Source organism: Kocuria marina (genome assembly GCA_014652975.1).
Classification (GTDB): Bacteria; Actinomycetota; Actinomycetes; order Actinomycetales; family Micrococcaceae; genus Kocuria; species Kocuria marina.
The window spans coordinates 483903-580827 of record BMZV01000002.1 but is presented as its reverse complement, the minus strand read 5'-3'; the positions used below and the strand labels follow the sequence as shown (position 1 = coordinate 580827).

83 protein-coding genes, 4 tRNA genes, 2 pseudogenes and 1 riboswitch (1 of these 90 running past the window's edge) are annotated in these 96925 nt (G+C 69.2%); of the genes and pseudogenes, 65 read left to right on the top strand and 24 right to left on the bottom strand.

Translation table 11 applies throughout. From position 1 onward, the window contains the following. On the bottom strand, positions 1–1842 hold a 1842-nt coding region (aceE, locus tag IE157_RS07740), incomplete at its 3' end, for a pyruvate dehydrogenase (acetyl-transferring), homodimeric type (protein WP_193519628.1). Between the two features lie 365 nt (positions 1843–2207). On the opposite strand from aceE, the gene IE157_RS07735 reads away from it, so the two are divergent. From IE157_RS07735 to IE157_RS07725, 3 genes are read left to right on the top strand one after another with little or no spacing between them, the layout of a single operon-like run. Next, positions 2208–2624: a DUF3052 domain-containing protein gene (locus tag IE157_RS07735; RefSeq protein WP_193519627.1), complete on the top strand. Its 417-nt coding sequence runs from the start codon at positions 2208–2210 to the stop codon at positions 2622–2624. 40 nt (positions 2625–2664) lie between these two features. Next, complete coding sequence (locus IE157_RS07730) at positions 2665–3126, top strand: redoxin domain-containing protein (protein WP_098054971.1); 462 nt, start codon at positions 2665–2667, stop codon at positions 3124–3126. Next, positions 3126–4031, top strand: coding sequence for a Sir2 family NAD-dependent protein deacetylase (locus IE157_RS07725; protein ID WP_082943447.1), 906 nt, complete (start codon positions 3126–3128; stop codon positions 4029–4031). Before IE157_RS07730 ends, IE157_RS07725 begins: the two co-directional genes overlap by 1 nt. A gap of 152 nt (positions 4032–4183) precedes the next feature. On the opposite strand, the gene ppgK is transcribed toward IE157_RS07725, so the two are convergent. After that, positions 4184–5017: a polyphosphate--glucose phosphotransferase gene (ppgK, locus tag IE157_RS07720; RefSeq protein ID WP_064847240.1), complete on the bottom strand. Its 834-nt coding sequence runs from the start codon at positions 5015–5017 to the stop codon at positions 4184–4186. 72 nt (positions 5018–5089) lie between these two features. Next, positions 5090–5986 carry a type I methionyl aminopeptidase gene (map, locus tag IE157_RS07715; protein ID WP_193519626.1) on the bottom strand — a complete coding sequence of 299 codons (897 nt, stop codon included), beginning with the start codon at positions 5984–5986 and terminating at the stop codon, positions 5090–5092. 183 nt (positions 5987–6169) lie between these two features. Here map and IE157_RS07710 point away from each other — a divergent pair, with 183 nt between their 5' ends. Beyond that, positions 6170–6346 (top strand): SPOR domain-containing protein, encoded by a 177-nt coding sequence (locus IE157_RS07710; protein ID WP_144930816.1) that lies wholly within the window; start codon positions 6170–6172, stop codon positions 6344–6346. A 60-nt stretch (positions 6347–6406) separates the two neighbouring features. Here the strand turns inward: IE157_RS07710 and panB are convergent, their stop codons facing one another. Further along, positions 6407–7261: a 3-methyl-2-oxobutanoate hydroxymethyltransferase gene (gene panB / locus IE157_RS07705; protein WP_098054977.1), complete on the bottom strand. Its 855-nt coding sequence runs from the start codon at positions 7259–7261 to the stop codon at positions 6407–6409. Positions 7262–7498: 237 nt separating this feature from the next. Between panB and IE157_RS07700 the strand changes: the two genes are divergently transcribed. Together IE157_RS07700 and IE157_RS07695 are read left to right on the top strand one after the other, a co-directional pair. Beyond that, complete coding sequence (locus tag IE157_RS07700) at positions 7499–8842, top strand: glutamine synthetase family protein (RefSeq protein WP_035962238.1); 1344 nt, start codon at positions 7499–7501, stop codon at positions 8840–8842. A 9-nt stretch (positions 8843–8851) separates the two neighbouring features. Then, a complete protein-coding gene (locus IE157_RS07695; RefSeq protein ID WP_193519624.1) occupies positions 8852–11923 on the top strand; it encodes a bifunctional [glutamine synthetase] adenylyltransferase/[glutamine synthetase]-adenylyl-L-tyrosine phosphorylase in 3072 nt (1023 codons plus the stop codon). Here the strand turns inward: IE157_RS07695 and IE157_RS07690 are convergent. Both IE157_RS07690 and IE157_RS07685 read right to left on the bottom strand, forming a co-directional pair. Then, positions 11920–12516, bottom strand: coding sequence for a DUF2231 domain-containing protein (locus IE157_RS07690; protein ID WP_193519622.1), 597 nt, complete (start codon positions 12514–12516; stop codon positions 11920–11922). The genes IE157_RS07695 and IE157_RS07690 overlap by 4 nt on opposite strands. A gap of 219 nt (positions 12517–12735) precedes the next feature. After that, a tRNA-Arg gene (locus IE157_RS07685) sits at positions 12736–12811 on the bottom strand. 252 nt (positions 12812–13063) lie between these two features. On the opposite strand from IE157_RS07685, the gene IE157_RS07680 reads away from it, so the two are divergent. Together IE157_RS07680 and ettA are read left to right on the top strand one after the other, a co-directional pair. Then, positions 13064–13798, top strand: coding sequence for a single-stranded DNA-binding protein (locus IE157_RS07680; RefSeq protein WP_193519620.1), 735 nt, complete (start codon positions 13064–13066; stop codon positions 13796–13798). A 153-nt stretch (positions 13799–13951) separates the two neighbouring features. Further along, the gene (ettA, locus tag IE157_RS07675; RefSeq protein ID WP_035962235.1) at positions 13952–15634 is read left to right on the top strand and encodes an energy-dependent translational throttle protein EttA; all 1683 of its coding nucleotides are present in this window, start codon (positions 13952–13954) and stop codon (positions 15632–15634) included. Positions 15635–15860: 226 nt separating this feature from the next. Here the strand turns inward: ettA and IE157_RS07670 are convergent, their stop codons facing one another. From IE157_RS07670 to IE157_RS07655, 4 genes are all read right to left on the bottom strand, one after another. Next, positions 15861–18632 carry a GNAT family N-acetyltransferase gene (locus tag IE157_RS07670; protein ID WP_404820609.1) on the bottom strand — a complete coding sequence of 924 codons (2772 nt, stop codon included), beginning with the start codon at positions 18630–18632 and terminating at the stop codon, positions 15861–15863. A 191-nt stretch (positions 18633–18823) separates the two neighbouring features. Next, positions 18824–20650 (bottom strand): IucA/IucC family protein, encoded by a 1827-nt coding sequence (locus tag IE157_RS07665; RefSeq protein WP_193519616.1) that lies wholly within the window; start codon positions 20648–20650, stop codon positions 18824–18826. Then, positions 20647–22698: a GNAT family N-acetyltransferase gene (locus tag IE157_RS07660; protein WP_193519614.1), complete on the bottom strand. Its 2052-nt coding sequence runs from the start codon at positions 22696–22698 to the stop codon at positions 20647–20649. The genes IE157_RS07665 and IE157_RS07660 overlap by 4 nt, the downstream gene beginning before the upstream one ends. Beyond that, on the bottom strand, positions 22695–24257 hold the full coding sequence (locus IE157_RS07655) for a pyridoxal phosphate-dependent decarboxylase family protein (protein WP_064847264.1): 1563 nt from the start codon (positions 24255–24257) through the stop codon (positions 22695–22697). The genes IE157_RS07660 and IE157_RS07655 overlap by 4 nt, the downstream gene beginning before the upstream one ends. Positions 24258–24460: 203 nt before the next feature. On the opposite strand from IE157_RS07655, the gene IE157_RS07650 reads away from it, so the two are divergent. Both IE157_RS07650 and IE157_RS07645 read left to right on the top strand, forming a co-directional pair. Then, complete coding sequence (locus IE157_RS07650) at positions 24461–25231, top strand: siderophore-interacting protein (protein ID WP_318281384.1); 771 nt, start codon at positions 24461–24463, stop codon at positions 25229–25231. After that, positions 25228–26484: an MFS transporter gene (locus IE157_RS07645; RefSeq protein ID WP_193519613.1), complete on the top strand. Its 1257-nt coding sequence runs from the start codon at positions 25228–25230 to the stop codon at positions 26482–26484. The genes IE157_RS07650 and IE157_RS07645 overlap by 4 nt, the downstream gene beginning before the upstream one ends. A gap of 9 nt (positions 26485–26493) precedes the next feature. Here the strand turns inward: IE157_RS07645 and IE157_RS07640 are convergent, their stop codons facing one another. Beyond that, positions 26494–27384, bottom strand: coding sequence for an acyl-CoA thioesterase (locus IE157_RS07640; protein ID WP_064847267.1), 891 nt, complete (start codon positions 27382–27384; stop codon positions 26494–26496). A gap of 43 nt (positions 27385–27427) precedes the next feature. Between IE157_RS07640 and IE157_RS07635 the strand changes: the two genes are divergently transcribed. Continuing rightward, a complete protein-coding gene (locus IE157_RS07635) occupies positions 27428–27895 on the top strand; it encodes an acyl-CoA thioesterase (RefSeq protein ID WP_193519611.1) in 468 nt (155 codons plus the stop codon). Further along, positions 27892–28602 carry a hypothetical protein gene (locus tag IE157_RS07630; RefSeq protein WP_085107751.1) on the top strand — a complete coding sequence of 237 codons (711 nt, stop codon included), beginning with the start codon at positions 27892–27894 and terminating at the stop codon, positions 28600–28602. Before IE157_RS07635 ends, IE157_RS07630 begins: the two co-directional genes overlap by 4 nt. A 61-nt stretch (positions 28603–28663) precedes the next feature. Here IE157_RS07630 and IE157_RS07625 read toward each other — a convergent pair whose 3' ends face one another. Then, positions 28664–29056, bottom strand: coding sequence for a globin (locus IE157_RS07625; protein ID WP_035962646.1), 393 nt, complete (start codon positions 29054–29056; stop codon positions 28664–28666). A 146-nt stretch (positions 29057–29202) separates the two neighbouring features. Beyond that, positions 29203–31791, bottom strand: coding sequence for an aminopeptidase N (gene pepN, locus IE157_RS07620; RefSeq protein ID WP_193519609.1), 2589 nt, complete (start codon positions 31789–31791; stop codon positions 29203–29205). A 296-nt stretch (positions 31792–32087) separates the two neighbouring features. On the opposite strand from pepN, the gene IE157_RS07615 reads away from it, so the two are divergent. Continuing rightward, complete coding sequence (locus IE157_RS07615) at positions 32088–32600, top strand: ribose-5-phosphate isomerase (RefSeq protein WP_085107757.1); 513 nt, start codon at positions 32088–32090, stop codon at positions 32598–32600. Positions 32601–32615: 15 nt separating this feature from the next. Then, on the top strand, positions 32616–33539 hold the full coding sequence (locus IE157_RS07610; RefSeq protein WP_064847272.1) for an Fpg/Nei family DNA glycosylase: 924 nt from the start codon (positions 32616–32618) through the stop codon (positions 33537–33539). 147 nt (positions 33540–33686) lie between these two features. Here the strand turns inward: IE157_RS07610 and IE157_RS07605 are convergent. Beyond that, positions 33687–33757 (bottom strand) — tRNA-Gly (locus IE157_RS07605). Positions 33758–33943: 186 nt separating this feature from the next. Between IE157_RS07605 and IE157_RS07600 the strand changes: the two genes are divergently transcribed. The 6 genes from IE157_RS07600 (at position 33944) to IE157_RS07575 (ending at position 39233) form a co-directional block, all read left to right on the top strand. Then, a tRNA-Pro gene (locus tag IE157_RS07600) sits at positions 33944–34016 on the top strand. Positions 34017–34120: 104 nt separating this feature from the next. Further along, positions 34121–35524: a trigger factor gene (gene tig / locus IE157_RS07595; RefSeq protein WP_035962210.1), complete on the top strand. Its 1404-nt coding sequence runs from the start codon at positions 34121–34123 to the stop codon at positions 35522–35524. A 299-nt stretch (positions 35525–35823) separates the two neighbouring features. Further along, positions 35824–36426, top strand: coding sequence for an ATP-dependent Clp protease proteolytic subunit (locus IE157_RS07590; RefSeq protein ID WP_035962642.1), 603 nt, complete (start codon positions 35824–35826; stop codon positions 36424–36426). Between the two features lie 48 nt (positions 36427–36474). Continuing rightward, positions 36475–37137, top strand: a complete 663-nt coding sequence (locus IE157_RS07585) for an ATP-dependent Clp protease proteolytic subunit (RefSeq protein WP_035962208.1) — start codon at positions 36475–36477, stop codon at positions 37135–37137. Between the two features lie 165 nt (positions 37138–37302). After that, complete coding sequence (gene clpX / locus IE157_RS07580) at positions 37303–38598, top strand: ATP-dependent Clp protease ATP-binding subunit ClpX (RefSeq protein ID WP_193519607.1); 1296 nt, start codon at positions 37303–37305, stop codon at positions 38596–38598. Between the two features lie 32 nt (positions 38599–38630). Then, positions 38631–39233, top strand: coding sequence for a mycothiol-dependent nitroreductase Rv2466c family protein (locus tag IE157_RS07575; RefSeq protein ID WP_098055016.1), 603 nt, complete (start codon positions 38631–38633; stop codon positions 39231–39233). A 222-nt stretch (positions 39234–39455) separates the two neighbouring features. On the opposite strand, the gene valS is transcribed toward IE157_RS07575, so the two are convergent. Next, positions 39456–42107: a valine--tRNA ligase gene (gene valS, locus IE157_RS07570; protein WP_193519605.1), complete on the bottom strand. Its 2652-nt coding sequence runs from the start codon at positions 42105–42107 to the stop codon at positions 39456–39458. A 50-nt stretch (positions 42108–42157) separates the two neighbouring features. Here valS and IE157_RS07565 point away from each other — a divergent pair, with 50 nt between their 5' ends. The 8 genes from IE157_RS07565 to cobA all read left to right on the top strand — a co-directional run bounded on the left by IE157_RS07565 (position 42158) and on the right by cobA (position 49941). Then, a complete protein-coding gene (locus IE157_RS07565; protein WP_064846141.1) occupies positions 42158–42526 on the top strand; it encodes a DUF488 domain-containing protein in 369 nt (122 codons plus the stop codon). Between the two features lie 63 nt (positions 42527–42589). After that, positions 42590–43390 carry an SDR family oxidoreductase gene (locus IE157_RS07560; RefSeq protein WP_193519604.1) on the top strand — a complete coding sequence of 267 codons (801 nt, stop codon included), beginning with the start codon at positions 42590–42592 and terminating at the stop codon, positions 43388–43390. A 231-nt stretch (positions 43391–43621) separates the two neighbouring features. Further along, positions 43622–44686, top strand: coding sequence for an ABC transporter substrate-binding protein (locus tag IE157_RS07555; RefSeq protein ID WP_193519602.1), 1065 nt, complete (start codon positions 43622–43624; stop codon positions 44684–44686). Positions 44687–44767: 81 nt separating this feature from the next. After that, the gene (locus tag IE157_RS07550; RefSeq protein WP_318281383.1) at positions 44768–45772 is read left to right on the top strand and encodes a FecCD family ABC transporter permease; all 1005 of its coding nucleotides are present in this window, start codon (positions 44768–44770) and stop codon (positions 45770–45772) included. Continuing rightward, the gene (locus tag IE157_RS07545) at positions 45769–46839 is read left to right on the top strand and encodes a FecCD family ABC transporter permease (protein ID WP_286738352.1); all 1071 of its coding nucleotides are present in this window, start codon (positions 45769–45771) and stop codon (positions 46837–46839) included. The genes IE157_RS07550 and IE157_RS07545 overlap by 4 nt, the downstream gene beginning before the upstream one ends. Positions 46840–46844: 5 nt before the next feature. After that, positions 46845–47717 (top strand): ABC transporter ATP-binding protein, encoded by an 873-nt coding sequence (locus IE157_RS07540; RefSeq protein ID WP_179861286.1) that lies wholly within the window; start codon positions 46845–46847, stop codon positions 47715–47717. Further along, on the top strand, positions 47714–48745 hold the full coding sequence (locus tag IE157_RS07535) for a siderophore-interacting protein (protein WP_193519599.1): 1032 nt from the start codon (positions 47714–47716) through the stop codon (positions 48743–48745). Before IE157_RS07540 ends, IE157_RS07535 begins: the two co-directional genes overlap by 4 nt. Before the next feature lie 89 nt (positions 48746–48834). After that, entirely contained in the window at positions 48835–49941 is a 1107-nt protein-coding gene (gene cobA / locus IE157_RS07530) for a uroporphyrinogen-III C-methyltransferase (protein WP_098055027.1), read from the top strand. 116 nt (positions 49942–50057) lie between these two features. Here the strand turns inward: cobA and IE157_RS07525 are convergent. Further along, a pseudogene (locus tag IE157_RS07525) lies at positions 50058–50510 on the bottom strand (nitrite reductase (NAD(P)H)); the annotation flags it as partial. A 30-nt stretch (positions 50511–50540) separates the two neighbouring features. Between IE157_RS07525 and IE157_RS07520 the strand changes: the two are divergent. The 6 genes from IE157_RS07520 (at position 50541) to IE157_RS07495 (ending at position 56954) form a co-directional block, all read left to right on the top strand. Next, complete coding sequence (locus IE157_RS07520) at positions 50541–50792, top strand: nitrite reductase (NAD(P)H) small subunit (protein ID WP_305142994.1); 252 nt, start codon at positions 50541–50543, stop codon at positions 50790–50792. Positions 50793–51061: 269 nt separating this feature from the next. Then, positions 51062–54361 (top strand): isoleucine--tRNA ligase, encoded by a 3300-nt coding sequence (gene ileS / locus IE157_RS07515; RefSeq protein ID WP_193519597.1) that lies wholly within the window; start codon positions 51062–51064, stop codon positions 54359–54361. Continuing rightward, positions 54358–55728 carry a bifunctional folylpolyglutamate synthase/dihydrofolate synthase gene (locus IE157_RS07510; protein ID WP_167318424.1) on the top strand — a complete coding sequence of 457 codons (1371 nt, stop codon included), beginning with the start codon at positions 54358–54360 and terminating at the stop codon, positions 55726–55728. The genes ileS and IE157_RS07510 overlap by 4 nt, the downstream gene beginning before the upstream one ends. A gap of 30 nt (positions 55729–55758) precedes the next feature. After that, positions 55759–56202 (top strand): DUF4233 domain-containing protein, encoded by a 444-nt coding sequence (locus IE157_RS07505; protein WP_144930874.1) that lies wholly within the window; start codon positions 55759–55761, stop codon positions 56200–56202. A 118-nt stretch (positions 56203–56320) separates the two neighbouring features. Beyond that, a complete protein-coding gene (gene ndk / locus IE157_RS07500) occupies positions 56321–56734 on the top strand; it encodes a nucleoside-diphosphate kinase (RefSeq protein WP_064846151.1) in 414 nt (137 codons plus the stop codon). 16 nt (positions 56735–56750) lie between these two features. Further along, entirely contained in the window at positions 56751–56954 is a 204-nt protein-coding gene (locus tag IE157_RS07495; RefSeq protein WP_193519595.1) for a hypothetical protein, read from the top strand. Between the two features lie 20 nt (positions 56955–56974). On the opposite strand, the gene IE157_RS07490 is transcribed toward IE157_RS07495, so the two are convergent. After that, positions 56975–57613 carry a vitamin K epoxide reductase family protein gene (locus IE157_RS07490; protein WP_318281382.1) on the bottom strand — a complete coding sequence of 213 codons (639 nt, stop codon included), beginning with the start codon at positions 57611–57613 and terminating at the stop codon, positions 56975–56977. Positions 57614–58073: 460 nt separating this feature from the next. Between IE157_RS07490 and IE157_RS07485 the strand changes: the two genes are divergently transcribed. The 14 genes from IE157_RS07485 (at position 58074) to IE157_RS07420 (ending at position 71920) form a co-directional block, all read left to right on the top strand. Then, positions 58074–61391: an Rne/Rng family ribonuclease gene (locus IE157_RS07485; protein ID WP_193519593.1), complete on the top strand. Its 3318-nt coding sequence runs from the start codon at positions 58074–58076 to the stop codon at positions 61389–61391. A gap of 80 nt (positions 61392–61471) precedes the next feature. Continuing rightward, positions 61472–61567: riboswitch (TPP riboswitch) on the top strand. Then, positions 61555–63108 (top strand): bifunctional hydroxymethylpyrimidine kinase/phosphomethylpyrimidine kinase, encoded by a 1554-nt coding sequence (locus IE157_RS07480; RefSeq protein WP_193519591.1) that lies wholly within the window; start codon positions 61555–61557, stop codon positions 63106–63108. (Overlaps the previous riboswitch by 13 nt.) Positions 63109–63345: 237 nt before the next feature. Continuing rightward, positions 63346–63657 carry a 50S ribosomal protein L21 gene (rplU, locus tag IE157_RS07475; protein ID WP_064846154.1) on the top strand — a complete coding sequence of 104 codons (312 nt, stop codon included), beginning with the start codon at positions 63346–63348 and terminating at the stop codon, positions 63655–63657. 46 nt (positions 63658–63703) lie between these two features. Further along, on the top strand, positions 63704–63958 hold the full coding sequence (gene rpmA, locus IE157_RS07470) for a 50S ribosomal protein L27 (RefSeq protein ID WP_035962177.1): 255 nt from the start codon (positions 63704–63706) through the stop codon (positions 63956–63958). A gap of 151 nt (positions 63959–64109) precedes the next feature. Further along, complete coding sequence (gene obgE, locus IE157_RS07465; RefSeq protein WP_193519589.1) at positions 64110–65711, top strand: GTPase ObgE; 1602 nt, start codon at positions 64110–64112, stop codon at positions 65709–65711. A 49-nt stretch (positions 65712–65760) separates the two neighbouring features. Further along, positions 65761–66984, top strand: coding sequence for a glutamate 5-kinase (gene proB / locus IE157_RS07460; RefSeq protein ID WP_193519654.1), 1224 nt, complete (start codon positions 65761–65763; stop codon positions 66982–66984). Between the two features lie 68 nt (positions 66985–67052). Next, a complete protein-coding gene (locus IE157_RS07455) occupies positions 67053–68360 on the top strand; it encodes a glutamate-5-semialdehyde dehydrogenase (protein WP_193519587.1) in 1308 nt (435 codons plus the stop codon). Between the two features lie 79 nt (positions 68361–68439). Then, on the top strand, positions 68440–68697 hold the full coding sequence (locus IE157_RS07450) for a hypothetical protein (protein ID WP_167318428.1): 258 nt from the start codon (positions 68440–68442) through the stop codon (positions 68695–68697). A 104-nt stretch (positions 68698–68801) separates the two neighbouring features. Further along, complete coding sequence (nadD, locus tag IE157_RS07445) at positions 68802–69488, top strand: nicotinate-nucleotide adenylyltransferase (RefSeq protein WP_082943274.1); 687 nt, start codon at positions 68802–68804, stop codon at positions 69486–69488. After that, positions 69485–70417, top strand: a complete 933-nt coding sequence (locus IE157_RS07440; RefSeq protein WP_193519585.1) for a hypothetical protein — start codon at positions 69485–69487, stop codon at positions 70415–70417. The genes nadD and IE157_RS07440 overlap by 4 nt, the downstream gene beginning before the upstream one ends. Positions 70418–70449: 32 nt before the next feature. Then, positions 70450–70860: a ribosome silencing factor gene (gene rsfS / locus IE157_RS07435; protein ID WP_193519584.1), complete on the top strand. Its 411-nt coding sequence runs from the start codon at positions 70450–70452 to the stop codon at positions 70858–70860. Positions 70861–71019: 159 nt separating this feature from the next. Next, positions 71020–71092: transfer RNA gene (locus IE157_RS07430), tRNA-Ala, on the top strand. A gap of 338 nt (positions 71093–71430) precedes the next feature. Then, entirely contained in the window at positions 71431–71571 is a 141-nt protein-coding gene (locus IE157_RS07425; protein WP_156960893.1) for a hypothetical protein, read from the top strand. Between the two features lie 163 nt (positions 71572–71734). Then, the gene (locus IE157_RS07420) at positions 71735–71920 is read left to right on the top strand and encodes a hypothetical protein (protein ID WP_143470076.1); all 186 of its coding nucleotides are present in this window, start codon (positions 71735–71737) and stop codon (positions 71918–71920) included. Between the two features lie 100 nt (positions 71921–72020). Here the strand turns inward: IE157_RS07420 and IE157_RS07415 are convergent, their stop codons facing one another. Together IE157_RS07415 and IE157_RS13100 are read right to left on the bottom strand one after the other, a co-directional pair. Beyond that, positions 72021–73025, bottom strand: coding sequence for an esterase-like activity of phytase family protein (locus tag IE157_RS07415; protein WP_318281387.1), 1005 nt, complete (start codon positions 73023–73025; stop codon positions 72021–72023). A gap of 184 nt (positions 73026–73209) precedes the next feature. Further along, a complete protein-coding gene (locus IE157_RS13100) occupies positions 73210–73920 on the bottom strand; it encodes a GNAT family N-acetyltransferase (RefSeq protein ID WP_193519580.1) in 711 nt (236 codons plus the stop codon). 47 nt (positions 73921–73967) lie between these two features. Here IE157_RS13100 and IE157_RS07405 point away from each other — a divergent pair, with 47 nt between their 5' ends. From IE157_RS07405 to IE157_RS07385, 5 genes are all read left to right on the top strand, one after another. Beyond that, on the top strand, positions 73968–74483 hold the full coding sequence (locus tag IE157_RS07405) for a TetR/AcrR family transcriptional regulator C-terminal domain-containing protein (protein ID WP_193519579.1): 516 nt from the start codon (positions 73968–73970) through the stop codon (positions 74481–74483). 8 nt (positions 74484–74491) lie between these two features. Next, positions 74492–75427, top strand: coding sequence for an arsenic resistance protein (locus tag IE157_RS07400; RefSeq protein WP_318281381.1), 936 nt, complete (start codon positions 74492–74494; stop codon positions 75425–75427). 127 nt (positions 75428–75554) lie between these two features. Further along, complete coding sequence (locus IE157_RS07395) at positions 75555–76502, top strand: hypothetical protein (protein ID WP_318281380.1); 948 nt, start codon at positions 75555–75557, stop codon at positions 76500–76502. 335 nt (positions 76503–76837) lie between these two features. Further along, a complete protein-coding gene (locus tag IE157_RS07390) occupies positions 76838–80941 on the top strand; it encodes a Pls/PosA family non-ribosomal peptide synthetase (protein WP_193519576.1) in 4104 nt (1367 codons plus the stop codon). After that, on the top strand, positions 80938–82371 hold the full coding sequence (locus tag IE157_RS07385) for a DUF418 domain-containing protein (RefSeq protein WP_082943378.1): 1434 nt from the start codon (positions 80938–80940) through the stop codon (positions 82369–82371). Before IE157_RS07390 ends, IE157_RS07385 begins: the two co-directional genes overlap by 4 nt. A 43-nt stretch (positions 82372–82414) precedes the next feature. Here IE157_RS07385 and IE157_RS07380 read toward each other — a convergent pair whose 3' ends face one another. Beyond that, a complete protein-coding gene (locus tag IE157_RS07380; protein WP_193519575.1) occupies positions 82415–83197 on the bottom strand; it encodes a 4'-phosphopantetheinyl transferase family protein in 783 nt (260 codons plus the stop codon). Then, positions 83194–83958, bottom strand: coding sequence for a thioesterase II family protein (locus tag IE157_RS07375; protein ID WP_193519573.1), 765 nt, complete (start codon positions 83956–83958; stop codon positions 83194–83196). Before IE157_RS07375 ends, IE157_RS07380 begins: the two co-directional genes overlap by 4 nt. Positions 83959–84290: 332 nt before the next feature. On the opposite strand from IE157_RS07375, the gene ybaK reads away from it, so the two are divergent. The 4 genes and pseudogenes from ybaK to IE157_RS13090 all read left to right on the top strand — a co-directional run bounded on the left by ybaK (position 84291) and on the right by IE157_RS13090 (position 86411). After that, the gene (ybaK, locus tag IE157_RS07370; RefSeq protein ID WP_193519571.1) at positions 84291–84812 is read left to right on the top strand and encodes a Cys-tRNA(Pro) deacylase; all 522 of its coding nucleotides are present in this window, start codon (positions 84291–84293) and stop codon (positions 84810–84812) included. An 87-nt stretch (positions 84813–84899) separates the two neighbouring features. Continuing rightward, positions 84900–85571 carry an enoyl-CoA hydratase-related protein gene (locus IE157_RS13095; RefSeq protein WP_193519568.1) on the top strand — a complete coding sequence of 224 codons (672 nt, stop codon included), beginning with the start codon at positions 84900–84902 and terminating at the stop codon, positions 85569–85571. Between the two features lie 2 nt (positions 85572–85573). Beyond that, complete coding sequence (locus IE157_RS07360; RefSeq protein ID WP_193519567.1) at positions 85574–85819, top strand: hypothetical protein; 246 nt, start codon at positions 85574–85576, stop codon at positions 85817–85819. Positions 85820–85852: 33 nt separating this feature from the next. Then, a pseudogene (locus IE157_RS13090) lies at positions 85853–86411 on the top strand (SDR family NAD(P)-dependent oxidoreductase). Positions 86412–86424: 13 nt separating this feature from the next. Here the strand turns inward: IE157_RS13090 and IE157_RS07350 are convergent. The 3 genes from IE157_RS07350 to vapB form a co-directional block, all read right to left on the bottom strand. Beyond that, a complete protein-coding gene (locus IE157_RS07350; RefSeq protein ID WP_206399173.1) occupies positions 86425–86760 on the bottom strand; it encodes a putative quinol monooxygenase in 336 nt (111 codons plus the stop codon). Positions 86761–87195: 435 nt separating this feature from the next. After that, positions 87196–87615, bottom strand: coding sequence for a PIN domain nuclease (locus IE157_RS07345; RefSeq protein WP_098054436.1), 420 nt, complete (start codon positions 87613–87615; stop codon positions 87196–87198). Next, entirely contained in the window at positions 87606–87833 is a 228-nt protein-coding gene (vapB, locus tag IE157_RS07340; protein WP_131332832.1) for a type II toxin-antitoxin system VapB family antitoxin, read from the bottom strand. Before vapB ends, IE157_RS07345 begins: the two co-directional genes overlap by 10 nt. Positions 87834–88022: 189 nt before the next feature. Between vapB and IE157_RS07335 the strand changes: the two genes are divergently transcribed. The 8 genes from IE157_RS07335 to nrdE all read left to right on the top strand — a co-directional run. Then, positions 88023–88433 (top strand): hypothetical protein, encoded by a 411-nt coding sequence (locus tag IE157_RS07335; RefSeq protein WP_064846804.1) that lies wholly within the window; start codon positions 88023–88025, stop codon positions 88431–88433. A gap of 102 nt (positions 88434–88535) precedes the next feature. Then, positions 88536–92189 carry a DNA polymerase III subunit alpha gene (locus IE157_RS07330; RefSeq protein WP_193519652.1) on the top strand — a complete coding sequence of 1218 codons (3654 nt, stop codon included), beginning with the start codon at positions 88536–88538 and terminating at the stop codon, positions 92187–92189. Between the two features lie 173 nt (positions 92190–92362). Then, the gene (locus IE157_RS07325; RefSeq protein ID WP_193519563.1) at positions 92363–93577 is read left to right on the top strand and encodes a metallophosphoesterase family protein; all 1215 of its coding nucleotides are present in this window, start codon (positions 92363–92365) and stop codon (positions 93575–93577) included. 178 nt (positions 93578–93755) lie between these two features. Beyond that, complete coding sequence (locus IE157_RS07320; RefSeq protein ID WP_131332836.1) at positions 93756–94826, top strand: App1 family protein; 1071 nt, start codon at positions 93756–93758, stop codon at positions 94824–94826. Positions 94827–94915: 89 nt separating this feature from the next. Further along, a complete protein-coding gene (locus tag IE157_RS07315) occupies positions 94916–95407 on the top strand; it encodes an NAD(P)H-binding protein (RefSeq protein WP_193519561.1) in 492 nt (163 codons plus the stop codon). A 294-nt stretch (positions 95408–95701) separates the two neighbouring features. Continuing rightward, the gene (nrdH, locus tag IE157_RS07310) at positions 95702–95938 is read left to right on the top strand and encodes a glutaredoxin-like protein NrdH (RefSeq protein ID WP_064846808.1); all 237 of its coding nucleotides are present in this window, start codon (positions 95702–95704) and stop codon (positions 95936–95938) included. Between the two features lie 128 nt (positions 95939–96066). After that, positions 96067–96561 carry a class Ib ribonucleoside-diphosphate reductase assembly flavoprotein NrdI gene (gene nrdI / locus IE157_RS07305; protein ID WP_318281377.1) on the top strand — a complete coding sequence of 165 codons (495 nt, stop codon included), beginning with the start codon at positions 96067–96069 and terminating at the stop codon, positions 96559–96561. Beyond that, positions 96558–96925, top strand: the 5' end (the start) of a protein-coding gene (gene nrdE, locus IE157_RS07300) for a class 1b ribonucleoside-diphosphate reductase subunit alpha (protein WP_064846810.1). 1792 nt of this gene lie beyond the right edge of the window; 368 of the gene's 2160 nt are visible here — the first part of the coding sequence; the start codon lies at positions 96558–96560; the stop codon falls past the right edge of the window. Before nrdI ends, nrdE begins: the two co-directional genes overlap by 4 nt.

The following is a 96925-nucleotide window of genomic DNA, read 5'->3' as shown; positions in this document are numbered from 1 at the left end:
GATGTACACCGGGATCATGGTTTCACCGTGGGTGGCGTAGGAGGTGCCCGCGGCGGTGAACGCAGCGGTGGCCCCGGCCTCGTTGATCCCCGGGTGCAGGATCACACCCTGGGCGGATTCCTTGTACGCGAGCATCAGTTCGCGGTCCACGGAGAGGTAGTTCTGCCCGTTGGGGTTATAGATCTTCGCGGTCGGGAAGAAGGAGTCCATCCCAAACGTCCTGGCCTCGTCCGGGACGATGGGTACGATGCGGTGCCCGAAGTCCTTCTCCCGCATCAGGTCTTTGAGGATCCGCACGAACGCCATGGTCGTGGCCGCCAGTTGTTTGCCCGAACCCTTCTTCCCCGACGCGAAGGCTTTGTCCGAGGGCAAGGTGATCGCCTGCTGGGTGTGGGGGCGATCCGGGAGGAACCCCCCCAACTCCTGACGGCGCTCCAACAAATACTTGATTTCGGGGGAGTCGGGTCCGGGGTGGTAGTAGGGGGCGTTGTAGAGATCCGAGTCCAGTTGCTCATCACTGATCGGGATCCGTAAGTGATCCCGGAAGGCCTTGAGGTCTTCGAGGGTGAGTTTTTTCATCTGGTGGGTGGCGTTACGGGCCTCGAAGTGCGGACCCAACCCGTAGCCCTTGACGCCTTGGGCCAGGATCACCGTGGGCTGGCCGGTGTGTTCCACCGCCGCCTTGTACGCCGCATACACCTTGCGGTAGTCATGGGCGCCGCGCTTGAGGTTCCAGATCTGCTCATCCGTGTAATCGGCCACCAGCTCTTTGGTGGCTGCGGAGCGGGCGAAGAAGTGGTCACGGACGAACCCACCGGATTCGGCTTTGAAGGTCTGGTAGTCCCCGTCCAGGGTCTCGTTCATAATCCGCACCAACTCCCCGGTGTGATCCGCCTCCAGTAAGGCGTCCCATTCCCGGCCCCACACGACCTTGATCACATTCCACCCCGCACCGCGGAAGAACGCTTCCAGCTCCTGGATGATCTTCCCGTTCCCGCGTACCGGACCATCCAAGCGTTGCAGATTGCAGTTGATCACGAAAGTGAGGTTGTCCAACTTCTCATTCGCCGCTAACTGCAGCACACCACGGGATTCGGGTTCATCCATCTCCCCGTCCCCCAAAAACGCCCACACGTGCTGGTCGGAGGTGTCCTTGATACCGCGGTTGTGCAGGTACCGGTTGAACTGGGCCTGGTAGATCGCGTTCATCGGCCCGATCCCCATCGACACGGTGGGGAACTGCCAGAAATCCGGTAAACACCGCGGATGCGGGTACGAGGGCAACCCGTTGGGGGCGTGGGTCTTCTCCTGCCGGAACCCATCCAACTGCTCCTCCGTGAGCCGGCCCTCGAGGTAGGCGCGGGCGTAGTTACCGGGGGAGGAATGACCCTGGAAGAACACCTGATCCCCGCCCCCGGGATGGTCAGGTCCGCGGAAGAAGTGGTTCAACCCCACCTCATACAACGTCGCCACCCCCGCGTAAGAGGAGATATGCCCGCCAACGGAGACTTCCGGGCGTTGAGCGCGGTGGACCATCACCGCCGCGTTCCAGCGCAGGAAAGCCCGGTAGCGGCGTTCGATCTCCTCATCACCGGGGAACTCGGGTTCTTGATCCACCGGGATCGTGTTCACATAATCCGACGTCGTCACCATCGGCACACCCACCGAATGCGTGCCCGCGTGCTGCAACAACGCCCGCATCACGTACTGCGCCCGCGCGGTACCCTGCGCCTGGATCAACGCGTCAAACGACTCGATCCACTCCTGCGTCTCCTGAACATCAGCGTCCTGAAGATTATTCGTCAACCCACTCAAAATGTGGTGATTGCTGTCGGAAGACACGAGAACCTCTCTATCGTCAGCTCCGTGTCACGGGATCCCCGGTGTCGGAGCGGTGTGTCAGGCGGCGGGTGCTCGGACAGGCCGATGCCGTCGTCCTTTCATCGTGTCACACGCGATGGCGTCACCGGCAGTGACCACACCGTTTCACGCGTCACACCGCCTGCGCCGGGCCGCCACGAGTGTGGAACGTGTCACAAGTCACCCGATTCGCCCCGCGGTTCGTGGTGTGGCTTGAACGCGGGGACAATCCAGTGTTGTCTTTATTACGCACCGTTGACATCCCCGTCACGGTGAGGGTGAGGTCCGGCAGCGTCGTTGAGCCGACGGTCCGGCCCCGCGCGAGACAGCAGTGAAGGAGAGTTACGGTGAGCGAGGCGAAAGCCCCCGAGGAGAGCATTGCGGCGCAACTGAATCTGAACGACGGCGACTACGTCCAGGAATTCGGTTACGACGACGATGTCGACGCGGATCTGCGCGAGCGGATCGAGGACGCGATCGGCTCGGAGCTCTTCGACGAGGACGCCCAAGAGGTCGTGGACGCCGTCGTGCTGTGGTGGCGTGACGGGGACGGCGATCTGGTGGACGAGCTCGTGGACGTCCAGACCACCCTCGACGACGGCGGTGTCGTGTGGTTGCTGACGCCCAAGGCCGGCCGCCAGGACCACGTCTCTCCCGCTGACATCCAGGAAGCGGCCTCGACCGCCGGTCTGCACGTCACGAGCGCGGCACGGGTCTCCCCGGACTGGTCCGTCTCCCGCCTGACTCCCAAACGAAATTTCTGAGCGCGCGCCGCGGCGCTCCCGCGCGGCAGGAAGGGCTCTCATGAGTGCGATCGGATCCACCGCGCCGGACTTCACCCTCCAGGACCGTCACGGCGAGTCCCGCTCCCTGGGCGACTACCGGGGTGCGCCGGTCGTGCTCGTGTTCTTCCCCTACGCGTTCTCGCCGATCTGCACGGACGAGTTGTGCCATCTGCAGGATCACGCGGACATGTTCGATGAGTTCGACGCCGTCGTGGTGTGTATTTCCACGGACAGCCACTTCGCATTGGACGCGTTCGCGCGGCAGGAGTCCTACGACTTCCAGATGCTCTCCGATCACTGGCCCCACGGGGACGTGGCCCGCCGCTACGGTGTCCTGGACGAAGACGCAGGGTGCGCCCAGCGCCACACCATCACCATCGACGCCCGCGGGATCATCCGTGACGTCAGCTCCGCCGACATCACCCAGGCCCGGGAATGGGATCGACTGCGGGGCGTCCTCGAGAACCTGCCCCGGTCCTGATGCCCCTGCGAGTACTGCGCGCCGGTTACGGCGCACCGGTGGACGAGAGCCTCTTCCCCGATCCCCATGCACTGAACGCCCGGGACGGTCTGCCGCGCGTTCTCGAGGTGCTACGGGGCAAGCAGATCGCGGTGCTCACGGGCGCGGGGGTGAGCACCCCGTCCGGGATCCCCGACTACCGCGGCCCGGGCGCCAAACCTCGTTCCCCCATGACATACCAGGAGTTCATGGGCAATGTGGCGAGTCGCCGGCACTACTGGGCCCGTAACCAGTACGGCTGGCACTTCGTGGCCCGGGCACAACCGTCCGCCGCCCACGAGGCGCTGGCCCGGCTCGAGGCCGCCGGTCTGGTGGACGGGATCATCACCCAGAACATCGACCGGCTGCACCAGAAAGCCGGCTCCGTGGCCGTGGTGGACCTGCACGGCACCTACGCGTGGGTGTTGTGCACCTCGTGCTCGTCCCGGTTCCCCCGGGAACAGGTCTCGCGCTACCTGGACGAGTTGAACCCCGGGTTCTACGACGGCATGGCCTCGGCGGACGACATCGAATACGCCCCGGACGCGGACGCCACCGTGGAGCACACCGGCGGTTTCCGTGTGTGGGACTGCCCCGTGTGCCAGGGGGTGCTGAAACCGGATGTCGTGTTCTTCGGGGAGAACGCGCCGTCGCACCGCGTGGCCCTGGCGCGGCGCATGGTCGCGCGGTCCGAGGCGCTACTCGTGGCGGGATCGTCGCTGACCGTGAACTCCGGACGCCGGTTCGTGCGGCAAGCAGACCGAGAGGGGATCCCCGTGGTGATCGTCAACCACGGCGTCACCGGAGGGGACTCGATGGCCACCGTGAAGGTGGACGCTCCCGTGGGGGAATTCCTCGCCGACCTGGGCGACCACCTGACAGCTTGATCCGAATGCGTTGAGTACTTAGACTCTCAATACGAGACCCCGAGGGTCCGCGGAGGGGAAGCCGCGGTCACCTTCGGGGTCTCACCCATTTCCAGGGCGGGTCGGTACCGTCCCGAGCGCGGAGGATCTCCACGGCCCGGGACGGGCGTCCGTCACTTCACGGGGTCGATGACCGGCTTGGCGGCCTGGGCGTCTCGGCACTGCTGGGCCCACAGCGCAGCACCCACGATGCCGGCGTTGTTGCGCAGCGCGGCGATCTCTACCGGTGTCCGCAGTTCGAGGTAGGGCAGGAACTTCTCCGAGTTCTTGGACACACCGCCCCCGATCACGAACAGGGACGGGGAGAACAGGAACTCCACGTGGGAGAAGTACCGCTGCAGCCGCTTCTTGGCCCACTTCTTCCAGGGCAGCTGCTCGCGTTCCCGGGCGGCGGCCGAGGCCTTGGTCTCGGCATCGAAGCCGTCGATCTCCAGGTGACCGAGCTCGGCGTTGGGGACCAGTTGGCCGTTGAGGATCATCGCGGAACCGATCCCTGTGCCCAGGGTGATCACCATGACCAGGCCTTCCTTGCCCTTGCCTGCGCCGTAGTGCGCTTCGGCGAGCCCGGCGCCGTCGGCGTCGTTGAGGGCCTCGACCTCACGGCCCAGCGTCTCGGTCATGAGAGCATCCACGTTCGTGTTGATCCACGACTTGTCCACGTTCGCCGCGGACAGCGCCACCCCGTTCTTGATGATGGCGGGGAAAACGATGCCCACGTGGCTGTCCGGGGCCGGGGCCTCGGGGCGGGACTGCAGTTCGTCCACGATCTGCTTGACGACGCCGGCCACGGCTTCCGGCGTGGCGGGCTGCGGCGTGGGGATGCGGAACCGTTCACCCACGAGTTGGCCGGTGGCGAGATCCACGATCCCACCCTTGGTGCCGGTACCACCAATGTCGATTCCGATGCCACACTGCGATACGACACCCTGCGGAGTACCTGAGCTCATGAACGGTCCCTTCGGTTCACGGTGGAAACTATGCGGAGGTGGACGCGACGCAGCCCGCCCCGTCGCTCGATCTTACGGGAGGGTGAGGATCTCCACGCCGTCATCGGTCACGACCATGGTGTGTTCGAACTGTGCAGTGCGCATCTTGTCGTGGGTCGTGATGGTCCAGTCGTCGGACCACTGGTCCCACGTGATGGAACCGAGGGTCAGCATGGGTTCGATCGTGAAGATCATTCCCGGGACCATCTCGGTGTCGTAGGACGGGGCGGCGTCGTAGTGCGGGACGATCAGACCCGTGTGGAACTCGCGCCCCACGCCGTGCCCGGTGAAGTCGCGCACGACCCCGTAGTCGAACCGCTTGGCGTACTTCTCGATGACGCGCCCGATCACGTTGATCTCACGCCCGGGACGCACGGCCTTGATCCCGCGGTTCATCGCCTCGTACGTGCGTTCCACGAGCAGGCGGGAGTCCTCGTCCACGTCACCCACCAGGAACATGGCATTGGTGTCCCCGTGCATGCCGTTCTTGTACGCGGTGACGTCCAGGTTGATGATGTCCCCGTCCTCGAGCACGGTGGAATCGGGGATGCCGTGACAGATCACCTCGTTGAGTGACGTGCAGATGGACTTGGGGAACCCGCGATACTCGAGGCACGAGGGGTATGCCCCGTGATCACACATGTACTCGTGCGCGATCCGGTCCAGTTCATCCGTGGTCACGCCGGGCTTGGCCTCCGCGCCTGCGGCCTGCAGCGCACGGGCGGCGATCCGGCCGGCCTCGCGCACCAGCTCGATCTCTTCGGGGGTGTACACGTTGGAGGCGTGACCCTCGTTCGCGTCCCGGCGTCCCACGTACTCCGGCCGCTCGATCCCGCCCGGGACGTGGCGCCGCGGGGTGAGGTTCCCGGGGCGCAGCGCGCCGCGCGGTGCGGTGGATCCGGGTGCTGGTGCGAGATTGTGCGTGGTCACGATGGGTCATTGCCTCCTGCGGCGATCGCGGGCGTGTTCGTGCTGTGAGGCGTCAAGGCGCCCCGAACACCTGGTTCAGCAACTAGCCTAATCCTTGAGTCCCGGGCCCGTCCGGCCGGGAAGGTTCGCGACCCCGCCGCGGGGCGGGTGTACGGCGCACGGCGCCGCACAGGGAGGAAGATCATGGCCGAGTACTGGTACAACCTCTACACCAAGCAGGTCGAGGAAGGCCCCAAGGACGACTACCGCAAGCTCATGGGCCCCTACGCGACCCGCGAGGAGGCCTCGCGCGCCCTCGAGCGCGCCGCGGAGAACACCAAGCGCTGGGACGAGGAGGACGCCGCGTTCAAGGGTGACTGACCCTGTAGGGCCGGGCGGCGACGTCGCCCGGTCCCATTCTGGTTCGGGGCGACCCGGGCGTCACCCCCGGTAGGAGTGCTCCTCGGCCGGGAACGCACCGGAGCGGACGTCGGCCACGTAGCCGCGCACGGCGTCGTCGGCGACCTGAGCGAGCTGCGCGTACTGCTTGACGAAGCGCGGCATCTTCCCGGTGCGCAACCCCAGCATGTCCTGCCACACGAGCACCTGGCCGGTGGTCACATTCCCGGCGCCGATCCCCACCGTGGGGATCCGCAGCTCGTCCTCCACTCGTGCCGCGGCGTCCGCGGACACCATTTCCAGGACGACGGCGAAGCACCCGGCGTCCTGCACGGCACGGGCGTCGCGCAGTAGCTGCTCCCCGGCCTCGCCGCGGCCCTGGATCCGGAACCCGCCCAGCGCATGCTCGGACTGCGGGGTGAATCCGACGTGACCCATGACAGGGATCCCAGCGCGCACCACGGCGGCCAGGTGCTCCGCGAGCGCTTCCCCCGCCTCGATCTTCACGGCGTGCGCGCCGGACTCCTTCATGATCCGCGCCGCGCTGCGCACGGCCTGATCCGGGGACTCCTCGTACGAGCCGAAGGGCAGGTCCACGACCACGAGGCTGCGCTGTACGCCGCGCACGACCGCGGCGGAGAACGTGATCATGTGCTCGAGCGTGACCGGCAGGGTGGACTCGTGTCCGAGCACCGTGTTGCCGAGTGAATCACCCACGAGCAGGACGTCCACGCCGGCTCGGTCGAAGATCCCCGCGGTGAGCGTGTCGTAGCTCGTGAGCATGGAGAACTTCTCCCCGGCGTCCTTGGCACGTTGCAGGTGCAGGGTCCGCACGCGGGCGATCTGGGCGAGGGATTTCTCGGCGGGGGAACCGGACGAAGGCTGCGTTTCGCTCATGGTGTCAGGGTACCGGCCGGTCGGGCCCAGGGGTTCCGGGCGGGGAGCGGCACTGGCTCGGCGACCCGATCGCCGTGCGGACCGGGGCGGGAACACGCAAGCGGACAGATGGGGGAGACGGGCGCGGGGAACGCTGCTGCGACCGATACAGTTGTGACGTGGCTCGTCCCGGGCATGACCCCGGCGCCTGAGCCCGCAGCCGCTGTGTCACACGCCCCAGGAATCCGAGGTGGACCCATGGACCGTCAGCAAGAATTCGTTCTGCGCACCATCGAGGACCGGGACGTCCGGTTCGTCCGGTTGTGGTTCACGGACGTCGTGGGAACCCTCAAGTCCATTGCGCTGGCACCCGCTGAGGTGGAGGCCGCGTTCGAGGAGGGCCTCGGGTTCGACGGCTCCTCGATCGAGGGGCTGTCGCGGATCTTCGAGTCCGACATGCTCCTGCAACCGGATCCCTCCACGTTTCAGTTGCTGCCGTGGCGCGGGGAGGACGAGCCGACCTCCCGGATGTTCTGCGACCTGAAGACCCCGGACGGTGAGCCCTCCGCGGCGGATCCCCGCGGGGTTCTGCGCCGCGTGCTCGCCAAGGCCTCGGACATGGGCTTCACGTGCTACACCGCTCCCGAGATCGAGTTCTACCTGTTGCGCTCGCCCGAGCTGGACCCGCGCACCGGCGAACCCGTACCGGTGGACTACGAGGGGTACTTCGATCACGTCCCGGGGGGAGTGGTCCAAGACTTCCGCCGCACCGCGGTGAACATGCTCGAATCGGTGGGCATCTCCGTGGAGTTCTCGCACCACGAGGCCGGACCGGGTCAGAACGAGATCGACCTGCGCTACGCGGACGCGCTGCAGACCGCGGACAACATCATGACGTTCCGCACCGTGGTGCGCGAGGTGGCCCTGTCCCAGGGGATCTACGCGACCTTCATGCCCAAGCCGTTCTCCCGCCACCCCGGCTCGGGGATGCACACGCACTTCTCCCTGTTCGAAGGGGACACCAACGCGTTCTACGAGGCCGGGGCCGAGTTCCGGCTCTCCGAAACCGGGCGGCACTTCATCGCCGGGCTGCTGCGTCACGCCCCTGAGTTCACGTCCGTGACCAATCAGTTCGTGAACTCCTACAAGCGACTGTGGGCCGGTGACGAAGCGCCGTCGTACATGTCCTGGGGCCACAACAACCGCTCGGCGCTGGTGCGTGTGCCGCTCTACAAGCCGGACAAGGTGCAGTCCTCCCGGATCGAGTACCGGGGGATCGACTCCGCGACGAACCCGTACCTGTCCTACGCCGCGCTGCTGGGGGCGGGGCTCAAGGGGATCGAGAACGAGTACGAGCTGCCGCCCGTGGAGATGGACGACGTGTTCGCCATGAGCAGCGCCGAGCGCCGCGCCGTGGGCCACCAACCCCTGCCGGGCAGCCTCCACGACGCGATCCGGCTGACCGAGGAATCGGAGTTCATGGCGGAGCTGCTGGGCGAGCAGGTCTTCGAGTACTTCCTGCGCAACAAGCGCCGCGACTGGGATCAGTACCGCCAGGAGGTCTCGCCCTACGAACTGCGGACCAACCTGGGCATCCTGTAGGGGCAGACCATGACTGACACCCCGGGTACCGCCAAGGAGCGCGCGGAGAAGATCTCGGCCAAGCAACTGATCTCGATCGGTTTCGCGGACGTCACGAATGCCCGGCGCTGGCTGGGGTTCCGGGAACTGGACGGCGTGGACTTGTCCGCGCTGCTCGCGGGACTGGCCCACGCGGCGTCGCCGGACGTGGCGCTGCAGCTCATCGTGCGGCTCATCGAGAACCACCCGGAGGTCGCGCGGCGAATCAACGGGGACCCCCGAGAGTCCGAGACCATGTTCCGCTTGCTGGGTGCGTCCGAGGCGTTGGGGGAGTTCCTGCTGCGCGCCCCCGAGAACCTGGACCTGCTGGACATCCCGCCCGTGGACGAGCCGAGGGCGGACCGCGCGGAGGTCTTCCGTGCGGCGCTGCTCGAATCCGTGGGCGCCGATCCGCAGGCGGACACCCCGGTGGCATCGCTCACGGGACAGGACGCGCACAAGGCGTTGCGCGTGGCCTATCGCCGCGGGCTCGCGCGCGTGGCCGTCCGGGACGTCGGGGCCGTGGACCCGGTGGCCTACATGCCCGCCGTCGGCCGGCAACTCGCGGACCTCGCCGGGGCCGCCCTCGAGGCCGGCCTGGCGGTGGCGCGCGCTCACGCCGCCGAGCGCTGGGAGCCCGCCCTCGTGGAGCAGGTACGGCTCGCGGTGATCGGCATGGGCAAGTGCGGCGCCCGAGAGCTGAACTACATCTCGGACGTGGACGTGGTCTACGTCGGGGAGACCCGGGCCTCCGATGCCGGGGACACCCCGGACGAGAGCACGAGCACGGAGATCGCCACCGAGATGGCCCACACCCTCGCGCAGGCCATGATGGCCGCCGGTCCCGAGCCGGCGTTGTGGGAAGTGGACGCGAACCTACGGCCCGAGGGCAAGGACGGGCCGCTCGTGCGGACACTGGACTCCCACGTGCGCTATTACAAGCGCTGGGCCAAGTCCTGGGAGTTCCAGGCGCTGCTCAAGGCCCGGTGCGTCGCGGGCGATCAGGACCTCGGGCGGCGCTACGAGGCGGCCATCGCGCCGTTCATCTGGTCATCCGCCGAGCGTGAGGGCTTCGTGGAATCCGTCCAGGCCATGCGTCGCAGGGTCACGGAGAACATCCCTGAGGCGGACCGGGACCGGCAGATCAAGCTCGGACCCGGGGGACTGCGGGATGTCGAGTTCACGGTGCAGTTGCTACAACTCGTACACGGACGCTCGGATGAGACCGTCCGCACGCGTGCCACCACCGAATCCCTCGCGGCGCTGAGCGCGGGTGGCTACATTGGCCGCGCGGACGCCGAGGAGTTCGGACTCAACTACCGATGGCTGCGGTTGCTCGAGCACCGGATCCAGTTGTTCCGCATGCGGCGGACGCACCTGATGCCGCGCGACGAACGGGAACTGGCCGTCGTCGCCCGGTCCGTGGACGGCGCCGCCGAGCGCACGCACCCCACGGCCCAGAAACTCGTGAGCGACTGGAACGCGGCCAAGCGCTCCGTGCGCAGCATGCACGAGCGGATCTTCTACCGTCCCATGCTCGCGGCGCTCGCCAACGCGCCCGCGGACACCACCCTCACGACCGACGCCGCTCGGGACCGCCTCGCGGCACTCGGGTACCAGGACACCAAGGCCGCGATGCGACACATCGAGGCCCTCTCGCGCGGCGTGAGCCGGCGAGCCGAGATCCTGCGCACGCTGCTGCCGGTGCTGCTCGACTGGCTCGCTGAGGGCGTGGACCCGGACGCCGGTCTGCTCAACCTGCGCAGGGTGTGCGAGGCCCTGGGCAACACACCCTGGTTCCTGCGATTACTGCGGGATTCCAACGCCGCGGCCGAGCGGTTGTGTCACATCCTCTCGAGTTCTCGGTACGTCTCGGACCTGCTCGAAACCTCTCCCGAGGCGACGGCGTGGTTGGGCGACGACTCCCAGCTGGCCACCCGGTCCCTGGACGAGCTCGTGTCACAGATGCGCGCGCAGGTCGCTCGGCACCACGACCCGGGCGAGGCCATCCGGGCCGTGCGCCAGATCCGGCGCCGCGAACAGTTGCGCATCGCGCTCGCGGACACGAGCGGCGTCGCCAGCGTGGAGACCACCGTGACGGGTCTTTCGGACGTGGACCAGGCCACCGTGATGGCCGCGCTGTACCTTGCCCGCACCGAGTACGCGGCCGAGCACGACGGCGCTGTCCCCGCCGAGGTGCTCGTGATCGCCATGGGGCGCCAGGGCGGGCGCGAGATCGGTTTCGGCTCGGACGCGGACGTAATGTACGCGTACGCACCCGCCCCGGACGCGGACCCCGGGGAAGCGCGCAGTGCCGCGGAAACCGTGCTCAACCGCATGGTCAAGCTCCTGAAACAACCGTGCACGCCGCCCGTGGTTGCCGAACGGGTTCTGGAGATCGACAACGACCTGCGTCCGGAAGGGCGCTCGGGCACCATGGTGCGGTCGGTGGCCTCGTACGCCGAGTACTACGAGCGCTGGGGTCAGACATGGGAGTTCCAGGCCCTGACCCGCGCCCGGTACATGGCCGGTTCCGAGGACGTGGCCCAGGCGTTCTTCCGTGTGGTGGACCGCTTCCGGTACCCGGCCGAATTCACGGACCGTCAGCTCGTGGACATCCGGCGCATGAAGGCGCGCGTGGAGAGCGAGCGGATGCCCCGCGGGGCAGATCCCACCCGGCAGGTGAAGCTGGGCAGGGGCGGGCTCTCGGACGTGGAATGGCTCGTGCAGTTGCTGCAGCTGCAGCACGCGCACGAGGTCCCCGAGCTGCGCACCACCTCCACGCTGCCCGCGCTGAACGCCGCGGTGGCCGCCGACCTCGTGGGCCCGGAGGACGCCGCCGTACTGGAGCACGCGTGGAAACTTGCCACGGACATCCGCAACGGCAACGTCCTGCGCTCCGGGCGGGCCTCCGATTCCGTGCCGTCACGCCGGGTGGACCTCGAGGCCGTGGCCCGGTGGATCGGCTACGAACCCGGTTCCGCCGCGCAGCTCGAGGAGGACTACCTGCGGATCACCCGGCAGTCCCGCTCGGTGTTCGAGCGGTTGTTCTACGGCCGCTAGTTCTGCGCCCGGCCGTTCGTGCCGTCCTCGTAGGCCGCGTCCCGCGAGCCCACCTGACGCGCGACCGACAGGTGCCCGCCCAGGTAACCGCCCAGGCCGGCGGCGGACATGCCGCCCAGGGCGAGGACGCGCCCCAGCCCGTGGCGTCCGGTGCGGCGGGCCACCCACGAGGCGAGTTGCAGACCCGTGGCCAGGCCGTTGGACCCGGCGTGGATCACGGCCACACGTTTGTCCCGGTTCTGCAGCCCGTGGTACTCGGCCCATCCGGTCAGGGCAGATGGCACCGCCGAGAGGACACCCACGCCCGTGAGCACCCGCGCGGCACGGGCGGAGTCACGGCCACCCATGAGGTCGAGCACGAGCGCGCTCATCCACGTGCCCATGGGCACCTCGATGAGCAGCGGGTGCAGCGCGTGGCCCACCTGCTTGCCCTGCAGGAGGTCGCGAACGGTCGGATTCCCGGCCACGGCGGTGGCCACGGAATCGGCCGAGCCCACCAAGGGGTCCAGGGCACTGCTGCCCTCGACCGTTTTCATCAGGGGAGTCAGGGGGCTCTCGGCATTCGAGGCGGGGGATTGGGTGGACTCGTTCATGGTCGGTCCTCTCAGATGTGGGATGTCCCGCCATCCTCGCACCCCGCGGCGGGGAATGCACCCGCCCCTCGGGGTGTCCCGGTCCTGCGTGGAGTGAGCCAGTCAGCCCGGCGCTGCTTGCTCCAGTAGACCCGCCCGCTTCAACTGAGCAAAAGTAACCCGGGGCGCCCCTGGGCTGCTTTTGCTCCACGGGATTTTCGGTGGAACGGGCCTGGTGAGTGGTGCCCCAGGAGGGAGTCGAACCCCCGACCAAGAGATTAGAAGGCTCCTGCTCTATCCACTGAGCTACTGAGGCGGGTCGCCGAAGCGACGACTCAGTTTAGCAACGCCTCCGAGCCGCTCGCGCACGTGAGTTGCTCCGCCACCCCGTGCGGTCCGGGCTGCACAGATGGCCGACGTCGCCCGGCCGGGCATCGGGCTCTCCACACCTCCTTGAACGGACCGCCGACGCCGCGTCCCACGCGTCACGCTGGGCTCACCCCGATGCGGGGTTCACCCCTCACCCGCCGGCCTTCGGGCCGCGGGTGACCAAATGAAGGAGCACCCCATGAGCGAACACGTGACACTGCGCGGATTCGTGGGCAAGGACCCGCAGTCGCACCTCTTCGACGACGGCACGATGGCCGCCCGCTTCCGCCTGGCCACCACGTCCCGCCGTTTCGACGCCGCCACCCAGACGTGGCACGACTCCGGCACCAACTGGTACTCGATCCGGTGCTTCCGCGCCCTGGCCATGCACGTCATGGCGAGCGTGCACTGCGGTCAACCCGTGGTGGTCACCGGCAAGCTCAGCATCAACGAGTGGCAGTCGGATTCCGGCCCGCGCACGATCGTGCAGGTGGATGCGGCGGCCGTGGGTCATGACCTGAGCTTCGGCACGGCCAACTTTGCCCGCTCGGGCGGGCGGAATCCGGGGGCCGGTACGGCAAGTGCCGCGCCGGGTGACGGACAGGGGTCTGACGACACCGGCATGGACGGCGCCGGGGAGGACTCGAACGAGAACGCCGGGACCGCCGGGCACGATCGGTACCGCTCCGCTCGGTCGATGGGACTGTCCGACGAGGGGTTCGTGGATCTCACTTCCGGGGCGGTGATCGCGGTGGGGGAGCAGGACCACACGTTCGACGGCCTGACCCCGGCCGCTCCCGACGCCAGTGCCGCGGTCGGGGACACCCTGGGTGTCACGGAGGGGATGGACGAGGACGCCGAAGACGAGTCCCGTGACGGCGCCGACCGGACGCGTGAAACCTCAGACCTGGAGGGGGCGACCACGGGTGGCTGACTAGTAGGGGGCAGGCGGTGTCGTCGTACCCGGGAGCGATTCCGGAACCGGGACCGCACGGCCGGGGGACCGCGGCGCGGCGACGCCGGGAGGTGAGGGAACGACGTCGCTCCGTGGCTCGCGCGGGTGCGGCGGCGCGGTAGCCTGGAGGGTATGGCGGAATTTATCTACACCATGAACAAAGCCCGCAAGAAAGTGGGCGACAAGGTCATCCTCGATGACGTCACCATGTCGTTCTTCCCCGGCGCCAAGATCGGCGTGGTGGGGCCGAACGGCGCAGGTAAGTCGACGATTCTGAAGATCATGGCGGGGCTGGACCAGCCCTCCAACGGCGAGGCGCGCCTGAGCCCCGGCTACTCCGTGGGCATCCTTTTGCAGGAACCCCCGTTGAACGAGGACAAGACCGTCCTGGGCAACGTGGAGGAGGGCGTCGGCGAGATCAAGGCCAAGCTCGACCGCTTCAACGAGATCTCCGCCGAGATGGCCGAGCCGGACGCCGACTTCGACGCCCTGATGGAAGAGATGGGCAAGCTGCAGGAAGAGATCGACGCCGCCAACGCGTGGGATCTCGACTCCCAGCTCGAGCAGGCCATGGACGCGCTGCGGTGCCCGCCGCCGGACGCGGATGTGAAGGTGCTCTCCGGTGGTGAGCGCCGTCGTGTGGCGCTGTGCAAGCTGCTGCTCGAGAAGCCGGACCTGTTGCTGCTGGACGAACCCACCAACCACCTGGATGCCGAGTCCGTGCTGTGGCTCGAGCAGCACCTGGCCTCCTACCCCGGTGCGGTGCTGGCCGTGACCCACGACCGGTACTTCCTGGACCACGTGGCCGAATGGATTTGCGAGGTGGATCGCGGCCGCCTCTACCCCTACGAGGGCAACTACTCCACGTACCTGGACACCAAGGCCAAGCGCATGGAGATCCAGGGCAAGAAGGACGCCAAGCAGGCCAAGCGTCTCAAGGACGAACTCGAATGGGTCCGTTCCAACGCCAAGGGCCGCCAGACCAAGTCCAAGTCCCGTCTGGCGCGTTACGAGGAGATGGCGGCCGAGGCCGAAAAGACCCGGAAGCTGGACTTCGAGGAGATCCAGATCCCGCCGGGGCCCCGCCTGGGCAACCAGGTCATCGAGGCCAGCAACCTCAAGAAGGGCTTCGGGGACCGCTCCCTGATCGACGGGCTCTCGTTCTCGCTGCCGCGCAACGGCATCGTGGGCGTGATCGGTCCCAACGGCGTGGGCAAGTCCACCCTGTTCAAGACCATCGTGGGTCTCGAACCGCTCGACGGCGGCGAGCTGAAGATCGGCGATTCCGTGCAGATCTCCTACGTGGACCAGAACCGCGAGAACCTGGACCCGGAGAAGACCCTGTGGGAGGTCGTCTCGGACGGGTTGGACTACATCAACGTGGGCAAGGTCGAGATGCCCTCGCGCGCGTACGTCTCGGCGTTCGGCTTCAAGGGCCCGGATCAGCAGAAGAAGGCCGGCGTGCTCTCCGGTGGTGAGCGCAACCGCCTGAACTTGGCGCTGACGCTGAAGCAGGGCGGCAACCTGCTGCTGCTGGACGAGCCCACCAACGACCTCGACGTGGAGACGCTGGGCTCCTTGGAGAACGCACTTCTCGAGTTCCCGGGCTGCGCCGTGGTCGTCTCCCACGACCGGTGGTTCCTGGACCGCGTGGCCACCCACATCCTCGCGTGGGAGGGCACCGAGGAGAACCCCGACCGCTGGTACTGGTTCGAGGGCAACTTCGACGCGTACGAGGAGAACAAGGTGGAGCGCCTCGGCGCCGACGCTGCCCGCCCCAAGCGCCTCACGCACCGTCGTCTCACGCGCGACTGACATTGGCGCCACCGCGGGTCCTGTGCCCGCACCGGCCCGGCGCCCCCGGCCACCGCACGCGCGGTGACCGGGGGCGGCGTCGGTTCGGGAGCGGGCCGGACCGCGGTGTCCGTGGACCGCTCTGCCCCGGGTGAAACCCATGAAGCCAGGCTCGTGCGACCGCCCGGTCAGCCCACAAGGATGCGGCGGCTCGCAACGTCAGCCCCGAATCGACTGCCGGTCGTGCTCAGCGGGACTCGGTGAGCCCGTCAACGCGAAGGAACGCCAACTGCCCGGTCTTCCCCGGTAACCGGATGGTCGGGCCGAGCTCGAAACCCGTGGCGATGAGTCGGGCCACGGCCCGGTCGTTGGACACGTCCGGTTCCGCCACGATTCGTCGGGTGCCGCAGCGTGCGAGCTGCGCGATGATGAGACGCCCGAGTGCCGCGGTGAGTCCCGGGCGGCGGGTGCGCACGGGCGCCAGCAGGACATGCACCCCCAGGTCCCCGGGTTCCACCCGATACGTCGCGCCCACCGGATCGGCGTGGGGCTCGTAGCTCTGGAAGATACCCATGGGGGTGCCGTCGAGTTCCAGGAGCCACGCATGATGCGTGGGCGAGGCATCCAGGTACTCGTACACCTCGCGCACCCGCTCGCGGGTCCACCCCGTCATGCCCCAGAAGCGGGCTCGCGGCGCACGGACCAATTCGTGGATCACGGCCGCGTCCCGCCCCGGATCCACGGGCCTCAGCGTCACGCGCGGGCCCGGCGCGGACTGTTCCGGTAGCGGTGGCAGTGCGCCCAGGTCGATGGATCCACCGGACGAGCCGGCCGGACCGGCTGGACCCATCGCGCCGGACCTCCCCACGGAACCAGCCGGAACCCATGGCAGAGCGTGATCCATCTCCCCGCGCGACCACCGGTGCAGCGGCGGTTCCGTGCACTCGCCCCGGGCCACGGGGTCGGGTGTGATCCACCATGACGCCGCGGGGTCGGCCAGATCCCACAGCACCCGCGCAGCGGGGACACGCACGCACGCGGGTCCCGTGCCCGGTAGTGTCCCCGCCGCGAGCAGGCAGTCCGCGTCCCCGCCCACGGGAACGGGGTCCGCCGCGGTCAGGGCCGGGTCACTGCGCCACGGGGTGTAGACATGCAGTGCGCCCCACGGCGGGAGCGCCGTACCCGGGTGCTTGTGGGCGACCCGTTCGAGGGCCGTCCTGGCGCACCAGCGGACGTCCACTCCCAGGTCAAGGCCGTGACGCACGATGTTCTCCACCGCGAGTCCCACTCGTCCGGGCCCGTGCAGGAACGGGTCCCACACGGTCGGCATGCCTGTGGGTCCCGAGAGCACCGATAGCGGGGTGGTCCGCATGAGCTCGTGAACGAACGCGTCCCGCCACACGGCGAACAACGACGCTGTCCAGGACCCCGCCGCCATCGACCCGTCCCAGTCGAGCAGCGCCGCACGGACGGAGTCAGCCGCCTCCGCCGATGCATTCGTCGTTCGGGAATCCCCCTTCCGTTGCGATGCCGCACCGGCCGCCGACGGCGCCCCCACAGGTCCTGACGCCACGTCCAGCTCCGGCGCCGTCCGCACCGGCCCCGTGGAACCCACCCGCGCCACGGTGGCGACCGGGTCCGACACGGCGGTCGGAGACGCGTCCGCGAACAGCTCCCTCAACAGCGGGGGCCAGTGCGGAGCGGCGGTGTCCAGCTGGGCCGCCAACAGGTCCTCATGACGCACGGCACCGTGTTCGGCCACGGCAGCGTCGAGCAGGTGCGTTGCCCGCCGGGCCCGGTGCGGGGGCGCGCACGCGAGCCGCGCGGCCGAAGCACAGGGGTCCGAGGGGCGCTGATTGGCGCGCACGGTGATCCCGTGCAGCGGTCGGGACGGTTCGGCGGCCCCCAGGAACGACCCCGTGACCGTGTGTCGACATGAGCCGTCGCGGTCCGCGGCCACCACGTCGTTGCACGGCACGGCCCACCCGGACACCGCCTCCATGACGTCGTCCGCTGTGCGCGCCGAGAGCAGCTCACGACATGCGGAGAACGCCCGCGCAGGGTCCGCCGTGGGCGCGGGGAACATCACGGTGACGGTGGTCGCGGTGCCGGGCACGGCGGCGTCGAGCACTGCTTCCGCCGCGGGAGTGCCCGGCAGCACGAACCCCGCCGCGCACGAGCGGAGCAAACAGGCCCGTTCGACGCTGCCGCGCGCCCGCAGCACCACCGAGCGGTGCTCGAGCCGTTCACCCGTGGTCGCGAGGTACCACGCGCCGTCACGGTTCTCGACAGCTAGGTCCGCAATGTGTTCCGTCGTCGTCATGGCGGCCGTAATGGCCCACGCGGCGCTTTCGGTGCGCCCGAAGTGCGGGACCCCTGGCAACCCCACGAGCGCGAGACCCCGCACCCGGACGTCCGGTGTGGAGAGGCACACGGGCTGATAGGGCCCCGACTCCTCCACGACGCGGTGCGGGTCCGCCGCGAGCAGCGGTGCGCCGCTCGCGGACAGCTCGCCCGGAACGAGCCACGCATTGGATCCGGCCGCCGCGGGGGATTCGGCATCGAGCACGGGGACCCAGGTGTCGCCGAGTTCGCGCCGCACGCGGCGTCGCCACAGCTGCTCGGGGAGACTCCCCGTGAGCAGGTGCGCATCGAGGTGCACGGCCATCGGGGTCCAGGGGTCCCACGGCCGCACGGTCCGCTCGGCGAGACCGAGCTCGCGCACCTCGGGGGTCCCGAGCCAGGTCTCGGCCAGTGCCTCGCTGATCCCGCGCGCGTACGCGGCGAAGAACTCCCGGTCCCGCGCCGACGCCGCGTCCCACCACCGTCTGGCCGTACCGGGGACGTCCGCGGCCAGGGTGAGGTGATCGCCGTCGAGCCCGTCCGGTCCCACGAGCTCCGCCGAGCGCCCCTCGGCGCGGTGACGCAGCACCTCCACGTGCCAGGCCCTGTCCACACCGGTCACGTAGCCGTGGCCGTGTGCCAGCGCGGTGAGATCGTCCGCCTGCACGTGGGGCACACCGAAGGGATCGCGCCACAACCGCCAGCCGGGGCCGGACCGTTCAGGGCCGGGCCGCCCAGCATCAGACTGCTCAGAACCGGTCCGCGCGGGGGCAGAGAGCATGACACTCCGTGACCCGCGAGAGGCACGCCCCGGCTCAGCACCGTCGGTGCGCGCTCCCGCGGATCCGCCGCCGGAACACCGTGCGCTCACGACGCGGGGCCCGCATCAGGGGAGCGGAATGCGGCCAGCGGATTGTTCAACCGACCGGCGTAGGTCAGGGACGCCGACTGGTCGGCCAGATCCACCATGCGCTGCGGGTTGCGCAGTTGCAGCCGGTTCAGGCACGAGTGGGCGAAGGTCTCCCGGAACAGGTCCAGCTCGCGCCAGTGTTCGGGGAAGCGCTCGCGGTGCTCGTCCAGGACCTTGGCCCCGAGCGCCCAGAACTCCTGTTCGGGGAGCACGCCGGAGGTGTGCAGGAGCACCGCGAGGTGCCGCAGGACGCCGTCGACCACGTCCGTGTGGATGGACAGCTCCCGCTGCTCCGGCTCCACCACGGAACGGATGCGTTCGATCCCCTCGGGCAGGGGCCGGTCGCTGAGCACCGCGACTTCCTCCCCGATGTCCTTCCAGAACGCACCGACCGGGAACCCGTCGCGCAGGCGCAGGATCACGTTTTCGCTGTGGGGCATGAGCGCGATGTCCTGGGACAGCAAGAGGTGCGCGACCGGGACCAGGTACACGTCGAGCAGGGCGCGCACCCAGTCCCTCGCGGTGACTCCCGAGCGCTCGATCCACGCTTCCGCGAGGGGCCGCCCGGCGCAGTCCCGGTGCAACACCCCGGCCAAGCTGGCGGTGTGCTCCCCGGGCTCGAGCATCGGCACCGGGGACTCACGCCACAGCGCAGCCAACTGTTTGGTGTGGTCGGAGGCCACACCGCTGCGGTGGTGGGCATCCCCGGTGTAACCCACCGCGGCGTGCTCGCGCAGCACCCGGATCCCGCGTGCGCGCAGGAACGGATCCTCCCGGGTGATCCCGTGCAGCCAGTCACTCACGGCGGGCATCGTGCGCATGTAGGCGGGGGAGAGTCCGCGCAGGAACCCCATGCTGTGCACCCCGAGCGCGGTCTTGGCGTAATCCCGCGCCGGGTCGCTCACGTCCAGGAACGTGCGCACGGACTGTTGCGCGCGCCACTCGTGCTCACTGCGGCCCACCAGGATCAGGTGGCGCCGCAGCACGTCCGGGAGCATCCCGGGCAGGATGCGGTGCTCCCACTGCCACGGGTGCACCGGGAGGAACGTGTACTCGTCCGGGTCCTCGCCGGCCTCGGTCACCGCCGCGCGGAAACGGTCGCGCTCACCGGCGGTGAGGTGCCGGTCCTCATGGTCACGTTCGTTCACGTGCTGCCCCAGGGACACGGTGCACAGACTGCGGCGCGCGGCGAGCCACGTCAACCGGGCGGGGTATGCCGCCTCGGGAGCCCATGACGTCTGTTCGGACGCACCCATGCCCACCCGGCCCGAGCTTGCGACGAATCCGGGGTGTCCCCGGTCCAGGAAACGTTCCACTTCGGCGAGGTCCGCGGTCGCCAGTTCCGCGGCGGTCGGTGCGGGTACGGCACGACGACGCGCCATCGAGTACATGGTTGCGGACAGGTCCTCGAGGTACAGCGGGAGCATCTCGTCGGTGAGTCCCAGGACGTCCTTGAGGTCCAGCACGGCCTGCTGGGCGTCCGGTTCCTCGCCGGCGTCCCCGGGGATGATGCGCCGCACCGAAGCGGGGTCCACCTCCCAGTGCTCGAGCGGGTGCCGGGTGGCCTCGAAGTACCAACTCGGGCGCCCGGCGGCGTCGGCCACGGTCCAACCGTCGCCGTGCGGGGCGGGATGCAGCAACCGTTCGTGACTGAACTCGGAGAACATCTTGGCGAGCACGTCCCGCTGCAGTCGCCGTGCGGCCCGGCGGTCCAGCCGGGGCTCGGGCGTCGGGGCGACGTCCCGCTGTTCATCGGGGATGCGGGTTTCGACGACGGCGCTCATCGGGTCACCTCCGCGCGCTCGGCCACGGAGGCTTCCGTGTCTGCGGTCCGTACGTGGTCCTGCGGTCCGTCCCCGCGGACGACGACGCTCACGCACGCGGTCTTCTCCGCCAGGTGGCACTCGCCCACCTCACGGAACCCGGCCCAGCGGTTGATCGTGCGGATCCGCTCGTTGCGGACGTCGGGTTCCACGAGAACGCGCTGCACCGCGGGGTCCGACCACAGCAGGTTCAGCGCCGCCGCCATCACGGCTCGCGTGGTCCCCGGAACCGGACGGGACGTGGGTGCCACGAACAGGTGCAGACCGGCGTCGCCGTCGCGGACCGGCCACACCGCGGCCAGGGGGCTGCGGGCGGGGTCGTACGTCTCGAGCAGCGCGAGCGGGCGGTCGTGTTCGCTGACGATCCAGGCGTCCTCTGCGTCCGCCGCGGTCATCCTGTGGTACTCCCGGGAAATCGTCTGCTCGTCCGCGCCCACGAGTCCCCACGCGTGCGCACGCGGGGAACTCAACCACGCGTGCAACAGCGCCGCGTCCCCGTCCGGGTCCACCGGCCGCAGCGTGAACGCGCGCCCGAGAGCGCGGGTCTCGAACGCGCCGTCGGGCCTCACGGCGGGGGCGACATGACGCTGGGGGACGTGGCCGAAACTCTGGAACGTCGTGTGGTCCTCGGTGATGTACGGTGTGCGGCCCGTGACGTGCGCGAGCACATGCGCGTTGCGCAGCGGTCCCATCCCCAGGTCGGGTGCCGTGAGCGCATGCGTGTGCTCGCCGTGGTTGAGTACGTGCACGGTCCCGTCCGGGCTGGCCCGGTGGTACCGGTCGGGGCTGAGCCGCCCTGAGGCGTCGAGCGAGAGCTGGTCCCGGACCGGTGCGAGCCAGTCCGGGGCCGCGGACCGGTAGCCCGTGGCCGCGACGACGGCATCGGTCACGGTCTCGCGCACGTGGTGGTTTTCCGAATTGTGCCAGCGCAGGACGGTGCGCCCGGCCTCGTGCCACGCGTCCACGAGTTCGGTGGCCGCGACGAGGCGCACGGGCGGGGCGTCCGGGTCGTTGCGGCGCACGTACAGGGCCTCGTGGATCGCGTCGATCGTCGCGTCCGAGATGCCGCGGTGCAACTGGGGTTGGGACGCGTTGAGCCGGTCCCGCTCGGCCTCCGGGAGGGACCGGAAGTGGTCGAGGTAGTCGGGCGACGTCAGTTCGAGGCTGAGCTTGGAGTACTCCATGGGGTAGAACCGTGGTGAACGGGTGAACCAGTCCACGGCCGGCCCGCCCGGGGTGTGCAGCAGGTCCAGGAACACCTCCGCGGCCGACTGCCCCGAGCCGATCACGGTCACGTGCTCCTCACTCACCAGGGTCTCCCGGCGGGACAGGTACTCACTTGCGTGCACCGTGGTGCCCGGGACGCCGGACAGTTCGCCCGGCGTGCGGGGGACCGTCCCCGTGCCCACGACCAGGTGGCGCGCCCACCACGAGTGCTCGACGCCGCGGGCCCGGGCCGTGACGCGCCACGGACCCTCACCCGTCGGGCGGGTGACCTGGGTGACCCGGTGTCCCCAGTACACCCCGCGGACTCGCTGCGCGGCCCACCGGCAGTAGGCGTTGTAGTCCCGCCGCAGCGGGAAGAAGGACTCACGGACGTAGAACGGGTACAGCTCGCCGGTCTCCTTGAGCCACTGCAGGAACGAGAACCGCGAGGTGGGATCCGCCATGGTCACGAGGTCCGCGAGGAACGGGACCTGCAGCGTGGCGTCGTCGAACAGCAACCCGAGATGCCAGTTGAAACCGGGGGCCGCGTCCAGGAAGGCGGCGCGGACGTCCGGCAGAGGGTCGGTGAGGCATGCGAGTCCGAGTCCGAACGGGCCCACCCCCACGCACAGCAGGTCCAGGGGGTCGTCCAGGGTGCCACGCTGAACGGTGCCCGGGGCGTCAGTGGGAGTCGACGCGGCGTCCGACGGCGTCGATCCCTGGTCCGCGGGCCTGGAGTCGTCGTGTGCCGGTTCGGTTCCGTGCCGACGGCCGGGGTGGGATGCGGTCGTGCGGGGGGTCATGCGCGGGCCTTTCCGGTGCGATCGTGGGCGGTGAGGGACAGGGCGGTCTCGTGGATGAGGTCCAGGACCTCCCGGACGTCGTCGAGGGTCGTCTGCGGGTTGAGCAGGGTGAATTTCAGGCAGGGACGCCCGGCCACCTCGGTCTCCGCCACGGTGGCGCGGCCGGTGTCCCACACCGCGCGGCGGATCGGGCGCACCCAGCGGTCCGCGGTCTCATCGACCGCGTCCGGGCCGTTCCCCGTGGTGGAGGAGGCGTGTGCGGCGGAAGAGGCGTGCGCGGCAAGCGGGGCCCCCGCGGCGTCGTCGTTCCCCGCATCCGGAGGTGTCCAGCGGAACAGCACGGTGCTCAGGGACGGGTCGCACACGAGCTCGAAGCGCGGGTCCGAGCGCAGCTCGTGGGCCACACGCGCCGCGAGGTCGATGACGGCGTCGAACATCGCGCCGATCGCGTCCGGGCCCATCGTGCGCAGCGTGACCCACAGCTTGAGCGCCTCGAAGCGGCGCGTGGTCTGCAGGGAGCGGTCCACCTGATTGGGTTCGGGGGTGTCCGCCGGGTTGAGGTACGCGGCGTGATGCGCGCAGTGGCGCAGCGTGTGGCCGTCCCGCACGATCACGGCGGAGCACCCGATGGGCTGGAACCACGCCTTGTGGAAGTCCACGGTTACGGAGTCAGCGCGGTCGATCCCGGCGAGCCGGTCGCGGCGCGTGGGGGAGACCAGCAGCGCGCCGCCGTAGGCCGCGTCCACGTGGAACCAGACCCCGTGCTGCGCACACACCTGCGCGACGTCCTCGAGCGGGTCGATCGCGCCGCGGTCCGTGGTGCCCGCGGTGGCCACCACGGCCATGGGGGTCAGCGACTGGGTCGCGAGGTCCGCCAGCACTCGACGCAGCGTCGGCACGGACAGTGCCCCCGCGGCGTCGACCGGGACCGGGACCACGCAGTCGTCGTCGAGTCCCAGGATCCGGGCGGCCGTACTGACCGAGAAGTGGCTCTCCGCGCTCGCGAGGATGCGCAACGACGCCGCTCGCACCGGCCGCGGGGCCGCGTGCGGGGTGCGCGCGGAGCGTTCGAGGCATTCGTCGCGGGCGAGCATGAGCGCCTGCAGGTTGGAGGTCGTCCCGCCCGGGGTGAACATGCCGTCTGCGGCGGCGGGGAAGCCGATGCGCCGCGCCGTCCACGTCAGCAGCGAACGTTCCATCACGGTCGCCGCCTTGGACTGGTCCCACGTGTCCATCGAGACGTTGACGGTGGCGGCCAGGGTCTCCGCGGCGACCGCGGGCACCGCCACCGGGCAATTGAGGTGCGCGAGCGTCCGGGGGTGATGGAACCACACCGCGTGGCGCAACCACGTACGGTCGAGCTCGTCCACCGCGGCGCCGAAGTCGTGCAGCGGGGTGTCCAGGTCGATCCGCGACAGTGCCCGGTCGATCTCGTCGTGGCTCGCGGGTTCGTGGGGTTGTCGCGCGCCGGCCAGGCGCGCCGCACCGGCGGCCGCGGCTGCGGTGACATCGCGCATGAGGTCCGTGACGGTGTCCGCGTGGAGCAGGGATGAACTCATGGAACGGTTCGGCTTTCGTTCGGGGGCACTCGGATGCAATAAGCTACACGGTGGTAACCAATTACTGATAGGTTAGGCTAACCTAAGATTCAGCACTTGTGTACCGCCCGATCCACCCCGGAACAAGCAGAACTGCCTCGCGACCTGCCGGTTCCTTCCGGGCTGGTGTCCCGTGACCCGCCCGCCGAACGAGGAGAACGCCCGTGCCCCACTGGGAACGTCTGGCCGTCCGAGCCCTCGGGGCTTCCGAGACCGTGCTCACGGTGGTGAGTCGCCGCGACGTGGGCCCCACCTACACGCGCATCACCGTGCGGCACGAGGGGTTCCTCGCGCGCCACACGCCGTTCCCGACCATGTGGTTGCGGTTGTGGTTCACGTCCCGCGGCAAGGACCACCAGCGGGCGTTCACGGTGGTCGACCCACGCCCGGACGAGGGCGTCTTCGACATGGAGTTCGCCCTGCACGACGGCGCCTCCTCCGACTGGGCTCGCACGTGCGCACCCGGCGACACCATCCGGGCGTCGCTGCTCGGCAGCACCCCGCCCTGGCCGCCGCGCAGGACACCGCGCCGCGGTCACGGGGCCGAACCCGCTCCGGGGCTCGATGCCGATTTCCCGGGACGCACGGTGCTCGTGGGCGACCCCGCGAGCTTGCCCGCCCTGAACTCCATGCTCCCGCTGTTGGGAACCCACGACGTCGAGGTGTGGTTCGAGTACCGCGACCCGCGCGACGCCGACCTGCCCCTGGCCGCAGCGAAGCGCCACCAGGTGCACACGGTGCACCACATCGGCGCGGGGGAGGACGTGGCCGCGGCCGTGCTCGCGCACTGGGAGACGCATCCGCCCGCACCGGGGGACCGGTACTGGATCGCTGTGGAGGCGCAGCAGAACCGCCTGCTGACCTCGGCCCTGCGCACCCGCTACGGCGTGCCCCGCACACACATCGACGCCACCGCCTACTGGAGGAACGTATGAGCACCATGACCCTGTCCGCGCCCGCGGGGATCGGCACGAACCGTGGGTTCTGGGGGCTGCTGTGGGCGCTATACACCACGCAGTTCATCGGGGCGGCGTTCCTGTCCACCGGCCTGGTGGGCATCCTGCGCGACGGCGGCACGGACCTGGGGACCCTGGGCGCCCTGCAGCTGCTCGCCCTCGTGTGGCCCGTGAAGTTCCTGTGGGCACCCCTGATCGATCGGTGGGCGCCGGGCCGGGCGCGCGGGCACTACAGGTCGTGGTTGCTCGTGCTGCAACCCCTCATGGTGCTCGCCCTGCTGGCCATGGCGGTGTTCGCCGACCCGCAGGACGGTCTGAGGGTCCTCGTGATCCTGGCCGCGGCGTTCGTGCTCTTCTCCGCGACGCAGGACATCGCGGCGGACGCGCTGTCCGTAAGGGGTCTCGATCGCTCCCAGCACGATCTCGGTGCGGGGGTCCAGGTGGGGGCGAGCTACATCGGGACCGTGATCGGCGGCGGATTGGCCTTGCTGATCTACGACGCATGGGGATGGCGGGCCGCGGTGATCGCGCTCGCACTGTGCACCGCGGCCGCGATGGTCCCCGTGCTGCGGCACCGGGAACCGGAGCGCGCGGCCTCGAACGCGCAACCCCGCGGGCTCTCCGGGATGTTCGGCATGCTGGCTGCACCGGGGGCCAAGGCCTGGGCGCTCGGTGGTGTCCCCCTGGTGACGTTCGGCTCCGCAGCCGTGTGGTCCCTCGTGACCCCGGCACTCGTGGACGCGGGGTGGTCACTGGCCTTCATCGGCGCGGTCACCTCCATGATCGCGGCGGCGCCCGCCCTGGCCGCGGCACTCCTGGGCGGCCGGTTGTGCCGACGGCGCGGGCGCGGCGTCACGCTGTTGCTCGGCGCCGGGATCCAATTGCTCGGTGGGGTGTGTCTGGCACCCGTCGTGTGGCCCGGTGCGGGCGTGGACCAGTGGCTGCAGGTGCCGCTGGGCGTGGTGGGAGCGTGCGGCGTGCTCGCGGGCTACACCGTGATGAACACGGGCATCTACGCGGTGAACCTGGACCTTGCGCGTCCCGGGTGCGCCGGCGCCGACTTCACGCTCCTGAGCTCCATCGGCATGCTCGGCGGGAGCGTCGGTGCGTGGGCGGCCCTGTTCCTGGCCGGCATGGCCGGCTACGGCGCGTCACTCGTGTTCGGACTCGCGGTGTCCGTGGCGGGCGTGATCGTGTGTCGGTCGCACCCGCTACTCGCACGCCGCGCGTGAGGGCCCCGCTCAGTGGAACTCGGGCAGGCGCATCATGCCCTCCTGCACCGTGGTGGCGATCATCGTGCCGTCCCGCGTGAACATCTTGCCGATGGCCAGACCCCGGGACGAGGATGCGCTGGGGGAGGTCTGGGTGTAGAGGATCCACTCGTCCGCGCGAGCGTAGCGGTGCCACCACATCGCGTGGTCCAGGGACGCCACGTTCATCCCCGGTTCCACCCAGGACTTGCCGTGGCGGCGCAGGATGGGCTCCATCATCGTGTAGTCGGAGACGTAGGCCAGGGCCGCCCGGTGGATGTTCGGGTCGTCCGGCAAGGGGGCCAGCGCCTTGATCCACACCGCGTTGTACGCATCCTGCGCACCCTTCCACGGCAGGAACAACGGCTCGGTCACGTAGCGCATGTCGAAGGGCCGCTCGAACGCGGTCGCGCGGGCCTCGGGGATGTCCAGTGCCCCGAGCGTCTCGCGCAGTGCGGGCAGCGACTCCGGATCGGGCACGTTCTCGGGCATGGGCTCCTGGTGCTCCAACCCCTCGGCGGGATCCTGGAAGGACGCGATCACGGACAGGATGGTCTTCCCGTGCTGATAGGCGTGGATCCGCCGGGCGGAGAACGAGCGACCGTCGCGGACCCGTTCCACCCCGAACGTGATGGGGACCTCGATGTCACCGCCACGCAGGAAGTAGGCGTGCAGGGAGTGGATGTGCCGGTCCGGCTTGACGGTGCGCATGGCCGCCATGGCCGCTTGCGCCAGGACCTGCCCCCCGTACACCCGCGCTCGTGGCGAGGTGATGGTGTTGCCCACGAAAATGTCTTCCGTGGTGCGGGCCCCTCCTCCGTCCGCGAGTTGGAGCATCTGGATGAGGGCTTCCACGGGGTCCTGCAACGGGTCGACTGTCATGGCACCACTCTAAACCGGGCATCGGGTGTGATCTGATAGAGCCATGACTTCCCTCAACGTTCCCGTCCAGATGCGGTTCTTCGACCAGGACCAGTACGGCCACATCAACAACGTGACCATGCTGCGCTACTTCGAGGACGCCCGTGTGCGGCTCACGGCGTCCCCCATCAAGGCGGACGCCCAGCACGGCATCCCCGAGGACACGACCTTCCGCGAATCGGTGGGCAAGAACCGCACCGTGGTGGTGCACCAGAGCGTGGACTATAAGGAGCAGCTGTTCTTCCGCCAGGAGCCGGTGTACGTGCGCACGTGGATCTCGCGCGTGGGCGGTTCGTCGTTCACGATCTCCTACAGCCTGGAGGAGGAGGACGGTTCGCACGTCTACGCCGAGGGCGAGTCGGTCATCGTGGTCATGGACCCGGACACGGGGAAGAGCATGAAGCTCACGGATGACCAGAAAGCACTGCTGGCCACGCTCGAGGACGAGGTCAAGGAGCCGGACGAGCGATGAGCGACCCTGGTGATACCCGCACGGACGGCTTCCTGCTGCAGGACCGGCAGGACGCCGCCGATCTGGCCACGTACCTGAGCCGCGCCCGCTCGGTGGATCCGCAGGCGGCCGTCCGGTTGCAGGGCTTGGACCGGGTGCTCGCGGCGTGGGTGTCGGTCATCCACCCGGCCGGACTCCTGGACACCGCACCCGTGGTGCTGGGGCTGCGCACGATGTCACTGGCGCAGTCGTGCGAGCTGGACGTCACCGTGGCCGTGGCCGCCATCACGGACCGGCTCGCGCGCGAGACGGGCGCTCGCGGGTCCGACGACGACGCCCCGGTGTGGATCAGTGCCCCGCCGCAAGAGGTCTCGGCCTCCTGGGCGGGGATCGTGGCCCCCCGCACGGGGTGGCGCTCCCTGGGGTCCGTGCCCGCCCACCGCGTTCGCGACGTGGCGCACCGCGGTATCCGGACCGTGTCCGATTCCGTGCCCACCAACTCCGGCGCCGCCGTGGTCCAGAAGGTCCGCGCGCGGGTGTGGGGTGCCGGGTCCGGTTGGGGTCCCCTGGAGGGCCCGGAGATCCCCGACGGCGCCGCGTTTGCCCTGGACGTCCTGGGGTTCATCCCGGCGTCCGAATCGGACGTGCACGTCGCGGCCGAGGCCTCGGGCCAGTGGGTGCGCCTGAGCACGGGCGCGGGTCACGTGCTCGTCAAGGTCTCCCGCTGAGACCCGGCCCCGCCCGGTAAGGCAGTGCCGGGACCGGGCCCCCGCACGCGAGGAGAACGCCTCAGCCGGGGCGGTTGACCATCGCGTGGGCGGCGCGGTCGAAGTAGTCCCACATGATGCCGTCGTGTAGCGGGGACAGCTCCAGGGTGTCCATGGCCGCGCGCATGTGCGTCAACCACGTCTCTCGCGCCCACGTGTCCACGGGGAACGGGGCGTGGCGCATCCGCAGTCTGGGGTGCCCGCGCTGTTCGGAGTACGTGGTGGGTCCGCCCCAGTACTGCTCCAGGAACATCCGCAGCCGCTCCTCCGCGGGTCCCAGGTCCTCCTCGGGGTACAGCGCCTTGAAATCGGGGTCCTGCGCCACGCGCGCGTAGAACTCCCGGGTGAGCTTGGCGAACGTCTCGTGCCCGCCTACCTGGGCGTAGAACGAGTCCGACGACGCCGCTTCGGCCACGCCCCGCGCGTCCCCCACCTGTTGCGGGGGCTGAGTCACCGAGCCGGCGGCCGACCGGGAACCCACCGCACCCAGCGTGAAGGTGCGCCGCCCCGCCGGAGCAGCGGCCTGCGGGTCGAGTGGCTGGGAAGAGTCCTGCGTCCCACTCATCGGTCGGCCTCCGGGGTGTGGGCCGTGGTGTCCTGCACCGCCGCGGCGTCCACGGCCTGGGCGCGCACTGCGCGGCGCGCGGCGTCCTGGCGTTCCAACACGATCCGCCTCAACCCGGACAGGGCTGGGTCCAGCCGGTCGAGGAACGCCTGGGCGGCGTCGACCGTGTCCCGGCCGACGGCGCGGGGGAACAGTCCCACGGCGATCTGCTGCGCGAGTTCGTGCGTGCGCTCGGTCCACACACCCGTGACGGCGTCGAAGTAGCGAGAGGAGTACGGGGTGACTAGGGCGTCGTCGTGCACGCGGAAGAACCCGGCGATGGCCGCTTGCTGTTGGGAGTTGGGCAGCGCGCCCTCGGTCACGACGAGCCGCCACGCCTCGGCCTTGGCCTCCGGGGTGGGGATCGCGGCGCGCGCGGTGGCCGCGGCGATCGCACCGGTCTCGGTGTTGTCCTCGGCCAGCGCACGGTCGACGTCCTCGGCGCCCTTGCGGCCGGCCGCGACGAGCGCGATCAGCACGGCCCAGCGGGTGTCCGTGTCCAGTTCGATCCCCTCGGGGACGCCCCCGTCGAAGAAACCCTCGATGCGATCGAAATGCGCCTCGGTGCACGCCCGGCGCAGGAAGGCCCGGAAGAACTGCCACTGGTGGTCGGAGCCCGCCTCCGCGGCGGCCGTGAGATCCCACAGGGTGTCCGCGGCCCGGGCCCGGACCTCGTCCGCGTGCTCGGGGGCGAGGTAGCGGTCCAGGGCCACATCCAGCTGGCGCAGCTGCACCTGCACGGCCGTGGAGTCGGTCTCGTGGCCCACGTTGGAGAGCACGAGGTCCACGTAGTCGCGCGCCGGGCTCACGCCGTCGTGCACGGAGTCCCACGCCGCGGCCCACACGAGCGAGCGGGGCAACGACTCCTCGAAGTCTCCGAGGTGGGTGGTGGCCGTGGCCAGGGAGCACTCGTCCAGGCGGATCTTGGCGTAGGCGAGGTCGTCGTCGTTGAGCAGCACCAGGTCCGGGAGTTCGCGACCCACGAGCTGCGGGACGTCGGTGAACTCGCCGTCCACGTCCAGCTCCACGCGGAACGTGCGGCTCAGCAGTCCGGTGTCCTCACGGTGGTCGTAGAAGCCCACGGCCACGCGGTGGGGCCGCAGGGTGGGATGGCCGTCCTGGCCCAGCTGCTCGATCCGGAAGGACGTGATGACGCCATCGTCATCGGCCTCGACCTGCGGCACCAGGGTGTTCACGCCCGCGGTCTCGAGCCAGCGCGCGGACCAGTCGGTCAGGTCGCGCCCGCTGGCCGCCTCGAGCTCGACCATGAGGTCCGAGAGCTCCGTGTTGGACCACGCGTGCTTGCCGAAGTAGCGGTTGAGCCCCGCCATGAACTCCTCCTGGCCCACCCAGGCCACGAGCTGCTTGAGCACCGAGGCACCCTTGGCGTAGGTGATGCCGTCGAAGTTCACGAGCACCGCCTCGAGGTCCGGGATCTCGGCCTTGATGGGGTGGGTGGTGGGCAGCTGGTCCTGTTCGTAGCCCCAGGACTTCTCCCCGGCCGCGAACGTGGTCCACGCGTTGGTGTACCGGGTGTTCTGCGCGCACGCGAGCGTGGACATGTACTCGGCGAAGGACTCGTTGAGCCACAGGTCGTTCCACCAGCGCATGGTCACGAGGTCCCCGAACCACATGTGCGCGAGCTCGTGCAGCACGGTGATCGCGCGGCGCTCCACGCGGGCCTGCGCCGGCTTGGAGCGGAAGACGTAGGACTCCACGAAGGTCACCGCGCCCGCGTTCTCCATGGCGCCGGCGTTGAACTGCGGCACGAAGAGCTGGTCGTACTTCTCGAAGGGGTAGGACACCCCGAACTGGGACTCGAAGAACTCGAAGCCCTGCTTGGTGACCTCGAACATCTCCTCGGCGTCCACGTACTTGAACAGGGAGCGGCGCGCGAACAGGCCCAGCTCGATGGTGCGTCCGTCCGAGGAGACCAGGCTGTCCGTGGTCTTGACGTAGGGGCCCGCGATCAACGCGGTGATGTAGCACGAGATCACGGGGGTGGGGGAGAACTCCCACCGGGCCACGCCGTCCGCCACTGGGAAGGGTTCCGGGGTGGGCTGGTTGGACACCACGTCCCAGTCGGCGGGTGCGGTGACCGCAAACTGGAACGTGGCCTTGAGATCGGGCTGTTCGAAGACCGGGAACATCCGGCGGGTGTCCGCGACCTCGAACTGGGTGTAGAGGTACACCTGATCGTCCACGGGATCCACGAACCGGTGCAGGCCCTCACCCGTGTTCATGTAGTACATCCGGGAGTCCACCACGAGCTCGTTGTGCTCGGCGAGATCGGGCAGGTCGATGCGCTCGCCGTTGCTGACCTTCGCGGGGTCCAGGAAAGTGCCGTTGAGGGTCACGGAATCCACGGACGCGGTGATCGCGTCGATGAATGTGTGCGCTCCCGCTTCGGCATCGAACGTCACCGTGGTGCGCGCCCGGAAGGTCTCGGGGTCCCCCGTGAGGTCCAGATCCACGTGGTAGGACTCGACCGAGATGATCCGCGCGCGCTCGGCGGCCTCCGCTCGGGTCAGGTTCGTTCCGGGCACAGCGGCGTTCCTCTCCTCGACGACAATTCGATGCCCGCGCGGGGCATCTTGCCATTATGGCAGCCGTCGCAAGTCCCGCCGCGGGCCCCACGCCGCCGACTCGGGCCCGCGTTCTTCCTCGCACCCATACCGCGACGGCACGGCCCCTCCGCCGGTCCGATCGTTGCCCGGGCGCGAGCCGGGGGAGCGCCCGCGCCGGTGGGATCGGCGGCTAAGGTGGAGGCGACCCTTTCCCGTCGCGGAGCAGACGTGCCGGTTGCCCCGCGACCACCCCGTCCAGGAGTTGCTGACGTCCCATGCGCGTGCACATTGCCACCGACCACGCTGGCCTCGAGCTGTCCCACTTCCTCATGCAGCGGCTGAGCGAGGACGGTTACGAGATGATCGACCACGGCCCCGCGGTCTACGACGCCGCGGACGACTACCCCGCGTTCTGCATCAGTGCTGCCCAGGGGGTCCGCGAGGACCGCGAGAACGGTCTGGACTCGCTCGGCATCGTGCTGGGTGGTTCCGGTAACGGCGAGCAGATGGCGGCCAACCTGGTCCGGGGGATCCGCGCGGCCCTCGTGTGGAACGAGGACACCGCCCGGTTGGCCCGGCAGCACAACGACGCCCAGGTGATCGCGATCGGCGGGCGCCAGCACGGCAACGACGAGGCCCTGGAGCTCGTGCGGATCTTCCTCGCCGAGCCGTTCTCGGGGGAGTCCCGGCACGTGCGCCGAATTGAGCAGCTCGCCGAGTTCGAGCGCACCGGGGACATCGTGGGCCACCTCTCCGAGGTCCCGGTCCGCCCGTACACGCAGGACTGAGCGGGGGCGTCGGACGTGCCCGAGGGCCACTCAATCCACCGCCTCGGGCGTCAGCTCGGGGACCTGTTCGTGGGCCAGCGGTTGCGCGTCTCGAGTCCCCAGGGCCGCTTCGCCGCGGGTGCCGCCGTGCTGGACGGGCGCGTCCTGACGTGCGCCCGCGCCCACGGCAAGCACCTCTACCTGGACTTCGCGGCGCCCTGTGATCCGGACGACGTCGTGGTCATGCGTTCGCACCTCGGCATCTACGGCGCGTGGAGTTTCGCGGGGGACGAGCAGTTCGCGGCGGCGTCCTCTATTGGCGCCCCGCGCCGCGTGGGGGAGCGCGAGTCCGGCTCCGCGGAGGAATCGGCAGTGGCGTACGACGACGCCGGACGGGTCGTTCCCGAGCCCCCGGTCGGTGCCGTGCGGGCCCGGTTGGCCGGCGAGCACGGGTGGGCGGATCTACGCGGGCCGGCCCTGTGCACGGTGGAGACACCGGAGGAAGCGCGGGCCGCGGAGGCCAAGCTGGGACCGGACCCCCTGGACCCGCAGGCCGATCCGGAATCGTTCCTGCGTGCCGCGGCCAAGAGCAAGCGGGCGATCGGCGTGCTGCTCATGGAGCAGAACGTGGTGTCGGGGATCGGCAACATCTTCCGGGCGGAGTCCCTGTTCCGCCGGGGTGTGAACCCCATGACGCCCGGAGCCTCGCTGACCCGCGAGGACCTGCTCGGGCTGTGGGAGGAGAACGTGACGCTCATGGCCGTGGGGGTGCGCGTGGGCCGGATCATCACCACGGATCCGGCGGACCGCCCCGACATCCCGGACCTCGAGGCATGGCCCGAGCATGCGAACTACGTCTACCACCGCCACGGGCAGCCGTGCCTGCGGTGCGGGACCACCGTGCTCAAGCGCGACCTCAACGGGCGGGGGCTCTACTGGTGCCCGAGCTGCCAGGCGTGATGCGGCCTCGCACCCACCGTGTGCCCGGTCCGGTTCGACGCGGCGTCGTACTGCGAGAGTCTTCCGGGGAGGGTGTCGGGAGAAGGGTCGCGGGAACGAGGAAACCCCGCGGCGCACACGGGTACGGCGGGGTTTCGGGGATCGCTGAGGGGATGACGGGAATCGAACCCGCGTAGCCAGTTTGGAAGACTGGGGCTCTACCATTGAGCTACATCCCCGGGGACGTTGAAAGAGTACACGAGCCCCAGAAACCGTGCCAATCACCGGGTTCTACCACCCGGTTGCCGGGTGCGGGGCTGCGACACGATAGACTGTCGTGATGTCGGCTCGCCCGCGGGCGAGCCGTCGACCTCGTTCCGTCCACGGGCGGAGACGAAACGGAGCGCGTGTCGGGCACGTGATCCCGGGGTGTAGCGCAGTGGCTAGCGCGCCTGCTTTGGGAGCAGGAGATCGCAGGTTCGAGTCCTGTCACCCCGACGTCTGAGCGTTGCAGCGCGTCGCGTTGCGGCGCTCGTTGACCGACCGGACCGACCCCGGTCCGTTGTAGCAAGTACCCATCGACCCCAGGAGTGACAGCGGAAGTGAAGAGCGCCGTCGAGAAACTCAACCCCACCGAGGCGAAGATCACCATTGACATCGCTTACGCGGATCTGAAGCCGTTCGTCCAGAAGACCTACAAGGAACTGGCCGAGCAGATCCAGATCCCCGGCTTCCGCAAGGGCAAGGTGCCCTCCAAGCTCATCGACCAGCGTGTGGGCTTCGACTTCGTGGTGGAGAACGCCCTGAACGAGGGGCTCAACGACTTCTATCAGCAGGCCCTCGCCGAGCACGAGCTGACCCCGCTGTCGCAGCCCCAGGTCGAGGTGCTTTCCAAGCCGGAGGGTGACGACCGCGAGGCCGACAGCCAGGTGGAGATCTCCGTGGCCATCCGTCCCGAGATCGAGCTGCCCGACTACAAGGGTCTGAAGATCGAGGTGGACGCCCGTGAGGCCTCCGCCGAGGACGAGCAGAAGGCCCTGGACGAGCTGCGCGGTCGCTTCGGCACCCTCAAGACCGTGGATCGCCCCGCGGCCGAGGGTGACCACGTGACCCTCGACCTGCAGGCGCTCGTGGACGGCGAGGAAGTGGACGCCGCCAACGACCTGTCCTACGAGGTGGGCTCCGGCACCATGCTCGAGGGCATCGACGAGGCCGTGACCGGCCTGTCCGCGGGTGAGGACGCCACGTTCGAGACCACGCTGGCCGGTGGCGAGCACTCCGGTGCCGAGGCCACGGTCAAGGTCAAGGTCACGGCCGTGAAGGAACGCGAACTGCCCGAGGTGGACGACGAGTTCGCCCAGCTGGCCTCCGAGTTCGACACCGTCGATGAGCTCAAGGAGGACCTGAAGAAGCAGGCCGCCGAGTCCGTCGCCGTCGAGCAGGGCATCGAGGCCCGTGACAAGGTGCTCGAGAAGCTCGTGGAGCTCATCGAGGTCCCGGTCCCCGAGAACGTCATCGAGGAGCAGGTCACCCAGCACTTCGACTCGCCGCAGGCCCAGGCCTCCGCCGAGCCCGGTCACGACACCGAGGAGCACCGTGCCGAGGTCCGTGAGAACGCCGCGACCGCGTTCCGCAACGAGATCATCCTGGACGCCGTGGCCGAGGCCGAAGAGGTCGGCGTGGAGCAGTCCGAGCTGATCGACTACATCGTTAACATGTCCCAGCAGTACGGCATGGACCCCAACCAGTTCGCACAGATGCTGGACGGCTCCGGCCAGGCCGGGATGATGGTCGGTGAGGTGCGCCGCCGCAAGGCCCTGGCCAAGGTCCTCGAGTACGCCACCGTCACCGACTCCAACGGCAAAGCCGTGGACCTGTCCAAGTTCGTGGGCTCCGCGGACGACGACGCCGCCGACCAGGGTGCCGAGGCCGAGTCCGCTCCGGCCGTCTCCGAGGAGACCGCCGCGGACGAAGCTGCCACCGACGAGGCCGCCGAGACCAAGTGAGTCACCCGTTGGCACCCGGGTGAACCGGGTGCCAACGGCCTCCGCGCAACGCCACGACGAGCCCCCCACCGAGGGGACGTCGTGGCGTTTCGCTGTCCGCGTGCCACCATGCGCCAGAAGCGAACACCGCGGAACACCGGGCGTGCACGGGGAGACGGCGCACTACGCTGCTGAGACAGAACGTGTTCATGGGTTCGGTTCGGCGGCGCTCGTTCGACCCGGACCCGTCCAGCAGAAAGAGGGCATTCATGACCTCCACTCCCATTCAGCCGTACGGTGCCGCACCGGCCACTCCGCGTATGGAGGACATGGCGCCGGGTGGTCAGGACGACTACGTCTACAACCGACTGCTCAAGGAACGCATCATTTGGTTGGGTTCCGAGGTGCGGGACACCAACGCCAACCTCATCTGCTCGCAGATGCTGTTGCTCTCCGCCGAGGACCCCGAGGCGGACATCTACCTCTACATCAACTCCCCGGGCGGTTCCGTCACGGCGGGCATGGCGATCTACGACACCATGCAGTTGATCCCCAACGACGTCGTCACGGTCGCCACGGGCCTCGCCGCGTCCATGGGCCAGTTCCTGCTGTCCTCCGGGACCAAGGGCAAGCGCTATGCGACCCCCAACGCGCGCATCCTCATGCACCAGCCCTCGGGCGGCATGGGCGGCACCGCGTCCGACATCCGCGTGCAGGCCGAGCTGATCCTGTCCATGAAGCAGCGGCTCGCGGAACTGACCGCGGAGCAGACCGGTCAGACGCTCGAGACCATCCTGCGCGACAACGACCGTGACAACTGGTTCGACGCTCAGCGCGCCCTGGAGTACGGATTCTTCGACCAGATCGCCCAGTCTGCCGGCAACGTGACCGGTGGCGGCGGAACCATGAAGGACTCCCAGTAAGCAGCGCGCGAGCTGCCAGAACCACCCATAGACTTTCAGGACGGACCAATGAACTTGCCTCACGCCACTGCACCGCAGTTGCCCACCAGCCGCTACGTGATCCCGGACTTCGAGGAACGCACGCCGTACGGCTACCGCCGCCAGAACCCGTACACCAAGCTGTTCGAGGACCGGATCATCTTCCTGGGCGTCCAGGTGGATGACACCTCCGCGGACGACATCATGGCGCAGCTGCTCGTGCTCGAGTCCCAGGACCCGGACCGGGACATCACCATGTACATCAACTCCCCGGGCGGTTCGTTCACGGCCATGACGGCCATCTACGACACCATGCAGTACATCCGCCCCGAGATCCAGACCGTGTGCCTGGGTCAGGCGGCCTCCGCGGCGTCCGTGCTGCTCGCGGGCGGTACTCCCGGTAAGCGCCTCGCGCTGCCCAACGCGCGCGTGCTGATCCACCAGCCCGCCATGGAGGGCCAGGGCGGCGGTCAGGCCTCGGACATCGAGATCCAGGCCAACGAGATCATGCGCATGCGCACGTGGCTGGAGGAGACCATGGCGCTGCACACCAACAGGGCTGCGGAGGAGATCAACCGCGACATCGAACGCGACAAGATCCTCACGGCCAAGGAGGCCCAGGAGTACGGCATCATCGACCAGGTGCTGGACTCCCGCAAGATCAACAAGCCCTCCACGGTCACGCAGGCCTGAGCGGCGACCCGGAGGCGCAGCTTCCGGGGGTGACGAGGGGACCGACGGCCACGGTGCACGGATATGCGGCGTGGCCGTCACGCGCCTCGGCATGATTGGGCGGGCCGTGAGAAGCTCGCTTAGAGTGGACCCAGCATCCGTCAAGACGAACTGTGAGGCTGATACATGGCGCGCATCGGGGAGAGCGTTGACCTGCTCAAATGCTCCTTCTGCGGCAAAAGCCAGAAGCAGGTGCGTAAGCTCATCGCGGGCCCGCGGGTCTACATTTGTGACGAGTGCATCGAGCTGTGCAACGAGATCATCGAGGAGGAGCTCACCGAGGTCACGGAGACGGACCAGGCGGAGCTGCCCCGCCCGCAGCAGATCTACGATCACCTGCGGGAGTACGTGATCGGCCAGGAGCCCGCCAAGCGTGCGCTGGCCGTGGCCGTGTACAACCACTACAAGCGCATCCGCGCGGGCGTCTCCGGGCACACGCTCACCATTGCGGGCTCCGAGGGGGACGAGGAGGCCATCGAGGTGGCCAAGTCCAACATCCTGTTGGTGGGACCCACGGGGTCCGGGAAGACCTACCTCGCGCAGTCCCTCGCCAAGAAGCTGGACGTGCCGTTCGCGGTCGCGGACGCCACCTCCCTGACCGAAGCCGGATACGTGGGGGAAGACGTTGAGAACATTCTTCTCAAGCTCATCCAAGCCGCTGATTTCGATATCAAGAAAGCGGAGCAGGGGATTATTTACATTGACGAAATCGACAAGATTTCTCGTAAATCTGAGAACCCCTCGATCACGCGGGACGTATCGGGCGAAGGGGTCCAGCAAGCGCTCCTGAAGATCCTCGAGGGCACGGTGGCCTCCGTGCCGCCCCAGGGTGGCCGCAAGCACCCGCAGCAGGAGTTCCTGCACCTGGACACCACCAACGTGTTGTTCATCGTGGCGGGAGCGTTCGCGGGTCTCGAGGAGATCGTGCAGCAGCGCACGGGCAAGAAGGGCATCGGTTTCGGTGCGCCCATCCGGGACACCGCGGACGTGGATCTCACGGGTCAGGTCCAGCCCGAGGACCTGCTCAAATTCGGACTGATCCCCGAGTTCATCGGGCGGCTGCCCGTGGTGGCCACGCTGTCCAAACTGTCCGTCGCGGACATGGTACGCATCCTCACCGAACCCAAGAACGCGCTGGTCAAGCAGTACCGCAAACTCTTCCAGCTCGACGGTGTGGAACTCACCTTCGACCCGCAGGCACTCGAGGCCATCGCGGAACTGGCCATCGAACGCGGCACCGGCGCGCGCGGTCTGCGCGCGATCCTCGAGGACATCCTCATGCCGGTCATGTTCGAACTGCCGGGCCGCGACGACGTCGCCGCGGTGCTCGTCACCGAGGACGCCGTGGCCAAACTGGCCGACCCCGAGATCTTCACGCACGAGATGATCGACGCCGAGCGGCGTCGCCACAAGTCAGCTTGAGCGAAAGAACCGAACGCCCGAAAGGACACCTCATGGCCGAGAAGCAACACGTCGATTTCTGGTTCGATCCCCTGTGCCCGTGGGCCTGGATGACCTCCCGCTGGATGGAGGAGGTCGTGCGCATCCGGGACGTGGAGGTGGACTGGAAGATCATCTCGCTGGGCATCCTCAACGAGGACAACCCCGAGAACCACCACCACGGCCACGACGAGTCCATGTGGCTCGTGCGCGTGATCCAGGCCGCGGCCGAGCAGCACGGCGGCGAGTACTACAAGAAGCTCTACGACGCCATGGGCTCCCGTCGTCACCCCGGTGGCATGCAGGACCTCGAGGCGATCATCACCGAGTCCCTCGCAGAGGTCGGTCTGCCGGCAGACCTCGCTGCGGCCAAGAACTCCACCGAGTACGACGACGCCATCCGGGCGTCCACGGACGAGGCCCGTGCCGTGGCGGGTCAGGACATCGGCACCCCGTGCATCGCCGTGAACGGCGTGGGCTTCTTCGGTCCCGTGTTCACCCCGGCGCCCAAGGGCGAGGAGGCCGGCAAGGTCTGGGACGGCGCCCTGGCGCTGGCGTCCTACCCCGGCTTTTACGAGCTCAAGCGCGGGCGCGAGAAGGGCCCCGACTTCAGCTGACGTCCCGCGGCGGCGCGTGCGCCCGACCGCTGCAGGCATGAACGAACCCCGTCACGCACGTGGCGGGGTTCGTTCATGCGCCGGGTGCAGCGCGGAGTGCCCGGTGTGCCGGTGCCGCCCATCGGACCGGGCAAGGACGGCTCCGCGGGGGGGCGACGGCGTTCGTGATGTGCCGAGGGGCCCGATCCCGCACGACGCAGGACGGGGCCCCTCCATGTCGACTCAGGCCTGTGGCGCTTCCTCGAGCTGGACGTCACTCACGGCCAGCTCACCCTCGGCGCCGGTGAGCGTGAGGTCTGCGGCGTTACCGGCGGCCTGGAGGTCCTCCAGCCCGGCGCGCAACTGCTCGAGCTGAGCGGCCGGGCCCGAGATCACCGCGGAGGTGACCGCGGTGCGCTGCTTGACCTTGGCCTCGGACTTGGCCTTGCGCAGCCCGGACAGCGCCTCGCCCACCACGGTGAGCACCTCGGGATCACCCGCGCGAGCGGGCTCAGCGAACCCGTCGGTCACGGGCCAGGCCGCGCGGTGCACCGAACCGGAGCGCCACCACGACCACACCTCTTCCGTGGCGAATGGGATGAACGGGGCGAACAAGCGCAGCAGGGTGTCGAGCGTCGTCGCGAGGGCCGCGTGCACCGAGGCCTGCGCGGCCTCCCCGCGGGAACCGTAGGCGCGGTCCTTCACAAGCTCCACGTAGTCGTCCGTGAAGGTCCAGAAGAAGGACTCGATCAACTGCAGGGCGCGCGCGTACTCGTACTCCTGGAACGCGGTGCTCGCGCGCTCCACGACGTCCGCGAGCTGGGCCAGCAGGGAGCGGTCCAGACCGTTGGTCACCACGGAACCGTCCGTCCCGGAGCCCAGCACGGAGGCCTCGGTCACGCCCTGGGCCAGCACGAACTTGGATGCGTTGAGCAGTTTGATCGCCAGGCGACGGCCGATCTTCATTTGGCCCTCGTCGTAGGCGGTGTCCGCGCCCAGGCGGGCCGACGCCGCCCAGTAGCGCACCGCGTCCGAGCCGTACTTCTCGAGCACCTCAGTGGGGATCACCACGTTGCCCTTGGACTTGGACATCTTCTTGCGGTCCGGGTCCAGGATCCACCCGGACAGTGCCGTGTGCTTCCACGGCACGGTCTGCGCCAGCGTCTCGGCGCGCACCACGGTCGAGAACAGCCACGTGCGGATGATGTCGTGACCCTGCGGGCGCAGGTCCATGGGGAACGTGTTGGCGTGCAAGGTCTCGTCCACGGCCCAGCCGGTTGCGATCTGCGGGGTCAGGGAAGAGGTTGCCCAGGTGTCCAGGACGTCCGGGTCCGCCATGAACCCACCGGGCTGATCGCGCTGGTCCTCGGTGTAGCCGGGGGCCACGTCCGTGGTGGGATCCACGGGCAACTGGTCTTGGGCGGGGAGCACGGGGTGGTCGTAAGCCGGTTCACCGGACTCGTCCAGCGGGTACCACACCGGGAACGGCACGCCGAAGAAGCGCTGGCGGGAGATCAGCCAATCCCCGTTGAGACCCTCGATCCAGTTCTCGTAGCGCGCGCGCATGAACGAGGGGTGCCACGAGATCTCACGGCCCCGGTCGATCAGGGCGTCGCGGCGCTCGGCGTCCCGACCGCCGTTGCGGATGTACCACTGGCGGGAGGTGACCACCTCGAGGGGCTTGTCGCCCTTCTCGTAGAAGTTCACGGGGTGGGTGATCTTCTTGGGCTCGCCTTCCATGTCACCGGAGGCGGCGAGCAGTTCGACCACGGTCTTCTGCGCGGAGAACACGGTCTTGCCGGCGAGCTGCGCGTAGTTCTCGGCCGGGGCGCCGTCGGCGATCCATGCGGGCTGCTCCGAGGCGAAGCGGCCGTCGCGGCCGATCAGGGCGCGCGTGGGCAGATCGAGCTCGCGCCACCACGTGACGTCGGTGAGGTCACCGAACGTACAGATCATGGCGATACCCGAGCCCTTGTCCGGCTTGGCGAGCGGGTGGGCCTTGACCTCGACCTCGACGTCGAACAGCGGGGAACGCACGGTGGTGCCGAACAGCGCCTGGTAGCGCTCGTCGTCCGGGTGGGCCACCAGCGCCACGCACGCGGGCAGCAGCTCGGGGCGGGTGGTCTCGATGAAGACCTTCTCGCCGTCCGGTCGGTGGAACGCCACGCGGTGGTAGGCACCTTCGCGTTCGCGGTCCTCGAGCTCGGCCTGGGCCACGGCGGTGCGGAACGTGACGTCCCACATGGTGGGGGCCTCGGCCATGTACGCGTTACCGGCCTCGTAGTCCTTGAGGAATGCGAGCTGGGAGACCTTGCGCGAGTGCGCGTCGATCGTGCGGTACGTGCGGGTCCAGTCCACGGACAGACCCAGGGTGGAGAACAGGTGCTCGAAGACCTTCTCGTCCTCGACCGCGAGTTCCTCGCACAGCTCGATGAAGTTCTGGCGGGACACCACGTCCCAGTCGCGCTGGTTCTTGGCCGGCTTCTCCGGAGGCTGGTAGCCCTCGATGTACGGCTTGCCGGGCTCGCAGCGCACGCCGTAGTAGTTCTGCACACGGCGCTCGGTGGGCAGGCCGTTGTCGTCCCAGCCCAGCGGGTAGAACACGTTCTTGCCGGACATCCGCTGATAGCGGGCGATCACGTCCGTCTGCGTGTAGGAGAACATGTGTCCCACGTGCAGGGAGCCGGAGGCCGTGGGCGGGGGAGTGTCGATCGAGTAGACGTCCTCGCGCGTGGTGTCCTCGCGGAACGCGTACGTACCGTTCTCGCGCCACTGCGCGGAGTACTTCTCCTCCAGGCCCTCCATGGCCGGCTTGTCGGGGACGTTCACCGCGGTGGTGGACGCAGCGCTGTCGATGATTTCGGGCGTGTCTGTACCCTCGAGGTTCTGTGCCATGTGCTCCAGTCTCTCATGCACGCGGGCACGGACCGTCGTAGCGTGGGGGCATGGCACGTTTGCACATCCACCGCATTCGCGAAGACGCCGCGCGAGACGATGGCGCTCGGATCCTGGTCGATCGCTTGTGGCCGCGCGGGGTCAGAAAGGACCATGCAGCCCTGGACCACTGGTTCAAGGGGGTCGCCCCGAGCGACGAGTTGCGCAAGTGGTTCGGTCACGACCCCGAGAAGTTCGACCGCTTCGCGCAGCGCTACCGCGAGGAACTCGACGAGGATGCCTCCGGGGAGGTCGCGCAGCTCAGGAGCGTGCTGCGGGACGTAGACTCCGCGACCCTGCTTTATGACGCGAAGGACGAGGAGCACAACAACGCCGTTGTGCTCCTGGGCTGGTTGCGCGATCACCGCAGTGGTTTCTGAAACGTCCTAATCGAGCCGATCCGGATTGTTCTAAGTCATAATTCCGCGCGCTACGGTGGAGGTATGACTCAGAACACACATCCCACCTACAAGGATCCCAAGCCGCTCGGCAACGGCAAGGTGGCCGTGGTCACCGGTGCCTCCACGGGCATCGGCGAGGCCACGGTGCGCCGCCTGCGCGAGAGCGGGTGGACGGTGTACGCCGTCGCCCGTCGCGCGGAGCGTCTCGAGGAATTGGCCCGGGAGACCGGCGCGAGTGCCGCGCCCACCGACATCACCGACCAGGCGCAGGTGGATGCGCTGCGCGATCGGGTGCTCGGCGAGCAGGGCACCGTGGACGCGATCCTCAACATCTCCGGCGGAGCACGCGGCACGGACACGGTGGCCGACGCCAAGGACGAGGACTGGCAGTGGATGTACGACGTCAACGTGATGGGCACCCTGCGGGTGGTCCGCGCGTTCCTGCCCACGTTGCGGGCCAACGGTGAGGGCACGGTGCTGAACCTGACCTCGATCGCCGCCCAGCGCGTCTACGAGGGCGGAGCGGGCTACAACGCCGCCAAGTACGCCGAACGCGCCATGACCGAGGCGCTGCGCCTCGAGGAGGCTGAGCACAACGTGCGCGTGGTGGAGGTGGCGCCCGGTCTGGTGCACACTCCCGAGTTCTCGCTCATGCGCCTGGGTGGTGACCAGGCGGCCGCGGACAAGATCTACGCGGGCGTGGAGAAACCGCTCTCGGGCCAGGACGTGGCCGAGGTCTGCGCCTTCGCCGTGGAACTGCCGCATCATGTGGACCTGGACACGATCACGGTCAAGCCCGTGGCCCAGGCTGCGCCGCACAAGATGATCCGCACGAACAACTGACAGCGTACATTGCGGTGACCGGCCGCCGGTGCCTCGGAGCACCGGCGGCCGGTTGCACCTGGTGGGCCGGTCCTTCCCATCCGCCCGGCGCCCCATGACCGGTCAGCGGAATGCCCTGGCTCTGCTTGGTCCGGCCGCACCGGCGAGAGCGCGCACGGAGCGGTTGCGGCCGAACGGGAGCATGAATTAGGTTAGGCTTGCCTTATCAAATTCAGTGACCCAGGAGTGTCCATGTCCCCTCACCGGTCCGGGAACGCGTCCCGGCAGTTCAATCGTCGCACCCTGCTGGGCTCCGGTCTGGCCGTGGCCTCCCTCATGGGGCTCGCGGCGTGTTCCACGGGCGCGCGGGACGGGGACGGGCAGGCGCAGACCCCCGGTGCCACGGCGTCGTCGAGCCCCACGGACACGTTCCCCGTGGAGGTGACACACGCCCTGGGCACCACGAAGGTCGAGGCCGCGCCGCAGCGGGTCGTGTGCGTGGGCGCGAGCAACACGCAGGACTTCGTGGCCGCGCTCGGCGTGGTGCCGGTGGGCATGACCAAGGTGGCCTGGGGCGGCAACGCGAACGGGTCCACCGACTGGTTCGACGCCAAGGTCTCAGAACTGGGCGGGCAGACGCCCAAGGCCATGGACGAGTCGGACGGTGTGAACTTCACGGACATCGCCGAGCTGAGCCCGGACCTGATCGTCGCGGTGAACTCCGGGGTCACCCGGGAGGAGTACGACCGCCTCACGAAGATCGCCCCGGTGGTCGCGTACCCCACGGGCCCGTGGGTCAACTCGTGGCAAGACATGCAGCGTGTCACGGCCAAGGCCCTGGGCCGTTCCGCGGCCGGTGACGAACTCGTGAGCCGCACCGAAGAACTCGTCTCCCGGCGCTCCGACGAACTCGGCGCGGCCAAGGGCAAGACCTTCATCTACGGTGACGTCTCCCAGAGCCTGGGGTTCTACGGCCCCGCGGACGGACGCCCCCGCTTCTTCACCGAGCTGGGCATGAATCTCGCGGACGCGGTCAAGGACAACATCACGGAGGATCAGTTCTGGCGCGAATGGCCCCGCGAACGTGCCGACGAGCTCACGAGCGACCTGTTCGTGGCGGCCGCGGAGGACGACGCCCAGGCCGAGAAGTTCCGCACGGATCCGATCCTCAAGACCATCCCCGCGATCGCGAGCGGGCGGGGGATGTTCCTCACGGACAAGCAGGACGTGCTCTCCGGGTACTCGTCCTCTCCGCTGTCCATGCCCCACGCGCTCGACGCCCACATCCCGGCGATCAAGACCACGCTGGGGGCCTGACCCTTCGTGCCCGGCAGTTCCACGTTCGCCCGTCCCGGCGCCGCGCCGTCCGCCCCGCGCGGGCGCACGCGGGGTCGGGGTATGTCCTGGCTCGCCATGGCGGCACTGCTGCTCGTGGCCGTGTTCCTCTCGATCTCGTACGGGTCCCGGCCCATCGGGCTGGGTGTCACGTGGCACGTGGTCCCGCACGTGTTCTCGGGTGACCCGGGGGCCGTCCCCGGGGTTCCCGCGCTCGACGGCGCCGTGGTCGAGTCCCGCGTGTGGCGCACCGGGGCGGGCCTGCTCACCGGGGCCGCGCTCGCCGTGGCCGGGGCGCTGCTACAGGGTGCCACGCGCAACCCCCTGGGCGATCCGGGCATCCTGGGGCTGACGGCCGGGGCCGCGTTCGCGGTCGTGGCCGGCGGCGCGTTCCTGGGTCTGACCGGCGTCACGCACCAGTTGTGGCTCGCGGCGCTGGGCTCCGCCGTGGCCGTGGCCGCCGTGTACGCGCTGGCCTCCGCGGCCCGGGGCGGGGCGCGTCCGGTGACCCTGGCCCTCACGGGGGCGGCGGTCTCCGCGGGTCTCACGGCGCTGACGAGCGCGGTGCTGTTGAGCAACCAGGCCACGTTCGACACTTTCCGGCGCTGGCAGGTCGGTGAACTGACCCGGCCGGACGGTACGTTCCTGGTGCTCGCGAGCCCCGTGATTCTCGTGGCCCTGCTGCTCGGGTGGACGCTGGCCCGTTCCCTGGACACCCTGACCCTGGGCGAAGCTCTGGGTCGCGGACTTGGGGTGAACCCGGCGCTCGTGCGCGGCCTCGCGGGCCTGGCCGTGGTGCTGCTCTCGGGCACCTCCACCGCACTCGTGGGCCCGCTAGTGTTCTGCGGACTGCTCGTACCCCACGCGGTGCGTTCGCTGGTGGGCATCTCCTACCGCAGGATCGTCCCGGCGTGCCTGCTCGCGGGCCCGTTCATCGTCCTGCTCGCGGACGTCGTGGCGCGCGTGCTCGTCCCGGACCGGGAGATCCAGGTGGGGATCGCGCTCGTGGTGATCGGCGCCCCCGCGCTCGTGGTCGTGATCCGACGCAGGGGAGTGGTGGCCGCGTGAGTCCCGCCGTTTCCCCTTTTCCCAGGACGACGTCGCTGCCCGCCCCCGCGACCGTGGCCACCGTGCGCGCGGGACGCTCCCGCTCCCGACGCCGCACCCGCCGGGTCACGGCGCTGCTCGTGCTTGTCCTGGTCCTCGCCTCCTTCGCGCGGATCGCACTGGGCAAGTATGTCGTGGCCGTGCCCGACCTGGTCGCCGTGCTCACCCACGACTACTCCGGCCCCGCCGCGTACATCGTGTGGGACATCACCCTGCCGCGCACGGTGCTCGGGATCCTCACGGGGATCGCCTTCGGGATCGCCGGTCACCTGTTCCAGCGCGTGCTGCGCAACCCCCTGGCCTCCCCGGACATCATGGGTGTCTCCTCCGGGGCCGGGCTCGGCGCGGTCGCGGCCATCACGCTGGGCGGGCTCTCTGGCGCCGCGGTGACACTCAGTTCCCTCGCGGGTGGTTTCGGCCTCATGGTCGCGGTGGTCCTGGCCGCCGGGGGCACGAGGGCCAACATCGGCAAACTCGTGCTGACCGGCGTCGCGGCGGGAGCACTGACCGCCGCGGCGATCAACGCGGTGCTGACCCGCGCGGACATCTATGCGGCCCAGGACGCGATGCAGTGGCTCACGGGTTCACTCAACGCTGCCCGGTGGGTGGACATCGCGCAGGTGGGGATCTGCCTCGCGATCCTGCTGCCCGTGTGCGCGGTTTTGGCGCCCGCGGTGGACACGCTCGGCGCGGGGGATCCCCTGGCCGCCGGGCTCGGGGTGCACGTGCGGGCCACGCGGCTCGCGGCCCTCGGGCTCGCCGTGGTGCTCGTGGCCGTGGCGGCCTCCGCCGTGGGGCCCGTGGCGTTCGTGTCGTTCATGGCCGCACCCATTGCGAGGGGGCTGGGTGGCGGTGCGGGTCACGCCCGGCACGCCGCGCTCGTGGGCGCGGTGCTCATGGTGGTCTCAGACTACGTGGCCGCGGAGACGATCCCCGGGCTGGCCCTGCCCGTGGGTGTGGTCACCGCGGCGGCCGGCGCGCCCGTGCTGCTGTGGTTGTTGATCGGGCGAGGAAAGGCGGAAGCATGACGTCCATGACCGATCCGAACCGGGCCGGGGGGACCGAGCAAGGCGAGGACGCGGCGTCGTCGTCCGAGCTCGCGGTGCGTGGGCTGACCGTGGGCTACGGCGAGACGCCGGTGCTGCGGGACGTGAACGTGACGTTCCCCGCGGGGGCCGTGACCGCTCTCGTGGGGGCCAATGGTTGCGGGAAGTCCACGCTGCTCAAGGCGTGCGCGCGCCAGCTCACCCCGTCCGCCGGAGAGATCCTCGTGGGCGGGGCGGACGTGAGTCGGTGGCACCGCACCCGGTTCGCGCGCACCGTGGGTTTCCTCCCACAGGACCCCGTGGCACCCGAGGGCGTGACCGTGCAGGAGCTCGTGGCGCGCGGACGGCACCCGTACCGTGGCGCCTTCGGACGGTGGCGTGCCCAGGACGACGACGCCGTGGCGGAAGCGGTCGAACTCACCGGGTTGGGGGAGCTGCTCGAACGCCACGTGGGGGACTTGTCCGGCGGTCAACGTCAACGCGTGTGGATCGCCCTCGCGCTCGCGCAGCACACGGACGTGTTGTTGCTCGACGAACCCACGACGTATCTGGACATCGCGCGCCAGGCCGAGATCCTGGACATCCTCACGGCACTGCAGCGCTCCCGAGGGATCACCCTGGTCATGGTGCTGCATGAACTCTCGCTCGCGGCGCGGTACGCGGACGTGCTCGTGGCACTCAAGGACGGGGCGGTCGCCGCGACCGGTTCGGCCGAGCAGGTCATGACCGATGAGGTGGTCAGCGACGTCTTCGACATGTCCGCGCGGGTGCTCCACGACGCCCCCACGGACGCCCGGCTCGTGATCCCGTGGACGGGACCGGCGAACACTCCAAGATCACCCGAGGAGGTACTGCCATGACGGAACTCGCATGTGTGACGGCCACCGTCACGGGACGCACGAAGCTCAGCAAACACCTCGTGCGCGTACGTGTGGCGGGGCAGGAATTGCGGATCATGCCGTGGGGTGACCAGGGACCGGGCCCCCGCACGGACGCCTACCTCAAGGTACTGATCCCACCCACCCCCGGGGCCACCGTGGCGGTGGACGTGAGCGACATGACCCGTTGGCGACGCGAGTTCATGGCCGCCCCGCCCGAACGCCGGGGTTGGCTGCGCACGTACACGGTGCGCGATGCGGCCGAGGTGGAGCTGGCCGGGCACACGGTCCCGGAGCTGGCCATCGACGTGGTGCTCCACGACGACCCCGAGCATGGGATGGGCCCCGGGGCCGCGTGGGGTGACACCGTGCGCGAGGGTCAGGACGTGCAGCTGCTCGTGCCCTCGGGCGGGTCCCCCTGGTGGGCCGCGTGGGACGAACGGCGTGCGGCGGACCAGGACGTCGTGCTCGCTGGGGACGAGACTGCCCTGCCCGCGCTCGCCGCGATCATCGACGGCATCGAGCGGGGGGTGCACGTGGGTGCGCCTGCCCCTTCCGCCCCGCCCCGCAGCGTGACGATCGCGGTGGAGGTCCCTTCCGAGGACGACGCCGTGGCCGCGGTCGGCCCGCGCGCCCTCGCCCGGGCGACGTCGTCCGACGGGCACACCCTGACCGTGACGCTGCGCGGCGGCACCGAACTGCACTGGACGTGGCTGCCCCGGCGGGGACGCCCGCGCGGACTAGACCTGGAGCTATGGCTGTGGCACCGGTTGTCCGAGCGCGCCCGCCGCTACTGGGAGGTCGGTCACGGCGAGCCCGAGGCCGCCCCGTCGGAGGAGGCGGACTTCGTATGGGACGTCGCCCGCCCGGAGGGCCGCGGTACCTACTGGTTCTTCGCGGCGGAATCCGCCACGGTCAAGTCGCTGCGCCGGATGTGCGTGAGCGGGGGAGTGCCCAAGACGGACATCTCGTTCATGGGCTACTGGAAACAGGGAGCGGCCACGGAGTGACCCCGCGGATGTGACGTCCGAGGTCAGTAGAGGCGGCCCGCGGCGTAGCATGGCGATGATCCGCCCGCACCCGAGGAGAGCTCCCGACCATGACCTACCCCCTGGGGCTGAACCTCGCCGGACGCGCCGTGCTAGTGGTCGGTGGGGGACCGGACGCCGCGCGTCGGACGCGGTCCTTGCTCGCCGAGGGCGCCCTCGTGGACCTCGTGGCACCTGATCTGCATGACACGTTGCGGGACCTCACGAGCTCACCCGGTCTCACGTGGCACGAGCGCGCGTTCCGCCCCGACGACCTCGGCGGCGCGTGGCTCGTCTTCCTCCACGTCTCGGACTCCGGGGAACGGGAGCGGGTGGCGCTCGCGGCGGAAGAGCGTCGGGTCCTGTGCGTCGCGGACGACGCCGCGCCCAGGCCCGATCGCGCAGCCGACACTCGGGCACCGGTCACTCAGGAACCCGGGACAGTGGCGCTGGTGGGCGGAGGACCCGGCGACCCCGGACTGCTCACGGTGCGCGGACGGCAACTGTTGGCGGACGCGGACGTGATCGTCGCGGACCGGCTCGGCCCCACGGACCTCCTACCAGAGCTCGCCCGGCACGCCCGCATCATCGACGTGGGCAAGCGCGCCGGGTACCACAAGTACACGCAGGACCGGATCAACGAGACCCTCGTGGAGCAGGCGAAACTCGGACTGCGGGTCGTGCGGCTCAAGGGTGGGGACCCGTACGTGTTCGGCCGCGGTGGCGAGGAAGTCGAGTTCTGCCGGGCCCACGGTGTGGCCACCCAGGTGGTGCCGGGTGTGACCTCGGCGATCTCCGTCCCCGCCGCGGCGGGGATCCCCGTGACCCACCGGGACATGACCCACGGGTTCACCGTCATCACCGCGCACCAGCAATTGCGTCACGTGCCGTACCGGGACGGGCACACCCTGATCCTCATGATGGGCGTGCGGGGTCTCGAACATAACGCCGAGCTGCTCATGGCCGCGGGCTACCCCGCAGACACCCCGGTCGCGGTCGTGGAGCGGGGCTGGACCCCAACCCAGCGCACGACCGTGGCGCAGCTGGACACAATCGCCTGCGTGGCCCGCGAGCGCGAGGTCACTGCTCCCGCGGTGATCGTGGTGGGCCGGGTCGCGGCGCTCGCGCAGAAGTCATGCGCGACCCCCGGCCCCCAGGAGTCGGCTCAGGAGGGCTGACCCACCGGGATCTTCGCCCCGGACACCACCACCTTGTGCTCCTCACCGACCTCGGACCGGGCGATCTCCTCGGGGGTGGCCGGCGGATCTGTTCGCGTTCGAGCACGTACATGCGCGCGTCCACGTCCTCCGGCGCACTCGCGGCTGCAGCCCGAGACCCCGAACTTGAACTTGTGGGGTGAGCGCAGCCCGCGGTAGCGGTTCTCCAGGTCCACGGCGAGCGCCACCGAGTCCTGCACACCGAAGCGGCACCACGAACTGCCGATGCACGACTTCACATTGCGCAGCGCCTTGCCGTACGCGGAACCGGACTCGAATCCGGCGTCCACGAGTTTCTTCCAGATCGTCGGCAGCTGCTCCAGGCGGGCCCCGTAGAGCCCGATGCGCTGGGCACCCGTAATCCTGGTGTACAGCCCGTACTCCTGACCCACCCGGGCCAGCACGCCCAGCTTCTCGGGAGTGATCTCGCCCCCGGGGATGCGGGGGATCACGGAGTAGGTGCCGTCCTTCTGCCTGTTGGCCATGGTGCGGTCGTTGGTGTCCTGCAGGGTCCCGCGGCCGCCGTCGAGCGAGCGGTGTTCCGCACCAATGACGACCTCGTGTTCGCGACCGACCACAGGGACCCCCGCTCCCGGGCGCTCGTGATGGCCCGGGGGATCATCGGGCGCACGGGGCAGTACCACACGGTCGCCTCACCCCTGTACAAGGAGACCTACGACCTCGCGACCGGGCGGTGCGTGTCCGGCGCGGAGTACACGCTGCCCGTCCACCCGGTGCGCGTGCAGGACGGCCGGGTCCTGGTGGTGGTGTCCGGGAGAGACGAACAGGGCGGCGGCGAGCAGGGCGAGTAGTCCCTCCCGTCGGGGTATTATGGCGGGGTGCGCCCTGCGCGCACGGGTGTCGATCCGGCCATCACCGGGGAGCCCTTCCGGAAGAACAGGCACCGCGCCCCAGTAGAACCGGACGACTCGGGCCCGTGACAGCCCCCAACGAGCGACTCGCGGCGTCGTCGGCTGTGCCGATGCCACCGCGGGTAAGCGAGGTGGTACCGCGCCACCGGCGCCCCGCGCGCCCGAGCGTCCTCGCATCCTGAACCACACACCCCTCAGGATGGAGCACCGTGACCGAATCCTTCGTGTATCCCAAGGCGAGCACCGACCCCAGCGCACACGGGGTGCCCTCCGCGCCGCGTTTCCCCGCGGTCGAGGAGCGCGTCTTGGATTACTGGAAACAGGACCACACCTTCCAGGCGAGCATCGACCAGCGCGACCGCGGGGACCACGGGTCCAACGAGTTCGTGTTCTACGACGGCCCGCCCTTCGCCAACGGCCTGCCCCACTACGGCCACCTGCTGACCGGCTACGTCAAGGACCTCGTGGCCCGCTACCAGACGCAGCAGGGCCGGCGCGTGGAGCGTCGCTTCGGGTGGGACACCCACGGACTGCCGGCCGAACTCGAGGCCATGAAGCAGCTCGGGATGACCGACAAGCAGGACATCGAGGCCATGGGCATCGACAAGTTCAACGACGCCTGCCGCGCCTCCGTGTTGAAGTACGCGTCCGAGTGGCAGGACTACGTGACCCGCCAGGCCCGCTGGGTGGACTTCGACAACGACTACAAGACCCTGAACGTGGACTACATGGAGTCCGTGATCAGCGCGTTCAAGGCCCTGGATGACAAGGGTCTAGTCTACTCCGGCTACCGCGTGCTGCCGTACTGCTGGAACGACGAGACGCCCCTGTCCAACCACGAGTTGCGCATGGACGACGACGTCTACAAGAACCGCCAGGACCCCTCCGTGACCGTGGCGTTCACGCTCTCCGAGGACACCTCGTGGGCCACCGATCCCGCCGTGGCCGCCGAACTCGCCGGCGCGGAGGCCATCGCCTGGACCACGACCCCCTGGACCCTGCCCACCAACGAGGCGCTCGCGGTCGGTCCGCACATCGACTACGTCCTGGTCCCCGGTGCCGGCGACCTGGCCGGGCGCCGCTTCCTCGTGGCCGCGGAGCTCGCGGGCGGGTACGCCAAGGAGTTCGGGTACGACGACGCCGCGGCCGTCGCGGACGCCGTCACCGCCCACTACACGGGCGAGCAGCTGGGCGGAATCCGGTATCGGCCGCTGTGGGACTACTTCACGGACGCCGAGCGCTTCGGGACGCAGAACGCGTGGCAGATCCTCGTGGCCGAGTACGTGTCCACCACGGACGGCACGGGCATCGTGCACCAGGCCCCCGCATACGGCGAGGACGACCAGATGGTGTGCGCCGCCCACGACATCCCCGTGGTGCTCTCCGTGGACGAGAGCGGACGGTTCTACGATTTCTTCACGGACGAGTCCCTCGCGCAGGGCGCGCCGCTCGGGGAACTCGCCGGGCACAACGTGTTCGACAAGGACGTGGCCCGCACCGTGGTCCGGGACCTCCGAGCCCGCGGCGCGCTGCTGCGGGAGGCCTCCTACGAGCACTCGTACCCGCACTGCTGGCGCTGCCGTAACCCCCTGATCTACCGCGCGGTGTCCTCGTGGTTCGTGAGCGTGACCGCGTTCAAGGACCGGATGGTCGAGCTGAACCAGCAGATCAACTGGATCCCCGATAACGTCAAGGACGGCCAGTTCGGCAAGTGGCTCGAGAACGCCCGTGACTGGTCCATCTCTCGCAATCGCTACTGGGGTTCACCCATCCCGGTGTGGGAATCGAGCGACCCCCATTACCCGCGCCGGGACGTCTACGGTTCCCTCGCGGAGCTGGAGCGGGACTTCGGCCGACTTCCGCGCAACGCCCAGGGCGAGGTGGACCTGCACCGGCCGTGGATCGACGACCTGACCCGGCCCAACCCGGACGACCCCACGGGCGAGTCCGTGATGCGCCGCGTGCCCGAGGTGCTGGACGTGTGGTTCGACTCCGGGTCCATGCCGTACGCCCAGGTGCACTACCCCATGGAGAACCGGGAGTGGTTCGAGACCCACAACCCGGGTGACTTCATCGTGGAGTACATCGGTCAGACCCGCGGCTGGTTCTACACGCTGCACATCCTGGCCACCGCGCTGTTCGACCGCCCCGCGTTCCGCAACGTGATCTCCCACGGGATTGTGCTGGGTTCGGACGGGCAGAAGATGTCCAAGTCGCTGCAGAACTACCCGGACGTCAACGAGGTCCTGGACCGGGACGGTTCGGACGCCATGCGCTGGTTCCTGATGTCCTCGCCCATCCTGCGCGGCGGCAACCTGATCGTCACCGAGCAGGGCATCCGCGACGGCGTGCGCCAGATGATGTTGCCGCTGTGGAACGTGTACCACTTCTTCGGTCTGTACACGAACGCCGCGAACGGGGGAGCGGGCTACGACGCCCAGTTGCGCCACGACGCCGATCACGTGATGGACCGCTACATCCTCGCGGAGACCGGCGCGCTCGTCACGGACGTCAAGCGGTTGTTCGACGACTACGACATCTGGGCCGGTGCCGAGCGGTTGCGCTCCTACATGGACACCCTCACCAACTGGTACGTGCGCCGTTCCCGCGAGCGGTTCTTCGAGGAGGACACCCAGGCCTTCGACGTGCTGTACACGTGCCTCGAGACGGTGTGCCGCGTGGCCGCCCCGCTGCTGCCGCTCGTCACGGAGGAGATCTGGCGCGGTCTTACGGGTGGGCGCTCCGTGCACCTGACCGACTGGCCGGATGCCTCCCTGTTCCCGCGGGACGAGGCCCTACTCACGGCCATGGAGCGCACGCGCGCCATCTGCTCGGCCGGGTCCGGTCTGCGCAAGACCCACAACCTGCGCGTGCGGCAACCGCTCGCGGGCATGACCGTGGCCGTGCCCGGGGCGCATGCCCTAGAGGGCACGTTCCAGGAGATCATCGCCGATGAGTTGAACCTCAGGTCCGTCACGCTCGAGGACTCGGAGCAGGTCAGCGCCGCGGACCACGGTATCTCCCAGGAGTTGAAGGTCAACGCCCGCGCGGCGGGCCCGCGCCTGGGCAAGCAGGTCCAGCAGGTCATCAAGGCCACCAAGAACGGTGACTGGTCGGTCTCCGCGGACGGCGTCGTCGTCGCCGGCTCCGTGCCCCTGCAGGAGGGCGAGTACGAACTCGTCACGGTCGTCGACGACGCCGCGGCGGACTCCGCGCGCGCCGTGACCGTTCTGCCCGGCGGCGGGTTCCTGGTCCTGGACACCGAACTGACGGATGAACTGCGCGCCGAGGGCGTGGCGCGGGACATGATCCGTGCGATCCAGCAGGCCCGGAAGGACGCGGACCTGCAGGTCTCGGACCGGATCCGCACCCACGTCGCCGCGGACGCGCAGACCGTGGCCGCCGTGGCCGCGAACCGCGAGCTCGTGCAGTCCGAGACCCTGTCCCGCGAGCTCGAGCTCTTGGAAGCGGACGAGCCGTCCGTGACCGTGGCGGTGATCGACGCGTGAGCGGGGCCCAGGAGCACGAGGACTTCGCATCGGTCGAGAATATCTACCAGCACCTGCTGAGTCGGGCGCCGGAGGACAGGATGGCGCCGCGACTGGACGCCGTGGCCGCCGCGGTCGCCGCGCTCGGGGATCCGCACCGCAGCGCACCCGTGGTGCACGTGACCGGGACCAACGGCAAGACGTCCACGGCCCGGATGATCGAGTCGCTGTTGCTCGCCCACGACCTGCGCGTGGGCCGGTACACGAGCCCGCACCTCGAGCGCGTCACGGAACGGATCAGCATCGACGGCGAACCCGTCCCGGACGAGACGTTCGTGCGGATCTACTCTGAGATTGCCCCGTACCTCGAGCTCGTGGACCGACAGCTCGAGGCCGACGGCGCTCCCCGCCTCACGTACTTCGAGACCCTTACGGTCCTGGCGTTCGCGGTCTTCGCGGACGAACCCGTGGACGTCATGGTCCTTGAAGTCGGCATCGGTGGCACGTGGGACGCGACCAACGTGGCGGACGCCGCGGTGTCCGTGGTGACCCCGATCGGGCTGGACCACACAACCATGCTCGGGGACACCGTGGGGCAGATCGCCCGGGAGAAGGCCGGGATCATCAAGCCCCAGGGCTTCCTCGTGAGCGCGGCGCAGCAACCCGAGGCCGCGCAGGTCCTGCTGGACCGGGCCCGGGAACTCGGTGACCCGTTCCGGTTCGAGGGCGTGGAGTTCGCCGTGACCGGGCGTTCCACCGCGGTGGGCGGCCAGGTCATCACCGTGCAGGGGCTCGCGGGGGAGTACCCGGATCTCATGTTGCCGCTGTTCGGGGCCCATCAGGCCCAGAACGCCGCGGTGGCCGTGGCCGCCGTCGAGGCGTTCGTGGGGGGAGGGGACAAGCCCCTGAACCCCGAGCTCGTGGCCACGGGACTGGGTGCGGTCTCCTCGCCGGGCCGGCTCGAGCTCGCCCGCAAGGCACCGCCTGTGATCCTGGACGCGGCCCACAACCCGCACGGTCTGCTGGCCTCGGCGACCGCGGTGCGCGAGGCCTTCACGTTTACCAAGCTCAACCTGGTGGTGGGCGTGCTGCGAGACAAGGACGCTGCGGAGATGATGCGCGTGCTCGTGGACGAGTACCACGAGTTCGAGCTCGAACTGTGGTGCACCCGCTCCCAGTCCCCGCGCGCTGTGGCACCCGAGGAACTCGCGGAGATCGCCGAGGAGATGGGCTTCGACGAGGACGCCGTGCACGTGAGCGAGCGACTGGACGACGCGTGCGCCGCGGCCATCCAGGACGCCGCGGCCCGCGAGCAGTTCGACGGCGCGGTGCTCGTCACCGGGTCCATCACCGTGGTGGGTGAGGCCCGTGTGCTGCTCGGACTCTGAGCCCGCCGCCCCGACCACGGAAGGAGCCCGATGGCCCGCATGACCAAGGCCCAGCGCGAATGGCGTCCTGGCCAACCCAAGAAGCCACGCTCGATCAAGACGATGTTCGCCTCGAGCGTGCTCTCCATCGAGGCGTTCATCGTGTTCTTCGCCGCCCTCGCGGCGTTCGGACTCACGGCGCGGGACTGGAGCACGGCCGGGAAACTGTGGCTCATGGGCGGATCGGTGGTGCTCGCCCTGGTGTTCCTGCTGGCGTGCGGCCTCCTGCGCAAGCCGTGGGGGTACACCCTCGGGTGGGTGCTGCAGGTCGTGCTCATCGCCACGGGAGTGCTCGTGCCCTCAATGTTCGTGATCGGCGTGTTGTGCGCCCTGGCCTGGTGGTACGCCGTGGTCAAGGGTGGCGCGATGGATCGTGAGAACGTGCGGCGCGCGGAGGAACAACGCCGCTGGGAGGCCGAGAACCCCCTGACGTGATCACCGTCTCCCGGCCGCGGTCCCCGGGCGTTGCCGCGCGGGGACCGCAGGCCGTTAGGCTCGGAACGGAACCTGATCGACCGAGGACTCCGCGTGGGTCCACAGCAAGGAGAAGCACATGACGCAACGCACCCTCGTCCTCGTGAAGCCGGACGGCGTCCAGCGCGGCCTGACCGGGCAGATCCTGGCCCGCATCGAGGCCAAGGGCTATACGCTCGCGCAACTCGAGCTCGTGACGGCGACCCGCGAGATTCTCGAGCGGCACTACGAGGAGCACCAGGGCAAGCCGTTCTTCGAGCCGCTCGTGGAGTTCATGCTCTCCGGGCCCGTCGTGGCCGCCGTGGTCGAGGGGGACCGGGTCATCGAGGGCTTCCGCAGCCTCGCCGGTGCCACCGAGCCCACCACGGCCGCCCCCGGTACCATTCGCGGCGATTTGGGTCGGGACTGGGGCGAGAAGGTGCAGAAGAACCTCGTGCACGGCTCCGATTCGCCCGAGTCTGCCGAGCGGGAGATCGGCATCTGGTTCAGCTGAGCTGAACGCGGGATCCATGACCGACTACGACCCGCGGATCGTCGACCTGTACGACGGGGACAACCCCGACGGGCCGGACCAGGCCTTTCGTGACCGCGGCATCCTGACCGATCAGTTACGGCGCGCCGGGTTCGAGGTCGACGCGGTTCGGGGCGACTGGCAGCGGACGCCATTCGACGGCACGCACCCCATCATGGTGTTCGAGGCGCACGCCGTCTGAGCGCGGCGTCGGTGAACGGCTCAGGCGAAGATCGCGGTCGAGAAGCGCACCGCGATGATCCCGAAGACGATCACGAGCACCCCGATGCCCAGGAGCCACGCCCACGCGGCGGAACCGGCGGCGGTGCCACGCGAGGAACCGATCAGGCCGGCGCGGCGCATCCGCGCCGTCGTATGCGCGAGCAACAGGGTCTGGGCGCACCACACGATCATGCAGTACAGGCACAGGGCGTTGATGTTGAAAGTGGTCTGCCACCACAGCCACAGGGTGAACACCGAGCCGGCGGCGATCCCCAGCCACAGCAACCACCAGAACCAGCTGGCGTAGCGTGCGCCGGCGAGCACGCCCACGGCCACGGCGATCACCACGGCGTACGCCACGATCCCGATGAACGGGTTGGGGAAGCCGAAGAGCTCCGCCTGCGGGGTGCGCATGACCGTGCCGCACGAGAGCCACGCGTTGATGTCGCAGCTCGTGCGGTGTCCTGCGTCCTTGTAGATCGCGAGCCGTTCCGCCACGAGCACGGCCGATGCGGCGAAACCCACGATCGAGAAGATCACCGCGAGCACGGCCCACGAGCGGTCCGAACGGGTGGCGGGGGCCGGAGTCGTCTCGGGTGTCCGGTCGGTCAGGGGGGTGGTCGCGGAAGTTGGGCTCACGTGCCCGATCGTAGACCACGCGCATGACGACCCACCGGGCGCGGGCCGCCCGTGGCGGCGGGTGACGTCGGCACACACCCCGTACACGCGCTGTGGTCCGGCCGGTGGAATGTGGTCCGGACCACCCGGAATGCGCCCCGGCCCGGGGTGACTGTGAGATACTGCCAATGGTCGGGCCTCAGCCGCACGTGAGGAACCGGCCCGGCAGGAACACCGATCTCCCTCGGTACGGACCCGCGCTCTCACAGGATCGAGCGCGTCCGGAGCGGGGCAAGTTCGCGGTCCCCACGGACCCAGCGACTCGGGCATCCGCCGGCTCGCGGACAGTGTGCGTAACACACGCCGCGCCCGCGAGTACGACTTTGACTTCCGGCGGCCGCGTGGCGAACACCGGCTCGACCGACCGAGCACACCTCGGGCCCGGGTGCGGGCGGTGTCCCGAGCAGGAGCACAACTTCACATGGAACCTGAGAAGGACAACGCGGAACAGTCACCCCTCGAGACTGCCGCCACCACCCCCGTCGAGGACAGCACCACCACCGACCCCGCCGTCACGCCTGATGCACCGGCCGACGACGCCGCCGTTCCCCATTCCGAGCCCGACGCCGCCGTGCCCGCCGACACCGCTACCGGGCAACCCGCGACGACCGACGCGTCCGCCGAGGATCCGGGGACGTCCGATTCCGCGGCCACCGCTTCCGACGATGCTGGCGTTGCGCACACGCCCGCGCGCGAGATCCCAGTGGCCGAGATCCCCGAGGCCGAGCAGCCCGCGGAGAGTATCGAGGACGAGATCGCGCTCGATGTCGAGGACGCAGCCGGTGACGCCGCTGAGAGCGCCCGCGAGACGGATGAGCAGGCCGCTCTGCGCGCCGACGGGCCCGAGCAGACGACGCAGGCCGGCGAAGGAACCGGCTCGGCCGAGACGAGCGACGAGCAGACCGACACCTCGGAACAGACGGACGCGCAGACTGTACAGGTCGAGAAGTCCGCGAACGACCAGCCCAGCACCCAGGAGAACTTCGGGGCCTTCGGTCCCGGCGCCTCCCTCATGTTCCATGCCCCGGACCCGGACGAGATCCGCCGTGCCGCCGAGGAGCAGGCTGCCCGACTGCGCGAGGCCGCCAAGGAACGCGACGCCCAGCGCGAGGCCGAGCGGGCCGCACGCAAGGACGTGGACAGCGAGGACGACAAGTCCGGCGAGGTCACGAGCAAGCGGCGTCGCCGGCGGCGTCGCGGTGACGAGGACATGGAACTCGTGGACGAGTCCGACGGCTCGGTGACCCGGGTCCGCGCCCCGCGCGGTGCCGGTGAGGGCACGGGCAGCGACGAGGTGACCGGGGTCAAGGGCTCCACGCGGCTCGAGGCCAAGCGTCAGCGTCGTCGTGAGTCCCGGCAGTTCGGCCGCCGCCGCCACGTGATCACCGAGGCCGAGTTCCTGGCCCGGCGCGAATCCGTGGAGCGCAAGATGCTCGTGCGACAGAAGGACGACCGGATCCAGATCGGTGTGCTCGAGGACGGGATCCTTGCCGAGCACTTCGTCTCGCACACCCAGCAGGATTCGCTGATCGGCAACGTGTACGTGGGCAAGGTGCAGAACGTGCTGCCGTCCATGGAGGCCGCCTTCGTGGACATCGGCCGGGGCCGCAACGCCGTGCTCTACGCCGGTGAGGTGGACTGGGACGCCGCCGAGCTGGGCAGCAAGCCCCGCAAGATCGAGAACGCCCTGAAGTCCGGGGACACCGTGCTCGTGCAGGTCACCAAGGACCCCGTGGGGCACAAAGGTGCTCGGCTCACGAGCCAGGTGTCCCTGCCCGGTCGCTACCTCGTCTACGTCCCGGGCGGTTCCATGACGGGGATCTCCCGCAAGCTCCCGGACGTGGAGCGCCAGCGACTGAAGAAGATCCTCAAGGACCGGTTGCCGGAGGGTGCGGGCGTGATCGTGCGCACTGCGGCGGAGGGTGCCTCCGAGACCGAGCTGACCAACGACATCAACCGGCTGCGCTCGCAGTGGGAGCAGATCCAGGACAAGGCCAAGTCCACCAAGACGCTGGCCCCGGAGATGCTGTACGCGGAACCGGACTTGACCATCAAGACCGTGCGGGACGTCTTCAACGAGGATTTCTCCGCCATGGTGGTCCAGGGCGAGCAGGCGTGGGACAACATCGAGGCTTACGTGACCTACGTGGCGCCCGACCTGCTGGACCGCCTCGAGCGCTGGACCGGCGATGACGACCTCTTCGAGCACATGCGCGTGGAGGAGCAGATCCAGAAGGCCCTCGAGCGCAAGGTCTTCCTGCCCTCCGGCGGATCGCTCGTGATCGACCGCACCGAGGCCATGACCGTGGTGGACGTCAACACCGGCAAGTTCACGGGCTCCGGGGGCAACCTCGAGGAGACCGTGACCAAGAACAACCTCGAGGCCGCCGAGGAGATCGTGCGGCAACTGCGGTTGCGTGATATCGGCGGGATCATCGTGGTGGACTTCATCGACATGGTTCTGGAGTCCAACCGCGATCTCGTACTGCGCCGGCTCGTGGAGTGCCTGGGCCGGGACCGCACGAAGCACCAGGTGGCCGAGGTGACCTCCCTGGGTCTCGTGCAGATGACGCGCAAGCGCATGGGTACGGGGTTGCTCGAGGTCTTCTCCGAGCCGTGCGAGGAATGCGCGGGCCGCGGCGTCGTGGTCCACGACCACCCCTTGAAGGGCCGCTCCGGCGCGGCTCCCTCCGACCAGCGCGGCACTCGACACGAGCGTAAGCGTTCGCGCAACAAGCAGCACAACGGTGCGCAGGACAAGCCCAGGAACGGCAACCAGCACCACGGTTCGGACGAGCCGGACCAGGCGCGCGTGGAGGCCACCCGCACGGCGTTAGCGAACATCGCCGCGGCCTCCTCCCACGACGAGTCCGACGACGCCGCACGGAATGCTTCCCAGGGCACCGCACCGCAGTCCGGGGGCGGGCAGGCCGAGGACACCGGTTCCCAGGAGCAGCAGACCTCCCGCGGTCAGCAGGGCGGGGAGCACGCGTCCGAGAACTCCCACGGGGAGTCCGAGGGCGGGCGCCGTCGCCGCAAGCGCCGCGGCAAGCGCAGCCGCGGTCGCGGTCAGCAGGGCGAGGACAACGCCGTGCAGAACGACGGTTCCGGCCGGGACGGTTCCGGGAACGACTCGCGCGGGGATTCCCGGTCCGAGGACCGTTCCGGTGGGGACTCGTCCGCGAGCCTCACGATCCACGGCGAGGTCATCGAACTGCCCCACGGGCAGTCTGAGCAGCGGGGGAGCGAGGGCACCCAGGAGGCCCTGTCCCTGGATTCGCTGAGCGCCGCGTTCACGGATGCGGGCGAGGACGAAACCTCGACCGAGGGTGCCGTTCAGGATGCGGACGCCGCGCCCCAGCCGCGGGAGGCGGTGTCGAAGCGGTCGGCCGCCGGACACGCGCCGTCGAACTCCGGGACTGCGCAATCCAGTACAGGGCAGACGAGTGCCGCGCAGCAGCAGAGTTCCGGGGCGGCGTCGTCCGCCGGCGGGAACCGGCCGGCGGAGGCGCCGGCGGCTCCGGCCCGACGGCGTCGTGGGTCGCGGCGTGCCGTGGCGCCGGCGGCCGCGCCCGGAACCGCGAGGGTGGAGACCCACGAGTACACGCAGGAACGGCAGGTCAGCCGTTTCACCGCGGAGGCCGGGGCCGCGACCCCCGCGGCGTCCGGTGACCAGCCCACCATCGTGGGTGTGGGCATCAAGGCCCAGGACATCACGATGACCGGCAAGCAGGACTGAGTGACCGGCGGCTGGATCCATCGCCACGCGGGCACTGCAGGGGCACCCGGGATTCCGGGTGCCCCTGTGGCATGATCGGGGACACACACACGGGGTGCTGCGCACTGCGGCTGAGAACACACCCGTCGAACCTGATCTAGCTCGTACTAGCGAAGGGATTGTCGTGGACACCACGCCTTCTACCGCCATACCCCGCGTCCTCTCTATTGCCGGAACCGATCCCACGGGCGGGGCGGGTCACGCCGCGGACCTGAAATCCATCGCCGCACTGGGCGGGTACGGGCTGAGTGTGATCACCGCAGTGGTCGCCCAGAACACCCGGGGCGTCGTGAGCGTACACACCCCACCCGTCCAGGTCCTGCGGGACCAGCTGGACGCGGTCGCCGGGGACGTCACCCTGGACGCGATCAAGGTGGGGATGCTCGGCTCCGTGGAGGTCATTGAAACGGTCCGGGACTGGCTCATGGTGGGGCGCGCACCCGTGGTCGTGATCGACCCCGTCATGGTCGCCACGACCGGTGGGCGCCTGCTGCGTCCGGACGCCGAACGGGCCCTGCGGGAGCTGCTGCCCCACGCGAATTTGATCACCCCCAACCTCCCGGAACTCGCGGTGCTGGCCGAGCGCCCCGTGGCCGCGACCTGGGACGAGGCGCTCGAGCAGGGACGCGCGGTCGCGGCGGCGTTCCATACCCGGGTCCTCGTGAAAGGTGGCCACTTGGCCGGGGACACGACCCCGGACGCCCTGTTGCTCCCCGGCCAGGACGAACCCGCCGCGTTGTTCGAGGGTCGCAGGGTGCACACGCGTAACACCCACGGCACCGGGTGCTCGCTGTCCTCCGCGGTGGCCACGGTCGTGGCGCGGACCGGGGACTGGCCCGAGGCGATCCGCACGGCCCGCACATGGTTGCGCGGTGCACTGCGCGGCGCGGACGAGTTGCACGTGGGTCACGGCAACGGTCCCGTGCACCACATGCACCACGTCCAGCACCTCGTCACGGATCCGGCGTTCGTGATGACGGCCGCCGCGGAATCCGAGGGCCCCCGGTTCACTGACGAACTGTGGGAGGAGAGCGCCCCGGTGCGTGAACGCATTGCCGCCCTGGCGTTCATCCGGGGCCTCGGGGACGGCACCCTGGACCCGGGCGAGTTCGAGCTGTACCTGGACCAGGACATGCAATATCTGCAGTACTACTCCCGGGCGCTGGCCCTGCTCGCGGCCTCCGCCCCGGATGAGCGTTCGCGCGAACACTTCGCCGCGGCGTCGGCCTCCGTGGTCTCGGTCGAGTCCGCGCTGCATCGCGCCCGGCTCGGGGACCGGGAGCCCATGCCGCCGAGTGACGTCACGAGCAGTTACGCGGACTTCCTGCTGGCGCGCACGGGTCAGGACGGCTTCGCGGTGGGCTCCGCCGCGATCCTGCCGTGCTACTGGCTCTACGCCCACGTGGGTGCGGAGCTCACCCGTCGTGCCCGCGTCGCGGGACCGCAGCACCCGTTCGCCGACTGGCTCAGCACGTACGACGATCCCGACTTCCAGACCGCGACCGAGTCGGTGCGCGAGATCGTGGACCGGGAGGCCGCCCACGCGGACCCGGCCACCAGGGAGCACATGCGCCGCGCGTTCCACCGGGCGTGCGCGCTCGAGCTGGCCTTCTTCGCGCAGACGACCCCGGCGACGTCGCCGGAGGGCGAGCGGCGCGCCGCGGCGCAACTGGCGTGACTTCGGGTGATCGGGTAGGCTGGGGTGTCGGTGCCGAGCGCCGGTGTGTGTCATATCCAGTTCACGCACCAGGTTGCGGCACACTCGGGCGGACATCCTGAATCGATGCGATAGCCACGCGGAGAATGCGGTCGGTCATGGATCACCGCGGCGTGATGTCTCGACATTCGCAGTCCTCCAGGAGTACGCCCGACCCACACACGTAGTCCATAGATGTCGAGAGAAGTGAGTTCCCAAGTGGTGTACGCGATTGTCCGCGCAGGCGGCCGCCAGGAGAAGGTTTCCATCGGAGACCTCGTGACCCTTGACCGCGTCGCCGGCGAGGCAGGCAGCACCGTAGAGCTTCCTGCGCTGCTGCTGGTCGATGGGGACAAGGTCACCTCCGACTCCAAGACCTTGGCGAACGTCAAGGTCACCGCCGAGATCGTCGAGGACCTGCGCGGTCCCAAGATCTCGATCATGAAGTACAAGAACAAGACCGGTTACAAGAAGCGTCAGGGCTTCCGCGCCGAACTGACCACCGTCAAGGTCACCGGCATCGACGCCTGAGTATCCGGCTCCCCACATACGTTTCCAACGAAGGTAGGCACACACCATGGCACACAAGAAGGGTGCGAGCTCCACTCGCAACGGCCGTGACTCCAACGCCCAGTACTTGGGTGTGAAGCGCTTCGGCGGCCAGTCCGTTAACGCCGGCGAGATCATCGTCCGCCAGCGCGGCACGCACTTCCACCCGGGCGTGAACGTGGGCCGCGGCAAGGACGACACCTTGTTCGCCCTGGCCGCTGGCGCCGTCGAATTCGGCACCCGCCGCGGTCGCCGCGTGGTCAACATTCAGACCGCCGAGTAATTCTCATTCGGACCCCTGGGTCCACCCGCCGCCACGACCCCGTGGCGGCGACCACTAGAGGGTGGGCGCTTCACGCGCTCACCCTCTAGTCTTTTCAGAAGACCCCGGTCGACCCGCTCGCAGCAGGTGACCCCTACCACCGAGGAGCCGCGTGGCTAGTTTTGTAGATCGAGTGATCGTGCACGCCACGGGCGGTAACGGCGGCCACGGCTGCGTGTCCGTCAAGCGCGAGAAGTTCAAGCCCCTGGGCGGCCCGGACGGCGGCAACGGCGGCGACGGTGGTTCGGTGATCCTGCGTGTGGACGGTCAGTCCACCACGCTGTTGGGTTTCCACCACGCACCCCACCAGAAGGCCCCCAACGGTGAGCCCGGCAAGGGGGACATGCGCCACGGTTTCAAGGGCCAGGACCTCGTGCTGTCCGTCCCGGACGGCACAGTGGTCAAGGACCGGCAGGGCAACGTGCTCGCGGACCTGCTCGGTGAGGGCAGTGAGTTCGTGCTGGCCGGTGGCGGCCAGGGCGGACTGGGCAATGCCGCACTGGCCTCGCCTAAGCGCAAGGCCCCGGGCTTCGCTCTGCTCGGTGTGCCCGGTGAGGAACACCAGGTCGAGCTCGAACTGAAGTCCATCGCGGACATCGCCCTGGTGGGCTTCCCCTCCGCGGGCAAGTCGAGTCTGATCGCGGCCATGAGTGCCGCGCGCCCCAAGATCGCGGACTACCCGTTCACCACCCTGGTGCCCAACCTGGGTGTGGTCCAGGCGGGTGACACCCGCTTCACCGTGGCGGACGTGCCGGGGTTGATCCCGGGTGCTTCGGAGGGCAAGGGGTTGGGACTCGAGTTCCTGCGGCACGTGGAGCGCTGCGCCGCACTCGTGCACGTGATCGACTGCGCCACGCTCGAACCCGGACGGGATCCGCTGAGCGACCTGGACGCCCTCGAACAGGAACTGTCCCACTACGCCGAGGCCATCCGCGACGACGACCCCACCACGATCCCGCTGACCGAGCGCCCCCGACTCGTGGCCCTGAACAAGGTGGACGTGCCCGAGGCACGGGAACTGGCCGAGTTCATCCGTCCCGAACTCGAGGAACGCGGCTACCCGGTCTTCGAGATCTCCACGGCCTCGCACGCCGGACTGCGGGAACTGGGCTTCGCGATGGCCGAGCTCGTCTCCCGTGCCCGCGAGCAGGAGGAACAGCGGGAGGAGCAGCGCCGCGCGGAGACCGTGCTGCGCCCGGAACCCGTGCGGCGTCGTCGAGGGAAGGACCGCAAGGAGTTCGAGATCACCCGCGAGGACCGGGCGGGGGAGCCGCTGTACCACGTGCGCGGCGTGAAACCCGAACGGTGGGTGCAGCAGACCGATTTCAACAACGACGAAGCCGTGGGATACCTCGCGGACCGCTTCGCGAAACTCGGGATCGAGGACGAACTGTTCCGCATCGGCGCCCGCCCGGGCAACGCGGTGCTGATCGGCCCCGAGGACAACGGTGTGGTCTTCGACTGGGAGCCCACCATGGTGGGCGGCGCCGAACTGCTCGGCGGCCCGCGCGGTTCCGACCTGCGCCTCGAGGACACGTCCCGGCCCACGCGCCGCGAGAAGCGGGAACAGTTTTACGACCGCATGGACGCCAAGGCCGAGGCCCGCGCGGAGCTCGAGGAGCAGCGCCGCGCCGGGATCTGGACCGAGTCCGTGGACGACGCGCGAGATCGACGCCGTACTTCCGAGCCGAAGGAGACGCACGACAGTGAGTGACACGCCCCACGTGGAGAAGACCCCCACCGAGACGATCGATGTCCCGGCCATGGAGCAGCAAGCGGCCAAGTCCGCGATCCAGCTGAGCACCGAGAGCCGGGGGAAGAACCGCCGCTCTCCCATCACCCGCCGTGCGGATCTGCCCATGGCCCGGCGCGTGGTGGTCAAGGTGGGGTCCTCGTCCCTGACCTCGATCGAGAACTCGATCGATGAGAACGCGCTGCGCAGCATCGTGGACGCGCTCGGCCGGGTCAAGGCGCAGGGCGTGGAGGTCGTGTTCGTTTCCTCGGGTGCGATCACCGCGGGGCTGCAGCCGCTCGGACTGTCCCGCCGGCCCAAGGACCTCGCCACCAAACAGGCCGCGGCCTCCGTGGGACAGGGTCTGTTGATCTCGCGCTACACCGACTACTTCGCGCGCTACGACGTCACGGTGGGTCAGGTGCTGCTCACGGCCGAGGACCTCATGCGCCACTCGCAGTACAAGAACGCGCATCGTCAGATCGAACGGTTGCTGGACCTGGGGATCCTGCCGATCGTCAACGAGAACGACGCCGTGGCCACCCACGAGATCAAGTTCGGCGACAACGACCGCATCGCTGCGCTCGTGGCGCACCTGATCAAGGCGGACGCGCTGTTGCTGCTCTCGGACGTGGACGCGCTCTACACCCGGCCCCCCAAGGACGGCGGGGAGCGCATCCCCACCGTCGAGGATCCCATCACGGATCTCGAAGGCGTGGAGATCGGCACGATCGGCCGCGCGGGCGTGGGCTCGGGCGGGATGGTGACCAAGGTGCAGGCGGCGCGCATCGCGGCGTCGTCTGGCATCCCCGCGCTCGTGACCTCCGCCGCGAACATCGAGAGTGCGCTGGCCGGCGACGACGTGGGCACATGGTTCGCCACGACCGGCGGGCGGCGCAACGTGCGGTTGCTGTGGCTCGCGCACCTCGCGGACATCAAGGGCACCCTGACCCTCGACGACGGCGCGGTGGAGGCCATTCGCGGTCGTCGCTCGCTGCTCGCGGCCGGTGTCACCGAGGTGTCCGGGAAGTTCACTGCGGGCGATCCCGTGGCCATGGTGGATTCCCACGGAAAGGAAGTGGCCCACGGGCTGATCAACTACGCCTCGAACGAGGTCCCCGGGATGCTCGGCAAACGCACACACGAACTGGGGGAGGAGTTCGGTGAGGACTACGCCCGCGAGCTCGTGCACGTGGACAACCTCGTGACCATGCGGCCCCGTTCGGCGAGGACCAAGCTGAAACGAACCGTCTGACCGCACGTCCAACCCCTAACCTGAACCGTGGGCGCCGCGCGCCCGCACCACGATCCGCAGGAGGAACAGTGGCCGAGAACACGTCCGCACTGACCGCGCAGGAGACCTTCGGGGACGATCCCGTGGCCGGGGTCGGCCTGATGGCTGACGACGCCCGGGTGGCCGCCCGCACGCTCGCCCGCGCCCCGCGCGCATGGAAGGACCGCGCGCTGAACATCATGGCCGATCGGATCGAGGCCCGCGCCGACACCGTTCTCGAGGCCAATTCGCGGGACCTGGAACGCGGGCGCGAGTCAGGGATCTCCACCGCGCTGCTGGACCGGCTCAAGCTGGACCGTACCCGCATCACGGGTCTTGCGGACGCGCTGCGGGAACTCGCGGCTCTGCCCGATCCCGTGGGCTCCGTGGTGCGCGGGCAGACGCTCGCGAACGGGCTGCGCATGCGCCAGGTGCGCGTGCCCATGGGAGTGGTGGGCGTGATCTACGAGGCCCGCCCGAACGTGACCGTGGACATCGCCGGGATCGCCGTGAAGTCCGGTAACGCGGTGCTGCTGCGCGGTGGTTCGGCGGCCTTCGACTCCAACCGGGCGCTCGTGGGCATCCTTCGGGACGCCCTCGCGGACGCCAAGCTGCCCGTGGACTGCGTGCAGACCGTGGACGACTACGGTCGCGACGGCGCCAACGCCCTCATGGGTGCGCGCGGGAAGGTGGACGTGCTCATTCCGCGCGGCGGCCGTGGACTCATCCAGTCCGTGGTGACCAGCGCGACCGTCCCGGTCATCGAGACGGGCGAGGGCAACGTGCACGTGTTCATCGACGAGTCCGCGCCCGCGCAGATGGCCGCCAAGCTCACCGTGAACTCCAAGACGCACCGCACCTCCACGTGCAACTCCGCCGAGACCCTGCTGCTGCACAGCGGGGCGCGGGAGACATCCCGCGAGGTGCTCGCCGCACTCGACAAGGCCGGTGTGACCCTGCACGTGGACGACCGCGCCGCAGCGCTGCTGCCCCCGGGATCGGACCACCTGCAGGCCACGGACGAGGACTGGGCAACCGAGTACCTGGACATGGACATGGCCGTGAAGGTCGTGGACGGCATCGACGATGCGATCGAGCACATCCGCACGTACTCCACGGGCCACACCGAGGCGATCGTGACCAACGACCTGGCTAACGCGGAACGTTTCACCGCGGAGATCGACTCCGCGGCGGTCATGGTCAACGCGTCCACCCGCTTCACGGACGGCGGCCAATTGGGACTGGGTGCGGAGATCGGGATCTCCACGCAGAAGATGCACGCGCGCGGTCCCATGGGGCTGGAGGAGCTGACCACCACCAAGTGGGTCGTCCAGGGTGACGGCCACGTGCGTCCGTGAGACGTACCATGGAACGGACGTCACCCGGGACGTTCGTCGCATTCACCGACCGGCGCCGCCGGCCACAGAAGGGAACCGCATGAGCTCGCTGTACCTGTTGTCCAACGTCACCGTCCTGGCGGCCGAGGAGGGGCACTCCATCAACGAAGAGCTGCACGCCATGGCGCCGGTCTTCGGCATCGTCGCGTTCATCCTGTTCCTGATCATGCTCTTCATCTCCATGTCCTTCGTGTCCCGTGGCAAGGCCCCGGCCGTCGGTGAGTACGAGGACCCCGCGCAGCTGCCCGCGGAGGAGCAGGCCATGCTCGACCGGGTGCACGCCGCCCCGCGCCATTGACCGACAGATCGGCACGAGTGAATCCCCTCAGCGCGTCAGTGACCGCGGCCGAGACGGAACTGGACATCCCCCCGCGCAGGCCGGGTGTGACCCGGCTGGGAGTCATGGGCGGGACCTTCGATCCCATCCACCACGGGCACCTTGTAGCGGCGTCGGAGGTCGCCGCGGTCTTCGACCTGGACGAGGTCGTCTTCGTCCCCACGGGTGAACCGTGGCAGAAGGCCGGGCAGGACGTCTCCGACGCCGAGCACCGCTACCTCATGACCGTGGTGGCCACGGCGTCCAATCCGCGGTTCACGGTGTCCCGCGTGGACATCGACCGTTCCGGACCCACGTACACGATCGACACCCTGCGGGACCTGCGCACCCTGCGTCCCCACGCCGAGCTGTTCTTCATCACCGGCGCGGACGCCATGGCGGAGATCCTCACGTGGAAGGGCACCGATGAGCTGTGGTCCTTGGCTACGTTCGTGGGTGTGACCCGCCCGGGCCACGTGCTCTCCGCGCCCGTGGGCTCGGAGAGCGTGTCGCTGCTCAACGTCCCCGCCATGACCATCTCCTCCACGGACTGCCGTGCCCGCGTGGCGGCGGGCAAGCCTGTGTGGTACCTGGTCCCGGACGGGGTCGTGCAGTACATCAACAAGTACGGCCTCTACCGCGGTTCCACCGATCCCGATGTGGACCCGGAGACCGCATCCGGCACCCCTGTGGCACAGGATGCCGGCACCCCCTCATCCGCCCCCACGGATTCGCCCGGGGTCCCCGCCCCGGGTCACAGGAGCACCGCGTGAGCACACCCCCCGAGAAGAACCGAGTCGCGAACCCCCAGGAATGCCCGTGGGCCGTCCACCCGGCCACGGGACAGCAGGAGTGGGTGGCCCCGCCGGCTCCCGTGATCGAGTTGGACACCCCCCAGCACACGGGTACCGTCAAGCCCTTGGGGCCCCGGCGACTCGCGCGGCTGCAGCGTGAGATGGTCGAGCACGCCCGGCAGATCCAGGAATCGGAGCGCACGGGCGGGGGAGAGGTCGACGACGCCCTGCTCGCCACCCAGCGTCGTCTCGCGGATCTCGCGATGCGCGCCGCGGCGGCCAATGAACAGGACCGGCAGGCCGCTGAGCGGGCCACCGCTGAAGAGCCCACCGCTTTGGGGAACGGACCCGCAGCAAGTGGCCCCGCCGGGGAGGCACTGGCTCGTCCGGCATCCGAGGGCTCCGTGCCAGGGGACACCGTGTCGTCGGGTCACGCTCCCGCCGCACCCGGGATCGGCCAGGCGCCGGTCACCCCGCCGCAACCCGTGCACGACGAGCCGGAGCCGGAGTACTTCACCATCACCTTCCCGCCGGCCCTGATGACCCAGGCGACGGGGGTGAGCCTGGGGAAGAGTCTCGCGGACCCCGCGTCCCTCCCGGCCTCACCCGTGCGCTACGGACCGGTCACCGAGACCTCCCGGATCCCCGTGATCCAGGCCCCGCACCGGGACCACACACCCGAGGGGACGCACGAGGCCGCAGCGGGAGCGGCGTCGTCGACCCCCGAAACGCGGTCCGAGACCGTGGCTCCTCCCGCCGAGCCGGTGCGCGCGGTGGACGCCGAGGGACTGACCCTGCTGGAACCCGGGGCGTATTCCCGCGGGACGTCCACGACCCGAGTGGTGCTCGCGCTACTCGTGGCCGTGATCGTGGCGCTCGTGGTGGCCCTCGTGATCTTCGTTCTGTGAAACCGACCCATGCGAAAGGACAGCACACTTCAGTGACTGCAACCACCGAATCCATCGACCTCGTGCGCAGCGCCGCGCGCGCCGCAGACCAGAAGAAGGCCGAGAACGTCGTCGCGTTCGACGTCAGCGAGAGCCTCGCCATCACGGACGTCTTCATGGTGACCTCCGCGTCCAACGAACGTCTGGTCTCCGCCGTGGTGGACGCCGTGGAGGAGGCGCTCATCGAGCAGCACGACCGTCGGCCCCTGCGCCGCGAGGGCAAGGGGGAGGGCCGCTGGGTGCTCCTGGACTACGGGGACGCCGTGATCCACGTGCTCCACGACGAGGACCGTGCCTTCTACGCCCTCGAACGGCTGTGGGGCGACTGCCCGGCGATCGACGTCCAGTTGCCATCGGCTGGCTCCGCGGACATCGAGGACGACGCCGCTCCCCGCGCGGTCTGAGCTCGCGCCGCCGGGCAATTTGCGCGAGTTCGCGCAAACTGTCTAGGATGGTCGAGTCGTTCCGGGGAACTGGAAACGCGATGGTCCCACGATGTGGTTCGGGAGTGAATCCCGGGTGAACGTGGCAGGCCGAAGCGTGGTAAGGTTTCGGAGTCGTACGGGGCTATGGCGCAGCTGGTAGCGCACCTGCATGGCATGCAGGGGGTCAGGGGTTCGAGTCCCCTTAGCTCCACCGAATGGCCCGTCGGACGGGCGGAGAAACCCGGATCCTCGAAAGAGGATCCGGGTTTTTCGCTGTCCGGGTGGGTTTGTCGTGCCGGGTGTGGTTGTCGGTCGAGGGTCCAGGAGGGGCCTCCGCGTCCGTGGCGTGCGCGCCCCACACGCCGGGTACACATATGTGCCGAAAAGACATGGATCCGGGTCCCGGGCGTGCGTATCGCACCACAGATGCACTCCGTGGCCTTTCTCACGCTCGACACGGGGGAAATTGTGTCCGGGCGGTCGTCACATCATGGGCAAGAAGATATGCCCCTCTCTACTCTGGGGGTGGCCCATCGTCGGGTCCCCGGAATGCGACACGAGAACACCCTGTCGACGGATTTCCCCGCCCTTCCCACCTTCCACGGTTTCCTCCCGATGATCGATCCCGAGGACGTCGCTCTACTGCTGGTGGACCACCAGGGCGGCCTGTTCCAGGTCGTCGGGGTCTGAGCGTCCCGGACCTGCGCCGTAATGCGACCGTCCTGGCCAAGGTGGCCGGTAGGACGGGGATGCCCGTGGTCGCCACCGCCTCCGTGCGCGACTGACCGAACCACGCCCACGCCGTCAGATCGCGGACCAGGTCGCCGGGTTGGCAACCGGTGACGACGCCGACGTGGACCTCATTGACCTGACCGAGGTCGCCCTGCCGTTCCTCGACGAGCCGGACATGCCGGCCAGGGGCAATGACGTGGAGGACACCACCAAGGAGTGGGCCCGCGGGGTCGTGGAGCCGCACCGCTCCGAGATCAAAGCGGGTTTCGCGGCCCTGCACGCCGCACTTCGCTCCGGGCACGACTGAGCGAACGCGCCTCGTGGCGCATCGGCCTGTTTCACGGGCCGCGGCGTGATGGGAGCGAGGGTGGGTGGGGTCCACCGTGGACCCCACCCACCCTCCCCATCTATTTGTGGGTGTTCACCCGGAGCAGGTGGAACACCGTGTCCTGGGTGGCCAGGTTGAAGTTGTCGTCCGCCGCGAGCACGAGGGATGCGTCACCGTCCGCGAAATCCGGGCCGAAACTCACGGCCTCCACGTTTCCGGGGGACATCCCCGATACGACCAGGTCGATGACCAGTTCCTTCTTCATCGGGATTTCCGTACCCGTGAGGGCCGCCGAACGGGACACATCGGTGGCGCCCTTGGTGCTGGCCCGGTAGACCTGGATCTGGTTCTCACCCTCGACGTACTGACGCTCGATCACCAGATAATCGGTCTTGCTCAATTGCAGCATCTCGGAAGCGCCGCGGTCGCCGCCACTCGAACCCCGCGGGACGGACACCGGCTCGGTCTTGTAGACGTACTGGGCCAGGTTGTGACCGGTCCGCCGGTCGAGCTGGGCCAGGCGCAGCGGGCTCCCGGTCTCGGGTGAGGCGACCGGGCCGTCCTGGACCAGGGTTGCCTCGTTCATCACGGAGAACGTGGTGCCGCACGGCCCCAGGGTCAGATTCTCCAGCGCGAGGTTGTTGCGAACGCCCCGGATCTGATTGCCGCTCTGGTCCAACGCTGGGAGGTACTGCCGAGGCACGTCGAACGCGCGAACGAACGCCCCTGTGTCGGTCATCTCCCGAATGGCCGGGGCGAGTCCCTTGGTCACGTCTCCCTCGTCCGTCCAGAGAGCCGTGTGCGAGGTGCGGTCCCATCGGATGGACTCCGGATCCACGGAGTTCTCCGGGTACGGGGAGCCATCTGCGTGCTGGAGCACCGTGGTGTCCGTGACGGAGTACCCCGGTGCATCGAAGCCATCATCGTCGAAGGGTAGGTCCAGGGTGTAGAACCTGGCGGGTGCTTTCTGGGAACGGTCGTCGCTGAGGGCCAGATAGGAACCGTCCTCGGAGCGATAGTCCACCCCGGAGATCCCGCCGAAAGGCACGCCGTTCACGCTGCGCAACTCGTTCGGCAAGACCATGCTGTCCACGTAGCTCACCTCGAAGGCGTGCCCCTTGTGTTGCACTCGCCCCGGGCGGTGCTTTTTCCCGTGGCGACGGTGCCGATCGTGATGGGCCCCCTGATCTCCCCGGTGCTCGCGTACACGGTGTCCCTGCGTGTTGGCTTTACCCTCGTGCGGGTGGGTGCCCGGTGCGGGAGAGCGGTCATGCTCTCCCATGGGGACCTGGACGGCGGAGCCGGTGTTCACCGCCGGCGCCGCGGCCGCGGCCGGTCCCGCGGTGAATAGGCCGAACCCCACGGTGATCGCGGCCGCAGGGACGAGTGATCGGTGCATGGCGGTACTCCTCGGTCTGACCCGCGCGGGTCGGCGGCGGGTGTGCCGCAGACCCTACGAGCGTCCGGAGACCGCGAGGTGACCGACCGGTGAACGTCTCTGCGCGACGTCGGGCCCCGGTATGTCCGGGATGGCCGGGCGCCGCGGTCCTCGGCGGGCATCCCGACGACGAGCGTGTCCGTCCACTCGCCCTTGTTCCACCGGTCCTGACGCATGTGGGCTTTGGGGCGTATCCCCACGGCGGTCGCGAGCCGGGCGGAGGCGGTGTTGCGGGCATCCAACTGCGCGACCACGCGGCGCAGGCCGTAGTGCTCGAACGCCCCCGCGGCACCTCGGCCACGGCTTCCCCGGCGAATCCCCGTCCCGCGTGAGCGGGGTCCAATACCCAGCCGACATCCGCGATCCGGGGGTGCGTGTCGGTGCGCCACAGCAGAACGTCCCCGATCGGGATGCGCTCCCGCTCGATCACGAGGGCGAGGGTGTGGGTGCCACCGTCCAGATCGGATTTCGGTTCGTGTGTGACGGCCTCCCGGGCGGCGCGGGCTGCGTCCCACTGGTCTTCCAGCAAATAGCGGGCCACGTCCGGCTTCGCGTGCCGGGTGAACGGTGTTCGTTTACGCTGACCCCGTGAGTTACTGGGGCCATCGCAAACCCGTGCACCGCACCCGCGCCGTGGACACGGACGAGATCGGCCGAACCGCCGCCGACCCCGCCATGCGACACGCGGTGGACACCTGCGAGCTCACGGACCTGATGCTCGCCTATCACGCGCACCTCACGCGCCACGGGTGGGCGTGCCTGGTGATCGGGATGCGTGCTCCCAGGGGACCCCACTACCTCCGCTTGTCGGAGCGGATGATCGCTCTCCTGGACGAGCTCGGTGCGCCCGATCCCCTCAGTGCTGCGTACACACTCGCCAACTTCACGCTCGGCAGCGCTCTGACACAGCCGATGGCCCCTTCCGAGCGCGCCGCCCCGGTCGATGCGGAGATCGCGCCGCGCTATGCCCGCCTGCACACCGAGCACCCCGTGGACACCGACGCCGTCTTCCGGTCGGGACTCACGGCCCTGACCGGAACCGCGCTGACACGGGACGACACCGACGGCGCCGGACATGGTGGCGCGCGGCAGGGGCCCCGATGACCCGGTTCATGGAGCGGTTCCAGATACCCCTCTACCTCGCAGCGCTCTCGGTGGGCGCGCTCGCCGGCTGGTGGGCCCCGGGCCTCGGCGGCCTCGCCACCCCCGCGGTGACCCCGGTGCTCGCGGCCCTGCTGTACGTGACGTTCTTGGGTATCCCGCTGCGCCGCGTGGGCGAAGGTCTGCGCGACCTGCGCTTCATGGCGTGCCTGGTGATCGTCAACTTCGCGGTCGTCCCGGTCATTGTGTTCGCGCTCGTCCGCGCATTCTCCATCGAGGGCCCGATGCTGATCGGAGTGCTACTGGTCCTGCTCACCCCGTGCATCGACTACGTGATCGTGTTCTCGGGCCTCGCGGGCGCCGCGAACGACCGGTTGCTCGCGGCGTCCCCCGTGCTGCTCGTCCTGCAGATGCTGACCCTGCCCCTGTATTTGTGGTCGTTTCTGGCGCCCGACGTCGCCGTGGTCGTGCACTGGGGGACATTCGCCCAGGCCCTCGCGGTGGTGATCGTCATCCCTCTGGTGGCTGCGGCAGTGACCCAGTGGGCCGCAGCGCGGTCCCCGGTGGCCCGGCGGTGGGGCCGGCTCGCCGGTGGTGCCATGGTCCCGCTCATGATGCTCACCCTCGCGACCGTGGTCGCGTCCCAGATCGCCCTCGTGGGTTCACGCGCGCAAGCGCTGCTGCCGCTCGTACCCGTCTACGTGAGCTTCGCAGCGCTCATGACGGCGCTCGGCTGGGCGGCCGGTCGCCTTGCCGGCCTGCGCGTCCGCGAGCGCCGCGCGGTGCTCTTCAGCGGGGTCACGCGCAACTCCCTGGTGGTGCTGCCGCTCGCCCTCGCGGCGCCGGACGGCACGGTCCTCGCGCCGCTCGCCGTACTCACGCAGACCTTCGTGGAGCTGCTCGTCATGCTCGCACTCGTCGGCCTCGTGCCCCGTCTGGTGCGCTGAAGCGGACGACGACGCCGCGGCGCCGGGGCGTCGCGCGGACCCGGCCGAGCGACGTCGTCTCACGCCACAGGGGTGTCGCGGGGTGGAAGGTCGAGAACTCCCAGCCCGCGGGGGTACGATTCCGGCCATGCCTACCAGTCCCACGAGGACGGGCGCGAGACATGCCTCGTGGCGTGTCGTTCTGGTGCTGGTCCTGCTGCTGGTGCTGGTGGCGGCCGTGGTCCTCATCAGTGTGAACCCGTTCAAGTCCGCGGATCCGCCCAGGACCGACTGCACCCAGTACGGGCTGCGCGCGGACGACTCCCGAGCCTTTCCCCACACGGTGACCCTGGCCACGCAGCCGACCACCCAGGACCAGACCCAGGCCGGGGCGCTCGGCCACCTGGAGCAGACCTACACATACCGCGGGACCACGAGTTCCTACCACGTGATCGACGGCGGGGTGGACGTCTCCAAGCCCGTGGGGCTTGTGATCGACCTGCACGGGGACGGCGGGGCGGAGTACTTCGAACCGGGTGGGCGCACCACGTGCCTGTCCGCGATCGCGGCCTCCCACAACGACCTGTTGGCCGTGCCCCTCACACCCGACTGCCAGGGCGAGTGCACGTGGTGGCAGGGGATGGGCGCCAACATGCGCTGGTTGCGCGCTTTGACCGAGAACCGGCTGCTCGCGGACCTCCCGGTGCAACGGGACCGGGTGTCGTGGTTCGGGTACTCGGGTGGCGCGGAGATGCTCAGCTACGGGGTGCTCAGCGGTGCCCGGGACCTCGTGACCGGCGGTGCGGCCATGGTGGGCGGTGGTGGCGCGCCGGACGGGCTGTCGAAGGTCCCGACCCGCCAGGAGAAGGCCGAGGTGCGCATGTGGTGGTTCACGGGTCTGCTGGACAACGGCTCAGATCCCGCGTCCGATTTCGACGCCGTCACGGCGGCCACGGAGGGTCAGCGCTTCTACGAGAAGCGCGGCTTCACGCGCACCCGCCTGGAACTGATGCCGCACCGCGACCACTTCAACATGCCGGACGCCGAGATCCTGGACGAACTGCTCGCGGCGGACGAACCCACGCCCTCCACGTGATCTACGGAACACGATTCACGGGCACACGGGGGGAAGTCCGTGGGGTGAGTCACGTTGAGTAATTCTTCAGCATGACATCCCCACCTGGGTGATGCCGGGACCGACACCGTACATTGCATCCAAGTTCATGTTTGTCGTATTCTGGCGACGTAATCTGGGCCAGCAGGGGGATATTTTCGCTGGACGCCATTGCGCATCTTCCGGATGTCACGCTGCCGTATCGGTCGGGGGACCCATCGGCATGATCCATACGTTTGCAGCACCGCGCCTCGACCGAGGACGACGTCCGCATCTCCCTGCACCACCGGTCCTTAGCAAGGGGGAGAGTACTAGCAGTGGACAGCCAAGATCTCAGGAGCGGAGTCCGAGCGCTCGCGCCGGACAGGGCCGTGTACCCGGTGGAGGAACCACCGGCACCGCGCACCCTCGTCGACATCGTCCTCGAGACGGTCGCGCAATACCCGGACGCCATCGCCTTGGAGGACGAGAACGAGAGCGTTCCCTACGGGGAACTCGAGGACCGGATCGAGACCCACGTCCAGCGGTTGTGGGACATGGGCATCGGACGCGGGGACCGTGTGGGCGTGCGTGTGCCCTCCGGCGGCGTGGACCTGTACGTTGCCATCCTGGCCACCCTGTTCGCCGGCGCGGCCTACGTGCCCGTGGACTGGGACGACCCCGATGAACGCGCGCGCACCGTGTGGGAGGAAGCCGGCGTGGCCGCCGTGTTCGGTCAGGGGCTCGAACTGACCCGCAACCCGGCCGTGACCACGGGTGAGCAGACCGCCACCCCGCGTACCCGCGACGACGCCTGGATCATCTTCACCTCCGGGTCCACCGGTAAGCCCAAGGGCGTGGCGATCTCCCACCGCTCCGCCGCGGCACTCGTGGACGCCGAGGCCCTCATGTACCTGCAGCGCCGCCCGCTCGGTCCCGGTGACCGCGTGATGGCGGGACTGTCCGTGGCTTTCGACGCGTCCTGCGAGGAGATGTGGCTCGCGTGGCGCCACGGTGCCACCCTGGTGCCCGCACCGCGCAAGATCGTGCGCTCCGGCCCGGACCTGGGCCAGTGGATCGTGGACAAGGAGATCACCGCGGTCTCCACCGTGCCCACGCTCGCATCCCTGTGGCCCAATGCCGCACTGGACCGGGTGCGCCTGCTGATCTTCGGCGGCGAGGCCTGCCCCCTGGAACTGACCAAGCACCTGGTGCGCCCGGGCCGTGAGGTGTGGAACACCTACGGACCCACCGAGGCCACCGTCATCGCCACGGGCGCCCTGCTCAACGGGGAGGCCCCAGTGCGCATCGGTCTGGCCGTGCCCGGGTGGGAACTCGCCGTCGTGGACGCCGACGGCCAGCCCGTGGGATGGGGTGAGACCGGCGAGCTGATCATCGGCGGCGTGGGTCTGGGCCGCTACCTGGACCCCGCCAAGGACGCCGAGAAGTACGCGCCGCTGGAATCCCTGGGCTGGGACCGCGCGTACCGCTCGGGCGACGTCGTGCGCGCGGACCCCGAGGGCATCGTCTTCGCGGGCCGTGCCGACGACCAGGTCAAGGTCTCGGGGCGGCGCATCGAACTCGGTGAGATCGACACGCAGATGAGCGCCGTGCCCGGCGTGAAGCTCGGCGCGTGCGCCGTGCACTCCACCCCGGGCGGTGGCAGCGTGATCGCGGGTTACCTGGTCCCCGAGTTCGAGGGCTCCGTGGATCTCTCCGAGGCGCGGCGTTGGCTCGTGGAACGACTCCCGGGGCAGATGGTCCCCGCGCTGTGCATCATGGACGAACTGCCCATGAAAACCTCCGGCAAGGTGGACCGCAAGGCCCTTCCCTGGCCGCTGCCCACGTCCAACGACGACGGCTCCGAGTCCCTGACCGGGGACCTCGCGTGGCTCGCGGAACTGTGGGCGGACCAACTCGGACCGCTGCCGTTCGGCCCGGACAGCGATTTCTTCGCAATGGGTGGCAGCTCCGTGGCGCTCGCCCGGTTGGTCTCCGCGCTGCGCAAGACCCACCCGGACACCGAGATCGCCAAGATCTACGCCCACCCCACCCTCGAGGGCATGGCCGGTTACCTGGCCACGCTGGGGGAGTCCCACGACGTCAAGCGGGACCCCGAGCCCACCCCCGCGAGCACCGGCTGGCTGCAGGGGCTGTTCATCCTGGCCCTGAACTTCCTGAACGGGTTCCGCTACGTGGTGGGCGCGCTCATCGTGGTGTGGCTGCTGGCCGTGGTCGCGGACGCCGGTTGGGTCCCCACGCCGCCGTTGTGGCCGCTCGTCCTGGGGTGGCTCGTGATGTTCTCCCTGCCGGGGCGCGTGTTCATCGGCGCTGCCGCGGTACGCGCGCTGACCGCGGGGTTGAAACCCGGGCACTATCCGCGGGGGAGCTGGAACCACCTGCGCGTGTGGGCCGCCGAGCGCATCGTGGTCTACAACAAGTACGACGTCCTCACCGGCACCCCCATGGCCCGCGGCCTGCACCGGTTGTTCGGCAACAAGATCGGTAAGGGCGCACACCTCTACAACACCCCGCCCGTCACGGGTCTCGTGAGCGTGGGGGAGCACTCCACCCTGGAGTTCGAATCGGATCTGTCCGGCTACTGGCTGGACGGGGACGTCTTCCACGTGGGCGCCATCGAGATCGGTGACAACGCCCGCGTGGGCACCCGCACCCTCGTGGATCCCGGGATGCGCGTGGGCCACGGCGCCGAGGTGCTGCCCGGCTCGCACGTCAGCCGCAACGTCCCGGACGGCGAGCTGTGGGGCGGTTCCCCTCTGCGCCACCACGGCTCGGCCGGCCTCACGTGGCCCGAGGAGTCCCCGGAGGCCACGGGCGGCATGAAGACCTGGGGTTCGGCGACGTCGCACCTCGCGTTCTCCGCGGGCGCTGTGCTCGTGGGGTTGTTGCCCTTCCTCGCCCTGATCCCCGGGGCGCTGATCGTGCTGTCCCAGGTGATCACCATCCAGCAGTACGAGGTCGTCTTCCCGATCGTGGCGGTGTGGGTCCCTGTGTTCACCATCGTGACCGCGGTGGTGTGGTTGTTGCTCGTGGTAGCGCTCGTGCGCCTCGTGGCCGGGATGATCGTGCCGGGGTACTTCCCCCAGAACGGTCCCGTGGGGTGGGCCATGTGGCTCACCGAGACGCTCATGCAGCGCACCCTGATCTCCACCTACCCCGTGTACGCGTCCTGCATCACTCCGTGGTTCATGCGCCTGCTTGGGGCCAAGGTGGGGCGCAACGTGGAGATCTCCACCGCGGAGACCATCCCGCACCTGACCACGCTCAAGGACGGGTCCTTCCTGGCCGACCACGCCCTGGTCACGTCCCACCGCGCCGGGTTTGGATGGTTGCACGTGGGTACCTCCGTGATCGGTGAGCGCACCTTCGTGGGCAACTCCGGGATCGTGGGACCGGACCGGGACCTGCCCGCGGACGCCCTCGTGGCCGTGCTCAGCTCCGCCCCGCACCACGCACCCGCCGGTTCGTCCTGGCTGGGTCGCACAGCCGAGCCGATCGCCCGCGCCAAGACCGAGGCCGACGCCGAGTCCACGTTCCGCCCGCAACGGCGGCTCAAGGCGGCGCGTGCGTTCGTGGAGTTCTTCCGCTTCGTGCCCGCCATGGTCTCGGCCTGGTTGGACCTCATCATCGTGTACGTCCTCACCGAGATCTACATGTCCCACGGGATGGGTGTCACGGGTGTGGTGGCCGCGTTCGCGTGGTCCGGTGTGGTGCTCACGGTCGCCAGTACCGTGGCCTGCCTGGTGCCGGTGCTCGTCAAGTGGGCCCTCGTGGGCCGCTTCCGACCGAGCGAACGGCCGCTGTTCAGCTCATTCGTGTGGCGCAACGAACTCACGGACGTGTTCGCCGAGTCCCTCGCGGTCCCGTCCATGATCCGCCTGAGCGTGGGTTCGCCCATGTTCAACCTGTGGGCGCGCCTGATGGGTGCGCACATCGGTCGCGGCGTGTGGTGCGAGTCATGGTGGCTGCCCGAGTTCGACCTCGTGCGCCTCGAGGACAACGTGTCCGTCAACCGCGGCACGGTCCTGCAGACCCACTTGTTCCACGACCGGGTCATGCGGATGGAGCCCGTGACCATGCGGCGGGGATCCACGCTGGGCCCCAACAGCTTCGTGCTGCCCGGTGCGACGATCGAGGAGCGCACCACCGTGGGCCCCGGGTCCCTGGTCATGCGGCAAGAGACGGTGCCCCCGGATGGCAACTGGGGCGGTAACCCCATCCGTCACCTCGCACCGGGGGACCAGGCGATCAGCGCCGAGGTCGTGCCCGCGATCGAGTCGGACCACGTGTCCACCGCACCGTTGCTCGGAGCTGCACCGGCGCCGCAGTTGAGCGCGGGATCGTCCGCGATGGCCACGGTCCGCACCGACGTCGTCCCCGCGGGGAAGACCTCCGGTAAGCACGAGGGAGTCACCGAATGACGCAGCAGAGCACGCAAGAAGTCGTCCTGGAGGGTGACCTGCCCGTGGGACAGCGCCCGCAACCGGGGCGCCGTCCACCGCGAGAGGTGTGGTTGGGCGACCGCGGGGACGAGGGCCGCACCGCGGCGGAGAGCGGTCTGTGGACCGCCGCGACCCCGGTGGTCACCGCGCCGCCACGTTCCACGTCCGCACCGCGTCAGGGTGCGGCCACCCGCAACGTGACGAGCGCGGACGGCCGCCGCACCAAGCGCCGCATCATGGGCGTGGACGTGGCGCGTGGATTCGCGCTCATCGGGATGATCGCGGTGCACGTGCTCTCCGCGACGAACGCCGCGGGGGAACCGTCCCTCGAATGGACCCTGTTCGCCGGGCACTCGGCCGCGCTGTTCGCCACGCTCGCCGGTGTGAGCCTCGCGTTCATGACCGGGGGGCGCACCCCGCGCCACGGTCGTGACGGCTCCCGGGCGCGGTTCTCCATCCTGGTGCGTGCCCTGCTGCTGTTCGCGATCGGTCTCACGGTGAACCTGCTCGAATTGCCCGTATACAACATCCTGATCTACTACGGTCTGATGTTCCTGCTGGCCATCCCGTTCACGCTCATGAGTGTGCGGTGGCTGCTGGCCTCGGCCGCGTTCTTCGCGGTGGTCATGCCGTTCGTGATGCAGTGGTCGCTGTCGGTGCTGCCCGCCCACGTGTACGGCAACCCCAGCTTCCTGGAGATCTTCTCGGACCCGGGATCCGTGTTCGCGGAGCTGTTCCTCACGGGCACCTACCCGGCGCTGCCATGGATGACGTTCATCTGCCTGGGCCTGGCGCTGGGCCGGTTGCCCCTGTCCCGCGACCGGGTGCAGGTGCTGCTCGTGATCGTGGGCGCCGTCGTCGCGGCCCTGTCCCGCGGTATCTCCATGCTCATGCTGCTGCGGTTCGACCTCGAGGACGCGTTGATCAATGCGACCCCGTGGATGACGTCCGAGGACGTGTGGAACATCCAGTACTACGGCCCGGACCCCCAGCTGCCGGACACCACGAACCTGTGGTTGCTGCTCACGGGCCCGCACACCAACACCCCGCTCGCCCTGTTCGAGAGCGCGGGCATGGCTATGATCGCACTGGGCGCGTTCCTGCTGCTGTGCCGCGTGATCGGCAAGTGGCTCACGTGGCTGGGTGCCATGGGCTCCATGACGCTGACGCTCTACGTGTCGCACCTGATCTTCATGGCGTTCGTGTGGACGGACGGCACCCCGTGGTTCTGGTACATCGTCCAGATTGTGGTGGCCGCCCTGTTCGCGGTGGCGTGGCAGCACGCCGTGGGGGCGGGTCCGCTCGAGCGGTTCGTGACCCGGGCGTCCAAGGGCGCGGCGGCCGCGGTGATCCGGCCCAAGAAGGCGCTCCCGCGGCGTCGTGCGGAGACCCCGCGGCGTCGCCACTGAGTGATGCCGCTGCCCCGCGGGGCGGATGACGAATGAACGGACCTCAGCCCTGCGGGGCGGGGTCCGTTCGCCATGCCACGGCCAGGCGCGCGTTCTCCCGCGCCGTGGTGCGCACGTCGCTCACGCTCCACCCGCGGCCGTAGTCCGCGCGTGCGGCCGATCCCACGTGGATGCTTGCGGGGTCGCGGGACAGTCCCGTCTGCCAGCCCTTCACCAGCGCTTCCACCCGCACCCATGTGCGCGTCACGGCCACGGCACGACGCCGCCCGCGCATGCGGGAAAGCCGGGCGCGGTCCGCGGGGTGCAGGACGTCGAGCAGCACGTTCGCCTCCACCTCGGACTGCAGACGCTCCACGTCCACGCCCACGGCACGCTGGGCCGTGACGAGAGCGATGACCCCGGCCGTGCGCGAGACCGAGAACCGGACGGGGCGAACGTGACCCAGCGCGGAGGACGCCGTGAGCTCGGGACCGGCGTCACCGCGGGACCCGGTCACCGCCGCCGCGCGACCGTGCACCTCGTGGGGTGCCCCGGTGCGTGGGTCGTGGCTGATCGGGACCTCGTGGGCGGAGCACCCGAGTCGGTGGGCCAGAACGTGGCGCAGAGCAACGCGTGAGACCACGAACAGTTCACGGGTGTGGGAGTCCTGCAGCGCACACGCCCGGGACAGTTCGTCCTCCGTGAGGCAGTCCACGGCGGAGAACGCCCAGGACGAGACATCCTCAAGGTGCAGGACGTGCAGCGTGAGATCCGCCGGTGCACCGGGCACGCGGCGTCGTTGTGCTGCCCACACGGGCTGGCGGTGCGCGACCGCGTGCGCGCTCATCGGGCGCCACCCGTCGTGCCGTCGACAGCGGACCGCAACGCGTCGTGCAGCTCGCGTGCGTGATTGAACAACCCGTGATGGCCCCCGGGGATCGTGAGTGTGGCAGTGCCCCCGGTGCTCGTCCACCCCGCCATGGACTCCGCCGACGCCGTGTGGTCCTCCTGTGCGTGGACGAGCAGCAGGGGCGTGGCGAGGTCCGGCGGGGCGGCGTCGTAGCTCAACGACGCCCGAAGATCCGCGCGCAACGGGGCCAGGACGAGCTCACGCAGACCAGGGTCCGTGAGCAGCTCCTCGGGGGTGCCCCCGAGCTCGAGCAACCAAGCGGCCAGAGCGGCGTCGTCCTCGAGGATCGACGCGAGGTGCGGATCGCGATCCGGGGGCGCGGCCTTGGCGGAGAGCACCGTGCGCTCGAGCCGACCCGGGCGCTCGCGGTCCAGGGCCGCGGTGAACTCGGCGGCGAGCAGCGCGCCGAAGGAGTGACCGAGCGCGACCGTGGGCCGCTCGTCCGCGTCGAGGATCGGCAGCAGCGCCGCAAGCGCTTCCGCGACGAGCTCCGGGACGTCCACGACAGCGGGTTCGGCCATACGTGATTCCCGGCCTGGACGGCGGTGGGTGAGCACCTCGGTGTCCGCGGCCTGCAGATCGCGGCCGGACAGTGCCCCGGCGCCGGCGTGGGGAAAGACGACGAGGCGCCGTTGCGGGGTGAACGGGCCGGAGAACCACTGGGCGAGGGCCGTGGCGGGGGGTGGGGTCGTAGCCAACTTCCCGGACCTCCTGAATCCTGAGTGTGCCGACTGCCGCCGGTGCCGCGCGTGGGCGACGCTCGCTCGGTACGGTGCCGGACTGTTCCACCGGGCGGCCCTGTGGGGCGTTGCGGCGGGTGCTCCGGTGCGGGTCCGGGGTGCTGCGAGTGGGCGTCTTACTGCGAGGCGTTCGGGGGAGAGGCTGCGGTGGGGGGGACTTTTCGTCCGCGCTGCGGGAGGACCTAGACTCGAGGTAGGGGGCGCCGGCCCTTCCGTGGTGTGGACGTGGTCCCACAGTACCGAACCCGGCTGGGTGTGCTCCCCCGCAATCCGGGAAGTGACCCGGGTGCATGACGGACGCGGCATGGGAGGAACCCGTGGGGAAGAAGACACAACGAGCATCGGCCACGCCCGCCACACTCGCCCTCGAGCGCGCTGGCGTGCAATTCGAGGCCATGGGTTACGAGCACGATCCCCGCGTCACGGCCTACGGGCGCGAAGCGGCCGAGGCGCTGGGGCTGCCGCCGCAGTGCGTGTTCAAGACCCTGGTGGTGCAGACGGATCACGATGGCTTCGGGGTGTGCGTGGTGCCTGTGGCGCAGAGTGCGGACCTGAAAGCGGTGGCCGTCGCGCTGGGTGCCAAGAAGGCCCGGTTGGCGGATCCCGGGGACGTTCAGCGACTGACTGGCTACGTGCTCGGCGGAGTGAGCCCTCTGGGTCAGCGCACCCACCTGCCCACGGTGATCGACGACGGCGCTCGGCGGTTGGACCGGATGTACGTCTCCGGTGGCCGACGCGGGCAGGACGTGGGTCTGGCCCCGCGGGATCTGGCCGAGCTCACCGGGGCGGTGTTTGCGGCGATCGCCCGCTGAGGTGGTCGCCGCGATCGCTCGGTGACCGGGCACGGTTTCATCTTCCGACCCTTGACGCGCCATGAAGTGGATCCAGATTTATTCGTGATGAATACTGATTCACTTACCGACACCTCGGCCCTCGCCCCGGAGGGAGCGGCCCGTCGCGCCCGCAAGGAGGCCCGCCGGAACCAGCTGCTGCGTGCGGCCGGTGCGGTGCAAGACGAACTCACCGAACGGGTCCCGGCCGCTGTGGCCGCGGCGGACGAGGACCCGGTGGAGCGGGTCAGCGCGGCATTCACCATGTACTGCCGGGTGATCGACGAGAACCGTCAGGCCACGCTCATCACCTACCGGGGGAGCAAGTCGCTCACCGCCGCGAACCGGACCCACATCAAGTCCCATGAGGTGGAATCGCTCCGACCCCTGGTCGAGGCCATCCAGGAGGCCGTGCGCAGCGGTGCGTTCGTGGAGCTGGACGTCGAACTGCTTGCGTACGACCTGGTCCTGCTGGCTCACGGGTGGGACGCTGAAGTCGTGGTACTTCGAGCGGCGGCACACGTTCGATTCCTACGTCCGGGGCCAGCCCCGCCTGGTCCTGGCCGCCGCAGGGGCGCCCGAGCGCCGTCGCGCCCGAGGACCGGCCTCAAGCCCGTGATCGCGACGGTCAACGGACTCGCGATCGGTGGCGGGCACGTGCTGCACGTGCCGTGCGATCTCACGATCGCCGCGAGCACCGCGCGCTTCGGTCAGTCCGGGCCCAAGGTGGGTTCGTACTGATCGTGGAGGAGATCGCCCGCGGCGACTTCAACGCGGGCTCGGACGCCGGCAACCCGAGGATGACGGCCCGGCGCACTGACGACGGCTGGGTCATCAACGGCACCAAAGCGGTGGGCCGCGGCCTGATGCACTGCGAGGACGTCCTGGTCCCGCGCGAGCACCTGATCGGCCCCGGGGGCGCGGGATTCACCCAGGTCATGGAGCTCATCATTTCCCGCGAATCGGCCGGACGCGAGTACGCACCCTAACCGGGATCGACAGCACGACCAGGAGGATTGCCCATGAACGAGCACAACACCGGCACCACCGCACGGGTGGCGATCGTGACCGGCACCGGACAGGGCATCGGAGCGGCCATCGCCGAGCCGCTGCACGAGGTCACTGAGGAGTGGACCCGCGAGATCGTGACCGTGGAGCGGCTCGGGGTGCTCACTGTGGCTCGCCATGTCCTGCCGCATCTGCGTGCGGCGGGAGCCGCGGGTCGGCGGGCGAGCTTGGTCGTGGTGTCGTCGGACAGTGCCAAGGCGGGCTCGTTCGGGGACGCGGTGTCGTCGGCCGCGCGGGCGGGTGTGCTGGGCATGGTGCGCTCCGTGGCGCGCGAGAACGCCGTGGTACCCATGACGGCCAACGCCGGGTCCCACGGACACCGCGATGTACCGCGAGCTCGCGGACGCCCAGGGCCTCACGGAGAAGGTCTTCTCCGGGATGACACGGGGCATCCCCGCCCGCAGGCTCGGCACCCCCGAGGAGGTCGCGGCCACGATCCACTTCCTGCTCTCCCCGGGGACTGCCTACATCACGGGCCAGGCGATCTCGGTGAGTGGTGGGTTGACGATGTGATGGTGGCGCCGGGTCAGCGCGGGATGCCCGCCACGGCTTGCAGCCGGTGGCTGGTCATGCCTTCACGGTCGATGATCGGTAAGGCCCGCTGGATCCGCTCCTGGACGGCCGGGATCTGCAGGGACGCCTGATGATCCTCCTCGGTGTCCCAGACCTCGGTGACCCACACGGCATCAGGGTCCTCGGGATCGGTGGCCACGAGGTAGAGGCGGCAACCGGGCATGGGCTCGGCGGCGTCGTTCTCGGCCAGGATGCCCGCGAGCGCGTGTCCGTTCCCGGGGGTGGAGCGGAGGCATCCGTGGAGCATGAACAGGGCGGTGGTGTCGGCTGTCCCGATGGATGTCGTCATGGGATCAATCTAACCGCTGTGTGGCGTGGAACACAGGGGTGCGTGCGGACAATGCCGGCGCTCCCGAAAGGGGTACGGACACCATGCCCCGGAACTGCTCCAGGGCATCATCTCCGGGCGCTTGGTCCGGGTGTGCAACGTCCGGACGGTGCCCGAGCGGCGTCGTAGTGTGAGCTCATGCGCCAGCGGACGACGACGGGCACGGCAGCGCGCCCCGGCGCTGGCAGGGCGCTTTTCGCGGCGATCGCGGGAACGGTTATCGAGTGGTACGACTACGCGTTGTACGGCACCGCGGCCGGGCTCAGCATCGGCCGCTGTTCTTCGCGGGATGGACTCCGGGGCGTCGCCCAGGGCGGCGGGCCCGCGGTATTTCCCCGGTCACGGCGCAGAGAATCACCGACCGGGAGGGCCGATAACCGCCTCACGCGTGTTCTGTCATCGCAGCGTGAGGGTTTCCACCGGCTGGCCTGTGACCGCGGCAATCAAGTCGAAGTCCTTGTCCATGGCCAGCACCGTCAGCCCAGCCTTCTCTGCACATGCTGCGATCAGCAGATCCGGAATGGACGGCGCACGATGCTGACCTCTATCGGCGAGCAACATCTGCACCTGGAAGGCACGGTCCTCCATCGCGGGCGTCAGATGTTCGATGGGCATCAGCGACAGCGGCGGCAGCCCGAACGCCTGACGCCCGCCTTCGCCGGAACGGGATGAGAATCCCAGTTCAAGTCGCGTGACCGTCGAGAGTCGAACCAGTCCTCGTTCGATGCGGGCATTCCAGTCCTCGAGGTGCGCGGCCTTCCCTGCCTGCATTCGTGCATACGCAGACTTGTCGATTAACCAGCCGGTCACTGCCACGCGGCAGCCATGATGTCGTCATCCATGAGGTCGCCGAAGGCGCGGGAGGAGCGCTCCCAGTCCTCAGTGGTCACCGTGGCCTTGTCGTCCGTCATGGCTGCCGCTGTCTCAAACTTCCGGCGCAGGAACTCGTTGCGGGATAGCCCCAGTGCGGATGCCTCCGCATCGATGCTTTCAACCGCCCTGTCACTGAGTCCCCGGATGAGGACATTCTTCATCGTCAGCACCTCCTCGAAGAATGCTATCGCGATATCGTTTAACGGAAAAGATCTCACCCACGCCCGTGTGCGGGCATCTCTCCGGTGACCGACACCGCCGTGGCGTCGGTCGCTTATGCGTGTCGGACGATCTTGGCACCGTCTCAGTAGTCGAATAAATTTTCGAATAATCGGGGAGGGTGAGCCATCATGACGGTGCTGGAGATGACGGAGACCGGGCAGTACGAGGACCCGTGGGACACGGTTCCGGTGATCGGCGCGGGCATGCCGGTGGAGCGTCCCACGGGGCTGGTGGGCGGCTCCACGGACCCCGCCCTCGATGATCTCGCGGTGGTGTGTGACATCACCGGGACGCCGTGTGTGGTGACGTACCGCGGTGAGGAGCATCGCGTCCTGCAGCCCGCCGTTCGCTGGTACGAACGCCGGAATTGGTGGGATGTGGAGGTCCGCGTGCCGCGTGAGAGCCGCACGAGCGCGGTGGATCAGGAGCGGTGGCGGGTGCAGGTCGTCCGGCCCGGGGTGGTTATCGCACGCACCTTCGAGCTGGTCCGGAACCAGTTCACCGATCAGTGGCGGGTGCTCCGTGTCAGCGCCGCATGAGACCGCCCGTGGTCCCCGTGCGGAGTCCTTCCATGTCACTTCATGTCGCCCGCGGAGCCGTCCGCGATTGACAGAAGTTCGAATAAAGTTTCGAATATGGGCATGTGGTTCCCCCATCTTCACGTGGCCTCGGCCTTCAGCGCGCACTACGGTGTGGCACGTCCGGAAGAACTCGCCCGGGCGGCCGCGTCCCAGGGAGCACAGGTCCTCGCGTGCACGGACCGGGACGGCCTTTACGGGGCCGTCAAACACGTGCTGGCATGCCGCGCGCACGGTCTCGCTCCCGTCCTGGGTGTGGACATCGCCCTGCTGCGGACCCCGCGCGCCGGCGCGGGAGGCGCGCAGGGCCGGGTGGCCGGGCAGAGTCGGGCGGCCGGACAGCGACGTCGTCCGGCGGCACCCGTGGTGATCGGCCGGGTGGTGGTCCTGGCCACGGGACGCAACGGGGGAGCCGGGTACGCGGCCCTGTGCCGGGTGGTCTCCGCCGCCCACCGGGCTCATGACCGGCACGCGGCCCACCCCATCGGACTCAGCGCGGAGCAGTTGGCGCGGCACGTGCATCGTGCGGCGCGCCACGGTGATCCCGGGCTCGTGGTGCTGCTCGGCCCGGACTCGGACGTGGGTCGGCTGCTCGTGGGACGGCACTACCACGCGGCGCGCACCGCGCTGAACCGATGGCGTCACGCGCTGCCCGCGGAGACCCTCGTGGTGGAGACGGTGACCCACCTGGCGCCCCAGGGTGCGCCCCTGAGCATGGGGCACGCGGTGCGGATGTTCCAGATCGGGCGGCAGGCGCAGCTGCCCGTGGTGCTCAGCAACGCCGTGCGCTACGCCCACCCGGGGCAGGCCGTGACCGCGGACGTCCTGGATGCCGCCCGGACCTTGATGTCCCTCGACGAACTGGCCGGGGCGGATCGCGGTGTGCTGCAACCCAACGGGCAGGGCTGGCTCAAGGACGGTGACGAGATGAGTCTGCTGGCCCGGGAGATCGCCCTCGCCGCGGACCACGGTCAGGCGGGACACGGCGCGCTGCTCGCGGACACCCACCACCTGGCCCAGCGCTGCCGTCTAGATCCGGAGGGGGATCTCGGGGTGGACCGTCCGGTGATCCCGGAGGCCTCGGTGATCGGGGTGAGCGGTGACCCGGACCGGGAACTGGCCCAGCGTTGCTACGCGGGACTCGCCCGGTTGCATGCCGGCGAGGACTGGGACCGCACCGTGCCCGGACTCAACCGGGAGTCCCTGCGCGGACGGTTGGAACGGGAACTCGCGGTGATCGCCCAGCTCGGCTTCGCCGGGTACTTCCTGACCGTGGGGGAGGTCTCGGAACTGATGAGCGGCATGGGTGTGCGTCACGCCGCCCGCGGTTCCGGGGTCTCGTCCCTGGTGGTCCACCTGTTGGGGATCTCACCGGCGGATCCGCTCGAGTACGACCTCGTCTTCGAGCGCTTCCTCTCCCCGCTGCGCCCCAGCCTGCCGGACATCGACATCGACATGGAGAGCGCGCAACGCCACGCCGTCTACCACCGGATCTTCGAACGCTTCGGCCCCCGCCGCGTCACGCTCATGAGCATGCAGAACGCCTACCGCTCCCGCGGGGCCGTGCGGGACGCCGGACTGGCACTGGGGCTCGAGGCCCAGGAGGTGGACCACGTGGCCACCCAGTTGTGGCGCGTGCCCGGGGGCACCCTGCGGGAGGAGATCGCACGCCGGCCCGAACTCGCCCCGCTCGCGCAGCGGCTGCGCAACAACCGGCAGTTGGACCTGCTCGTGGATCTCACCGAACGCCTCGACCGACTACCCCGGCACATCTCCATGCATCCGTGCGGGGTGATCCTCTCCGACACCACCCTGTTGCAGCGCACCCCCGTGCAGGCCAGCGGGATTGGGCTGCCCATGTCCCAGTACGACAAGCACGACATGGACCCCATGGGGCTGATCAAACTCGACATCCTGGGCGTGCGCATGCAGTCCACCCTGGCCCACGCCGTGGAGGAGATCACCCGGTTGCGACCCCACGAACCCCCGCCCAACCTCGACACCATGCCCCGAGACGACCCCGACACCTTCCGGCTGATCAGCTCCACCCACACCCTGGGGTGCTTCCAGATCGAGTCCCCCGGGCAGCGGGAACTGATCGGGACCATGGGACCGGAGGAGTTCAACGACCTCGTCGTGGACATCTCCCTGTTCCGCCCCGGGCCCATGCAGGCCGCCATGGTCCGGCCCTACCTCAACGCCCGCCACGGCTGGGCCACGCCCACCTACCCCCACCCGGACCTCCAGGAGATCCTCGCCGAGACCCGCGGGGTGGCCGTCTACCACGAACAGATCATGCGCATCATGGACCGGATGACCGGGTGTGGTCTGGCCCGCGCGGACATCTGGCGGCGACTGCTCGGCTCTGCCTCGGAGGAGCCCGTGGAAACCGCTTTCCGCGAGGGCGCTCGCGCTCGCGGCTACGCCCCGGACGTGATCGACACGGTGTGGGGGATCCTGCACGCGTTCGGCAGTTTCGGTTTCTGCAAGGCCCACGCGGTGGCCTTCGCGGTGCCCACCTATCAGTCGGCGTGGTTGAAGACCCATCACCCGGAGGCGTTCATGGCCGGGGTGTGGGAACATGACCCCGGGATGTACCCCGCCCGCCTGCTCGTGGGGGAGGCCCGCCGCATGGGGATCCCCGTGCTGGGCCCGGACGTCAACCGCAGCACGGACCACCACCGGGTGGAGTCGGTCACGCCGCGGCCAGGGACCGTGGTCTCGGGGGACCTGGACCGGGGGATCCCCCACACCCAGGACGGTGCGTGGGGGATCCGCATGTCCCTGGGTTCCATCGCGGGGATCAGCGCCGCGGAGATCGAACGTCTCGTGGCCGCCCAGCCCTACAGCACCCTCGCCGAACTGCGGGTGCGCGCCCGGCCCACCCGGCGCACGCTGCAACGGCTCGCGGAGGCGGGCGCCCTGGACTCCCTGTTGCACCGCGCCGAGACGCGGGCCTCCCACACGGACATGGTCCACTTCCTGCGGGAACAGGCGGATCGGCCCGCGACCGGGCGCGGGACCTCGGCCCGTGCGCAGCCCGGGGAGGGGCAGCTGGCCCTACCCCTCGGGGACGTGGACCTGGCCGCCCTTCCGGCGCGGCTGCCTGAACCGAGCACGGGGGAGCGGGTCAAAGCGGAGATGGACACCATGCGCATCGAGGTCAGCGCCCACCTCATGGACTCGCACGGTGAGCTCATGCGTTCCTACGGGGCCACCCGCGCCGAGGACCTGTTGGGGTTGCGCAACGGCACCGAGGTGATCGTAGCTGGCGTGCGGGTCTCCACCATGACCCCGCCCATGCGCAGCGGCAAACGCGTGGTCTTCATCTCCTTGGACGACGGCTCCGGGGCCGTGGACTGCACGTTTTTCGACGAGGCCCAGGCCGCCTCCGGTGAGGTACTGTTCGCCCCCACGCTGCTGTTGGTCCACGGCCACACGCGCCGCACGGGCCCGCGGGGGATCGGGATCCAGGCGGCCCAGGCGTGGGACCTCTCCCGCCCGGAGACCCTCCCGGATCCCCGGTCCCTGCTGGGTTCGCGGCCCACACCGTCCCGTCCGCCGCGACCGGAGTCCGCTGAGGGCCCCGGACGACGCCGCAGCCACGGCCCCGAACGGCCCGGTGCCTCCCGGGGCCGTGCTCCCCAGGGGGACAGCGCCGTCGCCGGTGCGCACCCCCGCACCAGAACGGAAGTGAAACCCCAGGTCAGAAGGTGAATAACCGGCGCGCGGCTCGTGCCCCACGGGACACCGGGGTGCCACGTGGCCGTAACGCGGTGACCCTAGCGTGTGACTCACCCACCGCCCGTCGCGGTCGGATGCTCACCGCCCGTAGTAGCCGGACCCCCTCCGCCCGCAGCGGTCGGAACCCTTCGCACCAGGAGCACCACATGACCGAGAACACCTCACATCCCTCGCGCCGGAACCTGATCACCGGAGGCAGCGCCATCGCGGCCGCCGGTGTGCTCGCCGCCGCGCCGTCGACCGCCCACGCGGCACCGGCGCTTGTGACCCAGCACGGCCACGGTCACAGCCGGATGCCCCTCTCCTTCGGGCGCGACGGCAGGTTCAAGATCGTCCAGTTCAACGACACCCAGGACGGCCCGCGCACCGACCGGCGCACCATCGAGCTCATGAACAAGGTGCTGGACCGGGAGAAGCCCCAGTTCGTGCTGATCAACGGGGACGTGATCGACGGTTCCCCTCGCACCGACCGCGAGGTCAAGCAGGCCGTGAACAACGTGGTGCTGCCCATGGAGTCCCGGGGCATCAAGTGGGCGGTGACATTCGGCAACCACGACGAGGACTCCACCGAGGAGCACGGCACCGGGATGCGTGAACCGCAGTTGGTCGAGTTCGTGCGTCAGTACAAACACAACCTCAACCCCGGGGACGACCAGAAGGTCTTCGGCTCGTCCAATGCCCAGCTGTTGATCCGCGGGTCCCGCGGCCACGCCCCCACGTTCGCCGTGTGGTTGCTGGACTCCGGCCGGTACGCGGAGGAACGCCTCGGCGGGCAGGACCGTGAGGGTCTCATGGGCTACGACTGGATCCGTCCCCAGCAGATCCGCTGGTACAACGACCTCTCGGTGGAGACCGAGCGCCGTTACGGGAAGAAGATCCCGGGGCTCATGTACTTCCACATCCCCACGTGGGAGCACCACCACATGTGGTTCGGTCAGCAGTTCACTTCGGACGAGTCCGGGCACGCGGCCGCCGTGAAGCGTCACGGGATCGTGGGGGAGAAGCACGAGAACGTCTACACGGGCATGGTCAACTCGGGGATCTACGCCGCGGTCCTGGAACGCGGGGACGTCCTGGGCCTGTACTGCGGCCACGACCACATCAATACCTACATGGGCAACTACTTCGGGGTCGAACTGGGCTACGGCCCCGGCACGGGTTTCGGGACCTACGGGCTCAACGACGGCACCCGTGACGAGCACACCCTGCGCGGTGCCCGCGTGTTCGAGCTCGACGAGCGCACCAAGCGCGTCTACACCCGCACACGCCTGGTCTTCGCCAAGGACCTCGGGATCGACATGAGCCCCGAGACCCAGCCCATCGACCACCCCGAGCGCTTCCCGCGCTACGTGCGCGGCTGAGCCGCGGGCACCGGGGCCGGGCCCCGGGTCCGTCCTCGCGCCCGGGGCCCGACGCCCTGCCCGCAGCCCTGCCAGGGGTTCGACGGCGCGGCCCCGCTCCACGACGCCGCGCGCCGTCGTCCGCGGCACGGTACGCCGCGACGTCGTGGGCCGGGAGTGCTGTGCAAAACTGTGAGGCATGGCGAAAAACAGTGGCGGAGGAGATCTGCTGCAGACCGTGGACCAGGTCACGGAAGAGGCGATCAACATCGCGTACCGCTTCGACCAGAAGCTGCAGCGATGGCGTCAGGGACGGGCCGTGCAGCGGGGGGACATCCCCACCATGCTCGCCTTCGACGGCTACGGCAGCCCCCGCTACGTGCGGGCCCTGGGGCGTGTGCTCCTCAAGACGCGCTTGCTGATCGAGGACACCGACGACGCCGCGGAGTCGATCCGCGGGTGGCGTTCCTTCACGTCCGTGCCCTTCGCGTTCGCCCACGTCAACGTGTGGTTGGGCGAGCACGAGTTCCACCTCGTGGCGGACAAGGGCGGCGTGATCGACGTGGACCTCAAGGTCTCCATGACCCCCGGGGTGCACACCATTTACATGCAGGCCGAGGGCTCGGAGGTCACGGAGGCCAAGGTCACCGTGGTCTCGGACGAGCAGCACGTGGGGGTCGTGTGCGACGTGGACGACACCGTGATGGTCACCGCCCTGCCCCGCCCCATGCTCGCGGCCTGGAACTCGTTCGTGGCCAACGAGCACGCGCGCATCCCCACGCCGGGGATGTCCACCATGATGGACCGGCTGCGCCGCAGCCATCCGCACGCACCCTTCCTCTATCTCTCCACGGGGGCGTGGAACGTGGCGCCCACCCTGCGTCGGTTCCTCACGCGCAACGCGTACCCCGCCGGAGCGCTGCTGCTCACCGACTGGGGGCCCACCACGGAGCGCTGGTTCCGGTCTGGTTCCCAGCACAAGGTGCAGAACCTGCAGCGTCTGGCGCGCAACTTCCCCCACGTGCGGTGGATCCTGATCGGCGACGACGGTCAGCACGATCCGCAGATCTACTCGGGCTTCGCGCAGCGTCACCCGGATTCGGTGGCCGCCATCGTGATCCGCAACCTCTCACCCACCGAGGCCGTCCTGGCCGCGGGCACCCGCGCCTCGGAGGGCCATCACGTGACCGTTCCGGAGGGCACGCTGTGGATCGAGGCCAACGACGGCGCCTCCATCTCGGATCAGCTGAAGGACGCCGGGTTGCTCTGAACCCGCGCGAGCCACGGGGGCGCCCCGATCCGGGCGCCCGTCGACCCGCCCCGAGCACATTGTCGGATGCACCCCCGAACGGAGGAACCATGGCACACACGACCCTCGGTATCACCGGCGCCACGGGACGCATCGGCTGGGCCGTCTCGCGTCGGCTCGAAGAACGCGGCGTCGCCCACCGGCTGCTCGTGCGTTCCCCGCACCGGGTCGCGTCCCACGTGGCCGCAGCGAACGGCCTGCTCGACGCCGCCACCATGGACTTCGCCGACCCGGACGGGGCCGCGGAGTCGATGGCGGGACTGGACACTGTGTTCCTGGTGTCCGCGTCGGAATCGGCGGATCGCAAGCAACAGCAACTGGCCATGGTCGAGGCGCTGTCCCGCGCGGGCGTGCGCCGGGTGGTCTATACGTCCTTCGCTGCACCCGCACCGGACGCGACCTTCACGTTCGCCCGCACCCACTACGCCACAGAGCAGGCCATCGAGCGCGCCGGTCTCGAGTACACCTTCCTGCGGGACAATTTCTACCTGGACGTCTTCCCGGACTTCGTCAGTGCCGACCGCGTCCTGCGCGGCGCGTGAGACACGCTGTGCAAAAAAATTTTTCGTGACTTCCCCCGCCCGTCTTGTCCACATGGGCCCCGCGAGAACCGCGTGTTCTCAGGGCTCCCGGACGCGGTCCCTGTGGACAACCCGGGGAAAAGACGACATCCCCTGTGGATCACACGACCACATCATGTTGGGTCCTGTTCCGGCACACGACACTAGATGTAGTATTGACGTAGATCTTCAACCACCTGGCGCACCACCCGGATCCAGAGCCGAAAGGCCCCGGAAGCGCCCGAAAATCGGTACTTCCCGCAAGGAGAATGGGCTATGTCTGTCACCGTGTATTCCAAGCCGTCGTGCGTCCAGTGCAACGCCACCTACCGTGCTCTCACCAAGAAGGGCATCGACTACACCGTCGTGGACGTCACCGAGGACACCGCCGCCTACGAGCACGTGGTGGGCCTGGGATACCAGCAGGTCCCCGTCGTGGAGACCGCCACCGAGCACTGGTCCGGCTTCCGCCCGGACAAGATCAACGCGCTGGCCCTGCTGCGCTCCGCCTGAGCCGGAAACGGACGGGCCGCCGCGGGCGGCCCGGCACCACCCGGGCGAGTGGCCCCGAACCCCACCGCCAGCCCGCCCCCGGAATCACACGAATTGGTACGACCCCCCCAGAATCGAAGTGACCCGGCATGAGTGCTCTCGCCACGGTTCTCGCCCAGGCGAAGGAGCGGGAACTCCATCGCACACCCGTCGTCGCGGGGGATGATGCACCCCTAGTGGTGTACTTCTCCTCCGTGACGCGCAACACGGACAGGTTCATCACCAAACTCCCGGTGCGGTCCGTCCGGTTGCCCCTGAAAACCTCCGAAACCGCTCCCCGCATTGACGAACCCTACGTGCTGGCAGTGCCCAGCTACGGGCGTCCCGGGGGAGCGGGATCGGTCCCACCGCAAGTCGTGAAGTTTCTCAACGATCCCGTCTCGCGCGCGCACCTGTTGGGGGTGCTCGGCGCGGGCAACACCAACTTCGGCCCCCTGTTCTGCGTCGCCGCGGAGAAGGTCGCAGCCAAGTGTCAGGTTCCCCTGCTCTACAAGTTCGAGCTCATGGGAACCGACGAGGACGTCGAGAAGGTTACCCAAGGATTGGACAAGTTTTGGCAAGCATCCATGCAACCCCGGGCGTGAGCGTCGAACCCGGTCACGAGGATCCCACCTGCCCCGAGAAGTACCGCGGGCTGGGCTACCACGAGCTCAACGCGCTGTTGAACCTCTACGACGCGGACGGCAAGATCCAGTTCGAGGCCGACCGCCAGGCCGCGCGACAGTACTTCCTGCAGCACGTGAACAAGAACACCGTGTTCTTCCACGACCTCGAGGAGAAGCTCAAGTACCTCGTGGACCACCAGTACTACGAGGCCGAGGTGCTCGAGAAGTACAGCTTCGAGTTCGTGAAGGCGCTGTCCAAGCAGGCCTATGGCTACAAGTTCCGGTTCCAGACCTTCCTGGGCGCGTTCAAGTTCTACACGTCATACACGCTCAAGACCTTCGA

Coding starts and splice junctions, on each gene's coding strand:
- IE157_RS07730 (WP_098054971.1), top strand. CDS start 2,665: ATGAGTGCGATCGGATCCACCGCGCCGGACTTCACCCTCCAGGACCGT.
- IE157_RS07725 (WP_082943447.1), top strand. CDS start 3,126: ATGCCCCTGCGAGTACTGCGCGCCGGTTACGGCGCACCGGTGGACGAG.
- ppgK (WP_064847240.1), bottom strand. CDS start 5,017: ATGAGCTCAGGTACTCCGCAGGGTGTCGTATCGCAGTGTGGCATCGGA.
- IE157_RS07710 (WP_144930816.1), top strand. CDS start 6,170: ATGGCCGAGTACTGGTACAACCTCTACACCAAGCAGGTCGAGGAAGGC.
- panB (WP_098054977.1), bottom strand. CDS start 7,261: ATGAGCGAAACGCAGCCTTCGTCCGGTTCCCCCGCCGAGAAATCCCTC.
- IE157_RS07700 (WP_035962238.1), top strand. CDS start 7,499: ATGGACCGTCAGCAAGAATTCGTTCTGCGCACCATCGAGGACCGGGAC.
- IE157_RS07695 (WP_193519624.1), top strand. CDS start 8,852: ATGACTGACACCCCGGGTACCGCCAAGGAGCGCGCGGAGAAGATCTCG.
- IE157_RS07690 (WP_193519622.1), bottom strand. CDS start 12,516: ATGAACGAGTCCACCCAATCCCCCGCCTCGAATGCCGAGAGCCCCCTG.
- IE157_RS07680 (WP_193519620.1), top strand. CDS start 13,064: ATGAGCGAACACGTGACACTGCGCGGATTCGTGGGCAAGGACCCGCAG.
- ettA (WP_035962235.1), top strand. CDS start 13,952: ATGGCGGAATTTATCTACACCATGAACAAAGCCCGCAAGAAAGTGGGC.
- IE157_RS07665 (WP_193519616.1), bottom strand. CDS start 20,650: ATGAGCGCCGTCGTCGAAACCCGCATCCCCGATGAACAGCGGGACGTC.
- IE157_RS07660 (WP_193519614.1), bottom strand. CDS start 22,698: ATGACCCCCCGCACGACCGCATCCCACCCCGGCCGTCGGCACGGAACC.
- IE157_RS07655 (WP_064847264.1), bottom strand. CDS start 24,257: ATGAGTTCATCCCTGCTCCACGCGGACACCGTCACGGACCTCATGCGC.
- IE157_RS07645 (WP_193519613.1), top strand. CDS start 25,228: ATGAGCACCATGACCCTGTCCGCGCCCGCGGGGATCGGCACGAACCGT.
- IE157_RS07640 (WP_064847267.1), bottom strand. CDS start 27,384: ATGACAGTCGACCCGTTGCAGGACCCCGTGGAAGCCCTCATCCAGATG.
- IE157_RS07635 (WP_193519611.1), top strand. CDS start 27,428: ATGACTTCCCTCAACGTTCCCGTCCAGATGCGGTTCTTCGACCAGGAC.
- IE157_RS07630 (WP_085107751.1), top strand. CDS start 27,892: ATGAGCGACCCTGGTGATACCCGCACGGACGGCTTCCTGCTGCAGGAC.
- IE157_RS07615 (WP_085107757.1), top strand. CDS start 32,088: ATGCGCGTGCACATTGCCACCGACCACGCTGGCCTCGAGCTGTCCCAC.
- IE157_RS07590 (WP_035962642.1), top strand. CDS start 35,824: ATGGAGGACATGGCGCCGGGTGGTCAGGACGACTACGTCTACAACCGA.
- IE157_RS07585 (WP_035962208.1), top strand. CDS start 36,475: ATGAACTTGCCTCACGCCACTGCACCGCAGTTGCCCACCAGCCGCTAC.
- clpX (WP_193519607.1), top strand. CDS start 37,303: ATGGCGCGCATCGGGGAGAGCGTTGACCTGCTCAAATGCTCCTTCTGC.
- IE157_RS07575 (WP_098055016.1), top strand. CDS start 38,631: ATGGCCGAGAAGCAACACGTCGATTTCTGGTTCGATCCCCTGTGCCCG.
- valS (WP_193519605.1), bottom strand. CDS start 42,107: ATGGCACAGAACCTCGAGGGTACAGACACGCCCGAAATCATCGACAGC.
- IE157_RS07565 (WP_064846141.1), top strand. CDS start 42,158: ATGGCACGTTTGCACATCCACCGCATTCGCGAAGACGCCGCGCGAGAC.
- IE157_RS07560 (WP_193519604.1), top strand. CDS start 42,590: ATGACTCAGAACACACATCCCACCTACAAGGATCCCAAGCCGCTCGGC.
- IE157_RS07555 (WP_193519602.1), top strand. CDS start 43,622: ATGTCCCCTCACCGGTCCGGGAACGCGTCCCGGCAGTTCAATCGTCGC.
- IE157_RS07550 (WP_318281383.1), top strand. CDS start 44,768: ATGTCCTGGCTCGCCATGGCGGCACTGCTGCTCGTGGCCGTGTTCCTC.
- IE157_RS07540 (WP_179861286.1), top strand. CDS start 46,845: ATGACCGATCCGAACCGGGCCGGGGGGACCGAGCAAGGCGAGGACGCG.
- IE157_RS07535 (WP_193519599.1), top strand. CDS start 47,714: ATGACGGAACTCGCATGTGTGACGGCCACCGTCACGGGACGCACGAAG.
- cobA (WP_098055027.1), top strand. CDS start 48,835: ATGACCTACCCCCTGGGGCTGAACCTCGCCGGACGCGCCGTGCTAGTG.
- IE157_RS07505 (WP_144930874.1), top strand. CDS start 55,759: ATGGCCCGCATGACCAAGGCCCAGCGCGAATGGCGTCCTGGCCAACCC.
- ndk (WP_064846151.1), top strand. CDS start 56,321: ATGACGCAACGCACCCTCGTCCTCGTGAAGCCGGACGGCGTCCAGCGC.
- IE157_RS07495 (WP_193519595.1), top strand. CDS start 56,751: ATGACCGACTACGACCCGCGGATCGTCGACCTGTACGACGGGGACAAC.
- IE157_RS07485 (WP_193519593.1), top strand. CDS start 58,074: ATGGAACCTGAGAAGGACAACGCGGAACAGTCACCCCTCGAGACTGCC.
- rpmA (WP_035962177.1), top strand. CDS start 63,704: ATGGCACACAAGAAGGGTGCGAGCTCCACTCGCAACGGCCGTGACTCC.
- proB (WP_193519654.1), top strand. CDS start 65,761: ATGGAGCAGCAAGCGGCCAAGTCCGCGATCCAGCTGAGCACCGAGAGC.
- IE157_RS07450 (WP_167318428.1), top strand. CDS start 68,440: ATGAGCTCGCTGTACCTGTTGTCCAACGTCACCGTCCTGGCGGCCGAG.
- nadD (WP_082943274.1), top strand. CDS start 68,802: ATGGGCGGGACCTTCGATCCCATCCACCACGGGCACCTTGTAGCGGCG.
- IE157_RS07425 (WP_156960893.1), top strand. CDS start 71,431: ATGCGACACGAGAACACCCTGTCGACGGATTTCCCCGCCCTTCCCACC.
- IE157_RS07415 (WP_318281387.1), bottom strand. CDS start 73,025: ATGGTCTTGCCGAACGAGTTGCGCAGCGTGAACGGCGTGCCTTTCGGC.
- IE157_RS07400 (WP_318281381.1), top strand. CDS start 74,492: ATGGAGCGGTTCCAGATACCCCTCTACCTCGCAGCGCTCTCGGTGGGC.
- IE157_RS07395 (WP_318281380.1), top strand. CDS start 75,555: ATGCCTACCAGTCCCACGAGGACGGGCGCGAGACATGCCTCGTGGCGT.
- IE157_RS07385 (WP_082943378.1), top strand. CDS start 80,938: ATGACGCAGCAGAGCACGCAAGAAGTCGTCCTGGAGGGTGACCTGCCC.
- IE157_RS07380 (WP_193519575.1), bottom strand. CDS start 83,197: ATGAGCGCGCACGCGGTCGCGCACCGCCAGCCCGTGTGGGCAGCACAA.
- ybaK (WP_193519571.1), top strand. CDS start 84,291: ATGACGGACGCGGCATGGGAGGAACCCGTGGGGAAGAAGACACAACGA.
- IE157_RS13095 (WP_193519568.1), top strand. CDS start 84,900: ATGAATACTGATTCACTTACCGACACCTCGGCCCTCGCCCCGGAGGGA.
- IE157_RS07350 (WP_206399173.1), bottom strand. CDS start 86,760: ATGACGACATCCATCGGGACAGCCGACACCACCGCCCTGTTCATGCTC.
- vapB (WP_131332832.1), bottom strand. CDS start 87,833: ATGAAGAATGTCCTCATCCGGGGACTCAGTGACAGGGCGGTTGAAAGC.
- IE157_RS07335 (WP_064846804.1), top strand. CDS start 88,023: ATGACGGTGCTGGAGATGACGGAGACCGGGCAGTACGAGGACCCGTGG.
- IE157_RS07330 (WP_193519652.1), top strand. CDS start 88,536: ATGTGGTTCCCCCATCTTCACGTGGCCTCGGCCTTCAGCGCGCACTAC.
- IE157_RS07325 (WP_193519563.1), top strand. CDS start 92,363: ATGACCGAGAACACCTCACATCCCTCGCGCCGGAACCTGATCACCGGA.
- IE157_RS07320 (WP_131332836.1), top strand. CDS start 93,756: ATGGCGAAAAACAGTGGCGGAGGAGATCTGCTGCAGACCGTGGACCAG.
- IE157_RS07315 (WP_193519561.1), top strand. CDS start 94,916: ATGGCACACACGACCCTCGGTATCACCGGCGCCACGGGACGCATCGGC.
- nrdH (WP_064846808.1), top strand. CDS start 95,702: ATGTCTGTCACCGTGTATTCCAAGCCGTCGTGCGTCCAGTGCAACGCC.
- nrdI (WP_318281377.1), top strand. CDS start 96,067: ATGAGTGCTCTCGCCACGGTTCTCGCCCAGGCGAAGGAGCGGGAACTC.